This window comes from Pseudomonas sp. FG13 (assembly GCF_057809755.1).
Map to the genome: position 1 here is coordinate 1 of NZ_JBMDKO010000013.1, position 112,626 is coordinate 112,626.

Genomic DNA, 112,626 nt, shown 5'->3' on the forward strand with positions numbered 1-112,626 from the left:
ATACCTGATACATGACTGCTGACTGACACACCGCTATCGCGAGCAGGCTCGCTCCCACAAGGGAACTGTGGTGTGGCGGCTATTGAGCCCAGGGCGCCCGTCGCGAGTCATTGAGTCCCAGCAGGTAACTATCGCCCCCCAGTTGGCTCATCTGCTGGCGTATCCAGCTTGCCCGTCGCAGTACATAGGGGCTTGGCCGGCTGGCGCTCCATTTTCGAGGGTTGGGCAGTACCGCCGCCAGCAGGCTTGCCTGCTGCCGGGACAGGGCATCGGCACCAACGCGGAAATGGTGTCGCGCCGCGGCCTCGGCACCGAATACGCCGTTGTCCCACTCCACGCTATTGAGGTACACCTCAAGAATCCGCTGCTTGGGCCAGAGCACCTCGATCAGCGCGGTGAACCAGGCTTCGAAGCCCTTGCGCAGCCAGCTGCGGCCCGACCACAGGAACAGGTTCTTGGAAACTTGCTGGCTGAGGGTGCTGGCGCCACGAATCGAACCGCCGCGGCCGTTATGGGCGAATGCGGCCTGGATCGCGCCGATGTCGAAGCCCCAATGCTCGGGAAATTTCTGGTCTTCGCCAGCAATCACCGCGACCTTGAGGCTGTCGGAGATCCGGTCCCAGGGCTGCCAGGTGCGTTGCAGGTCGATCGGTTCGCCGTCGACCCAGGATTCAACTTTGCGCTCGATCATCAGCGCTGTGAACGGCGGTGGCACCACGCGCAATAGCAGCACCAGGACAACGCTGCCGACGGCGAACCAGAGCAGGGCTTTGAGGAATCGTCGAAATAATGTACGCAGCATAGAGATGGCTTGGCCGAACCCGTCGAGCGGGCCATTATACAGACCCTGTCCACTGAGTCTGACTGGAGTTCTCATGCTGCGTAGCTTTCTGATGCTGGCTGCCTTTTTCGGCTTCACGGGCGTCGCTCTGGGGGCCTTCGCCGCCCATGGTCTGAAGAACCGCTTGAGCGCCGACTACCTGGCCATTTTTCATACAGGCGTCACCTATCAATTGGTGCACACCCTGGCGTTGCTGGGCGTCGCGCTGCTGGCCACACACATTCCCGGTCGCATCGTCACTTGGGCCGGCATTTCCTTCGTGGTCGGCATCCTGCTGTTCTCCGGTAGCTTGTACTTGTTGACGCTCACGGGTATCAGCAAGCTGGGCATTATCACTCCGTTCGGTGGTGTGGCGTTCCTGATGGGTTGGCTGTGCCTGGGGCTCGCCGCCTGGCGGCTGGGTTGACCGGCCGGTCCATTTCATGACGAATGGCTTGGGTCGCCCAGGCTGATCGGGCTAGAATGCCAGCCCCTAAAAATGATGGCGGCATCCGGCATGCGCATTCAGTTGAACGGCGAACCCTTTGAATTGCCCGACGGTGAAACCGTTGCGGCCCTGCTGACCCGTCTGGATCTCACCGGACGCCGTGTCGCGGTGGAGCTCAATCTGGATATCGTCCCGCGCAGCCAGCATGCCGACACCGCCCTCAACGAGGGTGACCAGGTTGAAGTCGTGCACGCCATCGGCGGCGGCTAGCGGTTTCGCAGCATTTCGCAAGAACCTCATCCCAACAGAGGATTTCCCATGAGCATCGTTCGTAGCGACAAGCCCTTCGTCCTGGCCGGTCGTACCTACCAGTCGCGCTTGCTGGTAGGCACCGGCAAGTACCGCGATATGGAAGAAACCCGCCTGGCCATCGAGGCTTCGGGCGCCGAAATCGTCACCGTCGCGGTGCGTCGGACCAACATCGGCCAGAACCCGGGCGAACCGAACCTGCTGGATATCCTGCCGCCGGATCGCTACACCATCCTGCCCAACACCGCCGGCTGCTTCGACGCCATCGAAGCCGTGCGCACCTGCCGCCTGGCCCGTGAGCTGCTGGACGGCCACAACCTGGTGAAGCTGGAAGTGCTGGCCGACCAGAAGACCCTGTTTCCCAACGTGATCGAAACCCTCAAGGCCGCCGAGACGCTGGTCAAGGAAGGTTTCGACGTCATGGTGTACACCAGCGACGATCCGATCATCGCCCGGCAACTGGCGGAAATCGGCTGCATCGCGGTGATGCCGCTGGCCGGCCTGATCGGTACGGGCCTGGGGATCTGCAACCCTTACAACCTGCAGATCATCCTTGAAGAAGCCAAGATCCCGGTGCTGGTGGATGCCGGCGTCGGTACCGCGTCCGACGCCACCATCGCCATGGAACTGGGTTGCGAAGCGGTGCTGATGAACTCCGCCATCGCCCACGCCCAGCAGCCGATCCTGATGGCCGAAGCCATGAAACACGCCATTGTCGCCGGGCGCCTGGCCTATCTCGCTGGCCGCATGCCGAAAAAACTTTACGCCAGCGCCTCCTCGCCGCTGGATGGTCTGATCAAGTAAGAGCCATTGATGACTGAATCGAACGACACGCCTGTCCAGCCGGACGAAGGCGAAGAGCGCCAACACCGCCGCATCAAGAGTTTTGTGATGCGCGCCGGGCGTATGACTGAAGGCCAGCAGCGCGGCCTGGAGCAGGGCGCGCCGCTGTTCGTCCTGCCCCTGGCCGACGCGCCGGTGGACTTCGACCAGGTGTTTGGCCGCTCGGCCCCGCGCTCGCTGGAAATCGGCTTTGGCATGGGCCATTCGCTGCTGGAAATGGCCGCCGCTGCGCCGGAGCAGGACTTCATCGGCGTGGAAGTGCACCGTCCGGGTGTCGGTGCGTTGCTCAATGGCGTGCTGACCCAAGGGCTGACCAACCTGCGGGTCTACGATTGCGACGCCATCGAAGTGCTCAACCGTTGCGTGGCCGACAACAGCCTGGACCGGCTGATGCTGTTCTTCCCGGACCCATGGCACAAGAGCCGTCACCACAAGCGTCGTATCGTCCAGGCGTCATTCGCCGAGCTGGTACGCAGCAAGTTGAAGGTCGGCGGTGTGCTGCACATGGCCACCGACTGGGAACCCTACGCCGAGTACATGCTGGAAGTGATGAACGTCGCCCCGGGTTATCGCAACCTCGCCGAAGACGGCAAGTGCGTGCCCCGTCCGGCCGAACGGCCGATCACCAAGTTCGAGCGCCGTGGTGAACGGCTTGGGCATGGGGTTTGGGATCTGAAGTTCGAGAAGCAGTCCTAAGCCATACGCAGTTCAATGTGGGAGCGAGCCTGCTCGCGATGGCGGCCTGACAGTCACCTGGATGTTGACTGTGATGGCCTCATCGCGAGCAGGCTCGCTCCCACAGTTGTTTCAGGGCGCTGCGAAGGTCAGCGACGGTCCGCCACCACCCCGATCAATACCAGCACCACCAACAGCACCGGTGCCAGGCTGTAGTTGTTGAACTGGCTCAGCCCCCGCACCACCCACGGCGTGGCGTAGATCAGCGCCGCGCCGCTGCCGATCATGCACAGCAGGGCGATCAGCGGGACGCGCAACGCGCCGGCGATGCTGCCCAGGCGTTGTTCGACCCAGGCCTTGATGTCTGCGCCGAACAGCACCAGCAGGCAGCCGACCAATGCCAGGGAGATTTCCGACAGGTTGCTGCGGCTCCAGCGGGACACGGTGGCGAGCAGGTCGAGTACCAGATCCATTCGATTTCCTTGTGTTGATCAGCTCAGAAATTTCTGCAGCAAGTCATTGAGAAACAGCTGTCCGCGCTCGGTGGCCGCCAGACGTGACGGTTCGACCTGCAACAACCCGCTTTGTTCGGCTTCACGGCGACCTTCGGCCAGGCTTTGCAGGGGCAGGCCGGTGCGTTCCGGGTATAGCCGCGCGTCCACCCCTTCGGTCAGGCGCAGGGCGTTCATCAGGAATTCAAACGGCAGCTCTTCGTTGGCCAGTATCTTCTCGCCGGCCAGGAAACGCTTGTCCGGGTTGAGGTAGTCCTTGGGCAGGCGGGTCTTCCAGGTGCGCACGATGCGCCCGTCTGGATGGCTGAGCTTGCCATGGGCGCCGGCGCCGATGCCGATGAAGTCGCCGAAGCTCCAGTAATTGAGGTTATGCCGTGCCGCCCGACCTGGTTGGGCGTAGGCCGACACTTCGTATTGGGCGTAGCCGTGTTCGGCCAGCAGCGCTTGTCCGGCTTCCTGGATGTCCCACAACGTGTCGTCTTCCGGCAACGTTGGCGGCTGGTTCCAGAACACCGTGTTCGGCTCCAGTGTCAGTTGATACCAGGAGAGATGGGTGGGCTTCAGGGCGATGGCCTGGCGCAGGTCGCTCAAGGCATCGTCGAGGGATTGGTCGGGCAGACCATGCATCAGGTCAAGGTTGAAGTTATCGAAACCGGCCTGGCGGGCCATGCCGGCGGCGCGCACCGCTTCGTCGCCGTTATGGATCCGGCCCAGGGCTTCGAGCTTGGCCTGCTGGAAGCTCTGGATGCCAATGGACAGGCGATTGATGCCCAAGGCCCGGTAAGCCACGAATTTCTCTTGCTCGAAGGTGCCGGGGTTGGCCTCCAGGGTGATTTCAATGTCGTCGGCGAAGGCTATCCGCACTTCGACACCCTTGAGCAGCCGGCCCAGGGCCTGGGCGCTGAACAGGCTGGGAGTGCCGCCGCCGAAGAAGATCGAGCTCAGTTTGCGGCCATAGACCCCGTGCAGATCCTGGTCGAGATCGGCCAGCAAGGCATCGACGTACTCTTCTTCCGGCAGCTGCGGGCTGGCGGTGTGGGAGTTGAAATCGCAATACGGGCATTTGCGTACGCACCACGGGATGTGGACGTACAACGCCAGGGGCGGCAACACTGGAAGCGGTGCCCGTGGCGTGTGTGCGCCGCCATGAATCAGCGGCGCGGGAGAGTCATTGTTCATTGCAGGCTCAGGCGTTGACGCAGCAGGGCCATGGCGCGGGCGCGGTGGCTCAGTTGATTTTTTTCCACCGGGCCCAATTCGGCGCTGGAGCAATTGCGCTCCGGCACCCAGAACAGCGGGTCGTAGCCGAAGCCGTGCTCGCCGCTGGCTTCGGTGAGAATGCGCCCCTGCCACAGCCCTTCGCAGAGGATCGGCAGCGGATCATCGGCATGTCGCACCAGTGCCAGGACGCAAACGAATTGTGCGCCACGCTCGGCTTCAGGCACGTCCTTGAGGGCGTCGAGCAGCTTGGCGTTGTTCGCCGCATCACCCTTGCCGTCGGCGTAGCGGGCCGAGTAGATGCCCGGCGCGCCGCCGAGGAAATCCACCGCCAACCCGGAATCGTCCGCCAGCGCCGGGAGGTCGGAGATGCGCGCGGCGTTGCGGGCCTTGAGGATCGCGTTTTCGACGAACGACAGGCCGGTTTCTTCCGGCTCCACCTGGCTGAACTCACCAATCGAGCGCAGGTGCACCGATCCGCCGAGCATGGCCTGGAGTTCCTTGAGTTTGCCGGCGTTATGGCTGGCGAGTACGAGTTGGCTGAGGTTCATCATTCGGCGGGGAACAGCTCCTGGTTGAAGTTGAGGGTGTTGACCTTGTCGCCCGTCTTGACCTTGATCTCGAAGGTACGGGTTTCCTGCTGCTCTACCGGATACTGGGCGATGTAGTAGATCGCGCCTTGTTCGCTGATCTGGCGGAACGTCAGGGGGACCGTCTTGCTGGTCAGGTCCTTGACCGTGCCGCTGACCTCGGCCATCAACGGCTTGCCATCCTTGATCACCGACACATTGATCACGCCCTGGTTCTTGCTGCGGACCAGCTCGGCGGCCTTGGCGATGTCCGATGTCAGGAAGGTGGAGTTGAAGGTGTTGTAGTGCACGGTGACGTCACCGAACACTTCCTTGCGCTCGGCCTTGATGGCGTCGGCGGCCATGACGCCGGCGCAGAGACAAGCAGTGATGAGAAACAACGCGAGACGTTTCATGTTGCACTCCTGGGAACGGGGTCGGGGTTCACACGGCGACCTGATGATCGGCAAGGCCTGGGCTGCTGACCCGATAGATGCCTATTTCACCTAATAGATTAGGCCATAGCTTGCTGGCCCACCCGTGGCGGTGCTGCTGATCCACCGCCAGGCGGTTGATGACCTTGGCCTGGCGTTCGCGGCACAACGCTTCGAAGTCCTCGAAGGTGCAGAAGTGGATGTTCGGCGTGTTGTACCAGGTGTAGGGCAAGAACTCCGACACCGGCATGCGGCCCTTGCTCGCCAGGTACCAGCGGCAGCGCCAGTGTCCGAAGTTGGGGAAGGTGATGATGCACTGACGTCCGACCCGGAGCATTTCGTCGAGGATCCTGTCCGGGTAGTGCACCGCTTGCAGGGCCTGGGTCATGACCACGATGTCGAAGCTGTTGCTGGCGAAGTTGCCCAGGCCCTTGTCCAGGTCCTGTTCGATGACGTTGATGCCCTTGGCGATGCACTCGGCGATGTTGTCCGGGTCGTTTTCCAGGCCGTAGCCGGTGACTTGCTTGTTGTCCCGCAGCCAGGTCAGCAGTTCGCCGTTGCCGCAGCCCAGGTCAAGCACGCGGCTGCCGGCGGGGATCCATTCCTGGATGATGTCCAGATCGGCTCTCATGGCGTCCTCACAGCGTAATACGGTTCATGTAGTTGCCGAACGCCTGCAGGTAGCGCGGGATCGGAATCAGAAAGGCGTCGTGGCCCTGGGGCGCGTCGATTTCCAGGTAGCAGACGTCCTTGCGCGCAGCCATCAGTGCGTCCACCAGTTCCCGGGAACGGGCCGGGGAGAAGCGCCAGTCGGTGGTGAACGACATCACGCAGAACCTGGCGGTGGCGCCAGCGAAGGTTTTCGCCAGGTTATCGTCGAAGTTCGCCGCCGGATCGAAGTAGTCCAGTGCCTTGGTCATCAACAGGTAGGTGTTGGCGTCGAAGCGCCCGGAGAATTCCTCACCTTGATAACGCAGGTAGCTTTCCACCTGGAACTCGACGCTGTGGAAGTCGTAATTGAGCTTTTCGCTCTTGAGACCACGGCCGAATTTCTCGCCCATGGAATCGTCGGACAGGTAGGTGATGTGCCCGACCATCCGCGCCAGCATCAACCCGCGCTTGGGGATCACGCCGTGCTCCTGGAACGAACCGCCGTGGAATTCCGGGTCGGTGAGGATCGCCTGGCGCGCCACTTCGTTGAAGGCGATGTTCTGTGCCGACAGCTTGGGGGCCGAGGCGATTGCCAGGCAATGGCGCACGCGATCAGGGTAGGTGATGGTCCATTGCAGGGCCTGCATCCCGCCCAGGCTGCCGCCGATCACCGCCGCCCATTGACCGATGCCGAGGCGGTCGGCCAGGCGGGCCTGGCTGTGGACCCAGTCTTCCACGGTCAACACCGGAAAGTCGGCGCCGAATGGTTTGCCGGTGTCCGGGTTGAGGCTGCTGGGGCCGGTGGAGCCGTTGCAGCCGCCCAGGTTGTTCAGGCTGACGACGAAGAACCGGTTGGTGTCGATCGGTTTGCCGGGGCCAATGCAACTGTCCCACCAGCCGGGCTTGCGATCGTCGACGCTGTGATAGCCGGCGGCATGGTGATGCCCCGACAAGGCGTGGCAGATCAGCACGGCATTGCTCGCCGTGGCGTTGAGCGTGCCGTAGGTTTCGTAGATCAGGTCATAGGCTGGCAACGAACGGCCGCAGGCCAGGGCCAGGGGCTCGCTGAAATGCGCCATTTGCGGCGTCACCAGACCAACGGAATCGGGGGGAAAGGCAGCTGGCATCGACCCTGCTCTCGTTGAAATGAGGCGTAAGTCTAAAGACCGCTGGGGTTAGCGGCAAGCAAAGGTCTGGCTTGAAGGCTTCCTGCCAGACCGAAGCGTGGCTATCGCGGGCAAGCCATGGTCCCACAGGGGAATGCATTCCAATGTGGGAGCATGGCTTGCCCGCGACGAACGATGATGCAGTCAGATCAGGACGCGCAGGATATCCGGCATCATGGTCATCGCCGCGAGGTTGTTGATCACCAGCATGTCGAGCAGCTTGAGCACCATGAAGGCCAGGATCGGCGAAATATCCAGGCCGCCGAGGTTCGGCACGATGCGACGGAACGGGGCCAGGGCTGGTTCGCAGATCTGGTTCACCAGCTCGGCGCCCGGGTTGTGGCTGCCCGGGGCGACCCAGGACAGGATCACGCTGATGATCAGGGCGAAGAAGAAGATCTTCAGGAACAGCGCGGTGACGCCGATGATCGACCAGATAAGCAGTTGCAGCGGGTTGCCGGTGGTGCCGTAGGTCAGCAGCAGGGTCAGGGCCATCAGTGCCATTTGCACGAGGATCGCCAATACCAGCGACGACATGTCCAGGCCGAACAGGCTCGGGATGATCCGCCGTAGGGGCTTGAGCAGTGGCTGAGTGGCCTTGACGACGAACTGGCACAGCGGGTTGTAGAAGTTGGCGCGGACCAGTTGCAGCACGAAGCGCATCAGCACGATCAGCAGGTACAGGCTGCCAAGGGTTTGCAGCACGTAGACCGCTGCGGTGTTCAATCCAATCATGAATGGCTCCTTATTGGCCCAGTTGTTCGGCCATTTCGGCCGAGCGGTGCGCGGCGGCGCCGAGTGCTTTTTCCACCAGGGCTTCGAATCCCCCGGCCTGGAACGCTTTGATGGCGGCTTCGGTGGTGCCGGCCGGCGAGGTCACGCGCCGGCGCAGTTCGGCGGCATCGACGTCGCTGGAAGTCGCCATGTGGGCTGCGCCGAGAGCCGTCTGCAAGGTCAGCTGCGCGGCAATCTCGCGGGGCAGGCCAAGTTTTTCGCCGGCAGCGGTCATGGCTTCGATCAGCAGGAAGAAGTACGCCGGGCCTGAACCGGAAACGGCGGTGACCGCGTCCAGTTGCTGCTCGGTCTCCAGCCACAGCGCCAGGCCGACGGCCGACAGCAGCTCTTCAGCTTGCTGGCGCTGTTCAGCACTGACCTGTGGGGTGGCGAACAGGCCGCTGACGCCCTGACGCAACAGCGCCGGGGTGTTGGGCATGCAGCGCACGATGGGCTGGTCGCCGAGCCATTTGTTCATGCTTGCGCAGGTGATGCCGGCGGCAATCGACACCACCAGTTGATGGGGCTTGAGGCTTGGGCGAAGGGCTTCGCACACGGTTTTCATCGCTTGCGGCTTGACCGCCAGCACGATGACGTCCGCGCCATCGATGGCTTGTGCGTTGTCGGCAAAGGTCTCGATGCCGTGTTCGCTGCTCACCCGGGTGCGGGTCTCGGTACCCGGATCGCTGGCGCGGATCTGCGCAGCGTCCAGGCCCTTGGCCCGCAGGCCACCGATCAGGCTGGCGGCCATGTTGCCGGCGCCGATAAAGGCAATACGCGTGTTGCTCATGACAGGTCCTTGATTGAGGAGTTGAGTCGGCATGGCTTACGGTTGGTTGGCGCTGTAGTCGCGAGCACCAAACAAGGCGGTACCGATCCTGACCCAGGTGGCGCCCTGGGTAATGGCGGATTCGAGATCGTGACTCATGCCCATGGACAGCGTGTCCAGCGGCAGGGCCAGGCTGGCTTGCAAACGTTGGACGGCGGCGAAGGCTGCGTCCTGGGCGGCGCGCTCTTCGGTTGGCTCGGGGATCGCCATCAGTCCGCGGAGCGTCAGGCGTGGCAATGCGCCGATGGCATCGGCCAGGGCCGGCAGATCCTCCGGGGTACAACCGGATTTGCTGGCTTCCCCGCTGACGTTGACTTGAATGCAGATGTTCAGCGGTGGTAACCCGTCCGGACGCTGCTCGGACAGGCGTTGGGCAATTTTCAAGCGGTCCACGGAATGCACCCAGTCGAAATGTTCGGCGATAGCACGGGTCTTGTTCGATTGAATGGGGCCGATGAAGTGCCAGATCAAGGGCAGGTCAGCCAGTTCGGCCTGCTTGCCCAGCGCTTCCTGCAGGTAGTTCTCACCGAAGTCCCGCAGGCCGGCGGCATAGGCTTCACGCAGGGCCTGGGCGGGCTTGGTCTTGCTCACAGCCAGCAATTGGACGCTGTCTGCGGCGCGGTGGGCGGCTTGCTCCGCAGCGCGGATGCGCGATCTAACCTGAGCGATGTTGTCTGCTATCGTGGACATAAAGAAGCGCCAGCGGTCTGAGGTTCGCGGCATTCTACTGGAATTGAGGAGCGCTATGGATATCACTGAACTGCTGGCGTTCAGCGCCAAACAGGGGGCTTCGGACCTGCATCTGTCCGCCGGGCTGCCGCCGATGATCCGGGTTGATGGCGATGTGCGGCGGATCAACCTGCCGGCACTGGACCACAAACAGGTTCATGAGCTGATCTACGACATCATGAACGACCGGCAACGGGTAGATTACGAAAAGTTTCTGGAAACCGATTTTTCCTTCGATGTACCCGGGGTCGCCCGGTTTCGGGTCAACGCGTTCAATCAGAATCGCGGCGCGGGGGCGGTGTTCCGGACCATTCCGTCGAAAGTCCTGACCATGGAAGAGCTGGGCATGGGCGAGGTGTTTCGCAAAGTGACCGAGGCCCCTCGCGGGCTGGTGCTGGTGACCGGGCCAACCGGCTCAGGCAAATCCACCACCCTGGCGGCGATGATCGACTACCTCAACACCCATAAGCATCACCACATCCTCACCATCGAGGACCCCATCGAATTTGTTCACGAACCACGCAAGTGCCTGATCAACCAGCGCGAAGTGCACCGCGACACCCAAGGTTTTTCCACGGCCCTGCGTTCGGCCCTGCGGGAAGACCCGGACGTGATCCTGGTAGGGGAGATGCGTGACCTGGAAACCATCCGCCTGGCACTGACCGCCGCCGAAACCGGGCACTTGGTATTCGGCACCCTGCACACCACGTCGGCGGCCAAGACCATCGACCGGGTGGTGGACGTGTTCCCAGGAGACGAGAAGTCCATGGTGCGCTCGATGTTGTCCGAATCATTGCAGGCGGTGATTTCCCAGACGCTGATCAAGAAGATCGGCGGCGGCCGGGTCGCCGCTCATGAGATCATGCTGGGCACATCGGCGATTCGTAACCTGATCCGCGAGGACAAGGTGGCGCAGATGTACTCGGCGATCCAGACCGGCGGTTCGCTGGGGATGCAGACGCTGGATATGTGTCTGAAGGACCTGGTGACCAAAGGCTTGATCAGCCGTGAGCACGCGCGGGAGCGGGCGCGTACGCCGGATAATTTCTGAGGGGTTTTCCGATCGTTCCCACGCTCTGCGTGGGAACGCAGCCGGGGACGCTCCGCGTCCCTGAGAGCCGAACGCAGAGCGTCCGCTGAGGCATCCCCACGCAGAGCGTGGGAACGATCATCAGCGCTGCACGACCCGCATCCCGCCCGGCTCTTTCGGCAACACCCGCTTGGCAACCACGTAGTGGGTGTCCCAGTACGGTTTGTTCAGGGTGTCGATGGTCACCGACTTGCCGCGACGTGGTGCGTGAATGAAGCGGTCGTTGCCCAGGTAGATGGCCACGTGGTTGACCCGGCGGCTCTTGAGCTTGAAGAAGATCAGGTCGCCGGGCTTGAGGTCCTTGCGCTCGACTTTCTCACCGTGACCGGCCGCCATGGCATTCGAGGTGCGTGGCAGGTCGAAAGTGGCGTCGTTGAACGCATATTTCACCAGGCCACTGCAATCGAAGCCTTTACTTGGGCTGCTGCCGCCCCAACGATAAGGTGTGCCGAGTACATTCACGGCACGGCTCAATACGTTGCTGCTCGCTTTGGTCGCCATGGGCGGAACCAGCTTGCTGTTGCCCGTGTTCGTATACTGGACGCTGGGCTTGTTCTTGCTCGAAGGCGCAGAAACATGGGATTTCGGGGTGTAGCCGTTGACGTTGGGAAGACGTTGCTCACGATTGGTGGCGTGGGCGGCCAGTGGCAATAATAGGCAAATGGTTAGCCATGTCTTGAAAAATGGACGCATTAGGCAGGGCTCTTATAGGTTGGCGCGCAACTTTATAACAGCTTTTTGGCGGATTCCGAGGCCGTTTGTCGATCCGAAATCCTGCGCGTAACCCCTGAGAATGCGCCATTTTGCCCCGATTGTCCGGCACAGGCCCCGGAATACGGGGGCTCCGCTGCGCCCAAGGCGCCAAGGACCGCTTGTCGGCAAGACACACAAAAGTCACAAATAAACTGAACAAATTTATCTATCGAGGCAAAAGAGGCCATTCATGAACAGCTATCAGCTGGACGCTAGCCATGACACCCACAGCAAAATCATCGGGTATCTGCTCTGGATTTTCGGTTTCACCGGGGCCCATCGTTTCTACTATGGCAAGCCGGTCACCGGCACGATCTGGTTCTTCACCTTCGGCCTGCTGGGCATAGGCTGGCTGATCGACCTGTTCCTGATTCCTGCCATGGACCGCGAAGCGGACCTGCGTTTCACCCCAGGACCCATCGAATACACCGTGGCGTGGATCCTGTTGACGTTTCTCGGGGTGTTCGGCGTGCACCGGATGTATCAAAGGCAAATGGCTCAGCGGGATCATCTACCTGCTGACTGGCGGGGTGTTCTTCCTGGGGGTGCTGTATGACTTCTGGACGCTGAACGACCAGGTTTCGATTCGCAATGCGCAGAAGCGTGGGGCTTTTCAGTAAAACCGGGTTGCTCCCATCGCGAGCAGGCTCGCTCCCACAAGGGATCTTCAGCGCACACAAATTGTGTGAATGCCCTGAAACCCAATGTGGGAGCGAGCCTGCTCGCGATAGGCGCGACGCGGTGTCAGGCCTGATGAGTGACCCGCCCATCCATCAGGGTATAACGCACCACTCCCGGCAAGCTGTGGCCCAGGAACGGGCAGTTGTCGCCCTTGGAGCGCCAGTTTTCCCCGACCACGGTGGAGGCGGCCGGGTCAAACAGCACCAGGTCCGCTGCCGCACCCACCGCCAGTTTTCCGGCTGGTAGTTGCAGTGCCTGGGCCGGGCCGGCGCTAAGGCGCGCCAGCAAGGTCGGCAGGTCGAGCAGGCCGTCTTCCACCAGTGTCATCGCCAGCGGCAACAGCAGTTCGACGCTGCTGATGCCCGGTTCGGTGGCGCCGAAGGGTGCCAGCTTGGCATCGCGCTCATGGGGTTGGTGATGGCTGGAGATGGCCGAGATCACTCCGGATTTCACTGCCTCGCGCAGGCCATCCCGGTCAGCGCGGGTGCGCAGCGGTGGCTGGACGTGATAGACGCTGTTGAAGTCGATCAGGGCTTCGTCGGTCAGGATCAGTTGGTACAGCGCCACATCGGCGGTCACCGGCAAGCCGCGGGCCTGGGCCTGGGCGATCAGCGCCGCGCCACGGGCGCTGGTCAGTTGGCTGAAGTGCGCGCGCGCACCGCTTTGTTCCACCAGCAACAGGTCGCGGGCCAGGGCCACGGTCTCGGCGGTCTCAGGTATGCCCGGCAGGCCGAGGAAGCTGGCGGTCGGGCCTTCGTGGGCCAGGCCACCTTCGGCCAGGTCGTGATCCTGGGAGTTGAAGATCACCGTCAGGCCGAAGGTGGCTGCGTATTCCAGGGCGCGGCACAGGGTACGGGTGTTGCGGAAACTGTTCAGGCCGTTGCCGAACGCCACGCAGCCGGCATCGCGTAACGCAATCAGCTCCGCCAGTTGTTCGCCATCGAGGCCTTTGCTCAATGCACCAATCGGAAAGACCTTGGTATTGCCGGCTTCGCGAGCGCGGTCGAGGATCAGTTCGGCCACGGCCGAGGTGTCCAGAACCGGTTTGGTCTGTGGCGGGCAGCACAGGCTGGTCACGCCACCGGCGGCGGCAGCCCGGGTCTCGCTGACGATGCTGCCTTTGCGACTGTAGCCAGGCTCGCGCAGGGCGACGTTCAGGTCGACCAGGCCGGGGGCGGCCACCAGGCCTTGGGCGTCGAGGGTCTCGACCGCCACGAAACCGGCCGGGGCGGCGCCCAGGGCGACGATTTTGCAGGCATCGATATGGATGTCAGTCACTTGATCCAGGCCGCTGGCCGGATCGATCACGCGTGCGCCGAGAATGCTGAGCTTCACTGGGCGTTCTCCTGGTCGAATTGGCGCTGGGCCGTTTGCCCGCTCATGGCCATGGACAGCACGGCCATGCGGATGGCGATGCCGTAGGTCACCTGGTTGAGAATCACCGAATGGGGGCCATCGGCCACCGCCGACTCGATCTCCACGCCGCGGTTGATCGGCCCCGGGTGCATGACGATGGCATCCGGCTTGGCTCCGGCCAGGCGAGCGGTGGTGAGGCCGAACAGGCGGTAGAACTCACCTTCGCTGGGCAGCAGGCCACCGGTCATGCGTTCACGCTGCAGGCGCAGCATGATCACCACGTCGACGTCCTTGAGGCCTTCGGTCATGTCGGTGTAGACCTTCACGCCGTACTGCTCGACGCCGATGGGCAGCAGGGTTTTCGGCGCGATCACGCGGATGTCCGGACAACCGAGGGTCTTAAGGGCGAGCATGTTCGAGCGAGCCACCCGCGAGTGCAGGATGTCGCCGACAATGGCCACCGAGAGGTTCTCGAAGCTGCCCTTGTGCCGGCGAATGGTCAGCATGTCCAGCATGCCTTGGGTCGGGTGGGCGTGACGGCCGTCGCCGCCGTTGATGATCGCCACCTGCGGGCAGACGTGTTCGGCAATGAAGTGTGCCGCGCCGGAGTCTCCGTGACGCACGACGAACATGTCCGCCGCCATGGCTTCGAGATTGCGCAGGGTATCGAGCAGGGTTTCGCCCTTGCTCGCCGAGGACGTCGACACGTTGAGGGTGATGACGTCCGCCGACAGCCGCTGGGCCGCCAGTTCGAAGGTGGTGCGGGTGCGGGTGGAGTTTTCGAAGAACACGTTGCACACGGTCTTGCCGCGCAGCAACGGGACTTTCTTCACCGCCCGGGCACCGACTTCGAGGAACGAGTCGGCGGTGTCGAGGATTTCCGTCAGCAGCTCGCGGCGCAGGCCGTCGAGGGACAGGAAGTGCCGCAGCTGGCCCTGATCGTTGAGCTGCAGCGGGCGCTTGGTTTCGAGAGGCGTCATCGCGATGGACTCTTACAAGGGCTGTTAAAGGGCAAGGTCTTGCAGTTCGAGTTGCAGCGGTGCGGGGCCGGAGAGCTTGACCCGCTGGTGTGCGGCCAGTGTCAACGTCGCGCCGACCACGTTCGGGCGGATCGGCAACTCGGCGGCGTCCAGGTCCAGCAGGCACACCAGGGTCACACTGGCCGGGCGGCCGTAGTCGAACAACTCGTTCATGGCGGCGCGAATGGTCCGGCCGCTCATCAGCACGTCATCGATCAGGACCAGGTGCTGGCCCTCGATCTCGAACGGCAGCGCCGAAGGACGTACCTGTGGGTGCAGGCCGTTCTGGCTGAAGTCGTCGCGGTAGAAGGACACGTCCAGGGTGCCCAGCGGCGATTGGCTGCCAAGCTCCTCGAGCAAGGCCTGGGCAACCCAGACGCCGCCGGTGCGAATGCCGATGTAGCGCGGTTCGCGGATGCCGCGTTGTTCCAGGTGTGCCGTGAGACGGATCGCCATCTGGCTGATCAGGTCGGCAGGATTGGGCAGGCTCATGCTGGCTCCTTCAGGTTCCCGGGCCGGCGGTGAAAGGCCCGGTCTATCGCTAAAAGAAAGCGCCTTGGCGGCGCTTTCAAAATCAGGTGTCGAACAGGGCGCTATTGGCATCGAGCCAGCCCTGCAGCAGCAGGGCGGCGGCGATGGCGTCCACCGGGTTGTCGCGGTAACTGCCTTTCTGCCCGCCACGCTCGAGGCGTTCGCCCTTGGCTTCGAACGTGGTCAGGCGCTCGTCATGGGTGTAGAAGGGCAGGTTGTAGCGGCCATTGAGCCGACGGGCGAATTTTTCGGCGCGCACGCACATGTCGCTGGGCGTACCGTCCATGTTCAGCGGCAGGCCGACCACCACGGCGTCGGGTTTCCATTCCTTGATCAGCGCTTCGACCTGGTTCCAGTCCGGAACGCCATTCTGCGCCTTGAGGGTGCACAGCTCGCGGGCCTGGCCGGTAACGACCTGGCCGACTGCGACGCCGATCTGTTTGGTGCCGTAATCGAAACCCAGCAGCAGGCGCAGGGCCATCAGGCGTGTCCTGCCTGGCTGGTGAGCAGACTGAGGTTGATCCCCAGGCGGTTGGCCGCCGCTTCCAGGCGCAGTTCACTGCTGGTGTTGAACAGGATGTCGGCGTCGAACGGGCAGGTCAGCCAGGCATTGTCGGCCAGTTCGGCCTCCAGTTGCCCGGCTTCCCAACCGGCATAGCCGAGGGCGATCAGGCTTTTTTCCGGACCGACACCGTCGGCGATGGCAAATAACACGTCCTGGGAAGTCGACAGCGACACGCCATTGAGGTCCACGGTGGCCTGGTAGCTCGGCCCCGATGGATGGAGCACGAAACCGCGGTCGGTCTGCACCGGCCCGCCGATGAAAATCGGCACGTGCTGGCACAGGATGGGCGGCTCTACCTCAGGGCGCAGCTGCTCGAGAATGTCCGCCAGGTTCAGCTCCTGCGGGCGATTGATCACCAGCCCCATGGCGCCATTGGCCGTGTGCTCGACGATGTAGGTCAAGGTATGGGCGAAGTTCGGATCGGCCATATGCGGCATGGCGATCAGGAAATGATGCTTGAGGTAGGTGGGGCTGACGTTTTTCATAGGCGATAGTGTGGCGGCGCAGGGGCGAACTGACAAGCTGGGGATGTGCAGGAAATACCTCGATCTGGTTGGCGACACCGATCAAATGTGGGAGCGGGTTGTGTGGGAGCAAAGCTTGCTCGCGATCCAGGCGCTGCGGTCCTCAAGAGACCGCGGCGTTTTCATCGCGGGCAAGCCTTGCTCCCACACAACCCGCTCCCACAAGGGGCTTGGGCAGTGGGTCAGTTACTGGAAAGCCGGTCACCCCGGGAGAATTTCCAGGTGCGGATGATCTCCAGTCGGTCGATGTCCGACAAATCTCCGGTAAACGGCGCGAACGGCGCCGCCAGGCGCACGATGCGCTGGGCCGCCTGGTCCAGCAGCGGCTGGCCAGAGGACTCCAGCACCAGCACTTCATACAAGGAACCGTCGCGGTTGATCGAGACCATGAGCCGCAGGTTGCCGTAGATCTGCTTGCGCCGCGCTTCGTCGGGGTAATTGAGGTTGCCGATGCGCTCGACCTTCTTGCGCCACTCGTCCTTGTACCAGGCGCCCTTGTCACGCATGGTCGAGGCGGCGCTCAGGCGGTGGATACGCGGGCGTTTGGCATAGAGCTGCTGTTCCTGGGCCAGTTCGGCTTCCAGGCTGGCGATGTCGCTGGACAGCTGAGAGCTGTCGAAGGTCGGTGCCGGGGCCTTGGGCTTGGGATCGGGCTTGACCTCTTCCTTGACCGGCGCCTTTTTCGGCTTCGGCGCCACGGTGGTCACGGCAGCCTTGGGGGCCGCTTCCTGGACCTCGGGCTTGGCGGCCGGGGGAGGGCTGGCCTTCTGAACCTGGTTATCCTGGAACGGCGCGATCTCGGTGGTCTTGGGAACCGCCTTTTTTTCCAGGGTGCCGCTGCCTTGCTGGTTTTCCTGGGCGAGGAAATCTGCCTGCTTCGGCTTGGTTTCGCTCTTGAAGGTGGCCAGGGTGATTTCGAGGGTCTGGGTGATCTGCTTGGGCTCGACCGTGGCAAACCCGACGCCCAGCAGCAGCGCCAGGTGGATCAGCGCCGCCAGGAACAGGGTAAAGCCGAGGCGATCAGCCGGACGCACGCCACGGTGGGCGAGCTCTAGGGGCAGATCGGACGGGAGGGTCATGACAAGGAAACCAACATCGCGTTTTTTTCAGGCCGGGCATGATAACGCAATGTGGGTTCCCTTCATCAGATCTGGATCAACGAGCCTTGAGCTTCTGATCGATGGCATCCATCAGCATCCCGCCGATGTCGGTGCCGAAGGCATTATCGATCTCGCGGATGCAGGTCGGGCTGGTGACGTTGATTTCCGTCAGGTGCTCGCCGATCACGTCCAGGCCCACGAACAGCAGGCCTTTTTCCCGCAGGGTCGGGCCGACCTGGGCCGCGATCCAGCGGTCCTTCTCGGTCAACGGGCGGGCTTCGCCACGGCCGCCGGCGGCCAGGTTGCCGCGGGTTTCGCCCGCTGCCGGAATGCGCGCCAGGCAGTAGTCCACCGGCTCGCCATCAATCATCAGGATGCGCTTGTCGCCATCGACGATGGCCGGCAGGTAGCCCTGGATCATGATCTGCTGCTTGCCGTGCAGGGTCAGGGTTTCCAGGATCACGGAGAGGTTCGGGTGGCCGGCGGTGTGGCGGAAGATCGAAGAACCGCCCATGCCGTCCAGGGGCTTGAGGATCACGTCGCCGTGATGATCGGCGAACTCGCGCAGTACATCCGGACGGCGGCTGACGATGGTCGGTGGCGTGCATTGCGGGAACAGGGTGGCGAACAGCTTCTCGTTGCAGTCGCGCAGGCTCTGGGGCTTGTTGACCACCAGCACGCCGGCGGTTTCGGCTTGTTCCAGCAGGTAAGTGGAATACACGAATTCCATGTCGAACGGCGGATCCTTGCGCATCAGGATCACGTCCAGGTCGCTCAGCAGCGCATCGTTTTCGTCGCCCAGTTCAAACCATTTTTCCGGGTTGGCGAAGACTTTCAACGGTTTCATGCGCGCCCGGGCCTGGCCTTCGGCCTGGTAGAGATCGCGCTGTTCCATGTAGAACAATTCCCAGCCGCGCTTTTGAGCGGCCAGCAGCATGGCCAGCGAGCTATCCTTTTTGTAGGAAATGCTGGCGATAGGGTCCATGACAATGCCGACGCGTACGCTCATGGCTTGGTTCCTCGAAATCTGATGGGGCACAAAGGGCGTGAAAAAGTGGCGTCAGAGTGGCGCCCGCCGGATTCGCGGTCAAGGAAAAACCACCGTACCGTCCGGCCGATAGCCCGGCGCTGGAGACTGTGCTAAAAAGGCTGCCATGTGGCGCGCGGGCCTTGAACATCAAGGGCTTGCGCCGTCGGTCGCATTTACGCGTTTAAAACCGGTTCGCAGTGGCAATGGCAGAGCATCCTACGCAGCAGCAACCCAGCGCCTTGAAGGTCATGGTCATCGACGATTCGAAGACCATTCGCCGTACCGCCGAAACCTTGCTGCGCAATGTGGGTTGCGAGGTGATCACGGCGGTCGATGGCTTCGATGCCCTGGCCAAGATCACCGACCATCACCCGGGCATCATCTTTGTCGACATCATGATGCCGCGTCTGGACGGTTACCAGACCTGCGCCCTGATCAAGAACAACAGCGCCTTCAAGGCCACGCCAGTGATCCTGCTGTCGTCCCGGGACGGGCTGTTCGACAAGGCCAAGGGACGTATCGTCGGTTCCGATCAGTTTTTGACCAAGCCTTTCAGCAAGGAAGAACTGCTGGGCGCGATACAAGCTCATGTTCCGGGCTTTGCCGCCGTCCAGCCGCACCAGGCACATTAAATGACGCCCGGCCGCAGAGCCTGGGGTCGACAAGAATGGGGAACACCATGGCACGAATTCTGATCGTCGATGATTCGCCGACTGAAATGTACAAGCTGACCGGCATGCTGGAAAAACACGGTCACCTGGTCCTCAAGGCCGAGAACGGCGCCGACGGCGTGGCCCTGGCCCGCCAGGAAAAGCCCGATGCGGTGCTGATGGACATCGTCATGCCCGGCCTCAACGGGTTCCAGGCGACACGCCAATTGACCAAGGATCCGGAAACCGGGCATATCCCGGTCATCATCATCACCACCAAGGACCAGGAAACCGATAAGGTCTGGGGCACGCGCCAAGGCGCCAAGGACTACCTGACCAAGCCGGTCGACGAAGAAACCCTGATCAAGACCCTGAACAACGTCCTGGCGGGTTGACGGCGCGGCCATGAGCCCATCCCTGACTGCGTTCGAGCTGCTGCTGCAGATCGATCGACGCTGCCGGTCGCTGGCGGCGGACCTGCCGTCCCAACCGACCCACCGTCATGCCTGGAGTGGTATCGGCTTTCGCCTGGGCGAGCGTTGGTACGTGGCGCCCATGGAAGAAGTCAGCGAAGTGCTGCACGAGCCACGTCATACGCATCTGCCTGGGGTCAAGCCGTGGGTGCGTGGTGTGGCCAACCTGCGTGGGCGACTGTTGCCGTTGATGGACCTGTGCGGTTTTTTCGGTCACGAACTGTCGACGGTGCGCAAGCAGCGGCGGGTGCTGGTGGTGGATCATGGCGAGGTGTTCGCCGGGTTGCTGGTGGATGAAGTCCTCGGATTGCAGCATTTCGCCCAGGACAGCCTGGAGCCGATGCAGGCAAACGATCGCGACTGTCCGGAAGCCGCCTTCGTCAAGGGCCGGTTTCGTGGCGAGCGACAGTGGCAGGTGTTCAGCCCTTTTGCGTTGACGCAGTCTGAGGGGTTCATGGATGTGGCTATTTAACAGACACCGCGCAGCCTCCTGTGGGAGCGAGCCTGTGGGAGCAAAGCTTGCTCGCGATGCAGACGCCTCGGTCGGCAGCAAACCGTGTTGTTGTCATCGCGGGCAAGCCTTGCTCCCACAGAGCCGCCCTGAGATCAGTCACCCATGGCGAGTTGGATTGGGCAGTACAGGCGAAAATCGATGAGCAAAGCACACACAGGCAAGCCACTGGAAGCGTCGCGCAGTCGTTCGCAGATCATCGTGCTGTTCGTCGCGCTGATCATCTTCATCATGCTGCTGTTCGCCAATTTCGCGTACCTCAACACCCAGTCCACCTACGATAAACAGTACATCGGCCATGCCGGTGAGTTGCGGGTGTTGTCCCAGCGCATTGCCAAGAACGCCACCGAGGCCGCCGCCGGCAAGGCTGCGGCGTTCAAGTTGCTGAGCGATGCACGCAACGATTTTGCCCAGCGCTGGGGCTACCTCAAGCAGGGTGACCCGGTGACCGGCCTGCCACCGGCGCCCTCGACCCTGCGACCGCAGATGCGCGCGGTGCAACTGGACTGGGAGCGCCTGCTCAAGAACACCGACGCCATCCTGTCCAGCGAGCAGACTGTGCTGTCGCTGCATCAGGTGGCGGCGACCTTGGCCGAAACCGTGCCGCAGTTGCAGGTCGAATATGAGAAAGTCGTCGAGATCCTGCTGCAACGGGGCGCACCAGCGGCCCAGGTGGCCATGGCCCAGCGCCAGTCGCTGTTGGCCGAGCGCATACTGGGTGCAGTGAATACCGTGCTGGCGGGGGATGAGAACGCCAGCCAGGCCGCCGATACCTTTGGCCGCGATGCCGCGCGTTTCGGCCAGGTGCTCAACGGGATGTTGCAAGGCGACCCGGCCTTGAAGATCTCCCAGGTCCAGGATCGCGATGCCCGGGCACGCCTGAGCGAAATCAGTGAACTGTTCGAGTTCGTCTCGGGCTCGGTGGACGAAATCCTCGAAACCTCGCCGGAGCTGTTCAAGGTTCGCGAGTCGGCGGGCAACATCTTCAATCTGTCGCAGACCCTGTTGGACGAAGCCTCGCACCTGACCACCGCACTGGAGAACCTGGCCAGCGGTCGGTCCGTCCACGCCATCGGCGGTTATGTGCTGGGGTTGCTGGCGCTGACATCGATCATCCTGATCGGTCTGGTGATGGTGCGTGAAACCAACCGCCAGTTGCACGAAACCGCGGAAAAGAACGAGCGCAACCAGAACGCGATCATGCGCTTGCTGGACGAAATCGCCGATCTGGCCGACGGCGACCTGACCGTCACCGCGTCGGTCACCGAGGACTTCACCGGCACCATTGCCGACTCGATCAATTATTCGGTGGACCAACTGCGCGACCTGGTCGCCACCATCAACCTCACCGCTGGCCAGGTCGCCGCCGCGGTGCAGGAAACCCAGGCCACCGCCATGCACCTGGCCCAGGCTTCCGAGCACCAGGCCCAGCAGATCAGCGAAGCTTCGACTTCAATCAATGAAATGGCCCAGTCCATCGACCAGGTATCGGCCAACGCCGCCGAGTCGTCGGCGGTGGCCGAGCGCTCCGTGGAGATCGCCAACAAGGGCAACGAGGTGGTGCACAACACCATTCATGGCATGGACAACATTCGCGAGCAGATCCAGGACACCGCCAAGCGCATCAAGCGCCTGGGCGAGTCGTCCCAGGAAATCGGCGACATCGTCAGCCTGATCGACGACATTGCCGACCAGACCAACATATTGGCCCTCAACGCCGCGATCCAGGCGTCCATGGCCGGTGATGCGGGGCGCGGCTTCGCGGTGGTGGCCGATGAAGTACAACGGCTGGCGGAGCGCTCTTCGGCGGCGACCCGGCAGATCGAAACGCTGGTGCGGGCGATCCAGGCCGATACCAACGAAGCGGTGATCTCCATGGAGCAGACCACCAGCGAAGTGGTGCGCGGCGCCCGTCTGGCCCAGGATGCCGGCGTGGCCCTGGAGGAGATCGAGGGCGTGTCGAAGACCCTGGCGGCGCTGATCCAGAGCATTTCCAACGCCGCGCAGCAGCAGACCACTTCGGCGGGACAGATTTCCCTGACGATGAACGTGATCCAGCAGATCACCACCCAGACCTCGTCCGGCTCCACCGCCACCGCCGAGAGCATCGGCAACCTGGCGAAAATGGCCAGCCAGCTGCGCCGGTCGGTGTCCGGGTTCACGTTGCCGGCGGCTAAGGATGAGGACAAGTCTTGATTGTTGGAGGCGGTATACGGGGCGAGGGGAATCATGTGGGAGCAAGGCTTGCCCGCGATGAGAGCGACGCGTCAGGCCGGAGATCGAGTTGCCTTTATCGCGAGCAAGCTTTGCTCCCACAGATGAGTCCTCCCGCCACAAGGAGGGTGTATTTGCCGGATTGGAGCGGTTATGGGTGATCGGCACGACTACGTGGCCCTGGAATGGGTCAAGGGCGAGATTGCCGAAACGCTGAAGCAGGCCCATCTGGCCCTCAACCGGCTGGTGGATGACCCGCAGGCGGCGGATGCCCTTGGGCAATGCCTGGCCTGCATTCACCAGGTACATGGTGGCCTGCAGATGGTCGAGTTCTATGGCGCGGCGTTGCTGGCCGAAGAAATGGAGCACCTGTGCGTCGCCCTGCAGGACAATCGCATCGCCCATCGCGACGAAGCCATCAGCCTGTTGAGCCAGGCCCTGGGACAGCTGCCGATGTACCTGGACCGCATCCAGGGTGCCCGTCGCGACCTGCCGCTGGTGGTCTTGCCGCTGATCAACGACTTGCGCAGTGCCCGGGGCGAAAGCCTGTTGTCGGAAACCAGCCTGTTCAGCCCGGAATTGCCCGATATCGCGCCCCTCGGCGATGCAGCCCTGAAGCGGCTCGAGCCGGCGGACCTGCCCGGCACTTTGCGCAAATTGCGCCAGACCTTGCAAGTGGCCCTGGTGGGCCTGTTGCGCGAACAGGACGATGCCACCCACCTCGGTTACCTGGCCAAAGTCTTCCATCGCCTCGAAGGGCTCTGCGCAGGCGCGCCGCTCAATGCCCTGTGGCAGGTGGCTTCGGCGTTGATCGAAGGCATGCGTGACGGGCGTATCGCCAACAGCCCGGCGTTACGCAGCCTGTTCAAGGAAGCCGACAAGGAACTCAAGCGCCTGCTCGACCAGGGCATGCCCGGTATCAATCAACCGGCACCGCCGCACCTGCTCAAGAGCTTGTTGTTCTATATTGCCAAGGCCGAATACCCCAGCGGGCAGATGCAGATCATGAAAGAACGCTACTCACTGGACGATGCGCTGCCCGACAGCGCCATGCTCGACGAAGAGCGTGCGCGCCTGGCCGGGCCCGACCGCGATGCCATGCGCTCGGTGCTCACCGCGCTCTGCGAGGAACTGGTGCGGGTCAAGGAGCGGCTGGACCTGTTCGTGCGCAGTGACCGCCAGCACGCCTCGGAGCTGGACAGCCTGCTGGCGCCCTTGCGGCAGATCGCCGATACCCTGGCGGTGCTGGGTTTCGGCCAGCCTCGCAAGGTCATCATCGATCAATTGGCGGTGGTCCTGAGCCTCTCCCAAGGCCAACGGGAGCCCGATGACGCGACTCTCATGGACGTCGCCGGGGCCTTGCTCTATGTCGAGGCCAACCTGGCCGGCATGGTGGGCACCGTCGAGCCTGAAAGTCGTGAAGACAGCCAATTGCCCACCACCGACCTGACCCAGATCCACCAGATTGTCATCAAGGAAGCCCACACCTGCCTGCAGCAGGCCAAGGACATGATCGTCGACTACATCGACGCCGATTGGAACAGCGAACAACTACAGACCTTGCCGACCCTGCTGACCCAGGTCCGCGGCGCCCTGGCGATGATCCCCCTGAGTCGCGCTGCCGGCCTGGTGGAGGCCTGCAACGGATTCATTCGCGACCACCTGTTGCTGGACCAGGCCCGACCGGGTTGGGAAGAGCTCGACCATCTGGCCGACGTGATCACCGGTCTTGAATATTACCTGGAGCGTTTGAGCGAAGATCCGGAAACACCCGGCGAGCCGTTGCTGGATGGGGTCGAGCGGAGCCTGGCCGCGCTCGGCTATTTCCCAGATGAGGCCCGGGTACCCTTGCTCGACGATGTGCTGAGCCCCAACGAAGCCCAGGTCATGCAGGATTTGCAGGAGCTGGATGATCCGCAGACCGTGCAGTCCCTCGCCGACATGCTGGCCAGCCCGGTCTCGGCGGTCAATCCGCCGGCCAGGAGCACGCCGGGCAGTCTGCTGCCGCCTCCGGTGGATGAGCACCCGGTCGACGAAGAATTGCGTGAGGTCTTCCTCGAGGAAACCGGCGAGGTGCTGGAGGTGCTGCACGAGTACCTGCCGCGCTGGGCCGCTCAACCTGCCGACCAGGTCGCCCTGGGCGAAGTGCGCCGGGCCTTCCACACGCTCAAGGGCAGCGGCCGCATGGTCCGGGCACTGGTGCTGGGGGAACTGGCCTGGGCGGTGGAGAACCTGCTCAACCGGGTGCTGGAACACAGCGTCGAGCCGAGTGCTACGGTTCTGCAACTGGTGGACGACACAGTACGGCTGCTGCCCACGCTGGTGGCCGATTTTGCCGCCCATCTCCAGCGCCAGCGTGACGATGTCGACCGGTTGGCCGCACGCGCCCACGCCCTGGCCAAGGGCAGCGATGAGCTCGATGAAGACCAGGGGGACGTAGCCGCCCTCGACCCGCTGCTGTTGAAGATCTTCGACAAGGAAGCCCAGGGGCATCTCGCCGGTCTCAATCGTTTTCTCGAGCAGGCCGCCGAACACCTGCCCTTGCAGGCCAGTGACGAATTGCAGCGTGCCCTGCACACCCTCAAGGGCAGCGCATCCATGGCTGGCGTGCTGCCGATTGCCGAGCTGGCCGGGGCGATGGACCAACTTGCCCGGGAGTACAGGGTGCACCTGATAGCCCTCGACCTGGATGAAGTCGAGTGCCTGCTGGAAGCCGAAGGCCTGCTGCGCCTGGGCCTGCGCCAGTTGCACGGTGATCCACTGGCGCCGATTCCCGGGGCCGCGGACTTGATCCGGCGAACCCAGGCCCTGGTGGCCGAGCGCCTGCAAGCGGTCAGCGGCACTTCAGACAATGGCGCGCGAAACAAGCGCGACCCGCAACTGATCAACGATTTCCTGGCCCAGGGCATGGACATCCTGCTGGACGCCGAAAATCTGTTGCAACGCTGGCAGCAGCACCCCGGCGAAGGCCAGGAGTTAAGCGCTTTGCTGGATGAGTTGACGACCCTTGGCGAAGGCGCGCACCTGGCCGACCTGCAGCCGGTGGACGAGCTCTGCGAAGCCTTGCTCGATCTTTATGGCGCCGTGGAAGAAAGCAGCCTGGTGGTCAGCGACGAATTCTTCCAGCAGGCGCAACGTGCCCACGAAGCGTTGATCGACATGCTCGATGAGTTGGCGGCCGGTCAGCATGTGCATCCACGACCCGAGCGGATCCAGGCCCTGCATGCGCTGCTCGAGGCTGGTCTAGATCCGTCGGCCACCGGCCTGATCCGCAGCGATGGCAGCCGCACCTTGAGCATCCGCGAGCTGGGGCATGCAACCGCCGAGCTCGAACGCGACGTGCCTGCTGACACATCGATGGACGACGACATCACCTCGATCTTCCTCGAAGAGGCTCAGGACATCCTGGAAAGTGCCGCCCAGGCCCTGCAACGCTGGCTGGCGGACCCGGACAACGGGGCACCGCTGTCCTCGTTGCAGCGGGACCTGCATACCCTCAAGGGTGGTGCGCGCATGGCCGATATCCGGCCGATCAGCGATCTGGCCCAGGAACTGGAAAACCTCTACGAAGGCTTGGTGGATCGCCGCTACAGCTACAGCGATGAGCTGGCTCATCTGCTCAACGGCAGCCACGAGCGCCTCGACCTGTTGCTCGGGCAATTGCAGCAGGGCCAGACCTTGGGCGATCCGGTGTCGCTGATCGACGCCATCCGCCGGTTCCGTCAGGACAAGCCGAACGCCATTGAGGGCGTCGGGTCGATCCCAGGCGACGCGGCCAGCCATGATCCCGAACTGCTGGAGATCTTTCTCGAGGAAGGGTTCGACATCCTCGACAGTTCCGGCGCGGCCTTGCTGCGCTGGCAGGCCGAACCATCGAACCGCCAGGCGGTGGAAACCCTGCTGCGGGACCTGCACACCCTCAAGGGCGGCGCGCGGATGGTGGAGATCGGGCCCATCGGCGACTTGGCCCATGAGTTGGAAAATCTCTATGAAGGCTTGTCCGCGGGCCTGTTGCAACCGACTCCGGCGTTGTTCGTCCTGCTGCAGAGCAGCCATGATCGATTGGCCCACATGCTCGATGCTGTACGGGCCGGCCTGGCATGTCCGCCGGCGGACCGGTTGATTGCGCAGATCCAGGCGGTCAACCACCCGCAGAACAGCGAGACGCCGGCTACGGAGCCCTCCGCAGCCCCGGCGATGCCCGTAGGTCCGGCCACGGCACCCGCGCCCGCCAAACCCGAGCCAACTGCGTCGAGCGATGGTGCGGACATGGTCAAGGTGTCCGCCGAATTGCTGGACGACCTGGTGAACCTGGCGGGGGAAACGTCGATCTTCCGTGGCCGTATCGAACAGCAGGTCAACGATGCACACGTGGCCCTGAGCGAAATGGAAACCACCATCGAGCGCATGCGCGACCAGTTGCGACGCCTGGACACCGAAACCCAGGGGCGGATTCTCAGTCGCCAGCAAGTGGAAGCCGAGCGTCTGGGCTACGAAGAGTTCGACCCGCTGGAAATGGACCGCCACTCCCAGCTGCAACAGTTGTCCCGGGCGCTGTTCGAGTCCGCCTCGGACTTGCTCGACCTCAAGGAAACCCTGGACCGCAGCAACCATGATGCCGAGAACCTGCTGCAGCAACAGCGGCGCATCAACACCCGGCTCCAGGAAGGCCTGATGCGCACCCGCATGGTGCCGTTCGAACGCATGGTGCCGCGGCTCCAGCGCATCGTCCGGCAGGTGGCGCAGGAGCTGGGCAAGGACGTGGAGTTCGTCGTCGATAATGCCGAAGGCGAGATGGATCGCAACGTGCTGGAGCGCATGGCCGCGCCGTTGGAACACATGCTGCGCAACGCCGTCGACCATGGTCTGGAGCCGGCCGACGTGCGCATCGCCGCAGGTAAACCGGCCCGTGGGCGTATCAGTCTCGACCTGTCCCGGGAAGGCGGCGACATCGTCTTCGATATCCGCGACGACGGCGCCGGTGTGCCGCTGGACGCGGTGCGGCGCAAGGCGATCAAGCGTGGGCTGCTGGCGCCGGACAGTGATATCAGCGACCGCGACGTGTTGCAGTTCATCCTGCAGCCGGGGTTCTCCACCGCCGAAAAAATCACCCAGATCTCCGGGCGCGGCGTCGGCATGGACGTGGTCCACGAGGAGGTTCGGCAACTGGGCGGCAGCATGGTCATTGACTCGACGCCGGGGCAGGGCGTGCATTTCCGCATCCGCCTGCCTTTTACCGTGTCGGTCAACCGGGCCCTGATGGTGCAGTGTCACGAAGACCAGTATGCGATCCCGTTGAACACCATCGAAAGCATCGTGCGGGTGCTGCCCGCCGAGCTGGAGGCTTATTACCAGCTCGATCCACCGACCTACAGCTACGCTGGGCTGCGGTATGAGTTGTGCTACCTGGGCGAGCTGCTGAAAACCGCGCCCCGGCCGAAACTGCTGGGCCAGAGCCAGCCCTTGCCGCTGTTGCTGGTGCAGTGCAACGAACGGCATGTCGCGGTGCAGGTGGATGCCACCGTCGGGACCCGGGAGATCGTGGTCAAGAGCCTCGGTCCACAATTCTCGGCGGTGCAGGGCCTGTCCGGCGCGACCATTCTCGGCGACGGCCGGGTGGTGCTGATTCTCGACCTGTTGGCACCGATCCGCGCCATGCCCAACCAGGCCCCACGTCGCCCGGTGCTGACTGAAGGCGAGGGCGAGCACCTGCGGCCGTTGCTGGTGCTGGTGGTGGACGACTCGGTGACGGTCCGCAAGGTCACCAGTCGCCTGTTGGAGCGTCACGGCATGCACGTCCTGACCGCCAAGGACGGCGTGGATGCCATGGCGCTGCTGAGCGAGCACACCCCGGACTTGATGTTGCTGGACATCGAGATGCCGCGCATGGACGGCTTTGAGGTCGCGACGCAAGTACGCGACGACCCGCGCCTGGCGCACCTGCCGATCATCATGATCACCTCCCGCACCGGCCAGAAACACCGCGACCGGGCCATGGCCATCGGCGTCAACGACTACCTGGGCAAGCCCTATCAGGAGTCGGTGCTGCTCGAGAGCATCGCCCACTGGAGCAAGCCCCATGCATGACCATCGCACCCGCTACCTGACCGGGCTGCTGTTGCCCCTGGCCGACCGACACCTGGTGCTGCCCAACGTGGCGGTGGCCGAGCTGATCGACTATCAGAGCGGCACCTTCGATATGGACACCCCGCCGTGGTTCCTGGGCTGGGTCACCTGGCGTGAGCGGCAGATCCCGTTGTTGAGTTTCGAATCGGCTTGCGACCAGAAAACCGTGATTGGCGAGCGCGCCCGCATCGCCGTGCTCAACGCCCTGGGCGGTCGCGCGGAATTGAAGTTCATCGCCCTGCTGGTGCAGGGCATCCCGCGCTCCTACAAACTTGATAGCCAGTTGAGTTACGTCGACGTGCCGTTGTGCGGGCTGGAGCAGGCGGCTGTACAGGTGGGCGAGCATGTGGCGAAGGTGCCGGATCTGTTGGCCCTTGAAGAACTGGTGATCGCCGCCGGACTGGTAAAAGCCTAGCCCGCGGGAAGATGGCGGGTGCAGAGTTTGCGAACCACCTCAACCGAATGTGGGAGCGAGCCTGCTCGCGATGGCGTCGGAACCGTCAATGCAAAGGGCGCCTGACCCACCGCTATCGCGAGCAGGCTCGCTCCCACAGGGGATCGTGGAGAACACCTCCAGAACCAGTGGGAGCCGGGCTTGCCCGCGAAGGCGTGGTACATCCAGTACAAATGCAAGCTGACCCGCCGCTTTCGCGAGCAAGCCCGCTCCCACAGAGCCTCTCGCCCCATACAGATTCATTTCAACCATTACTCCAAGCGTAACGATCCACCGTCGAGCTTGATTGATGCCATCGTCCCATCACTCCTAAGGTGGTCTCCACGACAGCGAACCCGTGGAGTGGTCATGACAACAACAATATCCCCCGACTCGCGCTGGACGCGGCGGCGCGGCGAAAAGCAGCGGCGTCTCGAACAGGTGAAGGGCATGGTCGATGGTGTGGTATTGCCCACCGACCGGATCGTCGAGGCATTGCAGGTTTTGATCGAACCTGGCGACCGTGTGGTGCTGGAAGGCAACAACCAGAAACAGGCGGATTTCCTGTCGCGTTCCCTGGCCAAGGCCGATCCTTCGAAGCTGCACGACCTGCACATGATCATGCCCAGCGTCGGCCGTTCCGAGCATCTGGACCTGTTCGAACGCGGCATCGCCCGCAAACTCGATTTTTCCTTCGCCGGGACCCAGAGCCTGCGCATCAGCCAGTTGCTGGAAGACGGTCTGCTGGAAATCGGCGCGATCCACACCTACATCGAACTCTACGCCCGGCTGGTGGTGGACTTGATTCCCAACGTGGTGCTCTCGGCCGGTTTCATGGCCGACCGCGCCGGTAATATCTACACCGGCCCCAGCACCGAAGACACCCCGGCGTTGATCGAGCCGGCGGCTTTCAGCGATGGCATCGTCATCGTCCAGGTCAACCAGTTGGTGGATGACGTCAGCGACTTGCCACGCGTGGACATCCCGGCGTCCTGGGTGGATTTCGTGGTGGTGGCCGACAAGCCGTTCTACATCGAACCGCTATTCACCCGCGACCCGCGCCACATCAAGCCTGTGCACGTGCTCATGGCGATGATGGCGATCCGTGGGATCTACGAAAAACACAACGTCCAGTCCCTCAACCACGGCATCGGCTTCAACACCGCCGCCATCGAGCTGATCCTGCCGACCTATGGCGAATCCCTCGGTCTGAAGGGCAAGATCTGCCGCAACTGGACCCTCAATCCTCATCCGACGCTGATTCCGGCCATCGAAAGCGGCTGGGTCGACAGCGTGCACTGCTTCGGCACTGAACTGGGCATGGAGCATTACATCGCCGCCCGGCCGGACGTGTTTTTTACTGGCCGCGATGGCTCGCTGCGCTCCAACCGCATGGTCTGCCAACTGGCCGGCCAATACGCGGTGGACCTGTTCATCGGTGCCACCCTGCAAGTGGATGGTGATGGTCATTCCTCGACGGTTACCCGAGGCCGACTGGCCGGTTTCGGTGGTGCGCCAAACATGGGCCATGATCCCCGTGGTCGCCGCCACGGCACCCCGGCCTGGCTCGACATGCGCCACGGCGACGGCGAAGCGCCGTTGCTCGAACGCGGCAAGAAGCTGGTGGTGCAGATGGTCGAGACCTTCCAGGAGGGCGGCAAACCGACGTTCGTCGACACCCTCGATGCGGTGGACGTGGCGAAGAAAGCCGGCATGCCCCTGGCGCCAATCATGATCTACGGCGACGACGTTACCCATCTGTTGACCGAAGAGGGCATCGCCTATCTGTACAAGGCTCGTTCCCTGGAAGAGCGCCAGGCGATGATCGCGGCGGTTGCCGGGGTCACCGCCATCGGCCTGCGCCACAACCCGAAAGACACTGCCCGCATGCGCCGCGAAGGGCTGATCGCCTTGCCCGAAGACTTGGGTATCCGCCGCACCGACGCCACCCGCGAATTGCTCGCCGCCAAGAGCGTGGCCGACCTGGTGGAGTGGTCCGGTGGCCTCTACAACCCACCCGCCAAGTTCAGGAGCTGGTAATGCACGCACTCAACCTGCAACCGAAAACCCTGAGCCTGGCCGAACGGCTGGCGGACCTGGCGGTGGACGCGCTGATCGACGAAGCGGACCTGTCACCCAAACCGGCGCTGGTGGACCGCCGCGGCAATGGCGCCCATACCGATCTGCACCTGGGGCTGATGCACGCCTCGGCGCTTTCCTTGTGGCCCGCCTTCAAGGAAATGGCTGATGCGGCGCTGGCGTTCGGTGAGGTGGGCCTGCCGCTGCGCGAGGCCCTCGGGCGCATCGGTCGTGAAGGCGAAGCGGCGATGCTCGCCACCACCGACGGCGTGAATACCCATCGTGGCGCGATCTGGGCGTTGGGCCTGTTGGTGGCGGCGGCGGCGCTGGAGCCTGAATCCAGCGCCGCCGGTGCCGTCACGTTGCGTGCCGCACGCCTGGCGCTGCTTGAAGATCGCTACGCGCCAAGACCCCTCAGCCATGGCGCCCAAGTGGCCCAGCGCTACGGTGCACGCGGCGCAAGGGAAGAAGCGCAGTTGGGCTTTCCTTCGATCATGCAACGCGCACTGCCGCAACTCAGACGCAGCCGCACCCAGGCCCATGGCGAGCAGAACGCCCGCCTCGACGCCTTACTGGCGATCATGACCCAACTGGCGGACACCTGTGTGCTGTACCGCGCCGGCGAACCCGGTTTGCGGGCCATGCAGGCCGGTGCCCAGGCGGTGCTGGATGCCGGTGGCAGTGCGAGCCTCGACGGTCGTCGCCGATTGCACGCACTGGACCAACAACTGATTGCATTGAACGCCTCGCCCGGCGGCGCCGCCGACCTGCTCGCGGCCTGCCTGTTCATCGACCGTATCGAGTCGGGTGATAGCGTCATCCAGGGAGTTTGCTGATGGAAACCTTATCTTTTGAATTTCCCGCCGGACAGCCGCCACGGGGCCGGGCGCTGGTGGGCTGTGTCGGCTCGGGCGACCTGGAAGTGCTGATCGAGCCGGGGCTGGCGGGCAAGTTGACCATCCAGGTGCAGACCTCGGTCAATGGCAGCGAACAACGCTGGCAGCATCTCTTCAGCCGGATGTTCGACGGCCAGACGCCACCCGCGCTGTCCATCGACATCCATGATTTCGGCGCCACCCCCGGCGTGGTGCGTCTGCGCCTGGAGCAGGGTTTCGAGGAGATCGGCCATGACTGACAGTGCAGCGTTGCTTAACAAGCACAGCTTCGTCGAACTCGGTGCCCGGCAACGGGCGAAGGTCTTGCTCGATGACGGCACGTTTCGCGAACTGCTCGACCCGTTCCAGCGAATCATGTCGCCGTGGCTGCTGCGTCAAGGCGTGGTGCCGCAAAGCGACGACGGCGTGGTGATCGCCAAGGGCAGCATCGACGGCCTGCCGGTGGTGCTCGCCGCCATCGAAGGTGCGTTCCAGGGCGGTAGCCTTGGCGAAGTGGGTGGGGCGAAGATCGCCGGCGCCCTGGAACTGGCCGCCGAGGACAACCGCAAGGGCATTGCGACCCGTGCGGTGCTGCTGTTGGAAACCGGCGGTGTGCGTCTGCAGGAGGCCAATCTGGGGTTGGCGGCCATCGCCGAAATTCATTCGGCAATTGTCGACTTGCGTCAGTACCAGCCGGTGGTCGGTGTAGTGGCTGGCAGTGTCGGTTGCTTTGGCGGCATGTCCATCGCCGCCGGGCTGTGCAGTTATCTGCTGGTGACCCAGGAAGCGCGGCTGGGATTGAACGGCCCGCAAGTGATCGAGCAGGAGGCCGGAATCGAGGAATACGACGCCCGGGATCGCCCGTTTATCTGGAGCCTGACCGGTGGCGAGCAACGCTTCGCCACGGGATTGGTGGATCGCTATTGCGCCGATGATGTGCAGCAGATCCGCCAGCAGGTCAGCCAGTTGTTGCATCTGGGCGTGCCCGCCGAGCACCGCAGCGGCCAGGCCGAGTTGTTCCTGCAACGCCTGGCCCGGTTGGACACTGACGTGCAGATCGAACCGGCAGCGGTTCGCCAGTTGTATCAGGGAGAACGCCCATGAGTTCGTATTCATTGAGAGGCTTGCGCTGGTTCGAAGCCTTGAGTGGTGGCGCCGAGCCGCTGTCGGGACTGCCCGCTTCGGTGAAGGCGGCCGATGCCAGGTTGGGCGGGCAGACCGTGCGCCTGTTGGCGGTGGTGGCCGATCCCGATAATCGTTTTCCCCGGGCTCGCAACGGAGAGGTCGGCCTGCTGGAAGGCTGGGGCCTGGCCAAGGCGGTGGATGACGCCATCGAGGCTGACCGCGAGGCGTCCAGCAAGCGTGCGCTGATCGCCATTGTCGATGTACCCAGCCAGGCTTATGGTCGCCGGGAAGAAGCCCTGGGCATCCATCAGGCGTTGGCTGGTGCGGTGGACAGTTATGCCCGTGCCCGGTTGGCCGGTCACCCGGTGATCGGCTTGCTGGTGGGCAAGGCGATGTCCGGGGCGTTCCTGGCCCACGGCTACCAGGCCAACCGGCTGATTGCATTGCGCGATCCTGGGGTGATGGTCCACGCCATGGGCAAGGCCTCGGCGGCGCGGGTGACCCTGCGCAGTGTCGAGGAATTGGAAGCCCTGGCTGCCAGCGTGCCGCCGATGGCCTATGACATCGACAGCTATGCCAGTCTGGGGTTGTTGTGGGAAACCCTGTCGGTCGAGCAGATCGAACAGCCATCGGCGACCGATCTGGCCCGGGTCACCGATTGCCTGCAACAAGCGATCAGCGATGTGGCCGGTGCGCCTCGAAATTTGAGCAGCCGCCTCGGTGCGCCCCATCGGGCCGCTTCCAGCCATGTTCGCCAGTTGCTGAGCGCGCAGTGGTGAACATCTTCCTGGCGCACGACCTGCTCTGGGGGATGACCCCGCAGCAGTTGCCAGCGGATGCGCCGGCGTGGGCTGTGCAAGCCCTCGGCCTCGGCCAACCGGTGGTGGTGCGGCGGGCGCTGACGGCGCCGGGACAGGTGGCGGTGGGTGTTCGTGGTCGGACTCGGGAGCAGCGTTACGCCACGTTGATGCAGCTGTCAGCGATCCAGCGTCGGGTACGTCCGGAAGACCTGTGCCACATCGACTGCCAACGGGACTTGCCGGCCCTGCGGGCGCTGTCCCGCCTGCGGCCGATGCTCGACGCCTGCGGCTGGACCTGGGGTATCAGCGGCAGCGCCGGATTCGAACTCGCCAGCGGCATCGAGGCACTGCATGAGCGCAGCGACCTGGATCTGATCCTGCGCACGCCGCAGCCGATGGATCGCGTCCAGGCCAGGGATTTACTGGCGCGACTGGAGGGCTCGGCGTGTGCCGTGGACATGCAGTTGCAGACCCCGTTCGGCGCTGTAGCCCTGCGCGAGTGGGCGGGTTCGTCACGCCGGGTGCTGCTCAAGGATGACGTCCAGGCCCGGCTGGTGAGCAATCCCTGGCAGCCGTCGCTGGAGCAGGTCGCATGAGCAGTCTCCTGGTATTCCCCGGCCAGGGTGCGCAGCGCACGGGCATGCTCCATGGCCTGGCGCCGCATGTGTTGGCCGAGGCGAGCGATGTGCTCGGTGAAGACGTGCTGCAACTGGACGGCGCCGAGGCCTTGCAATCGACCCGCGCCGTGCAGTTGTGCCTGTTGATTGCGGGTGTGGCGGCGTCGCGCCGCTTGCTGGAGCAAGCCCCGGCGCCGGACTACGTGGCGGGGCTGTCCATCGGCGCATATCCGGCGGCGGTGGTGGCGGGTGCGCTGGGGTTCGAGGATGCATTGCGGCTGGTCAACCTGCGGGGCGAACTGATGCAGCAGGCCTATCCGCAAGGCTATGGCATGACCGCGATCATCGGCCTGGACCTCGCCGCCGTGGAAGGGTTGCTGGCCCAGATACACAGCGACGCAACGCCGGTCTACCTGGCCAATATCAATGCCGATAGCCAGGTGGTCATCGCCGGCAGCGACGAGGCCATGGCGGTCGTTGCCAGCCACGCACGCCGCCAGGGCGCCGGAAAGGCGTGCCGCCTGGCAGTGAGCGTGCCATCCCATTGCCCATTGCTGGAAAGACCCGCGCGAACATTGGCCGAGGCATTTGCCGACGTATCGTTGCGAACCCCCGCATTGGGTTATCTCAGCGGCAGCCGCGCCCGGCCGGTGACAAAGCCCGACGCCTTGCGCGACGACCTCGCTTTCAACATGTGCCGCGTCGTCGATTGGCGCGGTACGGTGCAAAGTGCCTATGAGCGAGGCGTGCGCTTGCAGATCGAGCTGCCACCCGGTGCGGTGCTGACCGGGCTGGCACGCCGTGTGTTCGAGCAGGGCACTGTCATGGCCTTCGACGGTGCCCGGCTCGATACCCTGCAAGCGCTGCTCGCAGAGGAGGGAAGCCGCCAACCCTAGACCACCGACTCAAGCTGGCGAAGCACAAAAACAACAACTTCGACGATGCACTTTGAGGACTACGACAATGATTATTTACGGTGTGGCATTTCTGGCCTTTTGTACCCTGACGGGTATTTTCATCGGTGAGCTGCTGGGCAAACTGATCGGCGTGCCGGCCAACGTCGGCGGCGTCGGCATTGCGATGCTGCTGTTGATCGGTCTGGGCAGTTATCTGAGCAAGCGCGGTCTGTTCAAGGGCAAATCCGAGGCCGGCGTGGAATTCTGGAGTGCGATCTACATTCCCATCGTGGTTGCCATGGCGGCCCAGCAAAATGTCTATGGTGCGCTCAAGGGCGGACCGATGGCGATTCTGGCCGGGACCCTGGCGGTGGTGATTGCCTTTGCGTTGGTGCCGGTGCTGGTGCGCATCGGCAACAAAGGGCCTGAAGCCAACGTTTCCGTGAAGACGGTAGGGTGATCGCCATGTACGAATCAATGATGAAAGTGATTACCGGCTACGGCCTGATCAGTGGTTTTGCGATTGTCGGTATCACCATGTGGGTGTCGTACTGGATCAGCAACACGTTCACCAAGGGCCGCCTGCACGGTTCGGCCATCGCGATTTTGCTGGGGTTGATACTGTCGTATATCGGCGGGGCGATGACCGGGGGGCAAAAGGGCGTGGTGGATATTCCACTGCTTTCCGGAATTGGCTTGCTGGGCGGCGCCATGCTGCGGGACTTTGCCATTGTCGCCACGGCTTTTGGGGTGAGTGTCGAGGAGCTCAAGCGTGCCGGTTTCGTCGGGGTGCTGGCGCTGTTTGTCGGTGTGGGCACCTCGTTCATTGCCGGCGTGGGTGTGGCGATGGCCTTCGGATACACCGATGCGGTGAGCCTGACTACCATCGGCGCTGGGGCGGTCACGTACATCGTCGGACCGGTTACCGGAGCGGCCATTGGCGCCAGTTCCGAGGTGATGGCGCTGTCCATTGCCGCCGGGCTGATCAAGGCGATCCTGGTGATGGTGGCGACGCCTTTCGTGGCACCGATGATTGGCCTCAACAATCCACGCAGTGCAGTGATCTTCGGCGGGTTGATGGGCACCTCCAGCGGCGTGGCCGGCGGGCTGGCAGCGACCGATCCGAAACTGGTGCCGTATGGGTGCCTGACGGCGGCGTTCTATACCGCGCTGGGTTGTTTGCTGGGCCCTTCGGTGTTGTTCCTGATCATGCGCGGGCTGATGGGCTAGTTTTGCAGGCTGCAGTTTGATCGTTCCCACGCTCTGCGTGGGAATGCCTCTTTTGACGCTCCGCGTCACGCTTTTGGGACGCGGAGCGTCCCGGGCAGCATCCCCACGCAGAGCGTGGGGACGATCATGGGATGGCTTGGCGATTGGCATACATCCGGCATTCGGCAAGCAACGCCAGCAGGTTCGGATCGCGCTCCTTGGCCTTGAGGAAGACCACGCCAATGTGTTGCTGCAAGCGGTACTTCTCCTGCAATGGGATCAGTTTCACCCGGTTCTCGTACACGGCCGCAATCCTGCCCGGCAGCAAGGCATAACCCACCCCTGAGCTGACCATGCTCAGCAGGGTGAAGATGTCGTTGACCTGCATCGCCACCTTCGGCTCGAACCCCGCCTGCCTGAATACCCGTACCCCGTCCTGATGGGTGGCGAAGCCCTGGGTCAGGGTGATGAACGTCTCGTCACGGACTTCGGCCAGGTCGACTTCGCTGCGTTGGGCAAACGGTGAGTCGGCCGGCGTGGCGAGGAATATGTCGTCGGAAAACAGGGCGATGTGTTCGCAATCCGGGTCGTTGACGCTGTCGTCCAGGGACACCAGGATGGCATCGACTTCCATGTTCTTGAGCTTGTACAGCAGGTCGATGTTCGAGCCCATGATCAGATCGATGTTGAGTTCACTGCGACGGATCTTCAGGCCCATGATCAACTGCGGCACGGTCTTGACCGTCAGCGAGTACAGCGACCCCAGCTTGAAGCGCTCGGCGGAGAACCCGGCGGCTTCGCGGGTCAGGCGTACGCTTTCGACCACATCCTGGATCAGCTTCTGCGCCCGCTCCTCCAGCACATAGGCGCTTTCCAGCGGTGTGAGGTTGCGGCCTTCATGCTTGAACAGCGGGCAGCGCAGGGCGCTTTCCAGCGAATGAATGGCCCGGTGCACGCTGACATTGCTGGTCTGCAACTCCGCCGCCGCCCGCGCCAGGTTGCCGGTGCGCATGAAGGCCAGGAACACCTCGAGTTTCTTCAGGGTCAATTCTTCGTCGATCAGCATGGGGCGGACTCTTATTCGTGTCATCCGATTGTGCCCCAATGAACCTGGGAGCGAGGAGATTTACAGATGATCGCAACTCACAGCAAACCATTGCACTTTTGCGCCCCAGGCCTGAGCCTTGGCGCGTGTTTCATCATGGAGGGGTAGGAATCGATGTATCACGGGGAGCGACTGAACGCCTGGACCCACCTGGTTGGAGCGATTGCGGCGTTTATCGGCGGGGTGTGGCTGGTGGTGCTTGCCGGGCTGACCGGCGATCCATGGAAGATCGTCAGCGTGGCGATCTACGGGTTTACCCTGCTGGTGCTGTACAGCGCCTCGACGGTCTACCACAGCGTGCGCGGGCGCAAGAAAGCGATCATGCAGAAGGTCGATCATTTTTCGATCTACCTGCTGATCGCCGGCAGTTACACACCGTTCTGCCTGGTGACCCTGCGCGGGCCGTGGGGCTGGACGTTGTTCGGGATCGTCTGGGGGCTGGCATTGATCGGCATCCTGCAAGAGATCAAGCCGCGTTCCGAGGCGCGGATCCTGTCGATCGTGATCTACGCCGTGATGGGCTGGATCGTGCTGGTGGCGGTCAAGCCGCTGTTGGCGGCCCTGGGCAGCGCCGGTTTCGCCTGGCTGGCCTCGGGTGGGGTGTTGTACACCGTGGGCATCATTTTCTTCGCCCTCGATAAGCGATTGCGTCATGCCCATGGCATCTGGCATCTGTTTGTGATCGCCGGCAGCCTGCTGCACTTCGTGGCGATTCTGTTCTACGTCCTTTAGTGGGCAGCTGTGAACAACCGATCCAGTTGCTCCTGGGCCTGACTGGCGAAAATCTCCAGCAGGGCGCCCAGGGTATGTGCCGGCGCTTCATTGGCCCGGGTCACGGCGTAGAGCGAGATGGGCAGCGGTGGCGACAACGGTCGGATCGCCGTGCAGGTCTTCGAGGCGCCAAGGGCCGTGAACGGGTCGATCACCGCCATGCCGGCGCCTGATTCCACCATGGCCCGGGCCAGCGAATAGGTCTGCACGGCGATGCTGATGCGTGGCGCAGGGTCCACCGCTTCCAGATAGCCGTCCAGTCGGGCCGAGAGCGGATCGGCGCTGGAAAGGCCAATCAGGGGCGCGCCGGCCAGTTCCTGCAACGACATCGGTTTACCCACCGCCGCGTCGCTCCAGTGCCCCTTTGGCGCCAGCGCCACCAGCACCCCGCTGGCCAGGGGCTGGGCCTTGAGCCCCGGATGATCAGGTGGCTGCAAGGTCAGGGCGACGTCGATCTCGCGCATCAACAGGTTCTGCACCAGTTCACGGCTGTGGGCGCTGGAGAGTTCACAGATAATGTCCGGGTAGTGCCGGGTCCATTGATGAATGGCCGCCGGCAGCAGCGACAGGGCCAGGGCCGGGGTCGCGCCGATGCGCAGGTTGTGACCGGGCTCGCGGCGCAGGCTTTGGGCCAGTCGCCGCACGCCTTGCAGGCTTTCGCTGACCTTGTCGACTTCGCGCTCCAGCTCCAGGGCTTCGGGGGTCGCCTGCAACTTGCCGCGCACCCGCAGGAACAGGGCAAATCCCAGCTGTTGCTCGGCGTGCTGCAGCACTTTGGTCACCGCCGGTTGGGAAACGTGCAGCAACTGCGCGGCGCCGCTGATGGAGCCGGCCTGGCGTATGGCCTGGAAAATTTCGATATGACGAAGGCGCATGGCGGGCCCATAACCTTTGTTTATAGGTGCTCCATCTTTATTCATTGTTCCGAGGCTGTCACCTGCCCCTAATCTCGACTGATCGGAAACGGATGTGAGGCGGACATGGGACAACGGGTGTGCATCATCGGCGGTGGCGTGGTCGGGCTGGCGACGGCTTATGCACTGGTTCGCGACGGCGTCGACGTGACGCTGGTGGAAGCCAGGGATGCGCTGGGCAGCGAGACGAGCTTTGCCAACGGTGGCCAATTGTCCTATCGCTACGTTGCCCCCCTGGCGGATGCTGGGGTGCCCTGGCAGGCGCTCGGCTGGATGTTGCGCGGGGATTCGCCACTCAGGTTGCGGCCCCGCCTGGATCCTGCCCAGTGGCGCTGGATGGCTGCGTTCATCGCGGCGTGCCGGACGTCGATCAACCGACGCAACAGCGCCCACCTGTTACGCCTGGCACTGCTGAGCCAGGCCACCATGCAGGGCTGGCGCGAAGACGATCGCCTCGATGGCTTCGACTGGCGGCGCAATGGCAAGCTGGTGACGTTTCGTGACGCAGCCCATTTCCACCATGCCCGGCGGCGACTGGCGGACAACATGCACCAGCAGGTGCTCGGGCCCGCCGAGTGCGCGAGCCTGGAGCCCGCGCTGGCGGGCGTGCCGTTGGTGGGCGGGATCTACACGCCGGACGAGGAGGTCGCCGATTGCCACGCTTTTTGCCAGCAACTGGCCGCACGCCTGCAGGCGTCGGGGCGCTGTGAATTCTTGTTGGGGCAGACGGTGACCGGCATTTGCCACGCCGATGGACAGGTGCACGCCATCGAATTGAATGGACAGCGCTTGCCGGTGGACAGCCTCGTGATTGCCGCCGGTCACCGCAGCGCGACTCTGGCGTTACCGGGAGTGCGAATGCCGCTGTACCCGCTCAAGGGTTACAGCCTGACCGTGCCGATTGGCGCAGCGCATCGGGCCCCGGACCTCAGCATCACTGACTATGACCGCAAGATTGTCTATGCGCGAATCGGCGAGTATTTGCGGGTGGCGGCGATGGTGGATATCGTCGGCTTCGACCCGACGCCGGATCCGCGACGCCTGGCCCTGATCAAGCGCCAGGCCCAGGAAACCTTTCCCCTGGCCGGGGATTACGAGCACGCCATCGCATGGGCCGGCATGCGCCCGGCCACTCCCAGCGGTGTGCCACTGATCGGCGCCACCGGCTATCGCAACCTGTGGCTCAACCTCGGCCATGGGGCGCTGGGTTTCACCCTGGCTTGTGGCAGCGCTCGCCTGCTCAGCGAACTGATCCGCCAGCGCACACCGTCCATAGATTTGCAGGGCCTCACGCCCCGCGCCGCCTGACCCACCCCGCAACGGAGAATAACAATGCAAAAAATCACGTTGATCGGCTGCACCCTGAGCCTGTTGTTGAGCGCCCATGCCCACGCTACACAAGCACCTCCGAGCGGCACGCTGGAGAAAATCGCCAGCACCCATGGCATCACCCTGGGGTATCGCGACGCTTCGGTGCCGTTTTCCTACATAGGCGACAGCAGCGGCAAACCGATGGGCTACTCGGTGGACCTGGCAAACAAAATCGTCGAGCGGATCAAGGCCCAACTGGCGCTGCCGCAACTGGAGGTGAAGTACAACCTGGTCACCTCCCAGACCCGCATCCCGTTGGTGCAGAACGGCACCGTCGACTTGGAATGTGGCTCCACCGGGGTGACGGCCGAGCGGCAGAAGCAAGTGGCGTTTTCCTACGGTTTCATCTACGTGAAGGGCCAGTTGCTGACGGCCAGGGACAGCGGCATCCACAGCTTTGCCGACCTGCGCGGCAAGAACGTGGTGACCACCGCAGGCACCACCAACGAGCGTTTCCTGAAAAGCTACAACCAGGACAACCAGGCCGACATGTTCATCATCAGTGCGAAAGACCATGGCGAGGCGTTCCAGATGCTCGAGACCGGCCGAGCGGCGGCTTTTTACATGGACGATGCGCTGCTCTATGGCGAACGAGCCAAGGCACGCGATCCACACAACTGGGTCGTGGTGGGCCAAGAACAGTCGCGGGAAATCTACAGTTGCATGGTGCGCAAGGATGATCCGCAATTCCTGGCACTGGTCAATGCGACCCTGGGGGACCTGTACAAGTCCGGTGAGATCAACGCTATCTACGACCGCTGGTTCCAGAAACCGATTCCCCCCAAGGGCCTGAACCTGGAGTTCCCGATGACCAGCGAGCTGAAGGCGATTATCGCCAGGCCGGTGAGTGATCCGGTGCAATAATCGGCAATGCCAATAACCATTGTGGGAGCGAGCCCGCTCGCGAAGGCGGCGTGTCAATCAGGAGGTGATTGACTGATACACCGCTATCGCGAGCAGGCTCGCTCCCACAAGTGAAACTTCGACGGGTCTAGAAATCCCCCCACAACTGCTGCGCCACTGCCAGCGCCACCACCGGCGCGGTTTCGGTACGCAGCACACGGGGACCGAGGCGGGCGGCGTGGTAACCGGCGCTCTGGGCCAGTTCGACTTCGGCCTCGGACAAACCGCCCTCGGGGCCGATCAGGAACGCCAGCGTCGAGGGTCTGGCGTGGCTGACCAGCGGTTCGGCCACCGGGTGCAGCACCAGCTTCAGCTCTGCGTCGGCCTGCTTCAGCCAGTCGGCCAGCAGCAACGGCGGATTGATCACCGGTACGGTCGAGCGTCCGCATTGCTCACAGGCGCTGATCGCCACCTGGCGCCAGTGCAGCAGGCGTTTGTCGGCGCGCTCGTCCTTGAGGCGCACTTCGCAGCGTTCGCTGAAAATTGGTGTGATCTCGCTGACTCCCAGCTCGGTGGCTTTCTGAATCGCCCAGTCCATGCGTTCGCCCCGGGACAGGCCCTGGCCAAGGTGGATACGCAACGGCGATTCAGGCTGCCCGGCGAACTGTTCGTCCAGTTGCACCCGCACGCGCTTCTTGCCGACTTCAGCCAGGCTACCGCGAAACTCCTGGCCCGAACCGTCGAACACCTGCACCGCATCACCTTCGGCCATGCGCAGCACACGGCCGATGTAATGGGCCTGGGCTTCGGGCAACTCGTGATCGCCGAGGCTCAGGGGGGTGTCGATGAAGAAGCGGGACAGTCTCATGTGGAGTCTCTGCAAGAAAAAAAATGATCGTGGTTGAAGCGCCCGGCCTCATCGCGGGCAAGCCTTGCTCCCACAGTGGGTTCGCATTTCTCTGTGGGAGCAAGGCTTGCCCGCGATGGCGGTGGCCCAGGCTCAGCCCGGATCGCGATAACCCGGGTGGAAGTCCTTCGGCACCGCCACACTGACCGTATCCCGGGTGGCGATGTCGATGCCTTCGCTGGCCACTTGTGCCAGGAAGTCAATCTGCTCGGGGGTGATGACGTACGGCGGCAGGAAATACACCACACTGCCCAGTGGCCGCAGCAACGCACCGCGCTCCAGGGCATGCTGGAACACGCTCAGGCCGCGCCGCTCCTGCCAGGGGTAGGCGGTCTTGCTCGCCTTGTCCTTGACCATCTCGATGGCCAGCACCATGCCGGTCTGGCGCACTTCGGCCACGTTCGGGTGATCGGCCAGGTGCGCGGTGGCGCTCGCCATGCGCTGGGCCAGGGCCTTGTTGTTGTCGATGACGTGGTCTTCTTCGAAGATATCCAGCGTCGCCAAGGCGGCCGCGCAGGCCAGCGGGTTACCGGTATAACTGTGGGAATGCAGGAAGGCGCGCAGGGTGGGGTAATCGTCGTAGAACGCGCTGTAGACGTCGTCGGTGGTCAGGCACGCCGCCAGCGGTAGGTAACCACCGGTCAGGGCCTTGGACAGGCAAAGGAAGTCCGGCGTGATACCGGCCTGCTCGCAGGCGAACATCGTTCCCGTACGGCCGAAGCCCACGGCGATTTCGTCATGGATCAGGTGCACGCCATAGCGGTCGCAGGCTTCGCGCAGCAGCTTCAGGTACACCGGGTGATACATGCGCATGCCGCCGGCGCCCTGGATCAGCGGCTCGACGATCACCGCAGCCACGGTGTCGTGGTGTTCGGCGAGGGTCTGTTCCATGGCGGCGAACATCGTGCGTGAATGCTCTTCCCAGCTCACGCCCTCGGGGCGATGGTAGCAGTCGGGGCTCGGTACCTTGAGGGTGTCCAGCAGCAACGCCTTGTAGGTCTCGGTAAACAGCGGTACGTCGCCCACCGACATCGCCGCAATCGTTTCGCCGTGGTAACTGTTGCTCAGGGTGACGAAGCGCTTCTTGTCGGAACGGCCGCGATTGACCCAGTAATGGAAGCTCATCTTCATCGCCACTTCGATGCAGGACGAGCCGTTATCGGCGTAGAAACACCGTGTCAGACCTTCAGGCGTCATCTTCACCAGGCGCTCGGACAGCTCGATCACCGGTTGGTGACTGAAACCGGCGAGGATCACATGCTCCAACTGGTCGACCTGGTCCTTGATCCGCTGGTTGATGCGCGGGTTGGCATGGCCGAATACATTGACCCACCAGGAGCTGACGGCGTCGAGGTAGCGCTTGCCTTCGAAGTCCTCCAGCCACACGCCCTCACCGCGCTTGATGGGGATCAGCGGCAGTTGTTCGTGGTCTTTCATCTGGGTGCAGGGATGCCACAGCACCGCGAGGTCGCGTTGCATCCACTGGTTATTCAGGCCCATTTACAGTCTCCTCGAGGCGGCTCGCGGCGGGCGCGGGCCAAACAATCGGGCAAGCCTATGCAATGACGGCCCTGCGAACAACCCATTGTGTCGTTCCTGCTGCTTTGAGCGAGGCGATAGACGTCGCTGGCGGCGTTTTGATGGCTGGCGTATTCTTCGCCGTTCTCTGAGCCGACTGGCTCGAAACCTGAAATTTCCCTGTTTTATTCCGGAGTTCGCTGAATGTCTGCTGGTTGGCTGCGCGCGTGTGCGTTGGTAATGATAGGGCTGTTCAGCGTTACGGCGCTGGCGAAGGACAAGCAACCGACGGCCATCGTCATCGGTGGCGGCCTGGCAGGGCTCACAGCGGCCTATGAGTTGCAGAACAAAGGCTGGGTGGTGACCCTGCTGGAAGCCAAACCCAGCGTGGGCGGTCGTTCGGGCATGGCCACCAGTGAGTGGATCGGCAACGAAAAGACACAGCCGGTGCTCAACAAATATGTCTCGACGTTCAAGCTGGGCACCACCCCGGCCCCCGAGTTCGTGCGCACCCCCAGCTATCTGATCGACGGCACTTACTTCACCGCCGCTGACCTGGCCGCGAAGCAGCCAGCCACCGCCGAAGCCATCAAGCGCTACGAAACCACCCTGGACGAGCTGGCGCGCTCCATCGAAGACCCGCTGAACCCGACGGCTACCAGCACGTTGCACGCCCTGGACCAGATGACGGTGTCTGCCTGGCTCGATCGCTTGCAACTGCCGGCCACTGCACGTCAGCTGGTGAATCAGGAGATCCGTACCCGTTACGACGAACCGTCGCGCCTGTCGCTGCTGTATTTCGCACAGCAGAACCGCGTCAATCGCGGCGTATCCGACCGCGACCTGCGGGCTTCGCGTTTGCTCGGCGGCAGCCAGGTGCTTGCCCAGGCTTTCCTCAAGCAGCTGAAAACCATCAAGACCGATTCTCCGGTGTCAGCCATTTCCCAGGACAAGGACGGTGTGACCGTCAAGGTCGGCAGCGTCGGCTACCAGGCCGATTACGTGGTGTTGGCCGTACCGCTGCGCGCCCTGAACAAGATCCAACTGACCCCGGCCCTGGACGCCCAGCACCTTGGCGCGATCAAGAGCACCAACTACGGCTGGCGCGACCAGATCATGCTCAAGTTCAAGACCCCGGTCTGGGACAGCAAGGCGCGCATGTCGGGTGAAATCTTCAGCAATACCGGCCTGGGCATGATGTGGATCGAACCGGCCGTGAAGGGCGGTGCCAATGTGATCATCAACCTCTCGGGCGACAGTGCCCGGGTGATGCAGGCTTTTGGCGACAAGCAGATGGTCGACCAGGTACTGATCCGCCTGCACACGTTCTATCCACAGGCTCGTGGGGCTTTCACCGGTTACGAAATCCGCCGCTACAGCATCGACCCGTCCACGGGCGGTTCGTACCTGGCCTTTGGTCCGGGCCAGATCAGCAAGTACTGGCGTCTGTGGGAAAAACCATTGCAGCGCGTAGCCTTTGCCGGCGAACACACGGACGCCTTGTACCCGGGCACCCTGGAAGGCGCGTTGCGCAGCGGACAGCGCGCAGCCAGCCAAGTGCAAGACCTGGCGGCGGGCAAGTCGTTCGAGCCGGCCAAGGTCGCACCGGCCGCGACAGCGGCGGCTGCAGGTGCGGTGGCGGCGAAGAAAGGCAACTTCTTCACCAACCTGTTCGGTGGTTCGGATGACGAGAAGAAGCCAGAGCCGGCCAAGGCACCCGAGCCGGTCGCTCCGTCGACCCCGGCCCCTGCTCCAGCGCCAACCCCGGCCCCAGCGCCTGTGGAAGCGCCGAAGCCTGCCGCGCCGGTAAAAGCCGAGCCGACCAAAAAGGCCACGACCAAAGCCACGGCGAAGAAGCCGGCAGCCAAACCCGCGGCAAAAAAAGCCCCGGCCAAGGCGCCAGCGAAAAAGGCTGAACCGGCGAAGAAGCCAGCGGCCAAACCGGCGACAACCACTGAGACCCCGGCTCAGTAACGTCCAAGCGTAAAAAAAGCGCGGCCCAAGGGTCGCGCTTTTTTTTGCCTGCTATCAAGCTCGATGTTCAGGCATTGGGTATATCAGATACTTCCCACAGGGGAATCGGAACGGAATGATGGGTTGGCCCGGATCGCAGGTTTTAGGCTGCGTAGAAAACCGGAGCACTGAACATGAAAGTAACAACAATCGTAATAATCCTGGCGGCTCTTGCTGGTTGCGTATCTGATGAGTTCATTACAAAGGCAAAAATGATTCCAAAGCGGGACCCTCAATTAGCCTATAGATGCGAGATAGACCCCTATAAGCCTGAATGCTCGGTCAATTGATGTTCTGAGCGGATCGGGAGCCCGGGCGGCACGGCCCACGGCAGAGCGGGGCCTGCCCGCGATGGCTACCGAAAGACCTGTCTTATCCGCCGTGACACCATCCATTCGCTTTAATCTTTCCTTAACCCACCCCACCCAGACTGATGATCGTATTTCTCGATATTTCAAAGCGAAAATTTCCGCTTTAAATCGATAGGTAACTCGCTAGTCTTGGTCGCAGTTTTTACAGGATATGAGCAATGCAGCTACGCAACTCTTCTTCTCGCTACGGCTGGTTCAGCATCGTCATGCACTGGGGCGTCGCGCTGGTGGTGTACGGGTTGTTCGCGCTGGGGCTGTGGATGGTCGGACTGGATTACTACAGCACCTGGCGCAAAGACGCGCCGGACCTGCACAAGAGCATTGGCCTGGTGTTGCTGGCGGTGATGCTGCTGCGGGTGATCTGGCGTTTTGTCAGCCCACCGCCACCGACCCTGGGCACCTATGGGCGCATGACCCGTATCGGTGCGAAGCTCGGTCATAGTGCCCTGTATCTCGGGTTGTTTGCCGTGATGGTTGCCGGTTACCTGATTTCCACCGCAGACGGTGTCGGGATCCCGGTGTTCGGCTTGTTTGAAGTACCCGCGCTGGTGTCCGGATTGCCAGACCAGGCAGACGTCGCCGGCCAGATCCACCTGTACCTGGCATGGGCGCTGGTCGTTTTTTCCGGCCTTCATGCACTGGCAGCACTGAAACACCACTTTATCGACCGTGACGCGACCCTCAAGCGAATGCTGGGGCGCCAAGCCTGATGTTCAACCTCGACTCCAAAGGAATAGAAAGCATGTTGAAAAAGACGCTCGCCGCCCTGGCAATCGGTTCTGCACTGTTGTCGGCCGGCCAGGCCATGGCTGCCGACTATGTGGTCGACAAGGAAGGCCAGCATGCCTTCGTCGACTTCAAGATCAGCCACCTGGGCTATAGCTACATCACCGGTACTTTCAAGGATATCGACGGCAAGTTCAGCTTCGATGCCGCCAAGCCTGAAGCCAGCAAGGTTGAGTTCAACGTCAACACCGCCAGCGTATTTACCAACCACGCCGAACGTGACAAGCACATCGCCAGCCCTGACTTCCTGAACGCGGGCAAGTTTGCCAAGGCTACCTTCGTTTCCACCAGCGTCAAATCCACAGGCAAGAACGCCGATGGCAAGGAAACTGCCGATGTTACCGGCGACCTGACCTTGCTGGGCGTGACCAAGCCAGTGGTGGTCAAGGCTACCTTCCTGGGCGAAGGCAAGGATCCATGGGGCGGCTACCGTGCCGGTTTCGAAGGCACCACCAGCATCAAGCGTTCCGACTTCGGCAAGCAAAAAGACCTGGGCCCATCGTCCGACGTGGTCGAGCTGTACGTTTCGTTTGAAGGCGTCAAGGCGAAGTAATATTCGCGCCTAAAAAAACGCCCCCGATCCTGCGATCGGGGGCGTTTTTTATTGCCCCGGATTCCTTCCACCGAGCTTTCCTGTGGGAGCGAGCCTGCTCGCGATAGCGGTGCGTTAGTCAACATAGTCGTCAAAGTTGGATTGCTATCGCGAGCAGGCTCGCTCCCACAAGGGATTTTGTGGCGACCGAAAAAAAATGCCCCTGATCGTGAGATCAGGGGCATTTTACGGTTTGGAAGAACTCAGCGATTGCGAGTCAGCAATGCAGGTTTTTCACCCCGTGGGCGGCTTGGCAGTTGGTCCAGCTGTTCAGGCGTCGGGAAACGATCGAGCTTCGATTCCTTGTGCATGATTTTCGGCTGGTTGCCACGAGGGTTCTGCACTGCAGGTTCCTGGCTCGCCTGGTCATCGCGGGCCGGGCGGCGAGGGCGGGAGTCTTCGCGACGCGCCTGGCCATCGCGAGGGCCGCCATTGCGTGGGCCGTTGCGCTTGGCGGGCGGGGTGCCGGTGGTCGAGCCGTTGCTGTTGCGCGGACCGTTCTGGCGCCCCTGCGACTGACCGCTGCGTGGCGCGCCTGCGCCAGCACCCTGGGCCGGGGCACCCGGACGGCGACCACGACCCTGGGCCGGTTTCTGCTGCGGCACGTAGTCGACGCGGTTACCGAAGTTGTCGATATCGTCATCCAGGAACTCGTCCGGGGCGCGATCAGCGGCGGCACGAGGGGCTGGGCGCTGTTGCTCACGGGCTGGCGTGCCTTCGCGAGGCTTCTGCTCGCGCGCCGGGCGTTCGCCACGACTGCTGCCGGCCGGCTTTTCCTTGCCTTTGTCCTTGCCCTTGTCCTTGCGACCGCCACCGCCGCCATTCGGACCGTCGCCCCGTGGGCCGCGTGGATTGCGCGGGTTGCGCACGTCCGGACGCTCACGCACTTCAGGCTTCTCGGCCTCGATGGTGCTGGCATCGAAGCCCATCAGGTCGCCATCGGGAATCTTCTGCCGGGTCATGCGCTCAATGCTCTTGAGCAGCTTTTCTTCATCCGGTGCGACCAGCGAGATCGCTTCGCCCGAACGACCGGCCCGGCCGGTACGACCGATACGGTGCACGTAGTCTTCATCGACGTTCGGCAGTTCGAAGTTGACCACGTGGGGCAACTGGTCGATGTCCAGGCCGCGGGCGGCGATGTCGGTGGCTACCAGGATCCGGACTTCGCCGGCCTTGAAGTCGGCCAGGGCCTTGGTGCGAGCGTTCTGGCTTTTATTGCCGTGGATCGCCACGGCCGGCAGGCCATGCTTGTCCAGGTACTCGGCCAGGCGGTTGGCGCCGTGCTTGGTGCGGGTGAACACCAGGACCTGTTCCCAGGCACCGGTGGTGATCAGGTGTGCCAGCAGGCTGCGTTTATGGCTGGCTGGCAGGCGGAATACGCGCTGTTCGATGCGCTCGACCGTGGTGTTCGGTGGCGTGACTTCGATGCGTTCCGGGTTGTGCAGCAGCTTGCCGGCCAGGTCGGTGATGTCCTTGGAGAACGTTGCCGAGAACAGCAGGTTCTGCCGCTTGGCGGGCAGGCGGGCGAGGACTTTCTTCACGTCATGGACAAAGCCCATGTCGAGCATCCGGTCGGCTTCGTCCAGCACGAGGATTTCAACGTGGGACAGGTCGACGCTGCCCTGGCCAGCCAGATCCAGCAGGCGGCCGGGGCAGGCCACCAGCACATCGACGCCGCGTGCCATGGCCTGGACCTGGGGGTTCATGCCAACGCCGCCGAAAATGCAGGCACTGACGAATTTCAGGTCACGGGCGTAGATCTTGAAGCTCTCGTGCACCTGGGCAGCCAGCTCCCGGGTCGGGGTCAGGACCAGCACGCGCGGTTGGCGCGGGCCGTGACGCTGGGATTTGTCCGGGTGACCGTTAGGGAACAGCCGCTCCAGGATCGGGAGGGCGAAACCGCCGGTTTTACCAGTACCTGTCTGCGCGGCGACCATCAGGTCGCGACCTTGCAACACGGCGGGAATGGCCCGCTGTTGCACCGGGGTAGGCTCGGTGTAGCCAGCGGCTTCGATGGCGCCGACTAAAGCCTCGGAGAGACCGAGGGAAGCAAAGGACATGAGTAATCCTGTTTTAGTGAGGGCCTGGCCCAATGGGATAGTCTTGCCTGGCGCGAATGACGTTCAAAAGAAGACGTCATCCCGTCCGGTCCTGCCGGGTCTGGAAGACAGCTCCGGACAAGGCTCGCGCTGGCTGGAAGCTGCGCTGTAGCGGTGTCGGGATGCCTTTTGCAAGACCGGGCGTCCGGGCGTGAGCCTGGCGGGAAGGCGCGAGTATAACAGAGCAAACGCCGTGCGCCGCTTTCCTGCTGCTCAACGGTTTATTTCTGCACTGGCCTGGCTGGGCGAGGAGCCTTGGTCATGGCACCTGCGCCGTAGCGTGCGCTCAGCTCGGCATAGGCCGGTTCTCGCTTGAAACGCTTGAGTTCGGCACTGAAACGCTGCACCAGCAAATCCATCCCGGCATTGCGCCGCACGGCCAGGTATTGGCTTTGACGACTTACCACCACCGAGTTTTCGGTGATCTGGTCGCCCAATTGCATTTGTTCGAGCACATGCCGGCCGACCCTGCGGTCGGTGATGAGCAGGTCGATCCGACCCAGTTGCAACTTGCCGAAATTGGCTTCGTGGGTGGGCGCCGCTTCACGTTTGAACAGGGTCGACTCACTGAAAGCCTGGCTGTACAGGTAACCGGGCGAGGTGCCGACGGTCAGGCCGCCCAGATCATCGAGCGTGCGAAACGGGTGGGGCCGGGCGTTGGCGTAGAACATCACGAACTCCACGTCCGACAGCGGTTCGCTGGGGTAAAGCAGCATCGCATCGCGCTCATCGCTGTGGAAGATGTCCAGTGCACCGTCCGCCAATCCCTGTTCCAGCATCGCCAGGCAACGCTTCCAGGGCAGGAACTGCCATTCCACGTCGATGCCCAGACGCTTGAACACAACGGCCGTGGTTTCGTAGTCCAGGCCAAGCATCTTGCCGTTCTCTTCGTAGACATAAGGGGCCCAGGGCTCGGTGACAATGCGCAACTTCTCGGCCTGGGCGGTCAGGCTCAGGCACGAGAGGATAAGGGCGGTCAGCAGCTGGACAATGGCGGGCATGGGCCTGAGGTTACGACGAGAGCTCATCAAATAGCTAGAGCGCTCTGGCCTGCACCTTGACTGCCTTTTGTTTGCCTTTGGTGCGCACGGATGCCTCGCGGCGTTCACCCAATGCGAACGCCTTTACCTTGGGGCGCGGACAACTGAATGAAAAAAGGCCTTGGTTCTCGCCAAGGCCTCTTTGTACCGCCGCGTATAAGACAATCAGCGCGGCAGCTTGAGGTTGTTCCATACCGCGAGGCTGGGCTCGGCCTGGTTAAGGGTATAGAAATGCAGCCCCGGTGCGCCGCCCTGCAACAAGCGCTCGCACATTTGCGTGATGACTTCCTCGCCGAAGCTTTGGATGCTCGAGGTGTCGTCGCCATAGGCCTCCAGCTGCTTGCGAATCCAGCGTGGGATTTCTGCACCGCATGCGTCGGAGAAGCGCGCCAGCTTGCTGTAGTTGGTGATCGGCATGATTCCCGGCACGACAGGAATGTCCACGCCCATCTTGCGCACGCGTTCGACGAAGTAGAAATAACTGTCGGCGTTGAAGAAGTACTGGGTGATCGCGCTGTTGGCGCCCGCATTGGCCTTGTTGACGAAATTGCGCAGATCGTCCTCGAAATTACGCGCCTGGGGATGCATTTCCGGATAAGCGGCGACTTCGATGTGAAAGTGCTCGCCGGTTTCTTCACGAATGAAGCTCACCAGGTCGTTGGCATGGCGCAGCTCGCCACTGGCCATGCCCATGCCCGAGGGCAGGTCACCGCGCAGGGCCACGATACGCTGGATGCCCGCGGCCTTGTACCGGGCCAGCAGGGTGCGCAAGTCGTCCTTGCTGTCGCCTACGCAGGACAGGTGCGGGGCGGCCGGGATTTTGACTTCGCTTTCCAGCTGCAACACGGTGTTCATCGTGCGGTCACGGGTCGAGCCGCCGGCGCCATAGGTGCAGGAGAAGAAGTCGGGGTTGTAGCTCGCCAGCTGACGGGCAGTGGCGATCAGTTTTTCATGTCCAGCATCGGTCTTCGTCGGGAAGAACTCGAAGCTGTAGCGACGGTCTTGGGACATGGTCATATCCTTGGAAACTCGTAAGCCTGGAAGCCTTGCACATCACAATGTGGGGGCGGGCTTGCGTGGGAGCTGAGCTTGCTCGCGATCAGAGTCGCCTCGGTCCGACAGACAGGACGAGGTGTCTGCATCGCGAGCAAGCTCGGCTCCCACAGGCCCCACATCAGGGGCATGCAATGCCAATCAGTAGCGGTAGGCGTGCGGCTTGAACGGGCCTTCGACGGTCACGCCGATGTAGTCAGCCTGTTGCTTGGTCAGCTTGGTGACCACGCCACCGAAACCGCGGACCATTTCCAGGGCCACTTCTTCGTCGAGTTTCTTCGGCAATACTTCCACGGTCAGGCGCTCGGCTTTCTGGGCCGGCGACAGGTCGGCGTACTTCTGGCCGAACAGGAAGATCTGCGCCAGGACCTGGTTGGCGAACGAACCGTCCATGATCCGGCTCGGGTGACCGGTGGCATTGCCCAGGTTCACCAGACGGCCTTCGGCCAACAGGATCAGGTAGTCGTCGTTCTGTGGGTCGAAGCTGCCGGTGCCGGTGCGGTGAACCTTGTGAACCTGCGGCTTCACTTCTTCCCAAGCCCAGTTCTTGCGCATGAAAGCGGTGTCGATTTCATTGTCGAAGTGACCGATGTTGCACACCACGGCGCGCTTCTTCAGGGCCTTGAGCATGTTCGCGTCGCAGACATTGACGTTACCGGTGGTGGTCACGATCAGGTCGATCTTGCCCAGCAAGGCCTTGTCGATGCTGGCTTCGGTGCCGTCGTTGATCCCGTCGATGAACGGCGAAACCAGTTCGAAACCGTCCATGCAGGCCTGCATGGCGCAGATCGGGTCGACTTCGGACACCTTGACGATCATGCCTTCCTGACGCAGGGATTGGGCCGAGCCCTTGCCCACGTCACCGTAGCCGATCACCAGCGCCTGCTTGCCCGACAACAGGTGGTCGGTGCCGCGCTTGATGGCGTCGTTGAGGCTGTGACGGCAGCCGTACTTGTTGTCGTTCTTGCTTTTGGTCACCGAGTCGTTGACGTTGATGGCCGGGATCTTCAGCTCGCCCTTGGCCAGCATGTCCAGCAGACGGTGCACGCCGGTGGTGGTTTCTTCGGTCACGCCGTGGACCTTGTCCAGGACGGCCGGGTATTTCTTGTGCAGCAATTCGGTCAGGTCGCCGCCGTCGTCGAGGATCATGTTGGTGTCCCACGGCTGGCCATCCTTGAGGATGGTCTGCTCCAGGCACCACTCGTACTCCTGCTCGGTCTCGCCCTTCCAGGCGAACACCGGGATACCGGCGGCGGCGATGGCGGCAGCGGCCTGGTCCTGGGTCGAGAAGATGTTGCAGGACGACCAGCGCACTTCGGCACCCAGGGCGACCAGGGTTTCGATCAGCACGGCGGTCTGGATGGTCATGTGGATGCAGCCGAGGATCTTCGCGCCCTTGAGCGGTTGTTCACCGGCGTACTTGCGACGCAGACCCATCAGGGCCGGCATTTCGGATTCGGCGATGATGATTTCGCGGCGGCCCCAGGCGGCCAGGGACATATCGGCGACTTTGTAATCGGTAAAATCTGCAGGCGTGATAACAGCGCTCATGAAGAGCCTCCATTCGTAATGTATGCGAATGGGCGCCGTTGTGCGTTTAGTGTCCATGCGGGAGCCCCGAACGAACAACGCCCCATCCGAGCCTGACAGGTCTTGCCTGCTGCAGCGCCCCTCGGACAGGTGGCGGGAACGGTCCAAAGCGTGGACCGGGTAAAGCGAGGGCGATTATAGCGGGCTAATCGGATCTTCCAAAGGGTTTCTGTCGGCAAATCAAAATTGCCGATGACCGTTATTGAAGCAGCGGCGTAGAGCCTGCCTGTCCGGTCTGCCATGATGCAGGCATTCATTGGCCAGACGCTCAGGAGCGATCATGAATTTCCACACCCGCAAATGGGTCAAGCCCGAAGACCTCAATCCCAATGGCACGCTGTTCGGTGGCAGCCTGCTGCGCTGGATCGACGAAGAAGCGGCAATCTACGCCATCGTCCAGCTGGGCAACCAGCGCGTGGTGACCAAATACATCTCGGAAATCAACTTCGTCAGCGCCTCGCGCCAGGGCGATATCATCGAGCTGGGCATTACCGCGACCGAATTTGGTCGCACCTCCATTACTTTGACTTGTGAGGTGCGCAACAAGATCACCCGCAAGAGCATCCTGACCGTGGAGAAAATGGTTTTCGTCAATCTTGGCGAGGATGGTCTGCCGGCGCCCCATGGGCGGACCGAGATCAAGTACGTGAAGGATCAGTTCAAGGACGATATTGCCAGCGAGTGAGATGGGCGGTGTACCCATCGCGAGCAGGCTCGCTCCCACATAAGCCCCCATTCTCCTGTGGGAGAAAGCCTGCTCGCGATAGCGGGTTTCAAACACTGAAAATCCCAAGTCCCAATCAAGCTTGAGTCAGCACTGAACAGCTCCGAACGCCACGTGTCGTAGATTCATCACGCCACCGGTTCAGGAACTGTATGGACACCCACGACGACGGCAAGACCCCCGACCTTTCCGCCCAGGAAAAGCACGAAGTCGACCGCAACCAACCGCCGCGGGCGGCGGTGCTGCATGAAATCATTCGCACCCAGGGCAATCAGGAGCTGGAGCGCAGTATCGCCGCGCTCTGGTGGTCGGCCCTGGCGGCCGGATTGACCATGGGCCTGTCGCTGATGGCGATGGGGTTGCTCAATTCCCGATTGCCGGAGGGCGAGGCCTTCAAGGTGATCGCCAGTTTTGGCTATTGCGCCGGTTTTCTCGCGGTGATCCTGGCCCGCCAGCAGTTGTTCACCGAAAATACCCTGACCGCTGTGTTGCCGATCATGAGCAAACCCACCCTGGGCAATTTCGGTCGGCTGTTGCGGCTGTGGGGCGTCGTATTGGTGGGCAACCTGTGCGGCACCTTGCTGGTGGCCTATGTGATGCTGCACTTGCCGATCTTCGACCCGCGCACCGACCTGGCTTTCCTCGAGATCGGTCGCAAGGTTATGGAAAACGACACCGGCCAGATGTTTGCCAAGGGCATCATTTCCGGCTGGATGATCGCCACCATGGTCTGGATGATCCCCTCCATGGAAAGCGCCAAGATGTGGATCATCATCCTCATCACTTACCTGATGGCGCTTGGGGATTTCACCCACATTGTCGTCGGCTCCGCCGAAGTGTCGTATCTGGTATTCGCAGGGCAGTTGTCGTGGGAAGACTTCTGGCTGGTGTTCGCCGCGCCGACCCTGGCGGGAAACATCATCGGCGGCAGCTTCATCTTCGCGTTGCTCAGCCATGCGCAAGTGCGCAGCGAGAGCGGCACGCCTAATCGGTCGCACCCATCGGAGCGCCCAGGCGACGTTGGTGATGAATGAAGTACAGGGCCGTCAGCACGGTCAACCCACTCACCAGGGCTCCAGTCCAGGGCAGCTCGGCCAGGTCGACGCCGCTGCCGACCACCAGCCCGCCGATCCAGGCGCCAGCCGCGTTGCCCAGGTTGAAGGCACTCTGGTTCAGCGTCGAGCCCAGATTCGGTGCCTCATGGGCCTGATCGATGATCAGCAGCTGCAGGATCGGGCACAGGGCGAAGGCAAAGATCCCCCACAGCACCAACGTGATTGCTGCCGGAATCACCGAGCGGCTGGTCTGGCTGAACGCGGCCAGCACCAGCACCACGGCCAGGGCCATGCCCACCAGTGACGGCAGCAGGCGCCGGTCCGCCAGGCGCCCGCCGAGGAAGCTGCCTGCCGTCAGGCCGACCCCGAACAACAGCAACATGAGGGTGATGCCGTGGGGGCTGACTCCCGTGATGTCCTGGAGAATCGGTGCGATGTACGTGAACACGCTGAACAGGCTGGTGGACGCCAGCACACTCATGCCCAGGGCCAGCAGCACGCTGGTCTTGCCCAGCACCTTGAATTCGCTGGCCAGGTTGGCCTTCTCCATGGGGATCTCCCTGGGCAGCCACGCCCATTGGGCGATGGCAGCGATGACGCCGATCACCGACACCGCCCAGAAGGTCGAGCGCCAGCCGGCGTATTGACCCAGCGCAGTGCCCAGTGGAACGCCGAGGACGTTGGCCAGGGTCAGGCCGGTGAACATCATTGCAATGGCCTGGGCGCGTTTGTTCGGCGCTACCAGCCCGGCCGCCACCACAGAGCCGATGCCGAAAAATGCGCCATGGCATAGTGCGGTGATGACGCGGGCAGCCATCAGCGTGGCGTAGTTCGGTGCCAGGGCGCAGAGCATGTTGCCCAGAATGAACATCAGCGTCATGCCCAGCAATGTCGCCTTGCGCGGCATGTTGGCGGTGCCGACCGCCAGGATCGGCGCGCCGAACACCACGCCCAGGGCATAGCCGGTAATCAGCAGGCCGGCCTGGGGAATGCTCACCGCCAGGTCGCGGGCGACATCGGGCAGCAACCCCATGATGACGAATTCAGTGGTGCCGATGCCGAAAGCGGCAACGGCCAAAGCAAGCAAGGCGAGTGGCATGCGCGAGGTCTCTGTCTGTAGTCTTGACGCTCTGATCAGGCATACGCATGCCGTGGCCCGCATAACATAAGAGGGGCAACGACAGAATTATTGGAATTGGCTATGCGCAACTGAATGCGGCGTGGTCGCTTGCAGTATAAACAGCTGCGGACGGATCGCGAATCAATTCATCGCCCCGCTGCCCGTGGGGATAAGGAGCGTGCCGTGCTTGCAACGGCTCTGGTGTTGGTGGCTGCGCTGCTGCATGCCGCCTGGAATACGTTGATCAAATTCAGTGGCGAGCGTCTTCTGGTGGTGGCGTGCATGGACAGCGTCGCGCTGCTGTTCGCCGTGTCGGCCCTGGGCTTCGTGGTGCTGCCGCCGATGGAAATCTGGCCCTGGATCCTGGCGTCTGCAGCCTTTGAACTGTTGTATCGCTATCTGCTGATCCAGGCGTATCGGGTCGGGGACCTGGGGCTGGTCTATCCGTTGATGCGCGGTTTGTCGCCGCTGGTGGTATTGGCTCTGACACTGGTCTTTGCCGGCGAAGTGCTAACGACTCAGCAGACCCTCGGCATTCTGCTGATCCCGTTCGGCATGTTGTGCCTGTTGTGGCAGGGTGGGGGTGGCGAGCGACTGCCCTGGTCGATGCTGCCGGTGGTGTTGCTGATCGGCTTGTGCATCGGCTGCTACACCTACATCGATGGCCAGGCCCTGCGGCGCTGGTCCCATCCGCTGGACTACCTGGTCTGGATCACCCTGTTCTGCGCCTGGCCATTCCCGCTATTGGCCGTGGTGAGCAAACGACCGGCGTTCGTGCGGTTCTGGCGCGAACAGTGGCGGCTCGGGTTGGCGGTCGGACTCTGCGTCTTGTTCAGCTACGCTCTGGTGCTCTGGGCCATGCAACTGGGGTCGATCGCCGAAGCGGCGGCGCTGCGGGAGATCAGTGTGATCCTGGTGGTGCTGTTCGGTATGCGCTACCTGAAAGAACCTTTCGGTCGGCCGCGGCTCTTAGCCTGCGGGCTGGTGCTGATTGGCATGCTGGTGATGAAATTCTGAGCAACTTCCCGATTTTCGATTCTCCATAAACTCAAAGAAGGAACTGCGTCATGACGGTTGCCCTGTGGTGTATTTTGATCGCCATCATCCTGCCTTACCTGTGTATCGCCATCGCCAAGATCGGTGGACGATACCGGCTGCGAGACAACCACGATCCGCGGGACTTCCTGGAGACGCTAGAGGGCTTTCCCCGGCGCGCGTACGCCGCGCAGCTCAACAGCTTTGAAATTGCCCCGGCATTCGCTGCCGCGGTGATTGTTGCGCACTTGGCCGGCAACGCCGAGCTGGTGACCATCAATGTGCTGGCGGTGTTGTTCATCACCAGCCGCCTGCTGTACATCATTTGCTACCTGGCGGACTGGGCGATTCTGCGGTCGCTGGTGTGGGTCGTGGGAGTGGGGCTGATCGTCAGTTTCTTCTGTGTTTCTGTCTGAGCCTGGCTGTTGAGTCCCGGGGCCGTGGAGGCCCCTTCGCGAGCAGGCTCGCTCCCACATTGATTTCGGGTGTTCACAAAATCGTTGTCCACTGAAGATCAACTGTGGGAGCGAGCCTGCTCGCGAAGGCGTCGGCACAGACAATACCCTCCTCAAGGATTGGCGGTGACGGCATTCGCCACCTGTGGCACTTGCGGCAACGCCATGCCCTTGGGCCACAACATCCAGATCTGCCCCTGTTGCTTCATGTCCCCGGCCAATTGCCCCGCGGCGTCGCCGGTGCCCCAGAACAGGTCCGCCCGTACTTCACCGGCAATGGCGCCGCCGGTGTCCTGGGCCGCGACCGGTCGGTTCAATGCGCTGCCGTCGGGGCGGGTCGTTGAGAGCCACAGCAGGCTGCCCAGCGGAATGACCTTGCGATCCACCGCTACGCTATAGCCGGCGGTCAGCGGCACATTCAACGAGCCCCGCGGACCTTCGTTGCTGTCGGGGTTGCGGTTGAAAAACACATAGCTGGGGTTGCTGCCCAGCAACTCGGGGATGCGGGTCGGATGGGCCTTGGCCCAGGCACTGATGGTGCCCATGGTCACGTCTTCTTTCTTCAGTTCGCCCTGTTCGACCAGCCAGCGTCCGATTGGCCGGTAAGGGTGACCGTTCTGGTCGGCATAGCCGATGCGCAACTGGCGACCGTCATCGAGCCGAATACGGCCCGAGCCCTGGATCTGCAGGAATTGCAGGTTCATCGGGTCCGTCAGCCAGGCGATGACGGGGGCCTTCACGCCGTTGGTTTCGATGGTGGCCGCGTCGTCGTAGGGCTTGAGCACCCGGCCTTCGAGGCGACCGCGCAGGCGTTTGCCCTTGAGCTCGGGGTAGAGGCTGTCCAGCGCGACGATGATCATATCTTCCGGTACGCCGTACACCGGAATGTTGGCACTGGCGGTCTGGGTGAGGCTGCCCGGGTAGACCGGCTCGTAATAACCAGTGATCAGGCCATTGGGGCTGTTGTCCCCCGAGCGCAGGCCGTAGACGTCCAGGTTCTGTTTCAGGAAATTGCGCACAGAGGAAGCGGTCTGCGGCACATTGGTAGCCGCCGCACAGGTCGGCCCCCAGGTCGTGTCGGCCTTGAGCCGGGTGCACGCGCTGCGCCAGGAGCCGAAACCGGCCAGCAGGTCTTCATCTGATACCACCGGCAGCGCTTCCCAGGGGGCACTGACATACGTTGCGAGGGCATGTGTCCGAGGCTCTTCGACCTTTTCGCCGCGATTGCACCCGGCCAACAGTGCGATCAGCGGTAGGGTCAACGCCAGGCCTTTGTGCCAGGTCTTGAAGCGGCTGTTCATGAAATTTTTCCTTGCAGTCATTCGAGCGCTGTCAGGCATTCGAACAACCCGTATTGTAAATAAGGCCATTGGTCTTTGCCGATGACCCGAGGATACTAACCGCCGTTTCCTGTTCCGAGGCCAAGATGCTTGTAAAACGATTTTCCATGGTCATGCTGGTCTGTCTGATGCTGTCCGCCTGCGGCGGTGTCGATCCCAACTCCCCACTGGGCCAGCGCAAGGCTATTTTCAAGCAAATGCTCAAGACCAACGAAGAGTTGGGCGGCATGTTGCGTGGCCGGGTTCCGTTCGACGGTGCGCGCTTCGCCGAGGGTGCCGTGCAGCTTGACCAACTGTCCCATGAACCGTGGAAACACTTCCCGCCAGTACGCGAGCAGGACCACACCAGCGCCAAAGATGAAGTCTGGCAGAAGCAGGCACGTTTCCAGGAACTGGCTCACAATCTTGAAGCGGCCACCGGGGAGTTGGTAACGGCCAGCAAGGTTCAGCCCTACAGCGCCAGTTACTTGGGGCCTGCGGTGCAGAAGGTCGAGGATGCCTGCAGTGCCTGTCATAAGGAATTTCGGGATCATTGAGGTGAGGCAGCTTCAAATTGCCAGCTACAAGCTGCAAATAAAGGGCTCACGGTCTGCCGTTACTTGAAGCTTGTAGCTCGAAGCTTGCCGCTTATTTATCCAACTCATCCACCGCTTCCTGCAGTTCCTTGCGGGAGGCAGCCAGTTTGTCCTTGCGCTTGTTGATCCGCTCGGGGTCGCCTTTTTTCATGGCTTTTTCCAGGTCGGCCTGGCGGCGGCTGACTTCGTGCTTGGCATCGAGCACCTTGGTTTCACGCTCCTTGCGCAAGGATGCGTCGGTGCAATGGGTGGTGACTTCATTCAGGGCGGTTTCCAGGCCTGCCTGCTGCTCTGCATTGCCTCGGGACTTGGCCAGTTCGATCTGGTTGATGATGCCCTGGCGCTTGGCTGCGCAACCGGTAAGTTCCGGGGTTTGCTCGTCCGCCATCAGGGGCGCGGCCAGGGTGGCGCACAACACCAGCAGGGCAAAAGGGGGCAGGAAATTCATAGCAACTCCGTAAAAACTTGCGAGCGGTCGGTCCAGATGCGCTGTTGGAACGCACGTTCGCCCCTTGGGTTCAACTGCGCGGGACAATGTTAGAAACCGTCGACCCCGGCAGCGCGTAATACTTCACTCAGCGCCAGCACGTGCGGGTCGCGAAAAAAAGCGCTCAGTTGCGCGGCGCGTCCCGGCCCGATGCCAGTTTCGGCTTGCCATTGTTCGGTCGTCCGTTCGGCCAGCACCTGCCATGGCCCCTCCAGGCTGGCCGCTCCGGCGGGCGGTAAACCCAGGGCCTTGAGCCATTGACCGAACGGACGTTGTCGGGCGCTGTGCAGACTGACGAGCAGGCGGGCGCTGGCGCGTTCACCGAAGCCGCTCATGTTAGCAAGCTCGGCGGCATCGAGGGTCATCCAATCCAGCAATCCGTCGAGTCGGCCCGCCGCCAGGAGTTTTTCCCAGGTTCCGCGGCCGACATGGGGCAGGGCGAGGCCTTGCTTGCCGCTGAGCCAGCTCAGGCGCGCCAGGAACTGGCTTTCGCAGCCGGGCGTCGGTTGCCAGCAACTCAGCGGATGATAATCCGCCGCCACGGGCGCATTGATGTCCGGCCGCTCGACACTGCGCAGCACAACGTCATCGAGTCGCGGGATGGTCAGCCCGGCCAGGCTGATGGCTACCCGGTCTCCCGGACGGATATCCAGCTCCTCCCAGCGCTTGAGGGAGCTGACGCTCACCCGGCGGATCCGTCGGTCGTCGAGCATGACGGGGTCGAGCTCCAGCAGCGGTGTGATGCGTCCGGTGCGTCCGATCTTGAAGTGCACCTTGCGTACCTCGGCCAGTGCCTGGGCGTAAGGGTATTTCCACGCCACGCCCCAGAATGGCGCCTTGGCCTGCCAGCGGTTGGCAGGTGGTCGGCGGCTCTGGCGCAGGACGATCCCGTCGCTGGCGAACGGCAGCGCCGTGCGATACCAGTGGTCGCGCCAGCGTTCGGCGTCGGCCGCTGCCTGGATGGGCTGGCTGTAGCCGCTGGTGCCGGCGAAGCCCAGGGCATCCAATGCGGCCTCGCGTTCGGGCAGGGTGGCGGGGCCTTCGGGCCAGTCCCAGGTGAACAGGCCGATACCCGAGGCCTCTTCAGTCGTCAGGTCCTTGCGGGCCATCAAGCCCGCCACGGTTGACCGGGCATTGAGACTGCCATCCCTGGCCTGCACATGATTGTCCAGTCGCCAGTACAACTCCCCTTGAACGAGCAGGTCGGAAGGTTGGCGCAGGCGCTGGGGAATGGCGTCGATCTTGCGCGCCGTCGGCGTCCAGTCATGGCCTTGAACGCCGTCGCCGCGGCTGATCGCCCGATGCAGGCGACCTTCACGATAGATCAGGGTGACCGCTACACCGTCGACTTTCGGTTGGACCCAGATGTCTTCCCGATTTTGCAGCCAGGCCCGCACGGCGTCGGCGTCCTTCAGTTTGTCCAGGCCCGTATGAGGGATCGGATGCCGGACTTTGCCACTCGCCGAGCGCAGCGGGTCGGTGGGTGCCGCAAGATCGAAGCAGGTGCGCCACTGGCCCAGTTGCATGCGGGACTGATCGTAAAGTTCATCGACGACCAGTGCCCGGCCGAGACGGTGATAGCTGTCGTCCCAGGCGTCGATTTGCCGTTGCAGGGCAGCGACTTCCGACCGGGCGCGCTCCTCGGGCCAATCGGGGCAAGGTGCGGCAATGACGGGGATGGGGAAGAGGATCAGAACAGTGAGTGCACACAATAGCGGCAGCATCGAAGCATCCTTGCTGGGTGATGTGCCTGAAGGCTAGTCACTGACGCAGAGGAGGCGAGGGTTGGATGGTTACCGGATTTTGCCAAGGCTGATGGCTCCGCTACGGCGGTACAGTGGGGCGCGATTTGATTGCGAAACTGTCTCTTGAACCCATTGCTGGCCGGCGCAGAATGGACCTCCCGATCCGCGCTGCCAGGAGTGCCCCCGATGGAGCTGACGACACTCGCTGTTTTCATTCCGGCCTGTTTCGCCCTGAACATGGCGCCAGGGCCGAATAACCTGTTATCCATCAGCAACGCCTCGCGTTATGGCTTCGTCCGGGCGTGCGGCGGCGGTATTGGTCGGCTGCTGGCGTTCGCCATCATGATCGCCTTGGCGGCGGTGGGGCTGACGGCTGTGCTGCATACCTCGGAGTTGTTGTTCCTGGGGATCAAGCTCGTGGGGGCCGGGTACCTGTTCTACCTCGCCGTGCAGTTGTGGCTGGCTCGACCCGAGGCCGGTAGCGAAGCCGCGATGGGTTCGAGAGGCATGGGGCAACTGGCACGCCAGGAGTTCCTGGTGGCAATTGGCAATCCCAAGGCGATCCTGTTGTTTACCGCGTTTTTGCCGCAGTTCGTTGATCGCTCGGGCACCGTCACCCAGCAATTCGCCGTATTGGGTGGGCTGTTCCTGACGTTGGAGTGCATTGCCATCGGGTTGTATTGCTACATGGGCATTTATGCGCGAAAGCTGTTTGCCCAGCCCAGTGGCAAGCGCTTGTTCAACCGAATGTGTGCGGGGTTGTTGGCGAGCGCGGCTTCGTTCCTGCTGGTGGCGCGGCGTTCCTGAAGATCTGCTGGCTCTTGTGGCAGCTGATACCAGACATGAAAAAGCCCCTGGCGACCAAGTCGCCAGGGGCTTTTTCATGACAGCAGGTATTACAGGCCGGCAGCGGCGCGCAGGGCGTCGGCGCGGTCGGTTTTTTCCCAGGTGAAGGTGGTGAAGGTGTCGCCACCGACAGTCTTGGTTTGCGGCGTGCGACCGAAGTGGCCGTAGGCTGCGGTTTCCTGATACATCGGGTGCAGCAGGTCGAGCATGGTGGTGATGGCGTATGGACGCAGGTCGAACACTTCACGGACCAGCTTGATGATCTTGTCGTCGCTGATCTTGCCAGTGCCGAAGGTGTTCAGCGAGATCGACGTAGGCTGGGCAACGCCGATGGCGTAGGAAACCTGGATCTCGCAGCGCTCGGCCAGGCCGGCGGCGACGATGTTCTTGGCCACATAGCGACCGGCGTAGGCCGCTGAACGGTCAACCTTCGATGGATCCTTGCCGGAGAATGCGCCACCGCCGTGACGGGCCATGCCGCCGTAGCTGTCGACGATGATCTTGCGACCGGTCAGGCCGCAGTCGCCTACCGGGCCACCGATGATGAAGTTGCCGGTCGGGTTGATGTGGAACTGGGTGTCCTTGTTCAGCAGCTCGGCAGGCAGCACGTGCTTGACGATCAGCTCCATCACGCCTTCGCGCAGGTCCCTGTAGGAAACTTCAGGGTTGTGTTGGGTCGACAGCACGATTGCGTCGATACCCACCACCTTGCCATTTTCGTAACGGCAGGTGACCTGGGACTTGGCATCCGGACGCAGCCACGGCAGCAGGCCGGATTTGCGAGCTTCGGCCTGGCGCTGCACCAGTTGGTGCGAGAAGGTGATCGGGGCTGGCATCAGCACGTCGGTTTCGTTGCTGGCATAGCCGAACATCAAGCCCTGGTCGCCAGCACCCTGGTCTTCCGGCTTGCTGCGGTCAACGCCTTGGGCGATGTCCACCGATTGCTTGCCGATGATGTTCATCACGCCGCAGGTCGCGCCGTCGAAGCCGACGTCGGAGCTGTTGTAGCCGATGCCCAGGATGACGTCGCGGACGATCTGTTCCAGGTCGACCCAGGCCGAGGTAGTGACTTCGCCGGCGATGATCGCCACGCCCGTTTTCACCAGAGTCTCGCACGCCACGCGGGCGAACTTGTCTTCAGCAATGATGGCGTCCAGCACCGCATCAGAAATCTGGTCGGCGATTTTGTCCGGATGCCCTTCAGACACGGACTCGGAGGTGAAAAGGGAGTATTCGCTCATCTCGATGTTTTCCTACAAGTTACCGATGGTGAGTGTCGCCAGCCGGTCGCTGAAAATGGCGAACCTGGATCTGGAAACCATTACGTAAGCCTACATAGAGGCTTTCCCCGGGCACGAGGCCCGCAGCGGTGGCCCAACGGGCCAGATCGTCCTGTTCAAACCCCAACCATAGATCACCGCAGGCCTCCCTGGCCCAACTCTGGTTGTGGCTGCATAACTCTGTCACCAACAGGCTACCGCCTGGTTGCAGCAGGCCGGCCATGTGCCTGAGCGCATCGGCCGGTGCGGCAAAATGATGCAGTACCATATTCAATACGACGCAATCGGCCTGCAGACTTACACCTTCCAAGGCATCGGCCAGTTGCAGGCTGACATGAGTCAGCTGTTCACGTTCGCATACCTGGCGCGCCAGTTCGAGCATGGCCGGACTGTTGTCCAGCGCCGTCACCTGGCTGAAGCGCCGCGCCAGTTCCGGCAGGAAGGCACCGTCGCCGGGACCCACTTCAATGGCGGTGGCGGCAGGCCCGAAGCTCAGCTTGTCGAGCAGCGCCACGACGCTCTCACGGTATTGCGGCAGTCCCGCGATCAGGTCCTGCTGGGCCCGGAACTTTTCCGCTACCCGTGCGAAAAAATCCTGGCTGGCTGCGGCCCGTTGCCCGTGCACCTGGGCGATGCGCGCCTGCACGTCCGCCGGCAGGTGCAGCTCGTCCACTTCGTCCAGCAATGCCGCATGCAACTTGCCACCCAACAGATCGGTGTGAGGCAGGGCGCGGCGGTAGAAAATGGCGTTGCCTTCGCGGCGGGTTGCCACCAGGTCGGCCTGGGCCAGGACCTTGAGGTGATGGCTCATGCCAGATTGGCCGATGCCGAAGATCTGCGCCAGCTCCAGCACGCCGAACGAATCGTTGGCCAGTGCACGCAATACATTGAGCCGCAGCGGATCACCGCCGGCCTTGCAAAGGGCCGCCAGTTCATCGCTGTCTTCATGGCGAATGGACGGCACGCGTAAGTTCATAGGGCGGCAGTCTAGTGATGGGTCTGGAACACCGCAAGGTCAATATCAAAAAGTTTTGATATTGCTCGATAAATGGCACTTCTGGAAACGGGCTTTACTCTACACACCATCAGCGGAAAGGTTTCACCTGGCGAAAGCGACTTTATCCACCGGAAAAACCGCTCTGGATGACTATCTCTCATTGCCCCGGGCGGGTGGGTGAGGGAAAATGCACGCCTTTTTTCAGTTTCGTTATTCAAACCCAGGAGATCAGCGATGCCCAGCCGTCGTGAGCGTGCCAATGCCATTCGTGCCCTCAGCATGGATGCCGTGCAGAAAGCCAACAGCGGCCACCCAGGTGCCCCGATGGGCATGGCGGATATCGCCGAGGTGCTGTGGCGCGACTACCTCAAACACAGCCCGAGCAATCCATCCTTCGCTGACCGTGACCGCTTCGTGCTGTCCAACGGCCACGGCTCGATGTTGATCTACTCGCTGCTGCACCTGACCGGCTACGATCTGTCGATCGATGACCTGAAGAACTTCCGTCAATTGCACAGCCGCACCCCGGGTCACCCCGAATACGGCTACACCCCAGGCGTGGAAACCACCACCGGTCCACTGGGTCAGGGCCTGGCCAATGCCGTGGGCTTCGCCCTGGCGGAAAAAGTCCTGGCAGCTCAGTTCAACCGTCCGGGTCATAACGTTGTCGATCACCACACCTATGTGTTCCTCGGTGATGGCTGCATGATGGAAGGTATTTCCCACGAAGTCGCTTCCCTGGCCGGCACCCTGGGCCTGGACAAGCTGATCGCTTTCTACGACGACAACGGCATTTCCATCGACGGTGAAGTCGAAGGCTGGTTCACCGATGACACGCCGAAACGTTTCGAAGCCTACAACTGGCTGGTGATCCGTAACGTCGATGGCCACGATCCGGAAGAGATCAAGACCGCCATCGAGACGGCCCGCAAGAGCGCCCAGCCGACCCTGATCTGCTGCAAGACCACCATCGGTTTCGGCTCGCCGAACAAGCAAGGCAAGGAAGACTGCCACGGCGCTCCCCTGGGTGCCGAGGAAATCGCCCTGACCCGCGCTGCGTTGAAGTGGGAGCACGGTCCGTTCGAGATTCCGGCAGACATCTACGCCGAATGGGATGCCAAGGAAAAGGGCCGTGCCCTCGAAGCCGACTGGGATCAGCGTTTCGCTGCCTACTCCGCCGAGTTCCCTGCGCTGGCCAACGAACTGGTACGTCGCCTCAGCGGTGAACTGCCGGCCGACTTCGCCGAAAAAGCCTCGGCCTACATCGCCGAAGTCGCGGCCAAGGGCGAAACCATTGCCAGCCGCAAGGCCAGCCAGAACACCCTGAATGCTTTCGGTCCATTGCTGCCGGAACTGCTGGGCGGTTCGGCCGACCTGGCCGGTTCCAACCTGACCTTGTGGAAAGGCTGCAAGGGCGTCACCGCCGAAGACGCCAGCGGCAACTACATGTACTACGGCGTTCGTGAGTTCGGCATGAGTGCGATCATGAACGGCGTTGCGCTGCACGGCGGCCTGGTGCCTTACGGCGCCACCTTCCTGATGTTCATGGAATACGCCCGCAATGCCGTGCGCATGTCGGCCTTGATGAAGAAGCGCGTGCTCTACGTATTCACCCACGACTCCATCGGCCTGGGTGAAGACGGTCCGACTCACCAGCCGATCGAGCAACTGGCAAGCCTGCGTTGCACCCCGAACCTGGACACCTGGCGCCCATGCGACGCCGTGGAATCGGCGGTGGCCTGGAAGTACGCCATCGAACGCAACGACGGCCCGTCGGCGCTGATCTTCTCCCGTCAGAACCTGCAGCATCAGGCCCGCGAAGTCGGCCAGATCGACGAGATCGCCCGTGGCGGTTATGTGCTCAAGGATTGCATCGGCGAGCCTGAGCTGATCCTGATCGCCACCGGTTCCGAAGTCGGCCTGGCTGTCCAGGCCTACGACAAGCTGACCGAGCAGGGCCGCAACGTGCGCGTAGTGTCCATGCCTTGCACCAGCGTGTTCGATGCCCAGGACGCCGGCTACAAGCAGTCGGTATTGCCACTGCAGGTCAGCGCCCGAATCGCTATCGAGGCTGCCCATGCCGATTACTGGTACAAGTACGTGGGCCTGGAAGGCCGCGTGATCGGCATGACCACCTACGGCGAGTCGGCGCCTGCCCCGGCGTTGTTCGAGGAATTCGGTTTCACCCTGGAAAACATCCTGGGTCAGGCTGAAGAATTGCTGGAAGACTAAGCCCAGGAATGTATCGCCTGTTCTGACGCTATCGCGGGCAAGCCTTGCTCCCACAGGATGTGCACTTCCACAGGGAAATGCCAACCTGTGGGAGCAAGGCTTGCCCGCGATGGCAATCCAATGTTCAGCGCCATATTCATGGATTCACTCAGGTCAGAGACCCCATGCCCCAACCGCGTTCCTACAAAGTTGCACTCAACGGCTACGGCCGGATTGGTCGTTGCGTCTTGCGTGCGTTGTTCGAGCGAGGGGCAGAGGCCGGCTTCGAAATCGTGGCCATCAACGATCTGGCCGACATGGCCAGCATCGAATACCTGACACGCTTCGACTCCACCCATGGCCGGTTCCCCGGCGAAGTGCGGGTCGAGGGCGATTGTCTGCACATTAAGGGCAACTGCGTGAAAGTCCTGCGCAGTGCCACCCCCGAAGGCATCGATTGGGCGTCCTTGGGCGTCGATCTGGTGCTCGAGTGTTCCGGGGCCTACCACACCCGCGAAGACGGTGAGCGTTTCCTCGCTGCCGGTGCGCCGCGGGTGCTGTTTTCCCAGCCGATGGCCAGTGAGGCGGATGTGGACGCCACCATCGTCTACGGCGTCAACCAGGATTGCCTGACCGGTCACGAACTGCTGGTATCCAATGCCTCCTGCACCACCAACTGCGGCGTGCCGCTGTTGCGCCTGTTGGATCAGGCCATTGGCCTGGAATACGTGTCGATCACCACAATCCATTCGGCGATGAACGATCAGCCGGTGATCGACGCCTACCATCACGAAGACTTGCGCCGCACCCGCTCGGCGTTCCAGTCGGTGATTCCGGTGTCCACTGGTCTGGCGCGAGGCATTGAACGGCTGCTGCCGGAACTTGCGGGGAGAATTCAGGCCAAAGCCGTGCGGGTGCCGACGGTCAACGTGTCCTGCCTCGATATGACGATGCAGACCGTGAGCGATACCGACGCCACCGAAGTCAACCGTATCCTGCGCGAAGCTGCTACCCGCGGCCCGCTCAAAGGCTTGCTGGCCTACACCGAGTTGCCTCATGCCAGTTGTGATTTTAACCATGACCCACATTCGGCCATCGTCGATGCCAGCCAGACCCGTGTATCCGGCCCGCGGCTGGTGAACATCCTGGCCTGGTTCGACAACGAATGGGGGTTTGCCAACCGAATGCTCGATGTTGCCGAACATTATCTGCAGACGGCGGCCTCTGTTTCCAACCAATCTGCTCCCTAAACAGTTATCCAGGAATTGCGACCCATGACCGTGTTGAAGATGTCCGACCTCGATCTGCAAGGTAAGCGCGTACTGATCCGCGAAGACCTCAACGTCCCTGTCAAGGACGGTGTTGTCACCAGCGACGCGCGTATCCTGGCTTCGCTGCCGACCATCAAGCTGGCCTTGGAAAAAGGTGCGGCCGTGATGGTCTGCTCCCACCTGGGCCGTCCGACCGAAGGCGAGTTCTCGGCCGAAAACAGCCTCAAGCCCGTGGCCGACTACCTGAGCCGTGCCCTGGGGCGCGAAGTGCCGCTGGTGGCTGATTACCTGGGCGGTGTCGACGTGAAGGCCGGTGATGTCGTGCTGTTCGAAAACGTGCGCTTCAACAAGGGCGAGAAAAAGAACGCCGATGAGCTGGCCCAGCAATACGCAGCCTTGTGCGACGTATTCGTGATGGACGCTTTCGGCACCGCCCACCGTGCCGAAGGTTCGACCCACGGCGTGGCGAAGTTCGCCAAGGTCGCCGCGGCCGGCCCGCTGCTGGCCGCTGAACTGGATGCATTGGGCAAGGCCCTGGGCGCGCCGGCCAAGCCGATGGCGGCCATCGTCGCTGGTTCCAAGGTGTCGACAAAACTCGACGTGCTGAACAGCCTGAGCCAGATCTGCGACCAGTTGATCGTCGGCGGCGGTATTGCCAACACCTTCCTCGCCGCAGCCGGTCACCCGGTCGGCAAGTCCCTGTACGAACCGGATCTGCTGGACACCGCCCGCGAAATCGCCGCCAAGGTCAGCGTGCCGCTGCCAGTGGACGTGGTGGTTGCCAAGGAATTCGCTGAAAGCGCTGCTGCTACCGTCAAGGCCATCGCTGATGTGGCCGACGACGACATGATCCTGGACATCGGCCCGCAGACGGCGGCCAACTTTGCCGAACTGTTGAAATCTTCCAAGACTATTCTGTGGAACGGCCCGGTCGGTGTGTTCGAGTTCGACCAGTTCGGCAACGGCACCAAGGTCCTGGCCCAGGCCATCGCCGACAGCGCTGCGTTCTCCATCGCGGGTGGCGGTGACACCCTGGCGGCGATCGACAAATATGGCGTGGCCGAACAGATCTCCTACATCTCCACGGGCGGCGGTGCGTTCCTCGAGTTCGTCGAAGGCAAGGTGCTGCCAGCGGTTGAAGTCCTGGAAAGCCGGGCCAAGGCCTGAGGCTGCATTGACCAGGCAAGGGAGTGTTTTTATGGTCAAGACGTGGACGCTTTTGTTGTTGACCGCGGCCCTGGCCGCTTGCGGGAGTCACCCGCAAGCGACGCCGGAACCGGCCGCCAGCGATCCGGAGCCTGGCTGCTACCAGGCGGACTGGCAGGCGGAAACCAACCCGGTGCTGAACAAGCGTTCCGGGCCGGATGGTCTGGACAAATACGAAACGCAAACCCCGACCAAGGAACATGGTTGTCCTTGACGGGTCTGACCCTTTAACTCATGGCTGGCGGCATGCGTCGCCGGTCGAGGAACACGGATGAAAGGCTTGATCGCCGTTGTGGCGTTGGCATTGCTGGCCGGTTGCGCGCAGTTGGGTTTTTCGAGCGCGTCCGAGCCCGTGGCAGGTTGGACGACCTGGACGTGTGACAGCGAGGCCAAGGTGCTCTGGCGCTATACCGATGGCACCCGCAAGGCCGTCGACGTGCGCCTCGGCGGGGCCGAGCAGGTTTACCGCCTGAAGCAGGAGCCGGGTGCGTCGGGCGCGCTGTACAGCGACGACATGCTGGCGTTCCACATCAATGGTGACGAAGGCCTGGCGTACTGGGTTGCCACCAATGATTTGATTGGTCGGGGTTGCAAGGCGCAGTAATTGAACCCATGGACTCATGTGGGAGCGAGCCTGCTCGCGATAGCGATATATCATCCAATCGGATGTCGACTGATCTACCGCTATCGCGAGCAGGCTCGCTCCCACAGGGTTCTGTGAACGCTGAAGAGACAGGTAACACCGAATTCGCGGTCGAGGGCTAACCCCGACCCGCAATGACTTGAATAGCCGCCGCCGCTACGGCAGGCTGGTACGATTAACGACCCTCGACGGGAGAGACACACAATGGCACTTATCAGCATGCGTCAGATGCTGGACCACGCAGCCGAATTCGGCTACGGCGTCCCAGCCTTTAACGTCAACAACCTTGAGCAGATGCGCGCCATCATGGAAGCCGCTGACAAGACCGACTCTCCGGTGATCGTCCAGGCTTCGGCTGGCGCCCGCAAATACGCTGGTGCGCCGTTCCTGCGTCACCTGATCCTGGCGGCAATCGAAGAGTTTCCGCACATCCCGGTGTGCATGCACCAGGACCACGGCACCAGCCCTGACGTCTGCCAGCGCTCCATCCAACTGGGTTTCAGCTCGGTAATGATGGACGGTTCCCTGGGCGAAGACGGCAAGACTCCGACTGACTACGAATACAACGTACGCGTCACCCAACAAACCGTTGCCATGGCCCACGCCTGCGGTGTGTCGGTGGAAGGTGAGCTGGGTTGCCTGGGTTCGCTGGAAACTGGCATGGCCGGTGAAGAAGACGGTATCGGTGCCGAAGGCGTGCTGGATCACAGCCAGATGCTGACCGACCCGGAAGAAGCCGCCGACTTCGTCAAGAAAACCCAGGTCGACGCCCTGGCCATCGCCATCGGCACCAGCCACGGCGCCTACAAGTTCACCAAGCCGCCCACCGGTGACGTGCTGGCGATCGACCGCATCAAGGAAATCCACAAGCGCATCCCCAACACCCACCTGGTGATGCACGGCTCGTCCTCGGTGCCGCAGGAGTGGCTGGCGATCATCAACCAGTACGGTGGCGACATCAAGGAAACCTACGGTGTGCCGGTCGAAGAAATCGTCGAAGGCATCAAGCACGGCGTGCGCAAGGTCAACATCGACACCGACCTGCGCCTGGCGTCCACCGGTGCCATGCGCCGCTTGATGGCGACCAACCCGAGCGAGTTCGATCCGCGCAAGTTCTTTGGCGCGACCGTGACTGCGATGCGTGATGTGTGCATTGCGCGTTATGAGGCCTTTGGTACGGCGGGTAATGCTTCGAAGATCAAGCCGATCTCCATGGAAGCGATGTTCCAGCGTTACTTGAAAGGTGAGTTGAACGCCAAGGTCAACTAAACCTTAGACTTAAAAACCCGCATTGATCAATGCGGGTTTTTTATGCCTGGGATTTGGGCTAATTACAGGTGATGCTCTTTATCTTGCCTTCTTCGTCGACCATGATGCTAAGACGATTAATGTTTGCTCCATCTTTAGTTACAAACATCCCTCCTGGCGGTGTGCTTCTTACGATATCCGCTCCCGCTCGAGCCTTTGCATCCTTCTCGGTAGCGGCGTCAAACTTTTTGCCGATAAGGTCCTTGACGAGTGTTGCATCGCAGGCGGCCTGCGCATGGGCGGCTGTGCCCATCAACAGGGTCGATGCAAGGATCAGTAGTTTATTTTTCATAGATAAGCTCCCTTTGAATGGGCCTCCGTTTACAAACGGGGTGGAGCCAGCCTGAAGCGTTGCTATATTGAAGGCTACTGTTACATATGACAGTTTTTTATAGGTTATTGTACTTTTCGGCTTATTTTATATTCGATGTGTATAGAGCAGCTTCTCCAGTGTCGTTAGGTGCCGAAAAAAGTACCTCCGCAATTACGCCTTCTCTCGTCTGTCTTTAATCTGGCAAACGCTTAAATGCTTTGGTTCTTTTGGGTAGCTGTTGTATTCGAAAGCCTTCTATATATCTGTCAATGCTGACAGTAGCCCATTTGCAAATCATGACTGACACTTCGGCTTGACCATCACCCTCGACAAAGGTGGATATGAAATGGGCTTGATCATGGAGTCCACTGTTCACGGCCAGACGTGCGGCCGAGAGGTCGTTCAACAAGCTACAGGCCTAGGAGAGCATGACCATGAACCAGATCGATCCCTTGCACCCCGGCAGCCCGTATGAAGCCTTTGCTGACCATGGTCTACTGGTTTTTCCACCCCCAAGCGGCGTCGAAACCGAACGCTTTCCCGGGCCGGCTGTCCAGCTGCCGGATGGAAAGATTTTCGTAGCGTTCATGGCTCCAGGCCTGCGATTGGAGCTGTGGCGTTTTACAGCGGATGGCGAACCCGATCAAGGTTATGGAAATGGTGGCGGTTTGCAAATGGATGATTCGGGTTTCTTCATTGTTACGGATGTTGCGATTCTGGCGAATGGCAAAGTTCTAATCTACGGCTTGGAACGGGAACAATTGACCGTGCGCTTGATGCGCGTCACTTCGCAAGGCGCGCTCGATCTTGATTTTGGTGAAGGTGGCTTCGCTTCTGCGCCGATTCCCGTCGGCATGAACATGACCACGACTATCGGTCTCTTGCCTGATGGCCAAGTGATTGCTTCTGGTCGTAGTCAGCCGTACTCAAGCGGAACATCGTGGCTCATGCGCTTCACTGTCAATGGCGACATTGATCATTCCTTCGGTCAGGAGGGCGTCGTGCTTCTGGCACCCGCGGGTTTGCGCGGACCGCTGGTCGTCATGGAAAGTGGGCACATCGTCGCTACGGGCGTTATCGATGGGGGAAGTGCATTGGTTGCCAAGTACCGATTCGATGGAAGCCCGGAGCCGACCTTTGGAAGTGGGGGGTACGTCACTTTCGCGCCCGGTGACGGGCGCCCCGCAGTGCTACATGCTCTCGCGTTGCAGTCTGATGGAAAACTGGTGGTGGCTGGAAGAATCGGCATTGACGGCATGCATACCACCGATGCAGTTGTCCTGCGCCTCAACAGCGATGGGACCCTCGATGGCACGTTCAACGACGGACAACCGCTTGTGGCGATAGAGCGGGGCATCGACTGCGGGGAGGCGAGCTCTGTCGCCATTCAAGCCGACGGCAGGATCGTGGTAGGCGGACGATCGGCTGGATTAGAAGCGGCGGTGCTGTTTCGTTTGGAGAAGAACGGTGCCGATGACCACAGCTTCGGTTTTCCAAACTTTGATGGAAGCCCCGGACATCTGGGCTGGATACACACTCTCGACGGCGGCTTTTTTGAGCAGGTCAGTCGTTTAGCCCTGACCTCGGACGGTAATCTCCTGGCGCTTGGAACCACTTGGTTATACGCAGAAGTGCCGTTCGAGCGCCAGTACCTCTCTAAATATTGGCTCTAGTGGCCTGTACGGTTAATTTGAGTATTCGAATTAGCCACACAGGCCACTAGGAGCCACGTCCCCTCGCCACGAAGAGCGGATTCCTACGAGATTTTCAGAAGGGCAAGCGCGCAGCATTTCGCTGCTGCGGCGCCTGAGGCGATATCAGGTGTTGTGATCGATATCCAGCTTGCTGAACGTCACTTTTCCGCCTTCGCTGGTATAGCCCGTGTTGTCCTGCACGTACACGCCAGCCTTGAAATACAGCGGCTTGACCCGCCAGGTAGAGCTGATGGTGGTATACCAGCTACGACCTGCCGCGGTGATACCCAGGTCGCCGGTACGATCCAGGTGGATCCGGTAAGAGAACGCCTGAGAAAGTTTCACGCCGCTGGCGACTGTGACGACCCGGCCCTTGCTGTCATCGGGGCGCATGCGGACTTTGGCGACGATGTCGCCGGTGTCACTGGCGTCCTTGTACTGGTATTCCAGTTTCACCATGGGTTTGCTGCTGTCCTTGGCATGAATCTGACCGATCACGATCTTGCCGCTGCTGGGCACCTGATTGACGACCAGGGTCGCGCTCAATTTGTTATCGGCATCGGGATACAGCCAGTTGCGCAAGGTTCCGTCCCTGTAGGTCTCGCGCAATTCGCTGCGTGGGTAGATCGCGTTTTCGGTCTTGGTCCCGGTGACGGGCGACCAGAAATACACGGTGCTGCCTTCGGAGTTGAAATATTTGTCCCGGAATCCATCCACCAGCCGAGGGGTTTCGATGGTTTTCGGCGGACTGCCTTCAGGGATGCTCAGGTTCCAGGTTGCAAGATCGACCATGTTCGGATCCTTTCTGAGAAGAAGAAATGATTTACGCCACAGCCGGAGGCTCTAAGACGCGCTTTTGCTGAGGCCAGAAGGGGGCTCGAACGGGTATTTGGCACGTTCGTCCGGCGGAGGGTTGGCGTCAACAGTCCGTCAGAGTGGCGTTTGCCGCTTTTGTGCCCGAGGCGGATGACCGTTGGTCGGCTAGTTGGATTTTTCTCGGAACAATTGGGCGATGGCCATTTGACGCTTTGCCTTTCATGCACAAAAAAAAAGGCACCCGCAGACGGATGCCTTCACAGGTGGCGCAACATTCAGAGGGTGACGTGTTTGATTTCCAGTAGGCTGAACGTCACTTTTCCGCCCTCGGTGGGGTAGCCGGTGTTGTCCTGGACATACACGCCCGCCTTGAAGTACAGAGGTTTGTCTTTCCAGGTCGGATCGATAGTCGTCCTCCAGTTGTAACCCGCCGCGGTAATGCCCAGTGCACCTTTCGGGCTGAGATGGATCATGTAGGAGAAGGCACGGTCGAGCTTCACGCCGGTGGCAATGGTGATGACCTGGCCTGTTTCGTCGTCGGGACGCATCCGTACCTTGGCAACGATGTTGCCGGTGGTGCTGTAGGTCTTGTACTGGTATTCCAGTTTCACCAAGGGACTGGTGCTGTTCTTGGTGTGGATCTGGCCAATCACGATCTTGCCGCTGCTGGGCACCTGGTTGACGGTTATCGTCGCTCGCAGGGTGTTGTCCGCCGCCGAGTACAGCCAGTTTCGCAGGGTACCGTCGCTGTAGGTTTCCCGCAGTTCGCTACGGGGGTAGATCGCGTTCTCGGTCTTGGTGCCGGTCACCGGCGCCCAGAAAAATACCGTGCCGGTTTCGGCGTTGAAGTACTGATCCTTGAACCCTTGCGCGAGGCGAGGGGTTTCGATGGTCATCGCCGGGCTGCCTTCGGGGATGCTCAAATTCCAAGTGTTAAGGTCGATCATGTTCAGTTCCTGCAGTGAAATGTTAGGCGCAACAACGCGAGGCTCTAGCCCGCGAGTTGGGGCGTCCTGATAGCACCGGTTTGAGCTTGTTGTCGTTTTGCGGCGAATGATTGACGTCAAGTGATCGTCACTGTGGTCTATTGCAGTTTCTGTGCCCGAGAAGGGTGACCGTTAGTCGGCTATTTCGGGCATTGTCGGGATGATGGCGTGATGACACCTACTGCTTTTCAAAATCACGGTCTAGAGTGAGATCACAGTATTTGTCCGTTTTGCTACGAAAAACGGACATGGCGCCCCGATAAGAGAAGCAGCATGGAATGCGCGCAACCTACGCTTGGTGAAAACAACTCCGTCCTTTTGATTGTTGATGATTACCCTGAAAATCTGCTCAGCATGCGAGCGTTGTTGCAGCGTCAGGATTGGCAAGTCATGACCGCAACCTCGGGTGTCGAGGCCCTTGACCTGCTGCTCGAACATGACATCGACCTGGTTCTGCTGGATGTGCAGATGCCGGACATGGACGGTTTCGAAGTGGCGCGCCTGATGCGCGGCAGCCAGCGCACGCGCCTCACGCCGATCATTTTCCTGACCGCCAATGAGCAATCCCAGGATGCGGTGATCAAAGGCTATGCCAGTGGCGCGGTGGACTATCTGTTCAAACCCTTCGATCCGCAGATCCTCAAGCCCAAGGTGCAAGCGTTGCTGGAGCACCAGCGCAATCGCCGGGCTTTGCAGCGCCTGAGCCAGGACCTGGAGGCTGCCAGAGCGTTCAACGCCTCGGTGCTGGACAACGCGGCCGAGGGGATCCTCGTGGTGGACGAGGCCGGCTGCATCCGTTTCGCCAACCCATCCACTTGCCGTCTGCTCAATGCAACGGCCGAGCAGTTGCAGGGGACGCCCTTCCTGGATTACCTGCAGAAACCCCACATTCCACAATGGGCCGACTCCGATATTCATGCTGCCTATTGCCGTGGCCAGACCTGGCGTCTGCACGATGCGATCCTGCGCACCGCGCCCGGTCAACAGGTGTCGGTGGCCTTGTCCTGCGCCCCGCTGCCCGCGGAACAGAAGGCCATGGTGGTGACACTCCAGGACATGTCCGTAATCCGGCACTTGCACCAGCAACTCGAATTCCAGGCCGTCACGGATCCGCTGACCGGTTTGCTTAACCGCAGGGGGTTCTATCAGACCGCCGAAAACCTGCTGATGCGCAGCGAGCGACTGGAAAGCAACTGGGTGCTGTTGTACCTCGACCTCGACGGCTTCAAGCGCGTCAACGACTCGTTGGGGCACGATGCCGGTGACCGGGTGTTGCGCTGGGTCTCGGAACAATTGAAAGCCTGTCTGCGTCCCTTCGACATCCTGGCGCGGTTGGGCGGTGACGAATTCACGGCCCTGCTGGACCTGGAGCTCCCGGAGCAGGCGGCCAAGATCGCGGAAAAACTCATCGAACGGGTCGCGATCTGCCAGCAGATCGAAGGCATGGATGTGGCGTTGGGGGCCAGTATCGGCATTGCGACCTACCCGGATTGCGGCGCCAATCTGGACGGTTTGTTGCGCGCATCCGACATTGCCATGTACGAAGCCAAGCGTGCCGGCCGCCAGCAATATCGTTTTTATGACCACGAAATGAACGGTCGAGCCCGTTCACGGCTGATGCTCGAGGAGAGCGTGCGCTCGGCCATCGAGAACCGCGACTTCAATATGGTCTACCAGCCCCAGGTGAATATCCACGATGGGCGGATTCGTGGCTTCGAGGCGTTGTTGCGCTGGCAGCACCCGAGCGTCGGCGATGTGCCGCCGGGTCTGTTCCTGCCTTTGTTGGAGGAAGCGCGGCTGATCAGCCGGCTAGGCAGTTGGATTTACCATCGTAGCGCGGCCCAGCGCAAAGTCTGGGAGCGAAATTTCGCCGATGACCTGGTGCTGGGGGTGAGCTTGAGCAGTACCCAGTTCGGCATGCCGAACCTGGTGACCGAGTTGCGTCAGGTCCTGGAGCGCCATGCCCTGAAGCCCCGGCAACTGGAGGTCGAGGTAACCGAGGACGCGCTGATGCGCAATCCCGACGAAACCCAGAAGCAGTTGCGGCTGCTGCGCCATCTCGGGGTGCGGGTGGCGCTGGATGACTTCGGCTCGGGACCGTGCTCCCTGACTCATTTGCGTGACCTTGAGCTCGATACCCTCAAGCTCGACCGGCACCTGATCGCCCGATTGCCGGATTCGCCGCGCGATGCGGCCCTGGCGGCCTCGGTGATCGATCTGTGCACGCAATTGGGCTTGCGGGTAATCGCCGAAGGTGTGGAAACCCTGGAGCAATATCAGTGGCTCAAGGACCATGGCTGTGAGTATGTGCAGGGATTCCTCGTGGCGCGCCCCTTGACGGCGGCAGACACCGATGCGTTCGCCAGACCCTTTGACTGGGGCGCGCTAACGGTCTGAGTTCGCTACACTGGCGATCTTTTTCCACAGTATTGCCGCTCGATGACCGCGCTCAAGTACCTCCAGGCCTACCCCGCCGCGCTGCAAGCCCAGGTGCAGCAGTTGATTGCCCAGGATCGCCTGGGGGATTACCTGCACCAGCGCTATCCGGGCCGACATCCGATCCAGAGCGACAAGGCGCTGTACAGTTATGCGCTGGAGCTCAAGCAACAGTACCTGCGTAATGCGCCGGCCATCGACAAAGTGTTGTTCGACAACCGCCTCGACCTGACCCATCGTGCCCTTGGTCTGCACACTGCGGTTTCGCGGGTACAGGGTGGCAAGCTCAAGGCGAAGAAGGAAATCCGCATTGCGTCGCTGTTCAAGGACGCAGCGCCCGAGTTCCTGAACATGATCGTGGTGCATGAACTGGCCCACTTCAAGGAATCGGACCACAACAAGGCGTTCTACCAACTCTGCGAGCACATGCTCCCGGGGTATCACCAGCTGGAATTCGACCTGCGGGTGTACCTGACCTGGCGCGATCTGCAACAACCGAAGGAATGACCGGATGGATGTCAGCAAGACCAAGAGCAGCTTCTATCGCCGCTTGTATGTGGCTTACCTGATCGACAGCGGCGTGGCCAGCAATGTCCCGGCGCTCATGGAAGCGACCGGCATGCCTCGACGCACCGCCCAGGACACCGTCGCGGCGCTGGCGGACCTGGATATCGTGTGCGAGTTCGAGCAGCAGGAAGGTGCCCGCAACCATGCCGGAGGCTATCGGATCCGCGATTGGGGGGCGATTGATCGAGGGTGGATCGAGGCCAATCTGCCACGGATCAAGGCGGTGCTCGACTACCCCTGATAGGGATAGTGGTTGTACTGGCCCCATCGCGAGCAGGCTCGCTCCCACAGGGGGATGTGTTTCAAATGCGGGAGCGAGCCTGCTCGCGACGATAGCCTCAAGGTCGATGCATGCCTATGTGCGGGATACCATCCTCCAGGTATTCGACCCCCACCACTTCAAATCCATACCGCCCGTAATACCCCTGCAGATGCGCTTGCGCCGACAATGAAATCGACGTGCCAGGCCAGTTCTTCTCGGCGTGCTTGAGCCCGTGCTCCATCAAGGTATGTCCCAGCCCTTGTCCCCGTGCCTCAGGGGCGATGATCACGCGGCCGATGACCACGTCGCTGTTCTGGGAATGAGGATCGAGCAGGCGCAGGTAGGCCACGAGGTGGTTATCCCGCCAGGCCATCAGGTGGAACGTGTCGCCTTCCAGGTCTAGCCCGTCGACGTCCGGATAGGCGCAGTTCTGCTCGACGACGAACACGTCGGCGCGCAATTTGAGAATGGCGTACAGCTGTTCCTTGCTCAGGTCACTGTGGTGTTTGCAGACCCAATCGATGTCCATGTTGTGAATTTCCTGAGGAGCCCGAGGCACGATATTAAGTGCGTTGCGCCTGGAAGTCTCTTTTCCGGGTGAGCGAAAATATGTGATAAAGGCCAAATTGCCATCATTCTGCTTTCGCAGCGTTGTCGTCTTTATGTAATCTTCGTGCAAGCGCTGCGCAGCGGTTTCAATGAGCTAATGTTAGGTGGGATGTCTCTGTTTATCTCCCGAATTTCGGCAAAAAACATGGGCTTCGCAACCTTCAAGGATGTATGGCATGCCGCGATTGCACCGAGCTCTTGTTTTGATTGGGTTGCTGTTGTTGAGTCACAACGCCTGTGCGCAGAAATTGCGCCTGGTTGCGGATGGATGGCCACCCTTTACCGACTCAACGCTGGTCAATGGTGGCCTGGCGACCGATATCGTCAGCACCGCCCTGGCGCGAGCCGGTTATGCCACCGAGTTTGAACAGGTGCCTTGGGCCCGGGCGATGCTGGGCATCGGCGAAGGGCGTTATGACGTGTTGGTCAACGCCTGGTACAGCGAGGAGCGCACTCATATAGGCCAGTTCTCGGCCGAATACCTGCTCAACCGCGTGCGCTTTCTCAAGCGCAAGGACGCTCCGATCCAGTTCGACAGCCTGCAACAGCTATACGATTACCCCATTGCCGTGGTTCGCGGTTATGCCTATTCCAAGACGTTCGATGAGGACCAGCAAATGCAGAAGGTCCCCGTGCATAACTTTGCGATGGCGGTGCGCATGGTGGCTGCCGACCGCGTGAAGTTGACCCTGGAAGACGAGTATGTCGCTCGTTATTACCTGGCCCGCGAATCGCCCAAGGTGCGTAATTCCGTAGAGTTCCTGCCCAAGCCGTTGAGCGAAAACAGCCTGCATATCCTGGTCAGCCTGAAGAACCCGGAACATGAGCAGATCGTGGCGGGGTTCGATCGGGAGATCGCAGCGATGAAGGCGGATGGGAGTTATGCGCGGATCCTGGAAATGCACGGTATGTGAGCGAGTTTTGCGCTGCCCATGCTGGTCCCCATCGCGAGCTGGCTCGCTCCCACATTGAAATGCATACCCCTGTGGGAGCGAGCCTGCTCGCGATGGGGCCCGATTGACCGCCGCAGCTTTCAGGCCTCGCTCGTATCCTTGATGAGATGCGCCGCCAAGGTCCGCAACGGTCCGAGCTGACGGCAGATCAACGCCAGTTGCGTCTGCACCAGCCGCTGGCCCTCATCAATTTCGTCGGGCATCTGCTCAAGCTCGTTGGCCAGGGCTTCTTCCTCGTCACTCTGGATCACGATCGACGTTTTGGTCGCCAGTCCCTGGGCGATTTCGTCGATGCTGGAGGCCAGCTTCACCCCCGCGCCGTCTATCAACTGCTCGCGCACATCCGTTGGCAGTTCGGTCCCCCGGTGGGCACCCAGGCCCGACAGGTAGCTGAGCAAGGTGTGGGACAACACCAGGAAACGGAACCCGACGTCGGCTTCCTTACGGAAATGCCCCGGCTCCATCAGCATGTTCGCCAGTGTCGTGGACAACGCCGCGTCGGCGTTGTGGGCGTTGCGTCGGGCCAGGCGATAGGCCAGGTCGTCACTTTTGCCGGCGGCGTACTGGTGCATGATCTGGCGCAGGTAGATGCTGTTGCAGGTCAGCGTGTTGGCCAGGACCTTGTTCAGTCGGCGGCCCTGCCAGTCCGGCAGGAAGAGGAACACCGCCAGGCCGGCGATCAGGCTGCCGAGCAAGGTATCGAACAACCGTGGCAGCAACAGGCCATAGCCGTCGCCGACCTGGTTGAAGCAGAACAGCACCATGACGGTGATCGCGGCGGTCGCCAGGGTGTAGCGGGTCGTGCGGTTGGTGAAGAACACCACCCCGGCGGCAATGGCGAAGCACGACTGCACCAGCGGGTTGGGGAACAGGTCGAACAGCGCCCAGGCCACTGTCAGGCCAATGGCGGTGCCGATGATCCGCTGACCGAGTTTGCGCCGGGTGGCGCCGTAGTTGGGCTGGCAGACGAACAGTGTGGTGAGGACGATCCAGTAGCCCTGGGACGGGTGAATCCAGTGCACCATCGCGTAGCCAACGCTCAGCGCCAGGGGCAGGCGCAGGGCATGACGGAACAGTAGCGAAGTTGGCGTGAGCTGCGTGCGCAGGCGTAGCCAGACATCCTTGAGGCTGTGTGGCGAGCGGTCCAGCAGGCTGCTGTCAGTAGCGTCGGCCAGGGCATCGGGGTTGCTGGCGTCGCTGAGCAAACGATCAAGCGTGCCGAGGTTCGCCGACAAGGCCCGCAACGAACGCAAGAGGCCACGCCAGGCCGGATTGCTCTGGATACGCAGGTGTTCCAGGGACGCGTGCAGGTCGTTCAAGGCCTCGGCGAAGCGATCATCGTAGACGAACGGCTGGCGCATCTGGATCGATTCGGCCAGCGCCTGGCAGGCTTTGCCTTGCTGGCGCAGCAGGCGCTGGCAGCGGAACAGCACGTCGCTGTGAAAGAACGCCTCGGCCAGGGCGTTGTAGGGGTAGTGGGAGGAACTGGCACGCTCATGGATATCCTGGGCCAGGAAGTACAACTTCAGGTAACGACTGACCTTCGAGCCCGGACGACCGTTGCCGACGCGGTGCAGGATGATTTCCTTCGCCGCGTTGAGGGCCGCCACCACGCGGCCATTCTGTTGGGCCAGTTCCAGGCGTCGTGCTTCGATATCCAACTGGCGGACCGGCTCGAGCAGCGACGACTTGAGCTTCAGGTAACGCCCCAGCTCGCGGAACAATCGTGCCAGGCTCTGTTGCACCGGCTGGTTGGAAAACAAGACATGCCACAGCACCGAGAGCATGCCGTACCACGCCGCGCCGGCCACCAACAGCAAGGGTTCGTGCCAGAAATCGGTGACCGCGCCACCGCGCTGGTCCACGCCAATCACGGTGTAGACCGACAGGATCAAGGTGGCCGAGGCAATCGCGCCATAGCGCTCGCCCAGGGCGCCGAGCATGGTCAGGCCGAAACTCGCCAGGGCAAAGGCGATGATGAAGAGGATGGGGTAGGGAAACAGCAGCTCCACCGACAATGCCGCGACGGTGAAGCAGACCAGGGTCACGGCGAGCGCATTGAGGCGGCCCTGCCAGTTGTCGTCAGTCTCGGCCAGGGCGCTGGCGATGATGCCCAGGAACAAGGGAATCAGCAGCGTCATCTCATCCAGGTACCAGCACAGCGCCATGCTGCCGGTCAGGGCGATGAACACCCGCACGCTATAACTGAATTTATCCAACGCCCAAAGGCGACGCAGAGACTGGCGGAACGAGGTCGATGACATGAAATGCAAGGGCCTGACGGGCGATGACACTAAATTGAGGCAGTAATGACGCCGACGCAATGGCGGCGATCACATCTGACAGCAAAAAGTGTTCCGTCATCCGACACTTAACCCTGTGGGAGCGAGCCTGCTCGCGATAGCGGCGTGTCAGTCAATTCATTACCAACTGAACCACCGCTATCGCGAGCAGGCTCGCTCCCACAGGACAGGTAGTCAGACGTATTGTGCGGCGGCATAGCCCGAAGCCCAGGCCCACTGGAAGTTGAACCCGCCCAGGTGACCGGTGACGTCCAGCACTTCGCCGATGAAGTACAGCCCGGGGCTTTTCAGCGACTCCATGGTCTTGGATGAGACTTCCCGTGTATCGACGCCACCCAGGGTGACCTCGGCGGTGCGATAGCCTTCGGTGCCGGCCGGGATGACGTTCCAGCTCGCCAGTTTCTCGGCAATGTCCGCCAGTTCCGCGTGGGCGTATTGCTTCATGGGTTTGGAGACGAACCAGGTATCGGCCAGCAGGTTGGCCATTTTCTTGGTGAACAACTCGCCCAAGAGGGTTTTCAGTTCGCTGTTGGGGCGCTCGGCCTGCTGTTGTTGCAGCCATTGGGGCACGTCGTGGTCCGGCAGCAGGTTGATCTGCACCGTGTCCCCCGGCTCCCAGAACGACGAGATCTGCAGGATGGCCGGACCGCTGAGGCCACGATGGGTGAACAGGATGTTTTCGCGAAAACTCTGGTCGTTGCAGCTCACCAGGCAATCGACCGAAGTGCCCGAGAGTTCGGTGCACAAGGCCTTGAGCTGATCAGTAATGGTGAACGGCACCAGGCCGGCGCGGGTTGGCAATAGCTGGTGGCCGAACTGCCTGGCAACCTGATAGCCAAAGCCGGTTGCCCCCAGGGTCGGGATCGACAGGCCGCCGGTGGCGATCACCAGGGATTGGCAGGCGATGACGCCGAGGGTGGTTTGCAGCCGATAGCCGCCGTCGGTTTTCTCGATGTGCTCGATCGAGGTGTCCAGGTGCAGATTGACCCCGACCTGTTCGCACTCGTCCAGAAGTACGCCGAGAATGTCGCTGGACTTGTTATCGCAGAACAACTGGCCGAGTTTTTTCTCGTGATACGGCACGCCGTGCTTGGCCACCAGGGCGATAAAGTCCCATTGGGTGTAGCGGGCCAGGGCCGATTTGCAGAAGTGCGGGTTCTGCGAGAGGAAGTTGCCCGGCTCGGTGTACATATTGGTGAAATTGCAGCGTCCACCGCCGGACATGAGGATTTTCTTGCCGGCCTTGTTGGCATGGTCCAGCAACATCACCTGCCGTCCGCGCCCCGCAGCGGTCAACGCGCACATCAACCCTGCGGCGCCAGCGCCAATGATCACGACTTCGGTAGAGCGCAAAACGGTGTCCTCTCAGTCTCGCCACAAAACCCATTGTGGGAGCGAGCCTGCTCGCGATTGCGGTGTGTCAGTCAAATAAAGGTTGGCTGACCCGCCGCAATCGCGAGCAGGCTCGCTCCCACAGGGGAACTTCGTTGGTTGGGATGGTTACAGGATTCGCACCCGCAACGAACGTCCCTTGATCTTGCCTTCGTTCAGGCGCTTGAGTGCCTGTTTGGCGATCCCGCGTTCAACGGCCACGTAAGCCTGAAAATCGAAAATCGCGATCTTGCCGACCTGGGTGCCGGGGATGCCCGCGTCGCCAGTCAGGGCGCCGAGGATGTCGCCGGGGCGAACCTTGTCCTTGCGACCGGCGGCGATGCACAGGGTGCTCATGGCTGGCAGCAGTGGGCCGCCGCCCTGGGGCTTGAGGTTGTCCAGCTGGTCCCAGCTCAGCGGTGCCTTTTGCAGTTGCTCGATGGCCTGGGCGCGGTGGGCTTCGGAGGGCGCTACCAGGCTGATGGCAACACCGGTTTCCCCTGCGCGGCCGGTGCGGCCGACGCGGTGGATATGGATTTCCGAGTCCCGGGCCAGCTCGACGTTGATCACCATGTCCAGGGCATCGATATCGAGGCCACGGGCCGCCACGTCGGTGGCCACCAGCACCGACGTACTGCGGTTGGCGAACATCGCCAGCACCTGGTCGCGGTCGCGCTGCTCCAGGTCGCCATGCAGGCCGACGGCGGAAATGCCTTTGGACGTCAGATGGTCGACGGTTTCCTGGACCTGTTGCTTGGTGAAGCAGAACGCCACGCAAGAGGCCGGGCGAAAGTGCGCCAGTACCTTGACCACTGCATCCATGCGCTCCTCGGGGGAGATCTCGTAGAAACGCTGCTCGATCTGCGTGTCGGAATGCAGTGCCTCGGCCTTCACCTGTTGCGGATCACGCATGAACTTGGACGACAGCTGCTTGATGCCCGCCGGGTACGTGGCGGAGAACAGCAGCGTCTGGCGACGCTCCGGGGTCTGCTGGATGATGTCTTCGATGGCGTCGTAGAAACCCATGTCGAGCATGCGGTCGGCTTCGTCGAGGATCAGCGTGTTGAGGCCGTCGAGTACCAGCGAGCCTTTGCGCAGGTGCTGCTGGATGCGTCCCGGTGTGCCGACAATGATGTGGGCGCCATGTTCGAGGGAGGCGATCTGCGGGCCGAAGGATACGCCGCCACACAGGGTCAGGACCTTGATGTTGTCCTCGGCACGGGCCAGGCGGCGGATTTCCTTGGCGACCTGGTCGGCCAATTCGCGGGTCGGACACATGACCAGCGCCTGGCAGCCGAAGTAGCGCGGATTGATCGGATTCAGCAGGCCGATACCGAACGCCGCGGTCTTGCCGCTGCCGGTCTTGGCCTGGGCAATCAGGTCCAGGCCCTTGAGGATCACCGGCAAGCTCTGCGCCTGGATCGGCGTCATCTGGGCATAACCGAGAGATTCGAGGTTAGCCAGCATGGCGGCGGACAGCGGCAAAGTGTTGAAAGCGGTGGCAATGGTGGTCACGGGACAGGCCTGCAAAACAAAATGTCGCGCAGTGTAGCAGCCTCGTGCCACTTTCTTCGAAAGTTCTGGACGAGCTGTGCGAGCCATGGGGCTCTTGGAAGGCTGGGTGATTAACCTGTGGCGAGGGGATTTATCCCCTCGCCACAAAAACTTACCGAAGCCACTCAAGTCTGGGTTAATGCTCGATATGCTCATCGTGACGTTTCTGCCGCCGCCCGTCCTGCTTCGACAACTGGGAGAAAATCGTCGCCGCCAGCATCGCCATGACCCCCACCGTCACGAACGTCAGTTGGAACGCGCCCAGCACCGTGTCGACCCCATCGTTACCCACCTGGGCCGTAAAACCGCCGAGCAGGGCGCCGGCACAGGCGACGCCGAGGCTCAAGGACAGTTGCGCCACCACGGACAGCAGGCTGTTGCCGCTGCTGGCGCTGGCATCGTCCAGGTCGATCAGGGTCACGGTGTTCATCGCTGTGAATTGCAGCGAGTTGATCGCCCCCAGTACCGCCAGTTGCGCCAACAGCAGCCAGTACGGGGTCTGTTCGCTGACCAACCCCATGCTCGCCAGCATCACGCCCAGGGCCAGGGTATTTCCGGTCAGGACGATGCGATAGCCCAGCCGCTCGATCAATGGCCGGGCCACGGATTTGGCGACCATGGCCGCCGCCGCCAGGGGCAGCATGCTCATCCCGGCCTGGGACGGTGAATAACCCAGGGCCACTTGCAGCAGCAGCGGCACCAGGAAGGGCAGGGCACCGCTGCCCAGGCGGGCGAACAGATTGCCAAGGATGCCCACCGCGAAGGTCCGGGTCTTGAACAGCGACGGCGCGAACAGCGGATTCTCGACATGTCCGGCTCGCAGCCAATAAGCCGCCAGGCAGGCCAGGCCGCCGAACAGCAGCAACATCACCCGCAGGTGTGGCAAGTGCAGCTCGCCGAGGCCCTCCATGGCAATGGTGATCAGCACCATCGCCGCGCCGAACAGCAGGAAACCCACGCCGTCGAAGCGGGTGCGCTCGCTGCCGCGCAGGTCGGGGATGAATTTCCACACCGCGTAGCAGCCGATCACCCCCACCGGCAGGTTGATGATGAAGATCCAGTGCCAGGTCAGGTATTGCACCATCCAGCCGCCCATGGTCGGGCCGATCAGCGGGCCGAGCAGGCCCGGAATGGTGATGAAACCCATGATCCGCACCAGTTCCGAGCGCGGATAGGCCCGCAGCACCACCAGCCTGCCGACCGGCAGCATCAGTGCGCCGCCCAGGCCCTGAATGACTCGGGCGCCGACCAGCATCGTCAGGGAGCTGGACAAGGCACACAGCAGCGAGCCGAAGCTGAACAACAGGATCGCGCCGAAGAAGATTTTCTTGGTGCCGAAGCGGTCGGCGATCCAGCCCGAGGCCGGGATCAGCAGCGCCACTGTGAGCATGTAGGCGATGATCACGCCCTGCATGCGCAGCGGGTTCTCTGCCAGGTCACTGGCCATGGCAGGCAGGGCGGTATTGAGGATCGTCCCGTCGAGGGACTGCATGAAGAAAGCGATCGCCACGACCCACGGAAGCCAGCGGGCGGTGGTTGCGTCGAGCGGTGCACGGTTGGGCATGGGGCCTCTTGCTGTGTCTCAGGGTGTTCGTGGTGGCTTTATCGCGGGCAAGCCTTGCTCCCACCGGATGTCATTGCCCTTGTGGGAGCAAGGCTTGCCCGCGATGCTTTACAGGGTCAACGTCAACCGCTTGACCAACGCCCCCGGCAACAGCATCGAGGCTGTGGCCCGCTGGCTGTAGGTGCTGGCCGAGAGTAGAAGTTCCCGCTCCCGGGTCAGGCCTTCGAGTTGCGAGCCGAGCAGGCTATAGACGCTGTCGTCGAAGCGCATGGTGCTGACCGGTGCCTGGATCTGGCCGTTCTCGACCCAGAACGTGGCGAAGCGAGTCATGCCGGTCATGCGTGCCGCTGGCTGGTCCGAGTAGTTCAGGTACCAGAGGTTGCTGATGTACAAACCGGTGCCGAGGCGCTCGAGAATGTCCTCCTGCTCCAACTGGCCTTCCTGCATGACCAGCGCCGAAGGGTATTCGTAGCTGCTCGCGCCGTTGGCGGTGAGGCCGTATTCGGCGGCGCTGCGTGAATTGACCAACCGGGCGTTGGCCTTGCCCTTGGCGATCAGCGTCAGGTCATCGCGCGGATAGCCTTCATCGGAAAACGCCGGGCTCAAGGAGCCACTCACCTGCTCGCTCAGCCCTACGACGGGGCTGAAGGTGGACTCGTCGGCGTAGAACTTCTGCAACGGGCTCTGTTTGCTGGCAATTGCCCGGGCCGAGAACCCGCCCCAACTGAGCATGCCCATGATCTCTTCCAGCGCGGCCGGTGCCAGGTAGGCACGATACTCACCGGGTGGCAGTGTGCGCAGCGGCCGGCCGAGAAACGCCAGTTGCTCGCGGGCCTGGGCAAAGCGCTTGGCAAATCCTTCGCTGCTCCACTCATGGCCGGCGTAGCTGGCTTTCACTGCCTGGCCGTTTTCGTGGAACAGGCTGAAGTCGAAGTTGAAGCTGTTGGCCTGATGCCAGCCAAATGCCCCCGAAGAACTGGCGAAACCGCGGCTGATGGGGCCAGCGGCGTAGATCCCCACCAGGTCCAGGCCTTCGGCGGCTCGGGCGATTTCGTCCACGGCCTGTTCGGTCTCCGGCAACGGATGGTCCTGCACATTGTTGCTCTGCCAGTGATTATGGTTGAGCAGTAGATAAGGATCCCGGGGCAATAGCGGCAGGGTATCGCGCAGCTGTTGCAGGCCTTCGCTCAAACGTTGCAGGTCTGTCTCGGTTTCGCCGGACAAGGTGATCTGCAGGTCGGCATGGCGCCCGTCGTCGATCAGCTTGAAATTCACATTGGCCTGTTGCACCTGCCCGGCCTGACGCACCTTGCCATGGTTGAAACGCACGAAGGCCGAGGACTCCGCGGCGTAGCCCAAGGTGAATTGTTCGGACCCATGCAACGCAGCGCGTAGCCAGTCGACCAGCGTCTTGAATGCCTCGGCCTGATTGTTGACGGTACTCATCAAGCGTCCCCCCCAAACACATCAACGTCTCTGAACACGCAGGCTGGCGACGCATGGCCGACGCGGATGACCTGGTTCGGCTCGCCCTTGCCGCAGTTCGGCGTGCCCAGCACCTGGGAGGTACTGGCATCGCCCACGGCCCGCAGGCTTTTCCAGAATTGCGCAGAAATGCCGCGGTAGTTGGGATTCTTCACCACACCCTTGAGCTCACCGTTCTCGATCAACTGGCCCCATTCGCAGCCGAACTGGAATTTGTTGCGGGCATCGTCGATGGACCAGGAGCGGTTGGTGCGCATCAGCACGCCGTGTTCGATGCCCTGGATCAACTGCTCCAGGGACTGATCGCCCGGTTCGATGTTCAGGTTCGCCATGCGGTCGATGGGCGGGCGGTTCCAGCCGCAGGCGCGGCTGTTGGCGACGCCGTCCAGGCCAGCGCGAAACTGTGACAGCGCGCCGCCCAATGGGCGCAGCAGCAAGCCTTCGCGGATGAGGAACTGCTTGCTGGCGAGGCTGCCGTCGTCGTCATGACTGTAGCTGGCCAGTTCCTCGGGAATGTCCGGGTCGAACGTCACGTTCAGCAGCTTGGAGCCGTACTGCAAATGGCCGAAGTCGCTGGTCTTGACGAAGCTGGTGCCGGCGTAGTTGCGCTCGTCCCCCAGGATGCGGTCCAGCTCCAGTGGGTGGCCGATGGACTCGTGGATCTGCAACATCATCTGGTCGGGCATCAACAGCAGGTCCCGCGGGCCTTGCGGCGTGTTCGGCGCCATCAGCAATTGCAGGGCCTGATCGGCAATTTTCGGCCCGGCCCCGATGAGACCGCAGCGGTTGATCACATCGAAGCCACCTTGCTGGCCGAAGTTCTCGCGGCCCAGGGTGCGGGTCTGGCTGTCATGACCGTCGAAGGCGGTGACGTCCAGAGCCGGGTAGATGAAACGCTGAGCCTGGCGCAACTCGGCACCGGCACTGTTGAGGTAGATCTGTTCGACCTGGGTCAGGCCGATGCTCACCTGCCAATTCACCAGGCGCTCGTCCTGGGGCACCGCCGCCGATTCGTCGCCGAGTAATTGGTAGCAATCGCTCAGGGCGGGGAACGCCTGGTCGAAATGCGGCGAGAAGTAATCGGCGCGGTCGCTGGCAACCGCCTGTTCGCGCAGGTCGAGCAGGGCGTGGGGCTTGAGCCGGCGGGCCTGTTGCTCGGCCCGTTCCAGGGCTGCTTGCAGACCGGCCTGGGACAGGTCATTGGTGGCCGCATAGGCTTCGACACCGTTGACCCGCACGGTGAGCATCGCCCCTTCGTCACGGCCCAGGCTGGGCGGTTCGGCGATGTTCTTGCGCACCGACAGATGCTGGCCGGACTCGCGCACATAACGCAGGGAAAAGAATTCAGCGCCCGTGCGCAAGGCAGCAAAACGCTGCTTGAGCTGGGGGTGGAAGTCGAACATCGGGGGACCTCCTTGGTAGGGTGCATCGGTGCTGCGGGGGGAGGGTGAAACGTTTGCGTGAGGCTAGATTAGGCTTGGGGCGGGGCGGGATCAAGGCTTGAGGCTGGATAGAGTGGGAATGCTTCAGCGTCTGGTCGGGCGCCATCGCGAGCAGGCTCGCTCCCACATGGGATCTGTGTCGGGCAGGAAACTTGTGTCCGCCGAAATCCAGTGTGGGAGCGAGCCTGCTCGCGATAGCCGCGCTGGGGTGTTACTGCACGGCTGGCGCCACCTCGCGCACCGGCTTGCCTTTGACCGGCGCATCGCCGGCCACATAGTACGGCGCGGTGCTGCGTGGCAGTGGCTTGCGGCCGCGGATCTTGTCGGCGATTTTCTCGGCGATCATGATCGTCGGCGCGTTCAGGTTGCCGGTGGTGATGATCGGCATGATCGAGGCATCCACGACTCGCAGGCCTTGCATGCCATGCACGCGGCCTTCGCCGTCCACCACCGCCATGTCGTCGGTGCCCATCTTGCACGAGCAGGACGGATGGAAGGCGGTTTCGGCGTGTTCGCGGATGAACTGGTCCAGCTGCTCGTCGGTCTGCACTTCGATGCCCGGGCTGATTTCGCGTCCACGGAACGGATCGAGCGCCGGCTGTTGCATGATCTCGCGGGTCAGGCGGATGCCGTCGCGGAACTCCTGCCAGTCCTGCTCGGTGGCCATGTAGTTGAACAGGATGCTCGGGTGTTGGCGGGGATCCTTGGACTTCGCCTGGATCCGGCCACGGCTTGGCGAGCGCATGGAACCCATGTGCGCCTGGAAACCGTGCTCCTTCACACCGTTGCTGCCGTTGTAGTTAATCGCCACCGGCAGGAAGTGATACTGGATGTTCGGCCATTCGAACTCCGGACGGCTGCGGATGAAACCACCGGCTTCGAACTGGTTGCTGGCACCGATGCCGGTGCCGTTGAACAACCACTCGGCGCCGATGGCCGGTTGGTTGTACCAGAGCAGCGACGGGTACAGCGAGACCGGTTGGGTGCAGGCGTATTGCAGGTAGAGCTCCAAGTGGTCCTGGAGGTTTTCGCCGACACCCGGCAGGTCGTGCACCACCGGGATGTCGAGGCTTTCCAGCAGTTTGGCCGGGCCGACGCCGGAGCGTTGCAGGATCTGCGGCGAGGCGATGGCGCCTGAGCACAACAGCACTTCCTTGCGTGCCCGGGCTTCGACGCGCTCTTCAGCGGCGCCCACCAGATAACGCACGCCCACGGCACGCTTGCCTTCGAACAGGATCTTGTCGGTCAGGGCATGGGTGACGATGGTCAGGGTCGAACGCTTCTTGGCCACGTCCAGATACCCGCGCGCGGTGCTGGCGCGTCGGCCATTCGGCGTGACGGTGCGGTCCATCGGGCCGAAACCTTCCTGCTGATAGCCATTGAGATCTTCGGTACGCGGATAACCGGCCTGCACGCCGGCCTCGACCATGGCGTGGAACAGCGGGTTGTTGCCGGGCTTGGGTGTGGTCACGCTGACCGGGCCATCGCCGCCGTGGTAATCGTTCGGGCCGATGTCCCGGGTTTCGGCTTTCCTGAAATAGGGCAGGCAGTCCAGGTACGTCCAGTCTTCGAGGCCGGGCAGTTTTGCCCAGTTGTCGTAGTCCAGGGCGTTGCCACGGATGTAGCACATGCCGTTGATCAGCGAAGAGCCGCCCAGGCCTTTGCCGCGTCCGCATTCCATGCGACGGCCGTTCATGTGCGGCTCGGGATCGGTTTCGTAGGCCCAGTTGTAGCGTCGACCTTGCAGCGGGAACGCCAGGGCGGCGGGCATCTGCGTGCGAAAGTCCAGGCGATAGTCCGGGCCGCCGGCTTCGAGCAGCAGGACGGTGACGCCTTCGTCTTCGGTCAGACGGGTGGCCAGGGTGTTACCGGCGGAGCCGGCACCGATGATGATGTAATCGAATTCTTGGGACATGAAATGCACCCTCTTTTAATTGGGTTCAGGTCGTGGCCGGTGAGTGTCTTTCACTCCATCGCGAGCAAGCTTTGCTCCCACAGGTTTCTGATAGACACAGCAGTTGTGTTACAGCAGATTCCTTGTGGGAGCATGGCTTGCCCGCGATGACGGCCTCGCAGGCACCGCAGAAGCCGGGCTTCAGAACACCGACGCGTAATCGCCCAACTCGACCTGTACCGATTTGATGCGCGTGAAGTTGTTCAGCGAACTGATCCCGTTTTCGCGGCCCACGCCCGATTGTTTGTAGCCACCGACCGGCATCTTCGCGTCGGACTCGCCCCAGGCGTTGATCCAGCAGATACCGGCTTCCAGTTGGTGGATCACGCGGTGGGCGCGGTTCAGGTCGCGGGTCACGACGCCGGCGGCCAGGCCGAACTCGGTGTCATTGGCGCGGCGGATCACTTCTTCTTCGGTCTCGTAGCTGAGGATCGACATCACCGGGCCGAAGATTTCTTCCCGCACGATGGTCATCTCGTCGGTGCAATCGGTGAACACGGTCGGAGCGACGAACGCGCCCTTGGCGAACTCGCCGTCGGTCAGGCGCTTGCCGCCACACAGCAGGCGTGCGCCTTCGGCCTTGCCCTTCTCGATGTAGCCCAGCACGCTCTCCATGTGGGCGAAACTCACCAGCGGGCCGAAGTTGGTGTTTTCATCCTCTGGGTTGCCGATGCGGATGCGCGCCACGCGCTCGGCGATCTTGGCTTCGAACGCAGCTTTGAGATGGCTTGGTACGAACACGCGGGTGCCGTTGGTGCAGACCTGGCCGGAGCTGTAGAAGTTGGCCATCATCGCAGTGTCGGCGGCGCGATCCAGGTCGGCGTCGTCGCAGATGATCAGTGGCGACTTGCCGCCCAGTTCCATGGTCACGTCCTTGAGCGATGAACTCGAGGCGCTGGCCATGACTTTCTTGCCAGTGTCGGTGCCGCCGGTGAACGAGACTTTCTCGATGCGCGGGTGCTCGGTCAGCCAGGTGCCGACTTCACGGCCGCTGCCGGTCAACACGTTGAAGACTCCGGGCGGAACGCCGGCTTCGGTGTAGATCTCGGCCAGCTTCAAGGTGGTCAGCGAAGTGACTTCGCTTGGCTTGAAGATCATTGCGTTGCCGGCGGCCAGGGCTGGTGCGGACTTCCACAGCGCGATCTGGATCGGGTAGTTCCACGCGCCGATGCCAGCCACGATGCCCAGGGGCTCGCGACGGGTGTAGACGAACGAGGTATCGCGCAGCGGTATCTGCTCGCCTTCAATGGCGGGCACCAGGCCGGCGTAGTATTCCAGCACGTCGGCGCCGGTGACGATGTCGACGTAGCGGGTTTCGGAGTAGGCCTTGCCAGTGTCCAGGGTTTCCAGTGCGGCCAATTCATCGTTGCGCTCGCGCAGGATGTCCACGGCGCGGCGCAGGATCCGCGAGCGCTGCATGGCGGTCATGGCGGCCCAGATCTTCTGGCCCTTTTCGGCACTGACCACGGCGCGCTCGACGTCTTCTTTCGTCGCACGCTGCACTTGGGCAAGCACTTCACCGTTGGCAGGGTTGATGGCTTCGAAAGTGGCGTCGCCGCTGGCATCGCTGTACGCGCCATCGATGTAGAGTTTTTGCAGTTCGAAACGGGCCATAAAGTCCTCGCAAGTGCATAAGTGGTTGGCTGCCTCCGTGCGCGTCTTCTAAAGCTGACTACGCGGTTCGGCGGCGGTTCAGGAGTCGAGCGGTTCTGTGTGCTCTGGCGCCCCTGCTTTGCCCAGTTGGAAATCCATGTATTCGTAAGCGATCCGGTGTGCCTGGGCGGTGTCGAATGCGTCTCCCGACAGCGCCCCGCGCAGCCACAAACCGTCAATCAGCGCGGCCAGACCCCGTGCCGCACTGCGTGCCTCATCAAGGGGCAGGGCGCGACGGAACTGGCAACACAGGTTGGAATACAGACGGTGATCGTTGATCCGCTGCAACCTGTGCAATGACGGGTGATGCATGCTGGTGGCCCAGAAGGCCAGCCAGGTTTTCATTGCCGGGCCATTGACCTGGCTGGCGTCGAAGTTGGCCGCGATGATCACTTTCAGGTGTGCCCGCGGGCTCTTGTCCTCAAGTGCCAGCCGGCGCGCGGTGACGTTCTCGCTCAGCACCGTCATCAGATACTGAGCCGTAGCCGCGATCAGGCCATTCTTGTCCTGGAAATAGTGACTGATGATGCCGTTGGACACCCCGGCCAAACGGGCGATCAGCGCAATGCTGGCGTCCCCCATACCGACCTGATCGACGGCCTGCAACGTGGCGTCGATCAATTGCTGGCGGCGAATGGGTTGCATACCGACCTTGGGCATTGGGTGCATTTCCTCGGATCATTCGGCGGACAGAAATTGTCCGGCGGAGCGAGAAACAGTCTATTTTGTTTTGATTGAACGTTCAATCAATAAAAAATCGGGCGTACGTCTAGGCTCAAAGATCGCTTTCCAGGAATGCAAAACGCTGTGGGAGCGAGACCTGTGGGAGCCGAGCTTGCTCGCGATGGAATCGACACGGTTCAACTGCAAACCGCGTCATCGTTCATCGCGAGCAAGCTCGGCTCCTACAGGCTCGCTCCCACAGGGTTGAGGTTTAACCCAGGTTCTTGCCGAGCAGCGCGTGGTACAGCTCGCTGTCGCCGAGGATCCCGACCACTTTCTGGTTATCGTGGAGCACCAGTTTGTTGCCGGTCTGGTAGCGGATCTGCAACGCGTCGCGCATGCCGATGTTGGAATCCACCAGCGTCGGGCGACGGCCCAGTCCTTCGACAGGTTGCCCCTGGACCCAGTTCTGCAGGTCCAGTGCCGCGCCGTTCTGGCGTGCACCCTTGATGGTGTTGCCTTCGGCCAGGTCGAGCCAGGAATCGCCACCCGGATCCAGGCACACCGAACCGTTGATGCGCTTGCAGTTGTCCAGCGTGCGCATCAGGCTGCGGCCGCAGAGGACGTTGAGCGGGTTGGTATGGGCGACGAAGGTGCGCACATAGTCGTCCGCCGGGTTCAACACGATTTCTTCCGGCTTGCTGTACTGGATGATCCGGCCGTCTTTCATGATCGCGATCCGGCTGCCCAGTTTCAGGGCTTCGTCGAGGTCATGGCTGACGAACACGATGGTCTTGCTCAACTTGCGTTGCAGCTCCAGCAGTTCGTCCTGCAGGCCTTGGCGGATCAGCGGGTCGAGGGCCGAGAACGGTTCGTCCATCAACAGGATGTCGGCGTCCATCGCCAGGGCGCGGGCCAGACCGACCCGTTGCTGCATGCCGCCTGACAGTTCGTCGGGCTTCTTGTTGCGCCACTGGGCCAGGCCCACCAGCTCAAGTTTCTCATCCACCAGCTTGCGCCGTTCCTTTTCCGGACGGCCCTGCATTTCCAGGCCGAAGCTGATGTTCTCGCGCACCGTCAGCCAAGGCATCAGAGCGAACTTCTGGAACACCATGGCGATACGTTTGGTGCGCATCATCTTCAGTTCAGCGGGGCTGCAGGAGGCAATGTCGATCTGCCGGCCTTCATGCTCGACGAACAACTTGCCACGGCTCACGGTGTTCAGGCCGTTGATGCAGCGCAGCAGGCTGGATTTGCCGGAGCCGGACAGGCCCATCAGGACGCAGATTTCGCCTTTCTCGATGTCCAGGCTGGCTTTTTCCACGCCGACGATTTGCCCGGTCTTCTTCAGGATCTCGTTGCGGGTCATGCCTTGGTCGAGCAGTTTGAGGGCTTCGCGTGGATCCTTGGCGAAGATCACGTCGACCTGGTCGAAGCGGATTATGCTCATGCGTCACCCCCTGCTTTTGCGTCGGGTTGTTTGCAGATACGGTCGAGCATGATCGCCAGCAGTACGATCGCCAGGCCGGCTTCGAAGCCCAGGGCGATATCGGCGGTGTTCAGTGCGTTGACCACGGGTTTGCCCAGGCCGTCGGCGCCTACCAGTGCGGCGATCACCACCATCGACAACGACAGCATGATGCACTGTGTGACACCGGCCGCGATGCTTGGCATCGCATGGGGCAGTTCGATACGCGACAGGAGCTGGCGACGGGAGCAGCCAAAGGCCTTGCCGGCGTCCATCAGTTCTTCCGGAACGTCGCAGATGCCCAGGTAAGTCAGACGGATAGGCGCGGCAATCGCGAACACCACCGTGGAGATCAGGCCCGGGACCACACCCAGACCGAAGAGGGTCAGGGTAGGAATGAGGTAGACGAAGGTCGGTACGGTCTGCATCAGATCGAGTACCGGACGCATCATGGTGTAGAACATCGGCTTGTGCGCGGCAACAATGCCCAGCGGCACGCCGATTACGACGCAGACCAGGGTGGCGAACATCACCTGGGCCAGGGTTTCCATGGTTTCCTGCCAGTAACCGAGGTTGAGGATCAGCAGGAAGGAGGCAATGACGAATACGGTGAGGCCCCATTTACGCTGGATGAAATGCGCCAGCAGGGCAATGATGCCAATCAAGGCCAACGGGTTGAACCAGGTCAGCGCAAATGTCACGCCGTGAATCATCGTTTCCAGGAACAGTGCGATGGCGTCAAAGGTGCTGGCGCCATGTTGCGTCAACCATTCGACGAAGCCCGCAATGTACTGGCCCAAGGGTATTTTCTGATCAATCAGCATGGTAGTGAACGTCCGCATGCAAGGGATAAACAGCCCGGGCGGGTGAGCCCGCCCGGCATAACTATTACTGTGCGAGCTTGGCTTTCACGGCTTCCAGGCCAGGTTTACCGTCAATGGTGGTCACGCCAGCGAGCCAGGTATCGAGTACCTGTGGGTTTTTCTGCAGCCACGCCTTGGCGGCAGCTTCAGGCTTCATCTTGTCGTCCAAGACGTTGCCCATCAGTTTGCTTTCCATGTCGACCGTGAACTCGAGGTTCTTCAACAGCTGGCCAACGTTGCTGCATTCCTGGGTGTAACCCTTGCGGGTGTTCGTCGCCACGGTAGCGGCGCCGAAGTCCGGACCGAAGAACTCGTCGCCACCGGTCAGGTATTCAATGCTGAAACGGGTGTTCATCGGATGCGGTGCCCAGCCGAGGAACACTACGTCGGTACCGCGCTTGGAAGCACGGTCGACCTGGGACAGCATGCCCGCTTCGCTCGACTCGACAACCTTGAAGCCGGCGTCCTTCAGGCCGAAGGCATTCTTGTCGATCATGCTTTGGATCAGGCGATTGCCGTCGTTGCCCGGCTCGATGCCGTAGATCTTGCCGTCGAGTTCCTTCTTGAACTTGGCAATGTCGGAGAAGTCGTGCAGGCCTTTGTCGTAGAGGGCCTTCGGCACGGCCAGTGTGTACTTGGCGCCTTTGAGGTTGGTGCGCACGGTTTCCACGGTGCCGGCGTCGCGGTAGGCCTTGATGTCGTTTTCCATGGTCGGCATCCAGTTGCCGAGGAACACGTCCATGTTCTTACCGTCGGCCAGGGACTTGTAGGTCACCGGTACGGAAATCATGGTGGTCTTTGTCTTGTAGCCGAGGGCGTCAAGAATCACGCTGGTGGTGGCGGTGGTCACGGTGATGTCGGTCCAGCCGACGTCGGAGAAGTTAACAGTGCTGCATTGTGCGGGTTCAGCAGCGTTGGCCAGCATGGGAAGACTCAGCATGGCGGCCAACAACAACGACTTGGAACCTTTCATGAGTGGACTCCTGGTGTTTTATCGGCGGGTCCGGTCGGACAACCGCGCTTTGTATTGGGTGTTGCGGTTGGGGCGCGTGAACACTGTCTCGACACGCGGCCTTGAAAACGAGCCGTAACCGATCATGTACCAGCGCAAATCTGTCGCCTACAGGGTGAGTCGTATCCAGTACAGGGAGGGTCGCATCCAGTGTCGGTGACGTCGTTTACAGATTTTTTCCGCCTCCGACAGGTCACTGACACGCAAAAAAACGGCGTGGAACCCCGCCATGAGGCCGGCGGCGTTGGTGGGCATAATTGCGTCGGTGTCAGACGTCGACCCCAGAGGCAAAAACCGGATGATGCGGCCATCCCGGCGTTGAGCGTAGCAGCTCCGTCACCGGGCGCTCCTGCGCCCGGATATGCCCGTTCTGGAGGTTCTAGGCAATGGCAATCAGTGTGTTCGACCTGTTCAAAATCGGTATTGGCCCGTCCAGCTCTCACACGGTCGGCCCGATGCGCGCCGCGGCGCTGTTTGTCGAGGCGTTGCGGGCAAAGGCGCTGCTGAACGACGTGCGACGGGTCGAGGTGCAGCTCTATGGTTCGCTGTCGGCCACCGGCATCGGTCACGGTAGCGATACCGCCGTCATCATGGGCCTGATGGGCGAGTGGCCAGATGCGATCGATCCGTCGCAGATTGCGCCGCGCATCGCACTGTTGCGTGAAACCGAGACCCTGCAACTGGACGGTCGCTTGCCAGTGCCTTTTGTGTGGGCCCGGGACATGCGCCTGATCGACGAAAACCTGCCGTTCCATCCAAATGCCATGACGCTGGTGGCCGAAGGCGCCAGCGGTGAGCTGTTTCGCGACACCTATTATTCAGTCGGCGGCGGCTTTGTCGTCGATGAGGCCCAGGCTTCCAGCGGCGTGGCGGACCTGGACACCACCCGTCTGCCTTACGATTTCTCCAGCGCCGAAGAGCTGCTCACGCTGTGTCGCACCCATAACCTGCGTGTGGCCGAACTGATGATGGCCAACGAAAAGGCCTGGCGCTCGGAAGAAGAAATCCGCAGCGGGCTGATGAAGCTTTGGCGGGCGATGCAGGAATGTGTCGAGCATGGCCTCAAGCATGAAGGCATCCTGCCCGGCGGCCTGAACGTGCGCCGGCGTGCAGCCAAGTTGCACCGCAGCCTGCAAGAGTTGAACAAGCCGAATGTCATCGGTTCGACCCTGAGCGCAATGGAGTGGGTCAACCTCTTCGCCTTGGCGGTCAACGAGGAAAACGCCGCCGGTGGACGCATGGTGACGGCGCCGACCAATGGCGCGGCTGGGATCATTCCGGCGGTGCTGCACTATTTCATGAAGTTCAGCGAGGCCGTTACCGACGCCAACGTGGTGGATTATTTCCTCGGTGCGGCGGCGGTGGGCATCCTGTGCAAGAAGAACGCTTCGATTTCCGGTGCCGAAGTCGGTTGCCAGGGCGAAGTGGGCTCGGCCTGTGCCATGGCGGCGGCAGGTCTGGCGGAGATCCTCGGTGCCACGCCGGAGCAACTGTGCAACGCGGCGGAAATCGGCTTGGAACACAACCTTGGCCTGACCTGCGACCCGGTGGGCGGTCTGGTCCAGGTGCCTTGCATCGAGCGCAACGCGATCGCCGCGGTAAAAGCGATCAATGCGGCGCAAATGGCACTGCGCGGCGACGGCCAGCATTTCATCTCCCTGGACCGGGTGATCCGCACCATGCGCGATACCGGTGCCGACATGCACGACAAGTACAAAGAGACGTCGCGCGGTGGGTTGGCGGTCAGCGCGGTGGAATGCTGATAGAAGCCTTGTGGCGAGGGGATTTTATCCCCGCTGGGTCGCGAAGCGGCCCTTCAGGTACTTTTGATACACCGAGTTGTCTGTATTCAGGGCTGCTTCGCGGCCCGGCGGGGATAAAATCCCCTCGCCACAAGCGCTCTGAAACTGCTCAATAAATGAACATTACGCCATAGTCCCGCCACTTTTTAGCGCGTCGCAATCAGATAAGACCCGTTCGTCGGGTTAGCCGTTGCGCAGCTATCAACCGTTCGTCCACCGCGCTTGGGGTGACACTGTTCCGAAAGTGGCGCAGCCCAGTTCCCACAAGTGCTACCGAAGTGCTCACTGCCCGCAGTGATAGGCGCCAGCCGCCCTTGAAGACCCCGATAATCCACACGCGTTATGCGCCTTATATAGACGGCTCGGCATGTCGTTTTCAGGATTTATTGAATGCCTGCTCAAATTTAGGCACGGCAATTGCTCTACCAATACAAAGCCCGTCTCCTGTGTAGAGACCGAGGGCATCACCAATAAAAAGAGCCTCCGCCTGAGGCCATCACCGCTTTGTGTGAGGAGATACCGCGATGACGTCGACCCACTCCGGGGCCCAACCCCAGAACCGTGCGCCTCAGTCCATCGGCTTTCTGCTGCTGGACAATTTCACGCTGATTTCCCTGGCGTCCGCTGTGGAACCCCTGCGCATGGCCAACCAGCTATCCGGGCGCGAGCTGTATCGCTGGACCACCCTCTCCGTGGATGGCGGGCAGGTCTGGGCCAGTGACGGTCTGCAGATCACCCCGGACGCCTCCATGCACAAGGCGCCGGCCCTGGATACCGTCATCGTTTGTGGCGGCATCGGCATCCAGCGCACCGTTACCCGTGAACACGTGTCCTGGCTGCAAGGCCAGGCCCGTCAGTCCCGTCGCCTTGGCGCGGTCTGCACCGGCAGTTGGGCATTGGCCTGCGCCGGTCTGCTCGATGGGTTCGACTGCAGCGTGCACTGGGAATGCCTGGCGGCGATGCAGGAAGCGTTCCCGCGAGTGTCGATGAGTACCCGCCTGTTCACCCTCGACCGTAACCGTTTCACCAGCTCCGGCGGCACCGCTCCGCTGGACATGATGCTGCACCTGATCAGCCGCGATCATGGTCGCGAGTTGTCGGCGGCCATCTCGGAAATGTTTGTCTATGAGCGCATCCGCAACGAGCAGGATCACCAGCGTGTGCCGCTCAAGCACATGCTTGGCACCAACCAGCCGAAGTTGCAGGAAATCGTCGCGCTGATGGAGGCCAACCTCGAAGAACCGATCGACCTGGACGAACTGGCGGTGTACGTCGCCGTCTCCCGGCGTCAGCTCGAGCGGTTGTTCCAGAAATACCTGCACTGCTCGCCGTCGCGCTATTACCTCAAACTGCGATTGATCCGTGCACGGCAACTGCTCAAGCAGACGCCGATGTCGATCATCGAAGTGGCATCGGTGTGCGGCTTCGTCTCCACGCCGCACTTCTCCAAGTGCTACCGCGAATACTTCGGCATTCCACCGCGGGACGAGCGCGTCGGTTCCAACACCACGCAACAGGTGGCGATGATGCCGTTGCCGCAGGCTCTGGTGCTGTCGCCGTTGTCCGGTCCGCTGTCGGCGTTGAGCCAGGCGCGTAACGAGTCGACATTTGCCAGCGTAAGGCTCTAAACCGAGGCGCTTTCGTCGCGAGCAAGCTTTGCTCCAACAGGCTTATCGACATGCCTGGACTACCCCCAAGAAGTTGGACACAAATCCAATCCTTAGGGGCAGTCCAGGCCTGTGGGAGCAAAGCTTGCTCGCGATAGATTTTTCAGGCGCTGTGGTTCTGCTGGTATTGCGCCAGTGCCGGCAACAGTTGCTCATCGATCGCCTGGCGCACGGCCGGCAGGATGGTAGCGCTGCTGGTGTACATTTCCTTGACCATCCGGCGCAGTTCATTGGCACGAGCCTTGTCCAGGCCGCGCACCGCACACTCGCAGGCCTGCTCGGCGGTAGAGCCGCTGGGTATCTGGAGGCCGAGAGCCTTGAGCTGGCCCAGCAGGTCTTCCTGGTCGATCAAATCGGCGTGCATCATGACGCTTTTCCTTGTTCATGGATGGGGGCGTGACTCGATTCTGGTAGCCACCCGAAGCTGCGGCAAGGGCAAATCGTCGCGATGACCTATATGGCTATGAGCGTGTCGTTTTCGGCTAACTGACGCTGACCGGGACTGGGCACACTGGCCTCAAGCTGAATCACGATGGTTTGGTCACCCTCGCGCTGACAGCTCCTCCAGTAACGCCTCCTGCCCCGATCATGTCACGGCTTGATCGGGGATTTTTTTGCCTGCGTGTCCGTGCCGACGCCTTCGCGAGCAGGCCCGATCCCACAGGGGCGCGGGGGCTTCTGTGGGAGCGAGCCTGCTCGCGATGGCTACGACGCGGTCTAGCGCTGCAATACCAGAATCCGCGACAGCAACTCATCCCGGTCCACATAGCAGCCCTGGAAATGCCGCGCCCCGGTGGTCGGGTCGAAGGCGTTGCGAGCGTGGAGGGTGCGGCGGTTGTCGAAGCACCACAACTGGCCGGGCTCCAGCCGCTGTGTCAGGCGAAACGAAGGTTCGCGGGTCAAGGCGATGAAGCGTCGGTAGGCGCGGTAGAGGTCGGGCATCTGCTCGACTGAGGTGTCGAACGGTCCACGCAGGAAGTTCGCCATGCGGATTTCGGAAACCTGCCCCAGCGCGTCCAGCGCGATGATGGGCGCCAGGCAGCGGTAATCGCTGTGGCGATCCTTGTTGCGAAACTCCACCGGGATCGTGCACAGCGCCGCAAAAGCCTCCGGGTCTTCCTGGCGCAGGGCTTCGGCAATGGCGAAACCATCGACGAAAATACTCTCGCCGCCATCCGCGTCGTTGACCAGGCAATGCAGGAACTGCAACCCCGGTTGCAACTCCCGGGTCGGCAAGTCGCTGTGCAGTGGCAGGTTGAAGGCGGTGTAGGCGTTACTGTCGGCGTTGGCCTTGGATTGCACATTGAACAGCACGCCGAAGTTGCTCTCGCGGATGAATGAGATGCGCTGGGCAATCTGTTTCAGCGAGCCGGGTTCGGTGGGCACGCCGCGCACCTGGGTCAGACCGATGTCTCGTACCGCGAGCAGCCATTGCAGCAGCGCGCTGTCATCCTCCATCAGCGCCGGATAATCGAACACCGGCAGTTGCAGATCGTGTTTCCAAAGTTGGCGCTTGGCCTTGCCCGCCAGGCGCTCGGCCCTGGATTCATCGTCGTAGGCGTGGGCGCGCAGCCAGCCCGGGTCGAAACGGCTTTGGTGGCCGTCTTGCCAATCCACCCACAGGCTGCCTTCGTCGTCGAGGCGGATTGCGCCAGGCGCCAGGTCTTCGGGCACATCGACGATTTCCAGCACCTGTTCCCGGGTAACGGTATAGACGCAGTGGGAGCACGGACAGTTATCCCGCAGCCATTGATGATGAAACGGGCTGATCCGGCCATCGGCCCAGGTGACCTGTATCCCGTCGGCGAAGGGACTTGCCGCGGTCAACGCGCAAACCCGGGGATAGCGACGGAAGTCGGCAACAGCGGCGGCGGTGTTCATGGCGATCTCCTTTTCTAGGCTTGGCGGGCAGGCGGCAGGGCGATGACCCGACCGATGCAAGCCGACGGCGGCAGCTCGGACTGTTCGCTGATCAAGGCCTTGAGTTTGCCCAAGGTAGGTTCCGTGAAAGGCGCCGAACGCGGGCCCGCCAAATCGACGTGCAGCAGCATCTGTTCGTTGCCCGCCAGCTCCTTGTCGCCGCCCACCAGGTGCAGGCTGTGGTAGAGATGCAAGCGTTTGGCGTCGTGACCGATGATCTGCGTATGCACTTCGACGTTGGCGTCGACCTTCACTTCGTGCAGGTAATTGAGGTGCAGTTCGAGGGTGAACAACGAGTGGCCGCTGGCGTCGCGGTTCTGGCTGTCCATGTCGAGCATGTCCATCAGTGCGTCGGTGGCGTAGCTGAAAATCAGCAGGTAGTAGGCGTCGCGCAGGTGACCGTTGTAATCGACCCATTCGGGGCGGATGTGGGTTTGGTAGGTGGTGAGGGTGGGCATGGTTCAGGTTCCGACAGGTGTGGTGACTGGTCTGGCCTCATCGCGAGCAGGCTCGCTCCCACCTGTGCGATGCAGATCCAATGTGGAAGCGAGCCTGCTCGCGATGGAGGCCAGAAAAGGATTACTCGGTAAACGCCATCCCATGCTTCTCTTTCGTGGTCCTTACCGCTTCCAGCACCGCCAGCAGGCAATCGTCACGATAGCGCTCCAGCGCCGAAATGCTGTGGCTGCCCAACTGATCGCTGGTGCCTTCCACCACATCGTCGATCAGCTTCTCGGTCAGTTCCGGCGCCGGCAGGTAGGTCCACGGCAATTGCAGCGCCGGGCCGAACTGGGCCATGAAATGGCGCATCCCGGCATCGCCGCCAGCCAAGGTGTACGTCAGGAACGTACCCATGAACGACCAGCGCAGGCCGGCACCAAAACGAATGGCATCATCGATTTCCCCGGTGGTCGCCACGCCGTCGTTGACCAGGTGCAGGGCTTCGCGCCAGAGCGCTTCAAGCAGGCGATCGGCGATGAAGCCGGGGACTTCCTTGCGCACGTGCAGGGGGCGCATGCCGAGCGATTCATAGACCTGCATGGCGGCCTGGATGGCTTCGGGCGCGGTGTTCTTGCCACCGACCACTTCCACCAGCGGCAGCAGGTACACCGGGTTGAACGGGTGACCGACTACGCAGCGTTCCGGATGGGTGGAACCTTCGTAGAACTCGCTCGGCAGCAGCCCCGACGTGCTGGAGCCGATCAGCGCATTGGGCTTGGCGGCAGCGCTGATCTGGCTGTGCAGTTGGAGTTTGAGTTCCAGGCGCTCGGGGGCGCTCTCCTGGATGAAGTCGGCATCGCGCACGCATTCTTCGATGGTCGCGACAAAGCGCAGTCGGTCCTGGGAAGCGCCAGGCGCCAGGCCTTGTTTCTCCAGTGCGCCCCAGGCACTGGCGACGCGTTTGCGCAGCGCTGCCTCGGCACCCGGTGCCGGGTCCCAGGCCACGACGTCCAGGCCATGGGCCAGGGCCCGGCTGATCCAGCCGCTGCCGATGACGCCACTGCCCAGGGCGGCGAAGGTCTTGATGTCGGTGATAAAGCTCATGGTGGTTTCCTGAAGAATGCGATGAACTGAATGTGGGAGCGAGCCTGCTCGCGATGGCGGAGTGTCAGTCGGCACATCGATAGGCTGTTGTACCGCTATCGCGAGCGGGCTCGCTCCCACAGGGATATGCAAAGGCTTGGGTCAGCCGCGTTTGGTCAGGCCCATTTTCTTGCGGCCTTCAGCGGGCGTGAGCACGCGGGCACCGAGGCGGCTGAGGATTTCGCCGGCTCGTTCCACCAGTTGGCCGTTGGTGGCGAGCACGCCTTTGTCCAGCCACAGGTTGTCTTCCAGTCCGACCCGTACGTTGCCGCCCAGCAGCACCGCCTGGGCGGCCATTGGCATCTGCATGCGCCCGATGCCGAAGCCGGCCCACACCGCGTCCGCCGGCAGGTTGTCGACCATGGCTTTCATGGTGGTGGTGTCGGCCGGAGCGCCCCATGGGATGCCCAGGCAGAGTTGGAACAGGGGGTTGTCCACCAGACCTTCCTTGATCATTTGCTTGGCGAACCACAGGTGGCCGGTGTCGAAGATTTCCAGTTCGGCCTTGACCCCCAGCTCGGTGATGCGCCGAGCCCCGGCCCGCAGTTGCGCCGGAGTGGAGACGTAGATGGTGTCGCCGTCGCCGAAATTCAGGGTGCCGCAATCCAGGGTGCAGATTTCCGGCAGCAATTCTTCGACATGGGCCAGGCGGGTCAGCGGTCCCACCAGATCGGTGTTGGGACCGAACTCCATGGGCCGCTCGCCGCTGCCAATCTCCAGGTCGCCACCCATGCCGGCGGTGAGGTTGACGATGATGTCCACGTCAGCCTCGCGGATGCGTTCCATCACTTCGCGATACAGCGCCACGTCGCGGCTGAACTTGCCGGTCTGAGGGTCGCGGACGTGGCAATGGACCACTGTAGCCCCGGCCTTGGCGGCTTCGACAGCGGCCTCGGCGATCTGTTTCGGCGTGACCGGTACGTGAGGGCTCTTGGCGGTCGTGTCGCCAGCACCGGTGAGTGCGCAGGTGATGATGACGTCGTGGTTCATGGTGCGGTTTCCTTCAGGCGTAGTGAGTCACTGCGCAGCCAGTTGAGTGCCACGCAGAGGAATAACGTTCGATCAGTTACTGGTCAGTTTCAGGTTGTCGGCGGCCGGCTTGCCATCGAAGGTGGTCACGCCTTCGAGCCAGCGCTGCTTGTCCTGCGGATGGTCCTTGAGCCATTGCCGGGCCGATTCGAGCGGGTCCTTGTGATCCAGCAGCGGCTGCATCATCCGGCTCTCGTCTTCGGCGCTGAAGGTCAGGTTGCTCAGCAACCGGCTGACGTTCGGGCATTGTTCGGCGTAGTTCGGCGCCGTGACGGTCCAAACGGTGGCCATGCCTTCATTCGGGCCGAGGGCGTCGTCGCTGCCGGTGAGGTAGGTCATCTGTACGTTGACGTTCATCGGGTGCGGTGCCCAGCCGAAGAACACCACGGCTTCCTTGCGCCGCACGGCACGGTCCACGGCGGCGAGCATGCCGGCCTCGCTGGACTCCACCAGTTGGAATTTGCCCAGGCCGAACTGGTTCTTGGCGATCATTGCCTTGATCTGGGTATTGGCGCCGGAGCCGGGTTCGATGCCATAGATCTTGCCGCCCAGTTCCTTTTCGAACTTGGCGATGTCGGCGAAGGTCTTCAGGCCCTTGTCGGCCAGGTAAGTCGGCACGGCCAGGGTGGCGCGGGCATCTTTCAGGCTGGGTTGCTCCAGCACCTTCACCTGCTTGGCCTCGACGAACGGTGTGATGGTCTGGGTCATCAGCGGGTTCCAATAGCCCAGGAACATGTCCAGTCGTTGATCGCGGATGCCAGCGAAGATGATCTGTTGGGAAGCGCTGGTCTGTTTGGTCTGGTAGCCGAGGCCGTCGAGCATCACCTGGGTCAAGGCGCTGGTGGCGATGACGTCGGTCCAGTTGACCACGCCCAGGCGCACGTTCTGGCACGCGGCCGGTTCGGCTGCCAGGGTGGTGGAGCTCATGCCCAGAAAGGTGGTACCGCTGAGTGCAAGAACGCAGTAGCTGATCAGTCGTTTCATGTCGGGTTCCTCGGCAGCTTATTGTTATGGGTTCCGGTGTCTGCGCGCCGGTGATGCCAAGTTACGCAGCCGGCCCTTTCGCAAAACGCACTGCGGCGACTCGCACTTGCACAGCAGCGACCTCTTGAATGGCCCCTGCAAGTGGCGTATCAAGACTCCCACGCTACCCGTCGACCGAGTGCGCCATGTCCCAGGATTTCTATTTTTTGCTGATGCCGGGTTTTTCGGCCATCGGCTTCATTTCGGCCATCGAACCGTTGCGGGTCGCCAATCGCTTTCGTGGCGAACTGTACCGCTGGCATGTGCTGAGTGCCGATGGCGGCGCGGTCCTGGCCAGCAATGGCATGTCGGTCAACGCCGACGCTGCGCTGGAGCCGTTGAAAAAAGGCGCGACCCTGTGGGTGGTGGCGGGGTTCGAACCGCTGAAGTTCGCCACTCCGGCGTTGGAGCGCTGGTTGCACCGACTGGACAAGGAAGGCGTGACCCTGGGCGGCATCGATACAGGCAGTGTGGTCCTGGCCGATGCGGGATTGCTGGAAGGGCACCGCGTGACCCTGCACTGGGAGGCCATCGAGGCGTTCAAGGAGTCCTATCCACAGCTCAGCGTGACCCAGGAGCTCTTCGAAATCGACCGCCGCCGCATCACCTGCGCCGGGGGCACTGCCTCCATCGATCTCATGCTGGACCTGATCGGCCAGGCCCACGGCGCGGACCTGGCGATTCAGGTCAGCGAACAATTCGTGCTCGGTCGCATCCGGCCGCGCAAGGATCACCAGCGCATGGAAATCGCCAGCCGCTACGGCATCCGCAACAAGAAGCTGGTGCATGTCATCGGTGAGATGGAAACCCACAGCGAGCCGCCCCTGAGTACCCTTGAACTGGCCGATTCCATCGGGGTTACCCGTCGCCAGCTCGAACGGCTGTTCCGTCTGCACCTGAACGACACCCCCAGCAATTTCTACCTGCGCCTGCGCCTGGAAAAGGCCCGGCAACTGCTGCGCCAGACCGACATGAGCGTACTGGAAGTGAGCATCGCCTGCGGGTTCGAGTCACCGTCGTACTTCACCCGCAGTTATCGGGCGAGGTTCGAACGCTGCCCTCGGGAGGATCGGCGCAAGGTGGTCTGAGGGCCGAACACAGGCCCTGTGGGAGCGAGCCTGCTCGCGATGACGGTGGCAAATCCAACATGGATACCTACTGATCCACCGCCTTCGCGAGCAGGCTCGCTCCCACAGGAAATCTGCTTATTGCTTCATCAACGCCGCACACGCCGTCTTGTAAGCCTCATGCTGATATTTGTTCAGCGTCGCTGGCAGGGCGAAGTCGTGTTTTTTGTGTTGCGCGTTGATCGTCTGCGGTGAGAGCAGCGTCACGTCGCAACCTTCCAGCAACTGCAAGACCCCTTCAATCTTGAAGGTTGTCGGGCCGCCGGCGAACTCGCCTTTCTTGCTGCGTTTCTTGATCGCGATGCGCTCGATCGCGTTCTCGGCGACGAACGCCCGTACCCGGGCCGCGAAAGCCTTGACGTTGGCGGCTTCGTCATCATCGTCCAGGGCGATTTTCCGGGTGTTCAGCGCGACGTGGCTCAATGCCTGTTGATCCAGCGAAGCGACGGCGATGATCGCTTCGCTGCCTTTGATTTCGATGCCGCAGATAATCATTCGAGCCTTCGGAGTGGGGAGGTATGAGGTCCAAGTCTATCCATATCGGAGCCGGGGGACGTGGTGATTTTTATCGCCTCAGTCCAGGGACTTGCGCAGATCCAGCATGATTTTGTCGAAGTAGTCGACTCGGATAACGCCGAAGCGGGGGTACTCGAAGTCCAGGATCACATACAACACGCAGACCATGACCACCGCGTAGCCCAGGCTGTGCAGCCAGTGACGCTGCGCCGTGCCGGCCATGCCGTAGCCGATCAGTACGGCACTGACCAGGGTCATGGTCACCAGCATCAGGTAAATGATCAGTGGTGGGTGGGTTTCGTGGGCCACGGCGCGGGTGGTGGTGATGTCGATCATTTCGTTCTGCGCCTGCAGCACGCTGACGCCCAGGGTCGGCGTGGGCATCTGCTGCAGGGCGGCGACGGTGCGTTTCCAGATGGTTTGCTGCAACTCGTTGGCCCGGTCATGGGCGGCTTCGTCGATCTCATCCTCGCGCAAGTCGCGGTAGTAGTCGATTCGGGCGTCGACATAATCCCTGAATGCCTGGCGCACCGCCGGTTGCTCGGCGGCCGGCAGCAGGTCCAGGCGCAACCAGGCGGTGCCCATCGCGTTGGTTTCGGCGACGATCAGCGTTCGCTGCTGATCCAGGCGCGAGGCGGCACCGGAGAAGGTAAAGGCAATCAGCAGCGCCAGCAGGCCGAACACTGCGCCTTCAATCGCTCCAACGCCCTGGCGGGCACCCTCCGGGTCCAGGGCAAGATGGCGGTTGCCGATCCGGCGACCGGCCTCGATGCCCAGCACGATGGCGATGAAAATGGCCACGCCGTAGAAGGGCAGGACGGTAAGCGCGTGCATACGAAAATCCCTTGAATGTCGTGCTCGACTCGTCTGTACGGCTAGACCTGACGATGACCGGTGAGTCCCTCAAAGGGTGAAGTTATCCCGTCCCTGGATGGAGAAACTGCCCTGGATAACGCTTCCGGCGGGTCCGAAAGTGAAACTACCGAGGTAGGTTTCTTCCTCGTGATTGAAAATCACCGAGACCGAGCCGTTGTCGGCGTCGTTGGTCAGGAAGCGTGTCTGGCCATTCTCCGCCCACATTGTCCAGTAAGTGACGTGCACCTTCCGCTCCCCGATCACCAGGGTCTCGTTGGTCACTTCTGGGCTGAACACCATTTCGATTCCGCGAATGACCCGTTCGGCGGCCGTGTCCGGCACCTGGACGGCGGAAAGCGTCAGGCGTAGCTGTCGGTCCGTCGTGTAATAGTCGTAGGCAAAATTGATCATGTTGGACTGGAAGGGCGCGCCGTCCTCCAGCTGGGCGACAACATTGCCGGATGATGGGGTTTGCCGGGTCTGAGGCAAGATATGTTGAGTCAGCATGATCAGCTCCCTGGCGATTAGGCCGGAGTCACGTGAATTCCTGTCACGTGCTGATCCTAGGCTTCTCTGTTTGGCCCGCCTACTGTCAGAGTTGACAGTAGGCGGCTAGTGGACTGTGAGGCCGATTCGGGGATTCGAGCACTAGAGCACTAGAGCTCCAGTTGATCGGCATGGATACCAAAGGCCGCGGCAATCTTCTCGCGAGTGGCCCGGCGGGGTTTTGCAACGGACTCCTGCTGGGCAAAGGCCGGTTGCGAAATGCCCAGGCGCTTGGCGACGTCGTCCTGGGTCAGGTTCAGATGTTCGCGCCAGGCACGGATGGGGGTTGCGCCGTCGACGATGCGGCTGACCACCTCATGGGGGATTAGCTCTGGCTCCAGTTTTTGTGCAACGTATTGTGAGTACGGAATCACCACAAATGCCGGATTTCCCTCGGCATCGTTGATGATCTGAATATCAGTAGGTACGTTCATCGCGTTTCTTGACCTCTTGAATGCTGACGACCTTGATCGCCCCGTCCCAATCGAACATGGCTCGATAGCTCCCAACTCGAAGGCGGTAAGCGTAGCCATGGCCGACAAGCGCTTTGACGTTCACCACATCAGGCATTTCAGCGAGAGCCGAGATGGCGTCCCGGACCTGAACCTGATGGAGAGAATGCAATTTCAGAAGCTGCTTAACGGCTTTTCGGGTCCAGTAGAGATGGTGTTTATGAAGGAATATAAGTCTTTTATAAGATTTTCGAATTCTGACTTATATTTTTTCAGACGCCAATGCATGAACGGTGTCTGGATATTGCCCCGTCATCACTCCTGCCCAATCGACTCCAAAAACTCCGACCGATCATCGCTCACCTGGGCCATGCAGTCGTTTTCGGCGATTTTGTACGCTTCGCTGCCCGGTTTGGCCGGGAAGGCGGCGATGGCGCAGTCGGCGTCGCGCTGTTTTTGCCACAGTTGCTGGGCGGCCTTGATCTTGCCGGTGATGTCGTTGAGCTGGGCCTTGTCGCTGCCGTAGCGGGTCTGCAGGCGTTCGTTGAGGCTTTGCAGGTTTTCGCTCAACAGCTGTTCGGCGGCCGTCTTGCCATAGGCCGAGCAGGCCAGGGTCTGGACGTCGTTTTCGACGGCGTCGCAGGGGTTCTGTTCGGTGTCTTCGGTCGCATGGGCGACGGTGCTGATCAGTGCCAAAGCCAGGAGGATTGATTTCATTGCGGTGCCGCTCGAGTCCAGTGAAAACCAGTGATGCAGCGGATTCTGGCGCAAGCGCCGGGCAAAGAACAGACGGGGAGGGTGGGCCTGTCGCAGCCCTTTGTCGCGGATTGACGCTTTCGGCAATTCCCCTGTCGTTTTTGCACCGGGTCGCCACGGCCCTCAGGCATATGCTGGCCCCAAAGCGCCGGCAGACGATTCGGCGCATGAAATCCGATAAAAGGGGACTGCCTGATGAGCCCAGCCGAATTGCACGCCGACAGCATCGTTATCGACGGGCTGATCATTGCCAAATGGAACCGCGACCTGTTCGAAGACATGCGCAAGGGCGGCCTGACCGCTGCCAACTGCACCGTGTCGGTATGGGAAGGCTTCCAGGCCACCATCAACAACATCGCAGCCAGCCAGAAACTGATCCGCGAGAATAGCGACCTGGTGATCCCGGTGAAAACCACTGCGGACATCCGCCTCGCCAAGGAACAGGGCAAGACCGGCATCATCTTCGGCTTCCAGAACGCCCACGCCTTCGAAGACCAGCTCGGTTACGTCGAGATCTTCAAGCAGCTCGGCGTCGGTGTGGTGCAGATGTGCTACAACACCCAGAACCTGGTCGGCACCGGCTGCTACGAGCGCGACGGTGGCCTGTCGGGTTTCGGTCGTGAAATCGTTGCCGAGATGAACCGTGTCGGCATCATGTGCGACCTGTCCCACGTCGGTTCCAAGACTTCCGAAGAGGTCATCCTCGAGTCGAAGAAGCCCGTCTGCTACTCCCACTGCCTGCCGTCCGGCCTGAAAGAGCACCCACGCAACAAGTCCGATGAAGAACTGAAATTCATTGCCGATCATGGCGGTTTCGTCGGCGTGACCATGTTCGCGCCGTTCCTGGCCAAGGGCATCGATTCGACCATCGACGACTACGCCGAAGCCATCGAATACACCATGAACATCGTCGGTGAGGACGCCATTGGCATCGGTACCGACTTCACCCAGGGCCACGATCAGGCGTTCTTCGAAATGCTGACCCACGACAAGGGCTACGCCCGTCGTCTGACCAGCTTCGGCAAGATCATCAACCCCCTGGGCATCCGCACCGTGGGCGAGTTCCCGAACCTCACCGAAACGCTGCTCAAGCGCGGTCATTCCGAGCGAGTGGTGCGCAAGATCATGGGTGAGAACTGGGTGAACGTTTTGAAAGACGTCTGGGGCGAATAAACGCCGCTGTTGCACTGAATCCTTTACCTGCGGCCATCCGCGCCGCAGGCAACATCACGAATTTCCGGAGTCAAGTTTCAATGGCCAAAATCGCCCCTCAACTGCCTATCGAAGTCGACAGCGAAACCGGTGTCTGGACCTCCGACGCCCTGCCGATGCTCTATGTACCGCGTCACTTCTTCGTCAACAACCACATGGGCATCGAGGAAGTGCTGGGCGCCGACGCCTACGCCGAGATCCTCTACAAGGCCGGCTACAAATCCGCCTGGCACTGGTGTGAAAAAGAAGCCGAATGCCACGGCC

108 protein-coding genes, 1 pseudogene and 1 riboswitch (1 of these 110 only partly in view) are annotated in these 112,626 nt (G+C 61.9%); of the genes and pseudogenes, 49 read left to right on the top strand and 60 right to left on the bottom strand.

Annotation, left to right across the window (positions count from 1 at the left end):
• Positions 1-79 precede the first annotated feature (79 nt).
• A complete protein-coding gene (gene mtgA / locus ACODTO_RS13085; protein ID WP_055127828.1) occupies positions 80-802 on the bottom strand; it encodes a monofunctional biosynthetic peptidoglycan transglycosylase in 723 nt (240 codons plus the stop codon).
• A gap of 73 nt (positions 803-875) precedes the next feature.
• Between mtgA and ACODTO_RS13090 the strand changes: the two genes are divergently transcribed.
• The 4 genes from ACODTO_RS13090 to trmB all read left to right on the top strand — a co-directional run bounded on the left by ACODTO_RS13090 (position 876) and on the right by trmB (position 3,116).
• Positions 876-1,247, top strand: coding sequence for a DUF423 domain-containing protein (locus ACODTO_RS13090; protein WP_139640896.1), 372 nt, complete (start codon positions 876-878; stop codon positions 1,245-1,247).
• Positions 1,248-1,337: 90 nt separating this feature from the next.
• Positions 1,338-1,538: a sulfur carrier protein ThiS gene (gene thiS / locus ACODTO_RS13095; protein ID WP_024778903.1), complete on the top strand. Its 201-nt coding sequence runs from the start codon at positions 1,338-1,340 to the stop codon at positions 1,536-1,538.
• Positions 1,539-1,586: 48 nt separating this feature from the next.
• Complete coding sequence (locus ACODTO_RS13100) at positions 1,587-2,381, top strand: thiazole synthase (RefSeq protein WP_003177480.1); 795 nt, start codon at positions 1,587-1,589, stop codon at positions 2,379-2,381.
• Positions 2,382-2,390: 9 nt separating this feature from the next.
• Positions 2,391-3,116 (top strand): tRNA (guanosine(46)-N7)-methyltransferase TrmB, encoded by a 726-nt coding sequence (trmB, locus tag ACODTO_RS13105; protein WP_139640894.1) that lies wholly within the window; start codon positions 2,391-2,393, stop codon positions 3,114-3,116.
• Positions 3,117-3,244: 128 nt separating this feature from the next.
• Here trmB and ACODTO_RS13110 read toward each other — a convergent pair whose 3' ends face one another.
• From ACODTO_RS13110 to ACODTO_RS13150, 9 genes are all read right to left on the bottom strand, one after another.
• Positions 3,245-3,568 (bottom strand): DUF3392 domain-containing protein, encoded by a 324-nt coding sequence (locus ACODTO_RS13110; RefSeq protein ID WP_024778900.1) that lies wholly within the window; start codon positions 3,566-3,568, stop codon positions 3,245-3,247.
• Between the two features lie 18 nt (positions 3,569-3,586).
• Positions 3,587-4,786 carry a radical SAM family heme chaperone HemW gene (gene hemW, locus ACODTO_RS13115; protein ID WP_489106558.1) on the bottom strand — a complete coding sequence of 400 codons (1,200 nt, stop codon included), beginning with the start codon at positions 4,784-4,786 and terminating at the stop codon, positions 3,587-3,589.
• Positions 4,783-5,379 carry an RdgB/HAM1 family non-canonical purine NTP pyrophosphatase gene (rdgB, locus tag ACODTO_RS13120; protein WP_489106559.1) on the bottom strand — a complete coding sequence of 199 codons (597 nt, stop codon included), beginning with the start codon at positions 5,377-5,379 and terminating at the stop codon, positions 4,783-4,785. Before rdgB ends, hemW begins: the two co-directional genes overlap by 4 nt.
• A complete protein-coding gene (locus tag ACODTO_RS13125) occupies positions 5,376-5,810 on the bottom strand; it encodes a DUF4426 domain-containing protein (RefSeq protein WP_139640888.1) in 435 nt (144 codons plus the stop codon). The genes rdgB and ACODTO_RS13125 overlap by 4 nt, the downstream gene beginning before the upstream one ends.
• A gap of 28 nt (positions 5,811-5,838) precedes the next feature.
• Positions 5,839-6,459, bottom strand: coding sequence for a methionine biosynthesis protein MetW (gene metW, locus ACODTO_RS13130; protein ID WP_175362325.1), 621 nt, complete (start codon positions 6,457-6,459; stop codon positions 5,839-5,841).
• Between the two features lie 7 nt (positions 6,460-6,466).
• The gene (metX, locus tag ACODTO_RS13135) at positions 6,467-7,606 is read right to left on the bottom strand and encodes a homoserine O-succinyltransferase MetX (protein WP_175362326.1); all 1,140 of its coding nucleotides are present in this window, start codon (positions 7,604-7,606) and stop codon (positions 6,467-6,469) included.
• A 183-nt stretch (positions 7,607-7,789) separates the two neighbouring features.
• The gene (locus ACODTO_RS13140) at positions 7,790-8,380 is read right to left on the bottom strand and encodes a YggT family protein (protein ID WP_041023978.1); all 591 of its coding nucleotides are present in this window, start codon (positions 8,378-8,380) and stop codon (positions 7,790-7,792) included.
• Between the two features lie 10 nt (positions 8,381-8,390).
• The gene (proC, locus tag ACODTO_RS13145) at positions 8,391-9,209 is read right to left on the bottom strand and encodes a pyrroline-5-carboxylate reductase (RefSeq protein WP_139640882.1); all 819 of its coding nucleotides are present in this window, start codon (positions 9,207-9,209) and stop codon (positions 8,391-8,393) included.
• Positions 9,210-9,245: 36 nt separating this feature from the next.
• Positions 9,246-9,938, bottom strand: coding sequence for a YggS family pyridoxal phosphate-dependent enzyme (locus tag ACODTO_RS13150; protein WP_139640880.1), 693 nt, complete (start codon positions 9,936-9,938; stop codon positions 9,246-9,248).
• Between the two features lie 55 nt (positions 9,939-9,993).
• On the opposite strand from ACODTO_RS13150, the gene ACODTO_RS13155 reads away from it, so the two are divergent.
• Positions 9,994-11,028: a type IV pilus twitching motility protein PilT gene (locus ACODTO_RS13155; protein ID WP_139640879.1), complete on the top strand. Its 1,035-nt coding sequence runs from the start codon at positions 9,994-9,996 to the stop codon at positions 11,026-11,028.
• A gap of 120 nt (positions 11,029-11,148) precedes the next feature.
• Here the strand turns inward: ACODTO_RS13155 and ACODTO_RS13160 are convergent, their stop codons facing one another.
• A complete protein-coding gene (locus tag ACODTO_RS13160; protein WP_139640877.1) occupies positions 11,149-11,760 on the bottom strand; it encodes a C40 family peptidase in 612 nt (203 codons plus the stop codon).
• Positions 11,761-12,010: 250 nt separating this feature from the next.
• Here ACODTO_RS13160 and ACODTO_RS13165 point away from each other — a divergent pair.
• A pseudogene (locus ACODTO_RS13165) lies at positions 12,011-12,440 on the top strand (NINE protein).
• 124 nt (positions 12,441-12,564) lie between these two features.
• On the opposite strand, the gene ACODTO_RS13170 reads toward ACODTO_RS13165, so the two are convergent.
• From ACODTO_RS13170 to gshB, 7 genes are all read right to left on the bottom strand, one after another.
• A complete protein-coding gene (locus ACODTO_RS13170; RefSeq protein WP_489106560.1) occupies positions 12,565-13,836 on the bottom strand; it encodes a dihydroorotase in 1,272 nt (423 codons plus the stop codon).
• On the bottom strand, positions 13,833-14,837 hold the full coding sequence (locus ACODTO_RS13175; RefSeq protein WP_003177495.1) for an aspartate carbamoyltransferase catalytic subunit: 1,005 nt from the start codon (positions 14,835-14,837) through the stop codon (positions 13,833-13,835). Before ACODTO_RS13175 ends, ACODTO_RS13170 begins: the two co-directional genes overlap by 4 nt.
• A gap of 24 nt (positions 14,838-14,861) precedes the next feature.
• The gene (gene pyrR / locus ACODTO_RS13180) at positions 14,862-15,368 is read right to left on the bottom strand and encodes a bifunctional pyr operon transcriptional regulator/uracil phosphoribosyltransferase PyrR (protein ID WP_139640871.1); all 507 of its coding nucleotides are present in this window, start codon (positions 15,366-15,368) and stop codon (positions 14,862-14,864) included.
• Positions 15,369-15,450: 82 nt separating this feature from the next.
• Positions 15,451-15,888, bottom strand: a complete 438-nt coding sequence (gene ruvX / locus ACODTO_RS13185; protein ID WP_041023970.1) for a Holliday junction resolvase RuvX — start codon at positions 15,886-15,888, stop codon at positions 15,451-15,453.
• Positions 15,888-16,457, bottom strand: coding sequence for a YqgE/AlgH family protein (locus tag ACODTO_RS13190; RefSeq protein ID WP_024778884.1), 570 nt, complete (start codon positions 16,455-16,457; stop codon positions 15,888-15,890). The genes ruvX and ACODTO_RS13190 overlap by 1 nt, the downstream gene beginning before the upstream one ends.
• A 221-nt stretch (positions 16,458-16,678) precedes the next feature.
• Positions 16,679-17,575, bottom strand: coding sequence for an energy transducer TonB (locus ACODTO_RS13195; protein WP_489106561.1), 897 nt, complete (start codon positions 17,573-17,575; stop codon positions 16,679-16,681).
• 76 nt (positions 17,576-17,651) lie between these two features.
• Positions 17,652-18,605: a glutathione synthase gene (gene gshB / locus ACODTO_RS13200; protein ID WP_139640867.1), complete on the bottom strand. Its 954-nt coding sequence runs from the start codon at positions 18,603-18,605 to the stop codon at positions 17,652-17,654.
• 224 nt (positions 18,606-18,829) lie between these two features.
• Between gshB and ACODTO_RS13205 the strand changes: the two genes are divergently transcribed.
• The 15 genes from ACODTO_RS13205 to madM all read left to right on the top strand — a co-directional run bounded on the left by ACODTO_RS13205 (position 18,830) and on the right by madM (position 36,655).
• A complete protein-coding gene (locus tag ACODTO_RS13205; RefSeq protein ID WP_041023967.1) occupies positions 18,830-19,258 on the top strand; it encodes a response regulator in 429 nt (142 codons plus the stop codon).
• Between the two features lie 47 nt (positions 19,259-19,305).
• The gene (gene pilH, locus ACODTO_RS13210; protein ID WP_139640864.1) at positions 19,306-19,671 is read left to right on the top strand and encodes a twitching motility response regulator PilH; all 366 of its coding nucleotides are present in this window, start codon (positions 19,306-19,308) and stop codon (positions 19,669-19,671) included.
• 10 nt (positions 19,672-19,681) lie between these two features.
• Positions 19,682-20,221 (top strand): chemotaxis protein CheW, encoded by a 540-nt coding sequence (locus tag ACODTO_RS13215; RefSeq protein ID WP_139640862.1) that lies wholly within the window; start codon positions 19,682-19,684, stop codon positions 20,219-20,221.
• Positions 20,222-20,401: 180 nt separating this feature from the next.
• Complete coding sequence (locus ACODTO_RS13220) at positions 20,402-22,456, top strand: methyl-accepting chemotaxis protein (protein ID WP_139640860.1); 2,055 nt, start codon at positions 20,402-20,404, stop codon at positions 22,454-22,456.
• A 171-nt stretch (positions 22,457-22,627) separates the two neighbouring features.
• A complete protein-coding gene (locus tag ACODTO_RS13225; RefSeq protein ID WP_489106562.1) occupies positions 22,628-28,561 on the top strand; it encodes a hybrid sensor histidine kinase/response regulator in 5,934 nt (1,977 codons plus the stop codon).
• Positions 28,554-29,015, top strand: a complete 462-nt coding sequence (locus ACODTO_RS13230; RefSeq protein ID WP_139640857.1) for a chemotaxis protein CheW — start codon at positions 28,554-28,556, stop codon at positions 29,013-29,015. Before ACODTO_RS13225 ends, ACODTO_RS13230 begins: the two co-directional genes overlap by 8 nt.
• Positions 29,016-29,402: 387 nt before the next feature.
• Positions 29,403-31,073 (top strand): malonate decarboxylase subunit alpha, encoded by a 1,671-nt coding sequence (gene mdcA / locus ACODTO_RS13235; protein ID WP_139640853.1) that lies wholly within the window; start codon positions 29,403-29,405, stop codon positions 31,071-31,073.
• Complete coding sequence (locus tag ACODTO_RS13240; RefSeq protein ID WP_139640851.1) at positions 31,073-31,948, top strand: triphosphoribosyl-dephospho-CoA synthase; 876 nt, start codon at positions 31,073-31,075, stop codon at positions 31,946-31,948. The genes mdcA and ACODTO_RS13240 overlap by 1 nt, the downstream gene beginning before the upstream one ends.
• Positions 31,948-32,247, top strand: a complete 300-nt coding sequence (locus ACODTO_RS13245; protein WP_024778873.1) for a malonate decarboxylase subunit delta — start codon at positions 31,948-31,950, stop codon at positions 32,245-32,247. The genes ACODTO_RS13240 and ACODTO_RS13245 overlap by 1 nt, the downstream gene beginning before the upstream one ends.
• The gene (locus ACODTO_RS13250; RefSeq protein WP_139640849.1) at positions 32,240-33,091 is read left to right on the top strand and encodes a biotin-independent malonate decarboxylase subunit beta; all 852 of its coding nucleotides are present in this window, start codon (positions 32,240-32,242) and stop codon (positions 33,089-33,091) included. Before ACODTO_RS13245 ends, ACODTO_RS13250 begins: the two co-directional genes overlap by 8 nt.
• Positions 33,088-33,891, top strand: coding sequence for a biotin-independent malonate decarboxylase subunit gamma (mdcE, locus tag ACODTO_RS13255; protein ID WP_175384729.1), 804 nt, complete (start codon positions 33,088-33,090; stop codon positions 33,889-33,891). The genes ACODTO_RS13250 and mdcE overlap by 4 nt, the downstream gene beginning before the upstream one ends.
• Entirely contained in the window at positions 33,885-34,508 is a 624-nt protein-coding gene (locus ACODTO_RS13260; RefSeq protein ID WP_489106563.1) for a malonate decarboxylase holo-ACP synthase, read from the top strand. The genes mdcE and ACODTO_RS13260 overlap by 7 nt, the downstream gene beginning before the upstream one ends.
• Positions 34,505-35,425, top strand: a complete 921-nt coding sequence (gene mdcH / locus ACODTO_RS13265) for a malonate decarboxylase subunit epsilon (RefSeq protein WP_489106564.1) — start codon at positions 34,505-34,507, stop codon at positions 35,423-35,425. The genes ACODTO_RS13260 and mdcH overlap by 4 nt, the downstream gene beginning before the upstream one ends.
• 67 nt (positions 35,426-35,492) lie before the next feature.
• Entirely contained in the window at positions 35,493-35,885 is a 393-nt protein-coding gene (gene madL, locus ACODTO_RS13270; protein ID WP_139640840.1) for a malonate transporter subunit MadL, read from the top strand.
• 5 nt (positions 35,886-35,890) lie between these two features.
• Entirely contained in the window at positions 35,891-36,655 is a 765-nt protein-coding gene (gene madM, locus ACODTO_RS13275; protein ID WP_139640838.1) for a malonate transporter subunit MadM, read from the top strand.
• Positions 36,656-36,779: 124 nt separating this feature from the next.
• Here madM and ACODTO_RS13280 read toward each other — a convergent pair whose 3' ends face one another.
• The gene (locus ACODTO_RS13280) at positions 36,780-37,700 is read right to left on the bottom strand and encodes a LysR family transcriptional regulator (protein WP_139640836.1); all 921 of its coding nucleotides are present in this window, start codon (positions 37,698-37,700) and stop codon (positions 36,780-36,782) included.
• Between the two features lie 153 nt (positions 37,701-37,853).
• Here ACODTO_RS13280 and trhA point away from each other — a divergent pair, with 153 nt between their 5' ends.
• Positions 37,854-38,471: a PAQR family membrane homeostasis protein TrhA gene (gene trhA, locus ACODTO_RS13285; RefSeq protein ID WP_139640835.1), complete on the top strand. Its 618-nt coding sequence runs from the start codon at positions 37,854-37,856 to the stop codon at positions 38,469-38,471.
• On the opposite strand, the gene ACODTO_RS13290 is transcribed toward trhA, so the two are convergent.
• Positions 38,468-39,385: a LysR family transcriptional regulator gene (locus ACODTO_RS13290; protein ID WP_175362338.1), complete on the bottom strand. Its 918-nt coding sequence runs from the start codon at positions 39,383-39,385 to the stop codon at positions 38,468-38,470. The two genes, trhA and ACODTO_RS13290, sit on opposite strands and share 4 nt — an antisense overlap.
• Positions 39,386-39,490: 105 nt before the next feature.
• Here ACODTO_RS13290 and ACODTO_RS13295 point away from each other — a divergent pair, with 105 nt between their 5' ends.
• Both ACODTO_RS13295 and ACODTO_RS13300 read left to right on the top strand, forming a co-directional pair.
• On the top strand, positions 39,491-40,732 hold the full coding sequence (locus ACODTO_RS13295; protein WP_489106565.1) for a D-amino acid dehydrogenase: 1,242 nt from the start codon (positions 39,491-39,493) through the stop codon (positions 40,730-40,732).
• Between the two features lie 24 nt (positions 40,733-40,756).
• Positions 40,757-41,659, top strand: a complete 903-nt coding sequence (locus ACODTO_RS13300) for a transporter substrate-binding domain-containing protein (protein ID WP_175384735.1) — start codon at positions 40,757-40,759, stop codon at positions 41,657-41,659.
• A 127-nt stretch (positions 41,660-41,786) separates the two neighbouring features.
• Here the strand turns inward: ACODTO_RS13300 and ACODTO_RS13305 are convergent, their stop codons facing one another.
• Complete coding sequence (locus ACODTO_RS13305; protein ID WP_175384736.1) at positions 41,787-42,506, bottom strand: 16S rRNA (uracil(1498)-N(3))-methyltransferase; 720 nt, start codon at positions 42,504-42,506, stop codon at positions 41,787-41,789.
• 132 nt (positions 42,507-42,638) lie between these two features.
• Positions 42,639-44,045: an adenosylmethionine--8-amino-7-oxononanoate transaminase gene (locus tag ACODTO_RS13310; RefSeq protein WP_139640825.1), complete on the bottom strand. Its 1,407-nt coding sequence runs from the start codon at positions 44,043-44,045 to the stop codon at positions 42,639-42,641.
• Positions 44,046-44,267: 222 nt separating this feature from the next.
• On the opposite strand from ACODTO_RS13310, the gene ACODTO_RS13315 reads away from it, so the two are divergent.
• The 3 genes from ACODTO_RS13315 to ACODTO_RS13325 all read left to right on the top strand — a co-directional run bounded on the left by ACODTO_RS13315 (position 44,268) and on the right by ACODTO_RS13325 (position 47,786).
• Positions 44,268-46,037 (top strand): flavin monoamine oxidase family protein, encoded by a 1,770-nt coding sequence (locus ACODTO_RS13315; RefSeq protein ID WP_489106566.1) that lies wholly within the window; start codon positions 44,268-44,270, stop codon positions 46,035-46,037.
• A 568-nt stretch (positions 46,038-46,605) separates the two neighbouring features.
• Positions 46,606-47,157: a cytochrome b gene (locus tag ACODTO_RS13320; RefSeq protein ID WP_489106567.1), complete on the top strand. Its 552-nt coding sequence runs from the start codon at positions 46,606-46,608 to the stop codon at positions 47,155-47,157.
• A 32-nt stretch (positions 47,158-47,189) separates the two neighbouring features.
• Positions 47,190-47,786, top strand: a complete 597-nt coding sequence (locus tag ACODTO_RS13325; RefSeq protein ID WP_139640819.1) for a YceI family protein — start codon at positions 47,190-47,192, stop codon at positions 47,784-47,786.
• A gap of 242 nt (positions 47,787-48,028) precedes the next feature.
• Here ACODTO_RS13325 and rhlE2 read toward each other — a convergent pair whose 3' ends face one another.
• The 4 genes from rhlE2 to ahcY all read right to left on the bottom strand — a co-directional run bounded on the left by rhlE2 (position 48,029) and on the right by ahcY (position 53,568).
• The gene (gene rhlE2 / locus ACODTO_RS13330) at positions 48,029-49,885 is read right to left on the bottom strand and encodes an RNA helicase RhlE2 (RefSeq protein ID WP_139640817.1); all 1,857 of its coding nucleotides are present in this window, start codon (positions 49,883-49,885) and stop codon (positions 48,029-48,031) included.
• Positions 49,886-50,145: 260 nt separating this feature from the next.
• Positions 50,146-50,925, bottom strand: a complete 780-nt coding sequence (locus ACODTO_RS13335; protein ID WP_175384788.1) for a substrate-binding periplasmic protein — start codon at positions 50,923-50,925, stop codon at positions 50,146-50,148.
• 204 nt (positions 50,926-51,129) lie between these two features.
• Complete coding sequence (metF, locus tag ACODTO_RS13340; protein ID WP_175384739.1) at positions 51,130-51,975, bottom strand: methylenetetrahydrofolate reductase [NAD(P)H]; 846 nt, start codon at positions 51,973-51,975, stop codon at positions 51,130-51,132.
• 183 nt (positions 51,976-52,158) lie between these two features.
• Complete coding sequence (gene ahcY, locus ACODTO_RS13345; protein WP_024778853.1) at positions 52,159-53,568, bottom strand: adenosylhomocysteinase; 1,410 nt, start codon at positions 53,566-53,568, stop codon at positions 52,159-52,161.
• 23 nt (positions 53,569-53,591) lie between these two features.
• Positions 53,592-53,697: riboswitch (S-adenosyl-L-homocysteine riboswitch) on the bottom strand.
• A 190-nt stretch (positions 53,698-53,887) separates the two neighbouring features.
• Between ahcY and ACODTO_RS13350 the strand changes: the two genes are divergently transcribed.
• Positions 53,888-54,292, top strand: coding sequence for an acyl-CoA thioesterase (locus ACODTO_RS13350; RefSeq protein WP_024778852.1), 405 nt, complete (start codon positions 53,888-53,890; stop codon positions 54,290-54,292).
• A gap of 191 nt (positions 54,293-54,483) precedes the next feature.
• On the top strand, positions 54,484-55,365 hold the full coding sequence (locus ACODTO_RS13355; RefSeq protein ID WP_139640813.1) for a formate/nitrite transporter family protein: 882 nt from the start codon (positions 54,484-54,486) through the stop codon (positions 55,363-55,365).
• Here ACODTO_RS13355 and ACODTO_RS13360 read toward each other — a convergent pair.
• Positions 55,316-56,485 (bottom strand): MFS transporter, encoded by a 1,170-nt coding sequence (locus ACODTO_RS13360; protein WP_139640812.1) that lies wholly within the window; start codon positions 56,483-56,485, stop codon positions 55,316-55,318. The two genes, ACODTO_RS13355 and ACODTO_RS13360, sit on opposite strands and share 50 nt — an antisense overlap.
• 204 nt (positions 56,486-56,689) lie before the next feature.
• On the opposite strand from ACODTO_RS13360, the gene ACODTO_RS13365 reads away from it, so the two are divergent.
• Complete coding sequence (locus ACODTO_RS13365; RefSeq protein ID WP_139640810.1) at positions 56,690-57,523, top strand: EamA family transporter; 834 nt, start codon at positions 56,690-56,692, stop codon at positions 57,521-57,523.
• A 50-nt stretch (positions 57,524-57,573) separates the two neighbouring features.
• Entirely contained in the window at positions 57,574-57,957 is a 384-nt protein-coding gene (locus ACODTO_RS13370; protein ID WP_175384741.1) for an MAPEG family protein, read from the top strand.
• 152 nt (positions 57,958-58,109) lie between these two features.
• Here ACODTO_RS13370 and mltA read toward each other — a convergent pair whose 3' ends face one another.
• Positions 58,110-59,297, bottom strand: a complete 1,188-nt coding sequence (gene mltA / locus ACODTO_RS13375) for a murein transglycosylase A (protein ID WP_175362347.1) — start codon at positions 59,295-59,297, stop codon at positions 58,110-58,112.
• 125 nt (positions 59,298-59,422) lie between these two features.
• Here mltA and ACODTO_RS13380 point away from each other — a divergent pair, with 125 nt between their 5' ends.
• Positions 59,423-59,872, top strand: coding sequence for a c-type cytochrome (locus ACODTO_RS13380; RefSeq protein ID WP_139640805.1), 450 nt, complete (start codon positions 59,423-59,425; stop codon positions 59,870-59,872).
• Between the two features lie 91 nt (positions 59,873-59,963).
• Here ACODTO_RS13380 and ACODTO_RS13385 read toward each other — a convergent pair whose 3' ends face one another.
• A complete protein-coding gene (locus ACODTO_RS13385; RefSeq protein WP_139640803.1) occupies positions 59,964-60,359 on the bottom strand; it encodes a DUF1090 domain-containing protein in 396 nt (131 codons plus the stop codon).
• Positions 60,360-60,448: 89 nt separating this feature from the next.
• A complete protein-coding gene (gene ligB / locus ACODTO_RS13390; RefSeq protein ID WP_489106568.1) occupies positions 60,449-62,122 on the bottom strand; it encodes an NAD-dependent DNA ligase LigB in 1,674 nt (557 codons plus the stop codon).
• Between the two features lie 207 nt (positions 62,123-62,329).
• Here ligB and ACODTO_RS13395 point away from each other — a divergent pair, with 207 nt between their 5' ends.
• A complete protein-coding gene (locus ACODTO_RS13395) occupies positions 62,330-62,950 on the top strand; it encodes a LysE family translocator (protein WP_464709879.1) in 621 nt (206 codons plus the stop codon).
• A gap of 89 nt (positions 62,951-63,039) precedes the next feature.
• Here the strand turns inward: ACODTO_RS13395 and metK are convergent, their stop codons facing one another.
• Together metK and ACODTO_RS13405 are read right to left on the bottom strand one after the other, a co-directional pair.
• Positions 63,040-64,230, bottom strand: coding sequence for a methionine adenosyltransferase (gene metK / locus ACODTO_RS13400; protein ID WP_139640797.1), 1,191 nt, complete (start codon positions 64,228-64,230; stop codon positions 63,040-63,042).
• Positions 64,231-64,249: 19 nt separating this feature from the next.
• Positions 64,250-65,245 carry an ArsR/SmtB family transcription factor gene (locus ACODTO_RS13405; RefSeq protein ID WP_139640796.1) on the bottom strand — a complete coding sequence of 332 codons (996 nt, stop codon included), beginning with the start codon at positions 65,243-65,245 and terminating at the stop codon, positions 64,250-64,252.
• 255 nt (positions 65,246-65,500) lie between these two features.
• On the opposite strand from ACODTO_RS13405, the gene tkt reads away from it, so the two are divergent.
• The 6 genes from tkt to fba all read left to right on the top strand — a co-directional run bounded on the left by tkt (position 65,501) and on the right by fba (position 71,866).
• Positions 65,501-67,498: a transketolase gene (gene tkt, locus ACODTO_RS13410; protein WP_139640794.1), complete on the top strand. Its 1,998-nt coding sequence runs from the start codon at positions 65,501-65,503 to the stop codon at positions 67,496-67,498.
• A 164-nt stretch (positions 67,499-67,662) separates the two neighbouring features.
• Positions 67,663-68,727, top strand: coding sequence for an erythrose-4-phosphate dehydrogenase (epd, locus tag ACODTO_RS13415; protein WP_175362352.1), 1,065 nt, complete (start codon positions 67,663-67,665; stop codon positions 68,725-68,727).
• A gap of 24 nt (positions 68,728-68,751) precedes the next feature.
• Entirely contained in the window at positions 68,752-69,915 is a 1,164-nt protein-coding gene (locus tag ACODTO_RS13420) for a phosphoglycerate kinase (protein WP_139640790.1), read from the top strand.
• Positions 69,916-69,946: 31 nt separating this feature from the next.
• A complete protein-coding gene (locus tag ACODTO_RS13425) occupies positions 69,947-70,168 on the top strand; it encodes a hypothetical protein (protein WP_041020081.1) in 222 nt (73 codons plus the stop codon).
• 57 nt (positions 70,169-70,225) lie between these two features.
• On the top strand, positions 70,226-70,558 hold the full coding sequence (locus ACODTO_RS13430) for an MliC family protein (protein ID WP_139640788.1): 333 nt from the start codon (positions 70,226-70,228) through the stop codon (positions 70,556-70,558).
• Between the two features lie 243 nt (positions 70,559-70,801).
• The gene (gene fba / locus ACODTO_RS13435) at positions 70,802-71,866 is read left to right on the top strand and encodes a class II fructose-bisphosphate aldolase (RefSeq protein ID WP_024778835.1); all 1,065 of its coding nucleotides are present in this window, start codon (positions 70,802-70,804) and stop codon (positions 71,864-71,866) included.
• 58 nt (positions 71,867-71,924) lie between these two features.
• On the opposite strand, the gene ACODTO_RS13440 is transcribed toward fba, so the two are convergent.
• Positions 71,925-72,197: an I78 family peptidase inhibitor gene (locus ACODTO_RS13440; RefSeq protein WP_175384743.1), complete on the bottom strand. Its 273-nt coding sequence runs from the start codon at positions 72,195-72,197 to the stop codon at positions 71,925-71,927.
• Between the two features lie 455 nt (positions 72,198-72,652).
• On the opposite strand from ACODTO_RS13440, the gene ACODTO_RS13445 reads away from it, so the two are divergent.
• On the top strand, positions 72,653-73,891 hold the full coding sequence (locus tag ACODTO_RS13445) for an NHL repeat-containing protein (RefSeq protein ID WP_175384744.1): 1,239 nt from the start codon (positions 72,653-72,655) through the stop codon (positions 73,889-73,891).
• 144 nt (positions 73,892-74,035) lie between these two features.
• Here ACODTO_RS13445 and ACODTO_RS13450 read toward each other — a convergent pair whose 3' ends face one another.
• Positions 74,036-74,704, bottom strand: a complete 669-nt coding sequence (locus ACODTO_RS13450) for a polysaccharide lyase family 7 protein (protein WP_047702392.1) — start codon at positions 74,702-74,704, stop codon at positions 74,036-74,038.
• Positions 74,705-75,003: 299 nt separating this feature from the next.
• Complete coding sequence (locus tag ACODTO_RS13455) at positions 75,004-75,675, bottom strand: polysaccharide lyase family 7 protein (RefSeq protein WP_139640783.1); 672 nt, start codon at positions 75,673-75,675, stop codon at positions 75,004-75,006.
• A 312-nt stretch (positions 75,676-75,987) separates the two neighbouring features.
• On the opposite strand from ACODTO_RS13455, the gene ACODTO_RS13460 reads away from it, so the two are divergent.
• The 3 genes from ACODTO_RS13460 to ACODTO_RS13470 are packed head-to-tail and all read left to right on the top strand — an operon-like array spanning position 75,988 to position 78,958.
• Positions 75,988-78,111 (top strand): putative bifunctional diguanylate cyclase/phosphodiesterase, encoded by a 2,124-nt coding sequence (locus tag ACODTO_RS13460; RefSeq protein WP_139640781.1) that lies wholly within the window; start codon positions 75,988-75,990, stop codon positions 78,109-78,111.
• 42 nt (positions 78,112-78,153) lie between these two features.
• Positions 78,154-78,657: a YgjP-like metallopeptidase domain-containing protein gene (locus ACODTO_RS13465; RefSeq protein ID WP_024778831.1), complete on the top strand. Its 504-nt coding sequence runs from the start codon at positions 78,154-78,156 to the stop codon at positions 78,655-78,657.
• Between the two features lie 4 nt (positions 78,658-78,661).
• Entirely contained in the window at positions 78,662-78,958 is a 297-nt protein-coding gene (locus ACODTO_RS13470) for a winged helix-turn-helix domain-containing protein (protein WP_175362358.1), read from the top strand.
• A gap of 97 nt (positions 78,959-79,055) precedes the next feature.
• On the opposite strand, the gene ACODTO_RS13475 is transcribed toward ACODTO_RS13470, so the two are convergent.
• Positions 79,056-79,508, bottom strand: a complete 453-nt coding sequence (locus tag ACODTO_RS13475; protein ID WP_139640777.1) for a GNAT family N-acetyltransferase — start codon at positions 79,506-79,508, stop codon at positions 79,056-79,058.
• Positions 79,509-79,764: 256 nt separating this feature from the next.
• Between ACODTO_RS13475 and ACODTO_RS13480 the strand changes: the two genes are divergently transcribed.
• The gene (locus tag ACODTO_RS13480) at positions 79,765-80,502 is read left to right on the top strand and encodes a substrate-binding periplasmic protein (RefSeq protein ID WP_139640775.1); all 738 of its coding nucleotides are present in this window, start codon (positions 79,765-79,767) and stop codon (positions 80,500-80,502) included.
• Positions 80,503-80,621: 119 nt separating this feature from the next.
• Here the strand turns inward: ACODTO_RS13480 and yccS are convergent, their stop codons facing one another.
• The 12 genes from yccS to ACODTO_RS13540 form a co-directional block, all read right to left on the bottom strand.
• Positions 80,622-82,805: a YccS family putative transporter gene (gene yccS / locus ACODTO_RS13485; protein ID WP_139640772.1), complete on the bottom strand. Its 2,184-nt coding sequence runs from the start codon at positions 82,803-82,805 to the stop codon at positions 80,622-80,624.
• A gap of 213 nt (positions 82,806-83,018) precedes the next feature.
• Entirely contained in the window at positions 83,019-84,197 is a 1,179-nt protein-coding gene (locus ACODTO_RS13490) for a BaiN/RdsA family NAD(P)/FAD-dependent oxidoreductase (RefSeq protein ID WP_489106569.1), read from the bottom strand.
• A gap of 147 nt (positions 84,198-84,344) precedes the next feature.
• Positions 84,345-85,682 carry an ATP-dependent RNA helicase DbpA gene (dbpA, locus tag ACODTO_RS13495; RefSeq protein ID WP_489106577.1) on the bottom strand — a complete coding sequence of 446 codons (1,338 nt, stop codon included), beginning with the start codon at positions 85,680-85,682 and terminating at the stop codon, positions 84,345-84,347.
• Between the two features lie 223 nt (positions 85,683-85,905).
• Entirely contained in the window at positions 85,906-87,333 is a 1,428-nt protein-coding gene (gene mdtD, locus ACODTO_RS13500; RefSeq protein ID WP_139640767.1) for a multidrug transporter subunit MdtD, read from the bottom strand.
• 108 nt (positions 87,334-87,441) lie between these two features.
• The gene (locus ACODTO_RS13505) at positions 87,442-88,779 is read right to left on the bottom strand and encodes a TldD/PmbA family protein (protein ID WP_175362362.1); all 1,338 of its coding nucleotides are present in this window, start codon (positions 88,777-88,779) and stop codon (positions 87,442-87,444) included.
• Positions 88,779-90,221 (bottom strand): TldD/PmbA family protein, encoded by a 1,443-nt coding sequence (locus tag ACODTO_RS13510; RefSeq protein WP_139640763.1) that lies wholly within the window; start codon positions 90,219-90,221, stop codon positions 88,779-88,781. Before ACODTO_RS13510 ends, ACODTO_RS13505 begins: the two co-directional genes overlap by 1 nt.
• Positions 90,222-90,471: 250 nt before the next feature.
• On the bottom strand, positions 90,472-92,175 hold the full coding sequence (betA, locus tag ACODTO_RS13515) for a choline dehydrogenase (protein WP_139640760.1): 1,704 nt from the start codon (positions 92,173-92,175) through the stop codon (positions 90,472-90,474).
• Between the two features lie 180 nt (positions 92,176-92,355).
• On the bottom strand, positions 92,356-93,828 hold the full coding sequence (gene betB, locus ACODTO_RS13520) for a betaine-aldehyde dehydrogenase (RefSeq protein WP_139640758.1): 1,473 nt from the start codon (positions 93,826-93,828) through the stop codon (positions 92,356-92,358).
• A 78-nt stretch (positions 93,829-93,906) separates the two neighbouring features.
• On the bottom strand, positions 93,907-94,527 hold the full coding sequence (gene betI, locus ACODTO_RS13525; RefSeq protein ID WP_489106570.1) for a transcriptional regulator BetI: 621 nt from the start codon (positions 94,525-94,527) through the stop codon (positions 93,907-93,909).
• 274 nt (positions 94,528-94,801) lie between these two features.
• The gene (gene choV, locus ACODTO_RS13530) at positions 94,802-95,980 is read right to left on the bottom strand and encodes a choline ABC transporter ATP-binding protein (protein WP_041021077.1); all 1,179 of its coding nucleotides are present in this window, start codon (positions 95,978-95,980) and stop codon (positions 94,802-94,804) included.
• Positions 95,977-96,822, bottom strand: a complete 846-nt coding sequence (gene choW, locus ACODTO_RS13535) for a choline ABC transporter permease subunit (protein ID WP_139640754.1) — start codon at positions 96,820-96,822, stop codon at positions 95,977-95,979. The genes choV and choW overlap by 4 nt, the downstream gene beginning before the upstream one ends.
• A 64-nt stretch (positions 96,823-96,886) precedes the next feature.
• Entirely contained in the window at positions 96,887-97,834 is a 948-nt protein-coding gene (locus ACODTO_RS13540; protein WP_041021079.1) for a choline ABC transporter substrate-binding protein, read from the bottom strand.
• Positions 97,835-98,259: 425 nt separating this feature from the next.
• On the opposite strand from ACODTO_RS13540, the gene ACODTO_RS13545 reads away from it, so the two are divergent.
• Entirely contained in the window at positions 98,260-99,636 is a 1,377-nt protein-coding gene (locus ACODTO_RS13545) for an L-serine ammonia-lyase (RefSeq protein ID WP_024776553.1), read from the top strand.
• A gap of 563 nt (positions 99,637-100,199) precedes the next feature.
• Positions 100,200-101,303 carry a choline metabolism transcriptional regulator GbdR gene (gene gbdR, locus ACODTO_RS13550; protein ID WP_489106571.1) on the top strand — a complete coding sequence of 368 codons (1,104 nt, stop codon included), beginning with the start codon at positions 100,200-100,202 and terminating at the stop codon, positions 101,301-101,303.
• Positions 101,304-101,445: 142 nt separating this feature from the next.
• On the opposite strand, the gene ACODTO_RS13555 is transcribed toward gbdR, so the two are convergent.
• The 6 genes from ACODTO_RS13555 to ACODTO_RS13580 form a co-directional block, all read right to left on the bottom strand.
• Positions 101,446-101,709 (bottom strand): hypothetical protein, encoded by a 264-nt coding sequence (locus ACODTO_RS13555; RefSeq protein ID WP_489106572.1) that lies wholly within the window; start codon positions 101,707-101,709, stop codon positions 101,446-101,448.
• A 350-nt stretch (positions 101,710-102,059) separates the two neighbouring features.
• Complete coding sequence (locus ACODTO_RS13560) at positions 102,060-103,223, bottom strand: gamma-butyrobetaine dioxygenase (protein ID WP_489106573.1); 1,164 nt, start codon at positions 103,221-103,223, stop codon at positions 102,060-102,062.
• Between the two features lie 14 nt (positions 103,224-103,237).
• Complete coding sequence (locus tag ACODTO_RS13565) at positions 103,238-103,720, bottom strand: thioesterase family protein (RefSeq protein ID WP_139640751.1); 483 nt, start codon at positions 103,718-103,720, stop codon at positions 103,238-103,240.
• Between the two features lie 121 nt (positions 103,721-103,841).
• Positions 103,842-104,807 carry an L-carnitine dehydrogenase gene (locus ACODTO_RS13570; RefSeq protein WP_489106574.1) on the bottom strand — a complete coding sequence of 322 codons (966 nt, stop codon included), beginning with the start codon at positions 104,805-104,807 and terminating at the stop codon, positions 103,842-103,844.
• A 141-nt stretch (positions 104,808-104,948) separates the two neighbouring features.
• Entirely contained in the window at positions 104,949-105,836 is an 888-nt protein-coding gene (cdhC, locus tag ACODTO_RS13575; RefSeq protein WP_489106575.1) for a 3-dehydrocarnitine:acetyl-CoA trimethylamine transferase CdhC, read from the bottom strand.
• Positions 105,837-105,908: 72 nt separating this feature from the next.
• Complete coding sequence (locus ACODTO_RS13580; RefSeq protein WP_041021085.1) at positions 105,909-106,859, bottom strand: choline ABC transporter substrate-binding protein; 951 nt, start codon at positions 106,857-106,859, stop codon at positions 105,909-105,911.
• A gap of 185 nt (positions 106,860-107,044) precedes the next feature.
• Here ACODTO_RS13580 and ACODTO_RS13585 point away from each other — a divergent pair, with 185 nt between their 5' ends.
• The gene (locus tag ACODTO_RS13585; protein ID WP_139640742.1) at positions 107,045-107,986 is read left to right on the top strand and encodes a GlxA family transcriptional regulator; all 942 of its coding nucleotides are present in this window, start codon (positions 107,045-107,047) and stop codon (positions 107,984-107,986) included.
• Between the two features lie 117 nt (positions 107,987-108,103).
• On the opposite strand, the gene ACODTO_RS13590 is transcribed toward ACODTO_RS13585, so the two are convergent.
• From ACODTO_RS13590 to ACODTO_RS13615, 6 genes are all read right to left on the bottom strand, one after another.
• Complete coding sequence (locus ACODTO_RS13590; protein WP_139640740.1) at positions 108,104-108,520, bottom strand: DUF3010 family protein; 417 nt, start codon at positions 108,518-108,520, stop codon at positions 108,104-108,106.
• 78 nt (positions 108,521-108,598) lie between these two features.
• Positions 108,599-109,375: a bestrophin-like domain gene (locus ACODTO_RS13595; RefSeq protein ID WP_139640738.1), complete on the bottom strand. Its 777-nt coding sequence runs from the start codon at positions 109,373-109,375 to the stop codon at positions 108,599-108,601.
• Positions 109,376-109,444: 69 nt separating this feature from the next.
• Positions 109,445-109,903, bottom strand: coding sequence for a hypothetical protein (locus ACODTO_RS13600; RefSeq protein WP_175362370.1), 459 nt, complete (start codon positions 109,901-109,903; stop codon positions 109,445-109,447).
• 149 nt (positions 109,904-110,052) lie between these two features.
• Positions 110,053-110,376: a helix-turn-helix domain-containing protein gene (locus ACODTO_RS13605; RefSeq protein WP_139640736.1), complete on the bottom strand. Its 324-nt coding sequence runs from the start codon at positions 110,374-110,376 to the stop codon at positions 110,053-110,055.
• The gene (locus tag ACODTO_RS13610) at positions 110,360-110,626 is read right to left on the bottom strand and encodes a type II toxin-antitoxin system RelE family toxin (protein WP_175362427.1); all 267 of its coding nucleotides are present in this window, start codon (positions 110,624-110,626) and stop codon (positions 110,360-110,362) included. The genes ACODTO_RS13605 and ACODTO_RS13610 overlap by 17 nt, the downstream gene beginning before the upstream one ends.
• Positions 110,627-110,709: 83 nt before the next feature.
• Positions 110,710-111,111: a lysozyme inhibitor LprI family protein gene (locus ACODTO_RS13615; protein WP_175362371.1), complete on the bottom strand. Its 402-nt coding sequence runs from the start codon at positions 111,109-111,111 to the stop codon at positions 110,710-110,712.
• Positions 111,112-111,345: 234 nt separating this feature from the next.
• On the opposite strand from ACODTO_RS13615, the gene ACODTO_RS13620 reads away from it, so the two are divergent.
• Together ACODTO_RS13620 and ACODTO_RS13625 are read left to right on the top strand one after the other, a co-directional pair.
• A complete protein-coding gene (locus ACODTO_RS13620; RefSeq protein WP_024776566.1) occupies positions 111,346-112,323 on the top strand; it encodes a dipeptidase in 978 nt (325 codons plus the stop codon).
• An 80-nt stretch (positions 112,324-112,403) separates the two neighbouring features.
• Positions 112,404-112,626 carry the 5' portion of a DUF5943 domain-containing protein gene (locus tag ACODTO_RS13625; RefSeq protein ID WP_024776567.1) on the top strand. The gene runs 308 nt beyond the window's last position, so 223 of the gene's 531 nt are visible here — the first part of the coding sequence; it begins with the start codon at positions 112,404-112,406; its stop codon lies beyond the right edge, outside the window.

Bases quoted from the DNA above. Each gene is read 5' to 3' on its own strand.
- pilH (WP_139640864.1), top strand. From the start codon at position 19,306: ATGGCACGAATTCTGATCGTCGATGATTCGCCGACTGAAATGTACAAG.
- ACODTO_RS13225 (WP_489106562.1), top strand. From the start codon at position 22,628: ATGGGTGATCGGCACGACTACGTGGCCCTGGAATGGGTCAAGGGCGAG.
- ACODTO_RS13205 (WP_041023967.1), top strand. From the start codon at position 18,830: ATGGCAGAGCATCCTACGCAGCAGCAACCCAGCGCCTTGAAGGTCATG.
- ACODTO_RS13370 (WP_175384741.1), top strand. From the start codon at position 57,574: ATGACGGTTGCCCTGTGGTGTATTTTGATCGCCATCATCCTGCCTTAC.
- ACODTO_RS13480 (WP_139640775.1), top strand. From the start codon at position 79,765: ATGCCGCGATTGCACCGAGCTCTTGTTTTGATTGGGTTGCTGTTGTTG.
- ACODTO_RS13405 (WP_139640796.1), bottom strand. From the start codon at position 65,245: ATGAACTTACGCGTGCCGTCCATTCGCCATGAAGACAGCGATGAACTG.
- gbdR (WP_489106571.1), top strand. From the start codon at position 100,200: ATGACGTCGACCCACTCCGGGGCCCAACCCCAGAACCGTGCGCCTCAG.
- trmB (WP_139640894.1), top strand. From the start codon at position 2,391: ATGACTGAATCGAACGACACGCCTGTCCAGCCGGACGAAGGCGAAGAG.
- ACODTO_RS13190 (WP_024778884.1), bottom strand. From the start codon at position 16,457: ATGAAAAACGTCAGCCCCACCTACCTCAAGCATCATTTCCTGATCGCC.
- ACODTO_RS13600 (WP_175362370.1), bottom strand. From the start codon at position 109,903: ATGCTGACTCAACATATCTTGCCTCAGACCCGGCAAACCCCATCATCC.
- ACODTO_RS13250 (WP_139640849.1), top strand. From the start codon at position 32,240: ATGACTGACAGTGCAGCGTTGCTTAACAAGCACAGCTTCGTCGAACTC.
- thiS (WP_024778903.1), top strand. From the start codon at position 1,338: ATGCGCATTCAGTTGAACGGCGAACCCTTTGAATTGCCCGACGGTGAA.
- ACODTO_RS13110 (WP_024778900.1), bottom strand. From the start codon at position 3,568: ATGGATCTGGTACTCGACCTGCTCGCCACCGTGTCCCGCTGGAGCCGC.
- ACODTO_RS13590 (WP_139640740.1), bottom strand. From the start codon at position 108,520: ATGATTATCTGCGGCATCGAAATCAAAGGCAGCGAAGCGATCATCGCC.
- mdcH (WP_489106564.1), top strand. From the start codon at position 34,505: ATGAGCAGTCTCCTGGTATTCCCCGGCCAGGGTGCGCAGCGCACGGGC.
- madL (WP_139640840.1), top strand. From the start codon at position 35,493: ATGATTATTTACGGTGTGGCATTTCTGGCCTTTTGTACCCTGACGGGT.
- ACODTO_RS13155 (WP_139640879.1), top strand. From the start codon at position 9,994: ATGGATATCACTGAACTGCTGGCGTTCAGCGCCAAACAGGGGGCTTCG.
- ACODTO_RS13560 (WP_489106573.1), bottom strand. From the start codon at position 103,223: ATGAACACCGCCGCCGCTGTTGCCGACTTCCGTCGCTATCCCCGGGTT.
- madM (WP_139640838.1), top strand. From the start codon at position 35,891: ATGTACGAATCAATGATGAAAGTGATTACCGGCTACGGCCTGATCAGT.
- fba (WP_024778835.1), top strand. From the start codon at position 70,802: ATGGCACTTATCAGCATGCGTCAGATGCTGGACCACGCAGCCGAATTC.
- trhA (WP_139640835.1), top strand. From the start codon at position 37,854: ATGTATCACGGGGAGCGACTGAACGCCTGGACCCACCTGGTTGGAGCG.
- dbpA (WP_489106577.1), bottom strand. From the start codon at position 85,682: ATGCTGGCTAACCTCGAATCTCTCGGTTATGCCCAGATGACGCCGATC.
- betI (WP_489106570.1), bottom strand. From the start codon at position 94,527: ATGCCCAAGGTCGGTATGCAACCCATTCGCCGCCAGCAATTGATCGAC.
- ACODTO_RS13360 (WP_139640812.1), bottom strand. From the start codon at position 56,485: ATGCCACTCGCCTTGCTTGCTTTGGCCGTTGCCGCTTTCGGCATCGGC.
- ACODTO_RS13220 (WP_139640860.1), top strand. From the start codon at position 20,402: ATGAGCAAAGCACACACAGGCAAGCCACTGGAAGCGTCGCGCAGTCGT.
- ACODTO_RS13470 (WP_175362358.1), top strand. From the start codon at position 78,662: ATGGATGTCAGCAAGACCAAGAGCAGCTTCTATCGCCGCTTGTATGTG.
- ACODTO_RS13240 (WP_139640851.1), top strand. From the start codon at position 31,073: ATGCACGCACTCAACCTGCAACCGAAAACCCTGAGCCTGGCCGAACGG.
- ACODTO_RS13620 (WP_024776566.1), top strand. From the start codon at position 111,346: ATGAGCCCAGCCGAATTGCACGCCGACAGCATCGTTATCGACGGGCTG.
- ACODTO_RS13510 (WP_139640763.1), bottom strand. From the start codon at position 90,221: ATGTTCGACTTCCACCCCCAGCTCAAGCAGCGTTTTGCTGCCTTGCGC.
- ACODTO_RS13215 (WP_139640862.1), top strand. From the start codon at position 19,682: ATGAGCCCATCCCTGACTGCGTTCGAGCTGCTGCTGCAGATCGATCGA.
- ACODTO_RS13090 (WP_139640896.1), top strand. From the start codon at position 876: ATGCTGCGTAGCTTTCTGATGCTGGCTGCCTTTTTCGGCTTCACGGGC.
- ACODTO_RS13585 (WP_139640742.1), top strand. From the start codon at position 107,045: ATGTCCCAGGATTTCTATTTTTTGCTGATGCCGGGTTTTTCGGCCATC.
- mdtD (WP_139640767.1), bottom strand. From the start codon at position 87,333: ATGCCCAACCGTGCACCGCTCGACGCAACCACCGCCCGCTGGCTTCCG.
- ACODTO_RS13595 (WP_139640738.1), bottom strand. From the start codon at position 109,375: ATGCACGCGCTTACCGTCCTGCCCTTCTACGGCGTGGCCATTTTCATC.
- pyrR (WP_139640871.1), bottom strand. From the start codon at position 15,368: ATGAGCCTGCCCAATCCTGCCGACCTGATCAGCCAGATGGCGATCCGT.
- ACODTO_RS13450 (WP_047702392.1), bottom strand. From the start codon at position 74,704: ATGGTCGATCTTGCAACCTGGAACCTGAGCATCCCTGAAGGCAGTCCG.
- mltA (WP_175362347.1), bottom strand. From the start codon at position 59,297: ATGAACAGCCGCTTCAAGACCTGGCACAAAGGCCTGGCGTTGACCCTA.
- ACODTO_RS13355 (WP_139640813.1), top strand. From the start codon at position 54,484: ATGGACACCCACGACGACGGCAAGACCCCCGACCTTTCCGCCCAGGAA.
- proC (WP_139640882.1), bottom strand. From the start codon at position 9,209: ATGAGCAACACGCGTATTGCCTTTATCGGCGCCGGCAACATGGCCGCC.
- ACODTO_RS13175 (WP_003177495.1), bottom strand. From the start codon at position 14,837: ATGACGCCTCTCGAAACCAAGCGCCCGCTGCAGCTCAACGATCAGGGC.
- ACODTO_RS13445 (WP_175384744.1), top strand. From the start codon at position 72,653: ATGAACCAGATCGATCCCTTGCACCCCGGCAGCCCGTATGAAGCCTTT.
- ACODTO_RS13280 (WP_139640836.1), bottom strand. From the start codon at position 37,700: ATGCTGATCGACGAAGAATTGACCCTGAAGAAACTCGAGGTGTTCCTG.
- betA (WP_139640760.1), bottom strand. From the start codon at position 92,175: ATGTCCCAAGAATTCGATTACATCATCATCGGTGCCGGCTCCGCCGGT.
- mdcE (WP_175384729.1), top strand. From the start codon at position 33,088: ATGAGTTCGTATTCATTGAGAGGCTTGCGCTGGTTCGAAGCCTTGAGT.
- ACODTO_RS13195 (WP_489106561.1), bottom strand. From the start codon at position 17,575: ATGACCCTCCCGTCCGATCTGCCCCTAGAGCTCGCCCACCGTGGCGTG.
- ACODTO_RS13150 (WP_139640880.1), bottom strand. From the start codon at position 9,938: ATGTCCACGATAGCAGACAACATCGCTCAGGTTAGATCGCGCATCCGC.
- rdgB (WP_489106559.1), bottom strand. From the start codon at position 5,379: ATGATGAACCTCAGCCAACTCGTACTCGCCAGCCATAACGCCGGCAAA.
- ACODTO_RS13315 (WP_489106566.1), top strand. From the start codon at position 44,268: ATGTCTGCTGGTTGGCTGCGCGCGTGTGCGTTGGTAATGATAGGGCTG.
- gshB (WP_139640867.1), bottom strand. From the start codon at position 18,605: ATGAGCGTACGCGTCGGCATTGTCATGGACCCTATCGCCAGCATTTCC.
- betB (WP_139640758.1), bottom strand. From the start codon at position 93,828: ATGGCCCGTTTCGAACTGCAAAAACTCTACATCGATGGCGCGTACAGC.
- ruvX (WP_041023970.1), bottom strand. From the start codon at position 15,888: ATGGCCCTGCGCCTGCTGCTGGGTTTCGATTACGGCACCAAACAGATC.
- ACODTO_RS13455 (WP_139640783.1), bottom strand. From the start codon at position 75,675: ATGATCGACCTTAACACTTGGAATTTGAGCATCCCCGAAGGCAGCCCG.
- ACODTO_RS13440 (WP_175384743.1), bottom strand. From the start codon at position 72,197: ATGAAAAATAAACTACTGATCCTTGCATCGACCCTGTTGATGGGCACA.
- mdcA (WP_139640853.1), top strand. From the start codon at position 29,403: ATGACAACAACAATATCCCCCGACTCGCGCTGGACGCGGCGGCGCGGC.
- metF (WP_175384739.1), bottom strand. From the start codon at position 51,975: ATGTCCCAAGACCGTCGCTACAGCTTCGAGTTCTTCCCGACGAAGACC.
- ACODTO_RS13245 (WP_024778873.1), top strand. From the start codon at position 31,948: ATGGAAACCTTATCTTTTGAATTTCCCGCCGGACAGCCGCCACGGGGC.
- tkt (WP_139640794.1), top strand. From the start codon at position 65,501: ATGCCCAGCCGTCGTGAGCGTGCCAATGCCATTCGTGCCCTCAGCATG.
- rhlE2 (WP_139640817.1), bottom strand. From the start codon at position 49,885: ATGTCCTTTGCTTCCCTCGGTCTCTCCGAGGCTTTAGTCGGCGCCATC.
- ACODTO_RS13335 (WP_175384788.1), bottom strand. From the start codon at position 50,925: ATGCCCGCCATTGTCCAGCTGCTGACCGCCCTTATCCTCTCGTGCCTG.
- ACODTO_RS13385 (WP_139640803.1), bottom strand. From the start codon at position 60,359: ATGAATTTCCTGCCCCCTTTTGCCCTGCTGGTGTTGTGCGCCACCCTG.
- ACODTO_RS13475 (WP_139640777.1), bottom strand. From the start codon at position 79,508: ATGGACATCGATTGGGTCTGCAAACACCACAGTGACCTGAGCAAGGAA.
- metX (WP_175362326.1), bottom strand. From the start codon at position 7,606: ATGCCAGCTGCCTTTCCCCCCGATTCCGTTGGTCTGGTGACGCCGCAA.
- metW (WP_175362325.1), bottom strand. From the start codon at position 6,459: ATGAGAGCCGATCTGGACATCATCCAGGAATGGATCCCCGCCGGCAGC.
- ACODTO_RS13505 (WP_175362362.1), bottom strand. From the start codon at position 88,779: ATGAGTACCGTCAACAATCAGGCCGAGGCATTCAAGACGCTGGTCGAC.
- ACODTO_RS13425 (WP_041020081.1), top strand. From the start codon at position 69,947: ATGGTCAAGACGTGGACGCTTTTGTTGTTGACCGCGGCCCTGGCCGCT.
- ahcY (WP_024778853.1), bottom strand. From the start codon at position 53,568: ATGAGCGCTGTTATCACGCCTGCAGATTTTACCGATTACAAAGTCGCC.
- ACODTO_RS13460 (WP_139640781.1), top strand. From the start codon at position 75,988: ATGGAATGCGCGCAACCTACGCTTGGTGAAAACAACTCCGTCCTTTTG.
- ACODTO_RS13300 (WP_175384735.1), top strand. From the start codon at position 40,757: ATGCAAAAAATCACGTTGATCGGCTGCACCCTGAGCCTGTTGTTGAGC.
- ACODTO_RS13540 (WP_041021079.1), bottom strand. From the start codon at position 97,834: ATGAAAGGTTCCAAGTCGTTGTTGTTGGCCGCCATGCTGAGTCTTCCC.
- ACODTO_RS13555 (WP_489106572.1), bottom strand. From the start codon at position 101,709: ATGATGCACGCCGATTTGATCGACCAGGAAGACCTGCTGGGCCAGCTC.
- ACODTO_RS13325 (WP_139640819.1), top strand. From the start codon at position 47,190: ATGTTGAAAAAGACGCTCGCCGCCCTGGCAATCGGTTCTGCACTGTTG.
- ACODTO_RS13430 (WP_139640788.1), top strand. From the start codon at position 70,226: ATGAAAGGCTTGATCGCCGTTGTGGCGTTGGCATTGCTGGCCGGTTGC.
- ACODTO_RS13140 (WP_041023978.1), bottom strand. From the start codon at position 8,380: ATGATTGGATTGAACACCGCAGCGGTCTACGTGCTGCAAACCCTTGGC.
- ACODTO_RS13605 (WP_139640736.1), bottom strand. From the start codon at position 110,376: ATGAACGTACCTACTGATATTCAGATCATCAACGATGCCGAGGGAAAT.
- ACODTO_RS13465 (WP_024778831.1), top strand. From the start codon at position 78,154: ATGACCGCGCTCAAGTACCTCCAGGCCTACCCCGCCGCGCTGCAAGCC.
- choW (WP_139640754.1), bottom strand. From the start codon at position 96,822: ATGCTGATTGATCAGAAAATACCCTTGGGCCAGTACATTGCGGGCTTC.
- ACODTO_RS13580 (WP_041021085.1), bottom strand. From the start codon at position 106,859: ATGAAACGACTGATCAGCTACTGCGTTCTTGCACTCAGCGGTACCACC.
- ACODTO_RS13545 (WP_024776553.1), top strand. From the start codon at position 98,260: ATGGCAATCAGTGTGTTCGACCTGTTCAAAATCGGTATTGGCCCGTCC.
- ACODTO_RS13295 (WP_489106565.1), top strand. From the start codon at position 39,491: ATGGGACAACGGGTGTGCATCATCGGCGGTGGCGTGGTCGGGCTGGCG.
- metK (WP_139640797.1), bottom strand. From the start codon at position 64,230: ATGAGCGAATACTCCCTTTTCACCTCCGAGTCCGTGTCTGAAGGGCAT.
- ACODTO_RS13395 (WP_464709879.1), top strand. From the start codon at position 62,330: ATGGAGCTGACGACACTCGCTGTTTTCATTCCGGCCTGTTTCGCCCTG.
- ACODTO_RS13320 (WP_489106567.1), top strand. From the start codon at position 46,606: ATGCAGCTACGCAACTCTTCTTCTCGCTACGGCTGGTTCAGCATCGTC.
- choV (WP_041021077.1), bottom strand. From the start codon at position 95,980: ATGAGCATAATCCGCTTCGACCAGGTCGACGTGATCTTCGCCAAGGAT.
- ACODTO_RS13380 (WP_139640805.1), top strand. From the start codon at position 59,423: ATGCTTGTAAAACGATTTTCCATGGTCATGCTGGTCTGTCTGATGCTG.
- ACODTO_RS13305 (WP_175384736.1), bottom strand. From the start codon at position 42,506: ATGAGACTGTCCCGCTTCTTCATCGACACCCCCCTGAGCCTCGGCGAT.
- ACODTO_RS13310 (WP_139640825.1), bottom strand. From the start codon at position 44,045: ATGGGCCTGAATAACCAGTGGATGCAACGCGACCTCGCGGTGCTGTGG.
- ACODTO_RS13290 (WP_175362338.1), bottom strand. From the start codon at position 39,385: ATGCGCCTTCGTCATATCGAAATTTTCCAGGCCATACGCCAGGCCGGC.
- yccS (WP_139640772.1), bottom strand. From the start codon at position 82,805: ATGTCATCGACCTCGTTCCGCCAGTCTCTGCGTCGCCTTTGGGCGTTG.
- ACODTO_RS13230 (WP_139640857.1), top strand. From the start codon at position 28,554: ATGCATGACCATCGCACCCGCTACCTGACCGGGCTGCTGTTGCCCCTG.
- mtgA (WP_055127828.1), bottom strand. From the start codon at position 802: ATGCTGCGTACATTATTTCGACGATTCCTCAAAGCCCTGCTCTGGTTC.
- ACODTO_RS13350 (WP_024778852.1), top strand. From the start codon at position 53,888: ATGAATTTCCACACCCGCAAATGGGTCAAGCCCGAAGACCTCAATCCC.
- epd (WP_175362352.1), top strand. From the start codon at position 67,663: ATGCCCCAACCGCGTTCCTACAAAGTTGCACTCAACGGCTACGGCCGG.
- ligB (WP_489106568.1), bottom strand. From the start codon at position 62,122: ATGCTGCCGCTATTGTGTGCACTCACTGTTCTGATCCTCTTCCCCATC.
- ACODTO_RS13160 (WP_139640877.1), bottom strand. From the start codon at position 11,760: ATGCGTCCATTTTTCAAGACATGGCTAACCATTTGCCTATTATTGCCA.
- hemW (WP_489106558.1), bottom strand. From the start codon at position 4,786: ATGAACAATGACTCTCCCGCGCCGCTGATTCATGGCGGCGCACACACG.
- ACODTO_RS13125 (WP_139640888.1), bottom strand. From the start codon at position 5,810: ATGAAACGTCTCGCGTTGTTTCTCATCACTGCTTGTCTCTGCGCCGGC.
- cdhC (WP_489106575.1), bottom strand. From the start codon at position 105,836: ATGAACCACGACGTCATCATCACCTGCGCACTCACCGGTGCTGGCGAC.
- ACODTO_RS13615 (WP_175362371.1), bottom strand. From the start codon at position 111,111: ATGAAATCAATCCTCCTGGCTTTGGCACTGATCAGCACCGTCGCCCAT.
- ACODTO_RS13565 (WP_139640751.1), bottom strand. From the start codon at position 103,720: ATGCCCACCCTCACCACCTACCAAACCCACATCCGCCCCGAATGGGTC.
- ACODTO_RS13420 (WP_139640790.1), top strand. From the start codon at position 68,752: ATGACCGTGTTGAAGATGTCCGACCTCGATCTGCAAGGTAAGCGCGTA.
- ACODTO_RS13100 (WP_003177480.1), top strand. From the start codon at position 1,587: ATGAGCATCGTTCGTAGCGACAAGCCCTTCGTCCTGGCCGGTCGTACC.
- ACODTO_RS13570 (WP_489106574.1), bottom strand. From the start codon at position 104,807: ATGAGCTTTATCACCGACATCAAGACCTTCGCCGCCCTGGGCAGTGGC.